The 114411-nt window shown below is 71.7% G+C and carries 94 protein-coding genes, 1 tRNA gene, 1 pseudogene and 1 riboswitch (2 of these 97 only partly in view); of the genes and pseudogenes, 43 read left to right on the top strand and 53 right to left on the bottom strand.

Annotated features, from left to right (window positions below):
• The 4 genes from RCO28_RS21615 to RCO28_RS21600 form a co-directional block, all read right to left on the bottom strand.
• Positions 1-223, bottom strand: partial view of a protease inhibitor I42 family protein gene (locus RCO28_RS21615; RefSeq protein ID WP_308942831.1) — the 5' portion only. 254 nt of this gene lie to the left of the window's left edge; the window shows 223 of its 477 coding nt (coding positions 1-223); it begins with the start codon at positions 221-223; its stop codon lies beyond the left edge, outside the window.
• A 105-nt stretch (positions 224-328) separates the two neighbouring features.
• Entirely contained in the window at positions 329-1078 is a 750-nt protein-coding gene (locus tag RCO28_RS21610; protein WP_308942830.1) for a succinate dehydrogenase/fumarate reductase iron-sulfur subunit, read from the bottom strand.
• On the bottom strand, positions 1078-3117 hold the full coding sequence (locus RCO28_RS21605) for a fumarate reductase/succinate dehydrogenase flavoprotein subunit (RefSeq protein ID WP_308942829.1): 2040 nt from the start codon (positions 3115-3117) through the stop codon (positions 1078-1080). The genes RCO28_RS21610 and RCO28_RS21605 overlap by 1 nt, the downstream gene beginning before the upstream one ends.
• Positions 3118-3822, bottom strand: a complete 705-nt coding sequence (locus tag RCO28_RS21600) for a succinate dehydrogenase (protein ID WP_308942828.1) — start codon at positions 3820-3822, stop codon at positions 3118-3120.
• A 96-nt stretch (positions 3823-3918) separates the two neighbouring features.
• Between RCO28_RS21600 and RCO28_RS21595 the strand changes: the two genes are divergently transcribed.
• Positions 3919-4806 carry a LysR substrate-binding domain-containing protein gene (locus RCO28_RS21595; protein ID WP_308942827.1) on the top strand — a complete coding sequence of 296 codons (888 nt, stop codon included), beginning with the start codon at positions 3919-3921 and terminating at the stop codon, positions 4804-4806.
• Between the two features lie 104 nt (positions 4807-4910).
• On the opposite strand, the gene RCO28_RS21590 is transcribed toward RCO28_RS21595, so the two are convergent.
• The 3 genes from RCO28_RS21590 to RCO28_RS21580 all read right to left on the bottom strand — a co-directional run bounded on the left by RCO28_RS21590 (position 4911) and on the right by RCO28_RS21580 (position 9049).
• A complete protein-coding gene (locus tag RCO28_RS21590) occupies positions 4911-7067 on the bottom strand; it encodes an EAL domain-containing protein (RefSeq protein WP_308942826.1) in 2157 nt (718 codons plus the stop codon).
• Positions 7064-7873 carry an SAM-dependent methyltransferase gene (locus RCO28_RS21585; protein WP_308942825.1) on the bottom strand — a complete coding sequence of 270 codons (810 nt, stop codon included), beginning with the start codon at positions 7871-7873 and terminating at the stop codon, positions 7064-7066. Before RCO28_RS21585 ends, RCO28_RS21590 begins: the two co-directional genes overlap by 4 nt.
• Before the next feature lie 219 nt (positions 7874-8092).
• Positions 8093-9049, bottom strand: coding sequence for an SCO0930 family lipoprotein (locus RCO28_RS21580; RefSeq protein WP_308942824.1), 957 nt, complete (start codon positions 9047-9049; stop codon positions 8093-8095).
• A 351-nt stretch (positions 9050-9400) separates the two neighbouring features.
• Between RCO28_RS21580 and RCO28_RS21575 the strand changes: the two genes are divergently transcribed.
• Together RCO28_RS21575 and RCO28_RS21570 are read left to right on the top strand one after the other, a co-directional pair.
• A complete protein-coding gene (locus tag RCO28_RS21575) occupies positions 9401-9634 on the top strand; it encodes a hypothetical protein (protein WP_308942823.1) in 234 nt (77 codons plus the stop codon).
• A gap of 170 nt (positions 9635-9804) precedes the next feature.
• Complete coding sequence (locus RCO28_RS21570) at positions 9805-10350, top strand: hypothetical protein (protein ID WP_308942822.1); 546 nt, start codon at positions 9805-9807, stop codon at positions 10348-10350.
• A 173-nt stretch (positions 10351-10523) separates the two neighbouring features.
• On the opposite strand, the gene RCO28_RS21565 is transcribed toward RCO28_RS21570, so the two are convergent.
• On the bottom strand, positions 10524-11027 hold the full coding sequence (locus RCO28_RS21565) for a hypothetical protein (RefSeq protein ID WP_308942821.1): 504 nt from the start codon (positions 11025-11027) through the stop codon (positions 10524-10526).
• A gap of 336 nt (positions 11028-11363) precedes the next feature.
• Here RCO28_RS21565 and RCO28_RS21560 point away from each other — a divergent pair, with 336 nt between their 5' ends.
• Complete coding sequence (locus tag RCO28_RS21560) at positions 11364-12026, top strand: class F sortase (protein ID WP_308942820.1); 663 nt, start codon at positions 11364-11366, stop codon at positions 12024-12026.
• A gap of 167 nt (positions 12027-12193) precedes the next feature.
• Here RCO28_RS21560 and RCO28_RS21555 read toward each other — a convergent pair whose 3' ends face one another.
• Complete coding sequence (locus RCO28_RS21555) at positions 12194-13039, bottom strand: polysaccharide deacetylase family protein (RefSeq protein ID WP_308942819.1); 846 nt, start codon at positions 13037-13039, stop codon at positions 12194-12196.
• A gap of 245 nt (positions 13040-13284) precedes the next feature.
• Between RCO28_RS21555 and RCO28_RS21550 the strand changes: the two genes are divergently transcribed.
• Positions 13285-13707: a PPOX class F420-dependent oxidoreductase gene (locus RCO28_RS21550; protein ID WP_308942818.1), complete on the top strand. Its 423-nt coding sequence runs from the start codon at positions 13285-13287 to the stop codon at positions 13705-13707.
• Positions 13708-13737: 30 nt separating this feature from the next.
• On the opposite strand, the gene lysX is transcribed toward RCO28_RS21550, so the two are convergent.
• Positions 13738-17070, bottom strand: a complete 3333-nt coding sequence (lysX, locus tag RCO28_RS21545; RefSeq protein ID WP_308942817.1) for a bifunctional lysylphosphatidylglycerol synthetase/lysine--tRNA ligase LysX — start codon at positions 17068-17070, stop codon at positions 13738-13740.
• Between lysX and RCO28_RS21540 the strand changes: the two genes are divergently transcribed.
• Both RCO28_RS21540 and RCO28_RS21535 read left to right on the top strand, forming a co-directional pair.
• Positions 17069-17614 carry a universal stress protein gene (locus tag RCO28_RS21540; protein ID WP_374991210.1) on the top strand — a complete coding sequence of 182 codons (546 nt, stop codon included), beginning with the start codon at positions 17069-17071 and terminating at the stop codon, positions 17612-17614. The two genes, lysX and RCO28_RS21540, sit on opposite strands and share 2 nt — an antisense overlap.
• Positions 17615-17715: 101 nt before the next feature.
• The gene (locus RCO28_RS21535) at positions 17716-19143 is read left to right on the top strand and encodes an amino acid permease (protein WP_308942815.1); all 1428 of its coding nucleotides are present in this window, start codon (positions 17716-17718) and stop codon (positions 19141-19143) included.
• A 45-nt stretch (positions 19144-19188) separates the two neighbouring features.
• Here the strand turns inward: RCO28_RS21535 and RCO28_RS21530 are convergent, their stop codons facing one another.
• Positions 19189-20367 carry a CapA family protein gene (locus RCO28_RS21530; RefSeq protein WP_308942814.1) on the bottom strand — a complete coding sequence of 393 codons (1179 nt, stop codon included), beginning with the start codon at positions 20365-20367 and terminating at the stop codon, positions 19189-19191.
• A gap of 575 nt (positions 20368-20942) precedes the next feature.
• Here RCO28_RS21530 and RCO28_RS21525 point away from each other — a divergent pair.
• A complete protein-coding gene (locus tag RCO28_RS21525) occupies positions 20943-21452 on the top strand; it encodes a hypothetical protein (protein WP_308942813.1) in 510 nt (169 codons plus the stop codon).
• 50 nt (positions 21453-21502) lie between these two features.
• Here RCO28_RS21525 and RCO28_RS21520 read toward each other — a convergent pair whose 3' ends face one another.
• From RCO28_RS21520 to RCO28_RS21510, 3 genes are all read right to left on the bottom strand, one after another.
• Positions 21503-22366 (bottom strand): DNA-formamidopyrimidine glycosylase family protein, encoded by an 864-nt coding sequence (locus RCO28_RS21520; protein ID WP_308942812.1) that lies wholly within the window; start codon positions 22364-22366, stop codon positions 21503-21505.
• A gap of 133 nt (positions 22367-22499) precedes the next feature.
• Complete coding sequence (locus RCO28_RS21515) at positions 22500-24548, bottom strand: SpoIIE family protein phosphatase (protein WP_308942811.1); 2049 nt, start codon at positions 24546-24548, stop codon at positions 22500-22502.
• 135 nt (positions 24549-24683) lie between these two features.
• A complete protein-coding gene (locus tag RCO28_RS21510; protein ID WP_308942810.1) occupies positions 24684-25763 on the bottom strand; it encodes a DUF6777 domain-containing protein in 1080 nt (359 codons plus the stop codon).
• 142 nt (positions 25764-25905) lie between these two features.
• Between RCO28_RS21510 and RCO28_RS21505 the strand changes: the two genes are divergently transcribed.
• Entirely contained in the window at positions 25906-27339 is a 1434-nt protein-coding gene (locus tag RCO28_RS21505) for a lipase maturation factor family protein (protein ID WP_308942809.1), read from the top strand.
• Here the strand turns inward: RCO28_RS21505 and RCO28_RS21500 are convergent.
• From RCO28_RS21500 to RCO28_RS21465, 8 genes are read right to left on the bottom strand one after another with little or no spacing between them, the layout of a single operon-like run.
• Positions 27327-28172 (bottom strand): amidohydrolase family protein, encoded by an 846-nt coding sequence (locus RCO28_RS21500; protein WP_308942808.1) that lies wholly within the window; start codon positions 28170-28172, stop codon positions 27327-27329. The genes RCO28_RS21505 and RCO28_RS21500 overlap by 13 nt on opposite strands.
• Entirely contained in the window at positions 28169-28483 is a 315-nt protein-coding gene (locus RCO28_RS21495; RefSeq protein ID WP_308942807.1) for an L-rhamnose mutarotase, read from the bottom strand. Before RCO28_RS21495 ends, RCO28_RS21500 begins: the two co-directional genes overlap by 4 nt.
• A complete protein-coding gene (locus tag RCO28_RS21490; RefSeq protein WP_308942806.1) occupies positions 28480-29448 on the bottom strand; it encodes an aldo/keto reductase in 969 nt (322 codons plus the stop codon). The genes RCO28_RS21495 and RCO28_RS21490 overlap by 4 nt, the downstream gene beginning before the upstream one ends.
• On the bottom strand, positions 29445-30209 hold the full coding sequence (locus tag RCO28_RS21485) for an SDR family oxidoreductase (protein ID WP_308942805.1): 765 nt from the start codon (positions 30207-30209) through the stop codon (positions 29445-29447). The genes RCO28_RS21490 and RCO28_RS21485 overlap by 4 nt, the downstream gene beginning before the upstream one ends.
• Positions 30206-31543 carry an enolase C-terminal domain-like protein gene (locus RCO28_RS21480; RefSeq protein WP_308942804.1) on the bottom strand — a complete coding sequence of 446 codons (1338 nt, stop codon included), beginning with the start codon at positions 31541-31543 and terminating at the stop codon, positions 30206-30208. Before RCO28_RS21480 ends, RCO28_RS21485 begins: the two co-directional genes overlap by 4 nt.
• Positions 31544-31570: 27 nt before the next feature.
• Positions 31571-32596, bottom strand: a complete 1026-nt coding sequence (locus RCO28_RS21475) for an ABC transporter permease (protein ID WP_374991214.1) — start codon at positions 32594-32596, stop codon at positions 31571-31573.
• On the bottom strand, positions 32580-34169 hold the full coding sequence (locus RCO28_RS21470) for a sugar ABC transporter ATP-binding protein (RefSeq protein WP_308942803.1): 1590 nt from the start codon (positions 34167-34169) through the stop codon (positions 32580-32582). The genes RCO28_RS21475 and RCO28_RS21470 overlap by 17 nt, the downstream gene beginning before the upstream one ends.
• Positions 34166-35209 carry a sugar ABC transporter substrate-binding protein gene (locus RCO28_RS21465; RefSeq protein WP_308942917.1) on the bottom strand — a complete coding sequence of 348 codons (1044 nt, stop codon included), beginning with the start codon at positions 35207-35209 and terminating at the stop codon, positions 34166-34168. Before RCO28_RS21465 ends, RCO28_RS21470 begins: the two co-directional genes overlap by 4 nt.
• A gap of 255 nt (positions 35210-35464) precedes the next feature.
• Here RCO28_RS21465 and RCO28_RS21460 point away from each other — a divergent pair, with 255 nt between their 5' ends.
• A complete protein-coding gene (locus RCO28_RS21460; protein WP_308942802.1) occupies positions 35465-36172 on the top strand; it encodes an FCD domain-containing protein in 708 nt (235 codons plus the stop codon).
• Between the two features lie 89 nt (positions 36173-36261).
• Positions 36262-37914, top strand: coding sequence for an amidohydrolase (locus RCO28_RS21455; RefSeq protein ID WP_308942801.1), 1653 nt, complete (start codon positions 36262-36264; stop codon positions 37912-37914).
• Positions 37915-37921: 7 nt separating this feature from the next.
• Here the strand turns inward: RCO28_RS21455 and RCO28_RS21450 are convergent, their stop codons facing one another.
• Positions 37922-39475, bottom strand: a complete 1554-nt coding sequence (locus RCO28_RS21450; RefSeq protein ID WP_308942800.1) for an alpha-L-fucosidase — start codon at positions 39473-39475, stop codon at positions 37922-37924.
• A gap of 332 nt (positions 39476-39807) precedes the next feature.
• On the opposite strand from RCO28_RS21450, the gene RCO28_RS21445 reads away from it, so the two are divergent.
• Entirely contained in the window at positions 39808-41151 is a 1344-nt protein-coding gene (locus RCO28_RS21445; RefSeq protein WP_308942799.1) for an amidase, read from the top strand.
• A 130-nt stretch (positions 41152-41281) separates the two neighbouring features.
• On the opposite strand, the gene RCO28_RS21440 is transcribed toward RCO28_RS21445, so the two are convergent.
• Positions 41282-41452, bottom strand: coding sequence for a hypothetical protein (locus RCO28_RS21440; protein WP_308942798.1), 171 nt, complete (start codon positions 41450-41452; stop codon positions 41282-41284).
• A gap of 337 nt (positions 41453-41789) precedes the next feature.
• Positions 41790-42992: a hypothetical protein gene (locus RCO28_RS21435; protein WP_308942797.1), complete on the bottom strand. Its 1203-nt coding sequence runs from the start codon at positions 42990-42992 to the stop codon at positions 41790-41792.
• Between the two features lie 583 nt (positions 42993-43575).
• On the opposite strand from RCO28_RS21435, the gene RCO28_RS21430 reads away from it, so the two are divergent.
• Positions 43576-44208, top strand: a complete 633-nt coding sequence (locus RCO28_RS21430; RefSeq protein ID WP_308942796.1) for a metal-dependent phosphohydrolase — start codon at positions 43576-43578, stop codon at positions 44206-44208.
• A 67-nt stretch (positions 44209-44275) separates the two neighbouring features.
• Here the strand turns inward: RCO28_RS21430 and RCO28_RS21425 are convergent, their stop codons facing one another.
• Both RCO28_RS21425 and RCO28_RS21420 read right to left on the bottom strand, forming a co-directional pair.
• Positions 44276-45760 carry an SDR family NAD(P)-dependent oxidoreductase gene (locus RCO28_RS21425; RefSeq protein WP_308942795.1) on the bottom strand — a complete coding sequence of 495 codons (1485 nt, stop codon included), beginning with the start codon at positions 45758-45760 and terminating at the stop codon, positions 44276-44278.
• A gap of 191 nt (positions 45761-45951) precedes the next feature.
• Positions 45952-47289, bottom strand: a complete 1338-nt coding sequence (locus RCO28_RS21420; RefSeq protein ID WP_308942794.1) for a wax ester/triacylglycerol synthase family O-acyltransferase — start codon at positions 47287-47289, stop codon at positions 45952-45954.
• Positions 47290-47630: 341 nt separating this feature from the next.
• On the opposite strand from RCO28_RS21420, the gene RCO28_RS21415 reads away from it, so the two are divergent.
• The 3 genes from RCO28_RS21415 to RCO28_RS21405 all read left to right on the top strand — a co-directional run bounded on the left by RCO28_RS21415 (position 47631) and on the right by RCO28_RS21405 (position 50511).
• Positions 47631-48455, top strand: a complete 825-nt coding sequence (locus tag RCO28_RS21415; protein WP_308942793.1) for a serine/threonine protein kinase — start codon at positions 47631-47633, stop codon at positions 48453-48455.
• A gap of 13 nt (positions 48456-48468) precedes the next feature.
• Positions 48469-50028 carry a serine/threonine-protein kinase gene (locus RCO28_RS21410; RefSeq protein WP_308942792.1) on the top strand — a complete coding sequence of 520 codons (1560 nt, stop codon included), beginning with the start codon at positions 48469-48471 and terminating at the stop codon, positions 50026-50028.
• A 144-nt stretch (positions 50029-50172) separates the two neighbouring features.
• A complete protein-coding gene (locus tag RCO28_RS21405; RefSeq protein WP_308942791.1) occupies positions 50173-50511 on the top strand; it encodes an SH3 domain-containing protein in 339 nt (112 codons plus the stop codon).
• Between the two features lie 78 nt (positions 50512-50589).
• On the opposite strand, the pseudogene RCO28_RS21400 reads toward RCO28_RS21405, so the two are convergent.
• Positions 50590-51009: pseudogene (locus RCO28_RS21400) on the bottom strand (glycoside hydrolase family 2); the annotation flags it as partial.
• 58 nt (positions 51010-51067) lie between these two features.
• Between RCO28_RS21400 and RCO28_RS21395 the strand changes: the two are divergent.
• Entirely contained in the window at positions 51068-52090 is a 1023-nt protein-coding gene (locus RCO28_RS21395) for an ABC transporter permease (RefSeq protein WP_308942790.1), read from the top strand.
• Between the two features lie 167 nt (positions 52091-52257).
• Here RCO28_RS21395 and RCO28_RS21390 read toward each other — a convergent pair whose 3' ends face one another.
• Entirely contained in the window at positions 52258-52953 is a 696-nt protein-coding gene (locus RCO28_RS21390; protein ID WP_308942789.1) for a (2Fe-2S)-binding protein, read from the bottom strand.
• 214 nt (positions 52954-53167) lie between these two features.
• On the opposite strand from RCO28_RS21390, the gene RCO28_RS21385 reads away from it, so the two are divergent.
• Positions 53168-54163 (top strand): DMT family transporter, encoded by a 996-nt coding sequence (locus tag RCO28_RS21385; protein WP_308942788.1) that lies wholly within the window; start codon positions 53168-53170, stop codon positions 54161-54163.
• A 39-nt stretch (positions 54164-54202) separates the two neighbouring features.
• Here RCO28_RS21385 and RCO28_RS21380 read toward each other — a convergent pair whose 3' ends face one another.
• The 7 genes from RCO28_RS21380 to RCO28_RS21350 all read right to left on the bottom strand — a co-directional run bounded on the left by RCO28_RS21380 (position 54203) and on the right by RCO28_RS21350 (position 61449).
• Positions 54203-55303 (bottom strand): peptidoglycan DD-metalloendopeptidase family protein, encoded by a 1101-nt coding sequence (locus tag RCO28_RS21380; protein ID WP_308942787.1) that lies wholly within the window; start codon positions 55301-55303, stop codon positions 54203-54205.
• 110 nt (positions 55304-55413) lie between these two features.
• On the bottom strand, positions 55414-56391 hold the full coding sequence (locus RCO28_RS21375) for an acetylxylan esterase (protein ID WP_308942786.1): 978 nt from the start codon (positions 56389-56391) through the stop codon (positions 55414-55416).
• 83 nt (positions 56392-56474) lie between these two features.
• The gene (locus tag RCO28_RS21370) at positions 56475-57323 is read right to left on the bottom strand and encodes an ABC transporter ATP-binding protein (protein WP_308942785.1); all 849 of its coding nucleotides are present in this window, start codon (positions 57321-57323) and stop codon (positions 56475-56477) included.
• A 62-nt stretch (positions 57324-57385) separates the two neighbouring features.
• Positions 57386-58381, bottom strand: a complete 996-nt coding sequence (locus RCO28_RS21365; RefSeq protein WP_308942916.1) for an iron chelate uptake ABC transporter family permease subunit — start codon at positions 58379-58381, stop codon at positions 57386-57388.
• A gap of 233 nt (positions 58382-58614) precedes the next feature.
• Positions 58615-59682: an ABC transporter substrate-binding protein gene (locus tag RCO28_RS21360; RefSeq protein WP_308942784.1), complete on the bottom strand. Its 1068-nt coding sequence runs from the start codon at positions 59680-59682 to the stop codon at positions 58615-58617.
• 58 nt (positions 59683-59740) lie between these two features.
• Positions 59741-59952, bottom strand: a riboswitch (cobalamin riboswitch).
• Positions 59953-60523: 571 nt separating this feature from the next.
• Positions 60524-60961: a nitroreductase family deazaflavin-dependent oxidoreductase gene (locus tag RCO28_RS21355; protein ID WP_308942783.1), complete on the bottom strand. Its 438-nt coding sequence runs from the start codon at positions 60959-60961 to the stop codon at positions 60524-60526.
• A 92-nt stretch (positions 60962-61053) separates the two neighbouring features.
• The gene (locus tag RCO28_RS21350) at positions 61054-61449 is read right to left on the bottom strand and encodes a GNAT family N-acetyltransferase (protein ID WP_308942782.1); all 396 of its coding nucleotides are present in this window, start codon (positions 61447-61449) and stop codon (positions 61054-61056) included.
• A gap of 74 nt (positions 61450-61523) precedes the next feature.
• Here RCO28_RS21350 and RCO28_RS21345 point away from each other — a divergent pair, with 74 nt between their 5' ends.
• Positions 61524-61865 carry a VOC family protein gene (locus RCO28_RS21345; RefSeq protein WP_308942781.1) on the top strand — a complete coding sequence of 114 codons (342 nt, stop codon included), beginning with the start codon at positions 61524-61526 and terminating at the stop codon, positions 61863-61865.
• A gap of 69 nt (positions 61866-61934) precedes the next feature.
• On the opposite strand, the gene RCO28_RS21340 is transcribed toward RCO28_RS21345, so the two are convergent.
• From RCO28_RS21340 to RCO28_RS21330, 3 genes are all read right to left on the bottom strand, one after another.
• Entirely contained in the window at positions 61935-63893 is a 1959-nt protein-coding gene (locus RCO28_RS21340) for an ABC transporter ATP-binding protein (RefSeq protein ID WP_308942915.1), read from the bottom strand.
• A gap of 131 nt (positions 63894-64024) precedes the next feature.
• A complete protein-coding gene (locus RCO28_RS21335; protein WP_308942780.1) occupies positions 64025-64573 on the bottom strand; it encodes a hypothetical protein in 549 nt (182 codons plus the stop codon).
• Between the two features lie 53 nt (positions 64574-64626).
• Positions 64627-65427 (bottom strand): sulfite exporter TauE/SafE family protein, encoded by an 801-nt coding sequence (locus tag RCO28_RS21330; protein WP_308942779.1) that lies wholly within the window; start codon positions 65425-65427, stop codon positions 64627-64629.
• A gap of 467 nt (positions 65428-65894) precedes the next feature.
• Here RCO28_RS21330 and RCO28_RS21325 point away from each other — a divergent pair, with 467 nt between their 5' ends.
• The 6 genes from RCO28_RS21325 (at position 65895) to RCO28_RS21300 (ending at position 73079) form a co-directional block, all read left to right on the top strand.
• Entirely contained in the window at positions 65895-66935 is a 1041-nt protein-coding gene (locus RCO28_RS21325; RefSeq protein WP_308942778.1) for an SPFH domain-containing protein, read from the top strand.
• Between the two features lie 14 nt (positions 66936-66949).
• Entirely contained in the window at positions 66950-68026 is a 1077-nt protein-coding gene (locus RCO28_RS21320; RefSeq protein WP_308942777.1) for a hypothetical protein, read from the top strand.
• A gap of 255 nt (positions 68027-68281) precedes the next feature.
• Positions 68282-70351, top strand: coding sequence for a phosphocholine-specific phospholipase C (locus RCO28_RS21315; RefSeq protein ID WP_308942776.1), 2070 nt, complete (start codon positions 68282-68284; stop codon positions 70349-70351).
• A gap of 278 nt (positions 70352-70629) precedes the next feature.
• Positions 70630-71721, top strand: coding sequence for a mechanosensitive ion channel family protein (locus tag RCO28_RS21310; RefSeq protein WP_308942775.1), 1092 nt, complete (start codon positions 70630-70632; stop codon positions 71719-71721).
• A 65-nt stretch (positions 71722-71786) separates the two neighbouring features.
• Entirely contained in the window at positions 71787-72353 is a 567-nt protein-coding gene (locus RCO28_RS21305; RefSeq protein ID WP_308942774.1) for a hypothetical protein, read from the top strand.
• Positions 72354-72437: 84 nt separating this feature from the next.
• Entirely contained in the window at positions 72438-73079 is a 642-nt protein-coding gene (locus RCO28_RS21300; protein WP_308942773.1) for a VanZ family protein, read from the top strand.
• 95 nt (positions 73080-73174) lie between these two features.
• Here RCO28_RS21300 and RCO28_RS21295 read toward each other — a convergent pair whose 3' ends face one another.
• Entirely contained in the window at positions 73175-74428 is a 1254-nt protein-coding gene (locus RCO28_RS21295) for an FAD-dependent oxidoreductase (RefSeq protein WP_308942772.1), read from the bottom strand.
• Positions 74429-74508: 80 nt separating this feature from the next.
• Entirely contained in the window at positions 74509-74829 is a 321-nt protein-coding gene (locus tag RCO28_RS21290) for a bifunctional 3-phenylpropionate/cinnamic acid dioxygenase ferredoxin subunit (protein ID WP_282536024.1), read from the bottom strand.
• A gap of 233 nt (positions 74830-75062) precedes the next feature.
• On the opposite strand from RCO28_RS21290, the gene RCO28_RS21285 reads away from it, so the two are divergent.
• The 7 genes from RCO28_RS21285 to RCO28_RS21255 all read left to right on the top strand — a co-directional run bounded on the left by RCO28_RS21285 (position 75063) and on the right by RCO28_RS21255 (position 85633).
• On the top strand, positions 75063-75857 hold the full coding sequence (locus RCO28_RS21285) for an IclR family transcriptional regulator (RefSeq protein WP_308942771.1): 795 nt from the start codon (positions 75063-75065) through the stop codon (positions 75855-75857).
• Positions 75858-76136: 279 nt separating this feature from the next.
• Complete coding sequence (locus tag RCO28_RS21280; protein WP_308942770.1) at positions 76137-77222, top strand: S-(hydroxymethyl)mycothiol dehydrogenase; 1086 nt, start codon at positions 76137-76139, stop codon at positions 77220-77222.
• Between the two features lie 85 nt (positions 77223-77307).
• Positions 77308-79782: an FAD-dependent oxidoreductase gene (locus RCO28_RS21275; protein WP_308942769.1), complete on the top strand. Its 2475-nt coding sequence runs from the start codon at positions 77308-77310 to the stop codon at positions 79780-79782.
• A gap of 31 nt (positions 79783-79813) precedes the next feature.
• Complete coding sequence (locus RCO28_RS21270) at positions 79814-80944, top strand: aromatic ring-hydroxylating dioxygenase subunit alpha (RefSeq protein WP_308942768.1); 1131 nt, start codon at positions 79814-79816, stop codon at positions 80942-80944.
• A complete protein-coding gene (locus tag RCO28_RS21265) occupies positions 80937-82403 on the top strand; it encodes an aldehyde dehydrogenase family protein (protein WP_308942767.1) in 1467 nt (488 codons plus the stop codon). Before RCO28_RS21270 ends, RCO28_RS21265 begins: the two co-directional genes overlap by 8 nt.
• Positions 82404-82505: 102 nt before the next feature.
• Positions 82506-84062 carry an amino acid permease gene (locus RCO28_RS21260; protein WP_308942766.1) on the top strand — a complete coding sequence of 519 codons (1557 nt, stop codon included), beginning with the start codon at positions 82506-82508 and terminating at the stop codon, positions 84060-84062.
• Complete coding sequence (locus RCO28_RS21255; protein WP_308942765.1) at positions 84059-85633, top strand: GMC family oxidoreductase N-terminal domain-containing protein; 1575 nt, start codon at positions 84059-84061, stop codon at positions 85631-85633. The genes RCO28_RS21260 and RCO28_RS21255 overlap by 4 nt, the downstream gene beginning before the upstream one ends.
• Before the next feature lie 131 nt (positions 85634-85764).
• On the opposite strand, the gene RCO28_RS21250 is transcribed toward RCO28_RS21255, so the two are convergent.
• Together RCO28_RS21250 and RCO28_RS21245 are read right to left on the bottom strand one after the other, a co-directional pair.
• Complete coding sequence (locus RCO28_RS21250) at positions 85765-86283, bottom strand: response regulator (protein WP_308942914.1); 519 nt, start codon at positions 86281-86283, stop codon at positions 85765-85767.
• A gap of 44 nt (positions 86284-86327) precedes the next feature.
• Complete coding sequence (locus RCO28_RS21245) at positions 86328-90491, bottom strand: HAMP domain-containing protein (RefSeq protein ID WP_308942913.1); 4164 nt, start codon at positions 90489-90491, stop codon at positions 86328-86330.
• A 269-nt stretch (positions 90492-90760) separates the two neighbouring features.
• On the opposite strand from RCO28_RS21245, the gene RCO28_RS21240 reads away from it, so the two are divergent.
• Positions 90761-92614: a SpoIIE family protein phosphatase gene (locus RCO28_RS21240; protein ID WP_308942764.1), complete on the top strand. Its 1854-nt coding sequence runs from the start codon at positions 90761-90763 to the stop codon at positions 92612-92614.
• Positions 92615-92623: 9 nt separating this feature from the next.
• Here RCO28_RS21240 and RCO28_RS21235 read toward each other — a convergent pair whose 3' ends face one another.
• The 6 genes from RCO28_RS21235 to benA all read right to left on the bottom strand — a co-directional run bounded on the left by RCO28_RS21235 (position 92624) and on the right by benA (position 100694).
• Positions 92624-95407, bottom strand: a complete 2784-nt coding sequence (locus tag RCO28_RS21235; RefSeq protein ID WP_308942763.1) for an AAA family ATPase — start codon at positions 95405-95407, stop codon at positions 92624-92626.
• On the bottom strand, positions 95391-96746 hold the full coding sequence (locus tag RCO28_RS21230; protein WP_308942762.1) for an MFS transporter: 1356 nt from the start codon (positions 96744-96746) through the stop codon (positions 95391-95393). The genes RCO28_RS21235 and RCO28_RS21230 overlap by 17 nt, the downstream gene beginning before the upstream one ends.
• Positions 96747-96883: 137 nt before the next feature.
• Positions 96884-97711, bottom strand: coding sequence for a 1,6-dihydroxycyclohexa-2,4-diene-1-carboxylate dehydrogenase (locus RCO28_RS21225; RefSeq protein ID WP_308942761.1), 828 nt, complete (start codon positions 97709-97711; stop codon positions 96884-96886).
• Positions 97708-98727: a benzoate 1,2-dioxygenase electron transfer component BenC gene (gene benC / locus RCO28_RS21220; RefSeq protein ID WP_308942760.1), complete on the bottom strand. Its 1020-nt coding sequence runs from the start codon at positions 98725-98727 to the stop codon at positions 97708-97710. The genes RCO28_RS21225 and benC overlap by 4 nt, the downstream gene beginning before the upstream one ends.
• 46 nt (positions 98728-98773) lie before the next feature.
• The gene (gene benB / locus RCO28_RS21215; RefSeq protein ID WP_308942759.1) at positions 98774-99286 is read right to left on the bottom strand and encodes a benzoate 1,2-dioxygenase small subunit; all 513 of its coding nucleotides are present in this window, start codon (positions 99284-99286) and stop codon (positions 98774-98776) included.
• Positions 99287-99329: 43 nt separating this feature from the next.
• The gene (gene benA, locus RCO28_RS21210; protein ID WP_308942758.1) at positions 99330-100694 is read right to left on the bottom strand and encodes a benzoate 1,2-dioxygenase large subunit; all 1365 of its coding nucleotides are present in this window, start codon (positions 100692-100694) and stop codon (positions 99330-99332) included.
• Positions 100695-100930: 236 nt separating this feature from the next.
• On the opposite strand from benA, the gene RCO28_RS21205 reads away from it, so the two are divergent.
• From RCO28_RS21205 to RCO28_RS21170, 8 genes are all read left to right on the top strand, one after another.
• Positions 100931-101863 (top strand): LysR substrate-binding domain-containing protein, encoded by a 933-nt coding sequence (locus tag RCO28_RS21205; protein WP_308942757.1) that lies wholly within the window; start codon positions 100931-100933, stop codon positions 101861-101863.
• Positions 101860-102963, top strand: a complete 1104-nt coding sequence (locus RCO28_RS21200; RefSeq protein WP_308942756.1) for an enolase C-terminal domain-like protein — start codon at positions 101860-101862, stop codon at positions 102961-102963. Before RCO28_RS21205 ends, RCO28_RS21200 begins: the two co-directional genes overlap by 4 nt.
• A gap of 62 nt (positions 102964-103025) precedes the next feature.
• Positions 103026-103889, top strand: coding sequence for a catechol 1,2-dioxygenase (catA, locus tag RCO28_RS21195; RefSeq protein WP_308942755.1), 864 nt, complete (start codon positions 103026-103028; stop codon positions 103887-103889).
• Between the two features lie 97 nt (positions 103890-103986).
• Positions 103987-104283, top strand: a complete 297-nt coding sequence (gene catC / locus RCO28_RS21190) for a muconolactone Delta-isomerase (RefSeq protein WP_308942754.1) — start codon at positions 103987-103989, stop codon at positions 104281-104283.
• A gap of 28 nt (positions 104284-104311) precedes the next feature.
• Positions 104312-105100: a CoA transferase subunit A gene (locus tag RCO28_RS21185; RefSeq protein ID WP_308942753.1), complete on the top strand. Its 789-nt coding sequence runs from the start codon at positions 104312-104314 to the stop codon at positions 105098-105100.
• Positions 105097-105741, top strand: coding sequence for a CoA transferase subunit B (locus RCO28_RS21180; RefSeq protein WP_308942752.1), 645 nt, complete (start codon positions 105097-105099; stop codon positions 105739-105741). The genes RCO28_RS21185 and RCO28_RS21180 overlap by 4 nt, the downstream gene beginning before the upstream one ends.
• A complete protein-coding gene (locus tag RCO28_RS21175; protein ID WP_308942751.1) occupies positions 105741-106952 on the top strand; it encodes a thiolase family protein in 1212 nt (403 codons plus the stop codon). Before RCO28_RS21180 ends, RCO28_RS21175 begins: the two co-directional genes overlap by 1 nt.
• Before the next feature lie 65 nt (positions 106953-107017).
• A complete protein-coding gene (locus RCO28_RS21170) occupies positions 107018-107836 on the top strand; it encodes an alpha/beta fold hydrolase (protein WP_308942750.1) in 819 nt (272 codons plus the stop codon).
• A 121-nt stretch (positions 107837-107957) separates the two neighbouring features.
• On the opposite strand, the gene RCO28_RS21165 is transcribed toward RCO28_RS21170, so the two are convergent.
• A tRNA-Pro gene (locus tag RCO28_RS21165) sits at positions 107958-108031 on the bottom strand.
• 94 nt (positions 108032-108125) lie between these two features.
• Between RCO28_RS21165 and RCO28_RS21160 the strand changes: the two genes are divergently transcribed.
• Both RCO28_RS21160 and RCO28_RS21155 read left to right on the top strand, forming a co-directional pair.
• Positions 108126-108641: a DUF309 domain-containing protein gene (locus RCO28_RS21160; RefSeq protein WP_308942749.1), complete on the top strand. Its 516-nt coding sequence runs from the start codon at positions 108126-108128 to the stop codon at positions 108639-108641.
• Positions 108642-108770: 129 nt separating this feature from the next.
• Complete coding sequence (locus RCO28_RS21155; RefSeq protein ID WP_308942748.1) at positions 108771-110846, top strand: MDR family MFS transporter; 2076 nt, start codon at positions 108771-108773, stop codon at positions 110844-110846.
• Between the two features lie 320 nt (positions 110847-111166).
• Here the strand turns inward: RCO28_RS21155 and RCO28_RS21150 are convergent, their stop codons facing one another.
• From RCO28_RS21150 to RCO28_RS21140, 3 genes are all read right to left on the bottom strand, one after another.
• Positions 111167-111814 carry a response regulator transcription factor gene (locus RCO28_RS21150; protein ID WP_308942747.1) on the bottom strand — a complete coding sequence of 216 codons (648 nt, stop codon included), beginning with the start codon at positions 111812-111814 and terminating at the stop codon, positions 111167-111169.
• Positions 111805-113589 carry a histidine kinase gene (locus RCO28_RS21145; RefSeq protein WP_308942746.1) on the bottom strand — a complete coding sequence of 595 codons (1785 nt, stop codon included), beginning with the start codon at positions 113587-113589 and terminating at the stop codon, positions 111805-111807. Before RCO28_RS21145 ends, RCO28_RS21150 begins: the two co-directional genes overlap by 10 nt.
• 277 nt (positions 113590-113866) lie before the next feature.
• Positions 113867-114411, bottom strand: the 3' portion of a protein-coding gene (locus RCO28_RS21140) for a VanW family protein (protein WP_308942745.1). The gene runs 1198 nt beyond the window's last position; only the last 545 of its 1743 coding nucleotides appear in the window; the start codon falls outside the window, past its right edge — the gene reads right to left on this strand; it ends in the stop codon at positions 113867-113869.

Raw genomic sequence — 114411 nt, 5'->3', positions numbered from 1 at the left:
CGACGTCACGGTCGGGCCGCGGACTGACCAGCGTCCAGCCCTGACCCATCGAGACCCCCGCCGGGAACTCCAGCTCGAACTCCTCCCCCGCGTCGACCTCGATGGACCGGTCGGTCGCCTCGTACGAAGCGGGTCCGAAGAGCCCGCAGCCAGTGAGGGCGAGCAGGGCCGGCACAAGGCCGAGAGGAGCGAGGCGCCGGCTCGCAGGGGGTGAGGCGATCATGGTCGGTGAAGTTAACAGAGAGCGATGACGGCCCCCAACTGCCGTCACCGCTCTCCTCGTTCACGGCACCTGCCGTGGCCGCTCAGCCGGGTGGGCGGTGGTGTCTCAGCCCCGCGAGACCTTTCGGTTGGCCCGCAGCCACTCCTTGTTCATCGCCGCGATCGACGGCAGCGGGATCCCCTTCGGGCACGCCGTGGCGCACTCGCCGGTGAGGGTGCAGCCGCCGAAGCCCTCCGCGTCCATCTGGCCGACCATGTCGAGCACGCGGGTCTCGCGCTCGGGGGCGCCCTGGGGAAGGACGTTCAGATGGTTCACCTTGGCCGAGGTGAACAGCATCGCCGAGCCGTTCGGGCAGGCCGCGACGCAGGCGCCGCAGCCGATGCACTCGGCGTGCTCGAAGGCGTAGTCGGCGTCCGGCTTCGGGACGGGGGTGGCGTGGGCCTCGGGGGCCGAGCCCGTCGGTGCCGAGACGTAGCCGCCCGCCTGGATGATGCGGTCGAAGGCGGCGCGGTCCACGACCAGGTCCTTGACGACCGGGAACGCGGAGGCGCGCCACGGCTCGATGTCGATCGTGTCGCCGTCCCGGAACGAGCGCATGTGAAGCTGGCAGGTGGTGGTGCGCTCGGGGCCATGGGCGTCGCCGTTGATCACCAACGAGCAGGCGCCGCAGATGCCTTCGCGGCAGTCGTGGTCGAAGGCGACCGGGTCCTCGCCCTTGAGGATCAATTCCTCGTTCAACGTGTCCAGCATCTCCAAGAAGGACATGTCGGACGAGATGCCATCGACCTCGTACGTGGACATGGCGCCGTCGGCGTCGGCATTGCGCTGCCGCCAGACGCGCAGGGTCAGCTTCATCAGGCGTAGCTCCGCTGTGTGGGGTGGACGTACTCGAAGACCAGGTCTTCCTTGTGGAGGGTCGGGGCCTCGCCCGTACCCGTGAACTCCCAGGCCGCCGCGTACGAGAACTCCTCGTCGCGCCGCTCGGCCTCGCCGTCGGGGGTCTGGGACTCCTCGCGGAAGTGGCCGCCGCAGGACTCGGCGCGGTGCAGGGCGTCGAGGCACATGAGCTCGGCGAGCTCCAGGTAGTCGACGATGCGGTTGGCCTTCTCCAGGGACTGGTTGAACTCCTCGCCGACCCCGGGGACCTTGATGCGGCGCCAGAACTCCTCGCGGATCTGCGGGATCCGGTCGAGGGCCTTGCGCAGGCCCTCCGCGGTGCGGGCCATGCCGCAGAACTCCCACATGACCTCGCCGAGTTCACGGTGGAAGGAGTCCGGGGTGCGGTCGCCGTCGACGGCCAGGAGGCGGGCGAGGCGGTCCTCGGTCTCGTCAAGGACCTCGCGTACGACGGGGTGTTGAGCGCTCACCTCGTCCCCGAGCGGGTTGCGCGCGAGGTAGTCGTTGATGGTGGAGGGGAGGACGAAGTAGCCGTCGGCCAGACCCTGCATCAACGCGCTGGCGCCCAGGCGGTTCGCGCCGTGGTCGGAGAAGTTGGCCTCGCCGACGGCGAAGAGGCCGGGGACGGTGGTCTGGAGGTCGTAGTCGACCCACAGGCCGCCCATCGTGTAGTGCACGGCGGGGTAGATCCGCATCGGGGTCGTGTACGGGTCCTCGTCGGTGATCCGTGCGTACATGTCGAAGAGGTTGCCGTACTTGGCCTCGACGGCCTTGCGGCCCATGCGCTGGATGGCGTCGGCGAAGTCCAGGTAGACGCCCTCCCGTCGCCCACCACCACCCTCAACCGAGGAGCCTTCGGCTCCGTCCCTCTTTCCTATGCCGGGGCCCACTCCCCTGCCCTCGTCGCAGACGTTCTTCGCGGCGCGGGAGGCGATGTCGCGGGGCACGAGGTTGCCGAAGGACGGGTAGATGCGTTCCAGGTAGTAGTCGCGCTCGTCCTCGGGGATCTTGTTCGGCGGCCGGTCGTCGCCCTTGGCCTTGGGTACCCAGATGCGGCCGTCGTTGCGCAGGGACTCCGACATCAGCGTCAGCTTCGACTGGTGGTCGCCGGTGCGCGGGATGCAGGTCGGGTGGATCTGCGTGAAGCAGGGGTTGGCGAAGTACGCGCCGCGCCGGTGCGCCCGCCAGACGGCTGTGGCGTTGGAGTTCATGGCGTTGGTGGAGAGGTAGAAGACGTTGCCGTAGCCGCCGCTCGCGAGCACCACCGCGTCGGCGAAGTACGTCTCGATCTTTCCGGTGATCAGGTCGCGGGCGACGATGCCGCGGGCCCGCCCGTCGACGACGATGACGTCCAGCATCTCGGTACGGGGATGCAGCTCGACATTCCCCGCGGCGATCTGCCGGGACAGCGCCTGGTACGCGCCGAGCAGCAGCTGCTGGCCGGTCTGTCCGCGGGCGTAGAAGGTCCGCGACACCTGTACGCCGCCGAAGGAGCGGGTGTCGAGCAGTCCGCCGTACTCGCGGGCGAACGGCACGCCCTGCGCGACGCACTGGTCGATGATCTCGACGGAGATCTGCGCGAGCCGGTGCACGTTGGACTCGCGGGCGCGGAAGTCGCCGCCCTTGACGGTGTCGTAGAACAGCCGGTGGACCGAGTCGCCGTCGTTGCGGTAGTTCTTCGCGGCGTTGATGCCGCCCTGCGCGGCGATCGAGTGGGCGCGGCGCGGGGAGTCCTGGTAGCAGAACTGGACGACGTGGTAGCCCTGTTCGGCGAGCGTCGCGCCCGCGGAGCCGCCCGCGAGGCCGGTGCCGACGACGATCACGGTGTGCTTGCGGCGGTTGGCGGGGTTGACCAGCTTGGCCTCGAAGCGGCGGGTGTCCCAGCGCTCCGCGATCGGCCCGGTGGGCGCCTTGGCGTCGGCGATCGGCTCGCCGGTGGCGTAGTCGGCGTAGGGGGCGTACGAGGGGTACGAGGGGCTGGAATCTGGGGTGCTCATTCAGCTCACCACTCCGGTCATGACGGCGACGGGTACGGAGACGAAGCCCACGGTCAGGAGCAGTGCGAGCCCGTTGGCGGCGGTCTTCAGGGCACGGTCCCGGGCGGCACTGCCGACGCCGAGGGTCTGGGCCGCGCTCCAGAAGCCGTGCCGGACGTGGAAGCCGAGGGCGACCATGGCGACGAGGTAGATGACGTTGCCGTACCAGGTGGAGAAGGTCGCGACGACGTTCTGGTAGGCCTCGCCGTGCACCGCGTGCTCGTTGACGGTGAGGGTGGTCAGGTCGAGCAGGTGCCAGACGATGAACAGGCCGAGGATGATGCCGCCCCAGCGCATCGTGCGCGTCGCGTAGCTCGCGCGCTTCCTCTTGTGCACGTACTTGGTCGGCCGCGCCTTGATGTCCCGACGGCTCAGCTGGTACGCGGAGACGGCGTGGGCCACGACGGCCAGGACGAGGACGATGCGGACCAGCCAGAGCGTCCACTCGTAGTGCATGAAGGGCTCGCCGACGGTGCGCAGCCAGTGCGCGTAGCCGTTGAACTCGTCGGTCCCGAAGAAGATCTTGAGGTTGCCCAGCATGTGGACGACCAGGTACAGGAGCATGACGAGGCCGCTCACGGCCATCACCGTCTTCTTGCCGACGGTCGAGTCCCAGAAGGTGGGTGTCTTCGACGGCCGTCGGTCCGTCCGCGTTGCCAGAGCCATGAGTCAAGACGCTAAGGGCCGAAGGTCCCAGAGGTCCAAGACATGGTCCCCCTCATTCTCATAGCCGATGCCTATCAACCGCGTACGCTGGGGGTTATGCAGTTGCAGCAGCTCCAATACTTCGTCGCGGTGGCCGAGACCCGGCACTTCACCCGGGCCGCCGAGCAGGTCCACGTGGCGCAGCCCTCGCTCTCCCAGCAGATCCGGGCCCTGGAACGGGAGTTGGGAGCGGAGCTGTTCAGCCGGGCGCGGGGCAACATCGCGCTGACGGACGCGGGCGAGACCCTCCTCCCCCTGGCCCGGCGGATCCTCGCCGACGCGGACACGGCCCGGCAGGAGGTGCAGGAGCTGGGCCGCCTGGAGCGCGGCCGGGTCCGGCTCGGCGCGACGCCCTCGCTCTGCACGGGCCTGCTCCCGGACGTGCTGCGCGAATTCCACGACCGCTATCCGGGCATCCGCCTGCTCATCGAGGAGGGCGGCTCCCACGATCTCGTACGCGAACTCGCCCGCGGCGCGCTCGATCTGGCCCTCGTGGTGCTGCCCCTGCCGTCCCCGTCGCCCGCCCTGACCACTCTGGAGCTGCTGCGCGAGGACCTGGTGGTGGTCTCCTCACCGGAGGCGCCCGCGCCGGGTACGCGGGGCCGTTCCGTGCGTGTCTCCGACCTGCAGCGCGAACGCCTCGTGATGTTCCGGCACGGCTACGACCTGCGGGAACTCACGGTCGCCGCGTGCCGTGCGGCGGGCTTCGAGCCGGACTTCGCGGTGGAGGGAGGCGAGATGGACGCGGTGCTCGGGTTCGTGCGGGCGGGGCTCGGGGTGGCGGTGGTCCCCCGCATGGTCGCCACGCGCGCGGGCCGGGGTCTACGGGTCACCCCGCTGACCCGCCCCGGCCTCCACAGGACGATCGCCCTGGCCCACCGCAGCGATGTGGCTCCACCTCGGGCGGCACGGGAGCTGCAGCGGATGCTGATGGAAGCCCCGTAAGGGGCGCGGGGAACTGCGCGAGCAACCACGACGCACCCGCAGCCGGCTGCGCGCCCCCAGCCGGAAGGCGAAGGGGAGGCAGGGGGCTGCGCCCCCTGGACCGATCAGCCCGTCGCGTCGACCAACGCCAGCGTATGCAGACGGTCCGGCGGCCCGGGACGCGCGTAGTACCACCCCTGAGCCGTATCGCACCCCAGCTCCCGCAACTGCTCCGCCTGCGCCCCCGTCTCCACCCCCTCCACCGTGACCGACAGGTCAAGACTGTGGGCGAGGGAGACGACCCCCTCGACGATCTTCAGGTCCACCGGGTCCACCGGATACCGCTGCATGCCCTGCGTGAACGACCGGTCCAGCTTCAGCACACTCACCGGCAGCCGCCGCAGATTCGCCAGGTTCGAGTAGCCCGTACCGAAGTCGTCGAGGGCGATGTCCACCCCCATCTCGGCCAGGCGCCGCAGCGGCTTCAGGAGATCGTCGTCGGCGCCGATCAGCGCGGATTCGGTGACCTCCAGGCAGAGCGCTCCCGGTTCGAGCCCGACCCGCTCCAGGATCTCGACCGTGTCGGCGACCAGGTGCGGGTGGTGCAGCTGCACCGGGGACAGGTTGACGTTGATCCGCAGCGGACCGGCGTCCGCGTGCCGCTGCTGCCATTCGCGGGCCTGGCGTACCGCCTCCTCCAGGACCCAGCGGCCGAGCGGCACGATCAGCCCGGTGTGCTCGGCGAGCGGGATGAACCGGTCCGGGCCGAGCACCCCGTGCTGCGGATGCGTCCAGCGCACCAGTGCCTCGGCCCCGCTCACCGACCCGTCCGCGAGGTGGACGAGCGGCTGGTACTCGATGAAGAACTCGCCCCGAGCCAGGGCCGCCGGGAGGGCGGTGGTGAGTCCGTGCCGGGTGATCGTACGGGCGTCGACCTCGGGGTCGGCGAGCTCGAAGCGGTTGCCGCCCGCGGACTTGGCCCGGTACATCGTGATGTCGGCGCTGCGCAGCACCTCGGCGGGGCTGCGCTCGCCCGCCGGGCCCTCGACGATGCCGATGGAGCCGCGCACGGTGATCTCGCGGCCCTCGATGCGGATCGGTATGGCCAGCATCGACAGGATGCGCCCGGCCAGTTCGTCCACCTCGCGCTCGGTGTCCGTGCCGGTGGTGAGCGCCACGAACTCGTCGCCGCCGAGCCGCGCCACCATCTCGCCGGGCGCGGTCGCGCAGGACTGCAGCCGGTCGGCGACCTCGACGAGCAGCCGGTCGCCGGCCGCGTGGCCGAGGCTGTCGTTGATGGCCTTGAAGCCGTCGAGGTCGAGGTAGCAGAGCCCGAAGCGCCTGCCGTCGCCCGCGGCGAGCGCCTTCTCCAGGCGTTCGAAGAACAGCGTGCGGTTGGGCAGCCCGGTGAGCGCGTCGTGCGTCGCCTCGTACCGGAGGCGCAGGTTGAGCAGGCGCCGCTCGGTGGTGTCCTCCATCAGCGCGAGCTGGTACTGCGGGCGGCCCTCGGCGTCGCGCAGCAGGGAGACGGTGAGGTTGGTCCACAGGACGGTGCCGTCGTGGCGGTAGTACGGCTTCTCGACCCGGTACTCCTCGCGCTCGCCGCGGACCAGCTCCTCGTAGAGCCGCCAGACCTGCGGGGCGTCGTCGGGGTGGGTCCAGTCGCTGATGTTGCGGCCCCGGATCTGCTGTCCGAAGCCGCCGCCGAACATCCGGGTGAGGGTGTCGTTGACCTGGAGGACGGTGCCGTCGAGGTCGGCGATGCCGATGCCGATCGCGGCGCCCTCGAACACGGCGCGGAAGCGGGCCTCGCTGGCGTGCAGGGCCTCGGCGACCGCGTGCCGGGCGTCGAGCGCGGCGCGCGAGATCGCCTCCTGCTCGGCGAGCGTGCGCTCCTTGAGGGCCTGCGCGAAGCCCGCGGCCACGGCGTGCTGCAGCCGCGAGCAGCGCGACCTGAGCTCGTCCTTGCTCCGTCGCTCGTCCTCCTGCCCGCAGTACAGGACGAGGTACGCGTCGACCACGTCGAGGGTGCGGCTGAGCGCCTCCGGGTCCGTGCAGTGCGTACCGACCAGGGCGGCGCCGACCGCCTGGCCCTCGGCCGCGTCGAAGACCCGCGCGGCGAGCGCGTCCCGCAACCGGCGGGCCAGCGGCACCAGTTGCTGCTCCAGCTCGGCCCGGCTGAGCGAGGTGGCCGTGACGGGGAAGACCGCACGGCTCCAGATCGTGGCGAACCGGCGCAGTCTTCCCTCGGGCCCGTCCGGCGCGGCGCTCTTCTCGGTCACGCGCTGCGCCCCACACCCGCGTACCCGGAGAACGTGAAGGGGTCCTCCTGCTCCGGGGGCGTCTCCGGCCGCCAGTGCGGCATCTGCACGAGCCCTGGCTCGACCATGTCGTACCCCTCGAAGAAGCGCGCGATCTCGTCGCGCGTGCGCATGACCAGCGGATTGCGGGTCTTCTCGTAGACACCGACGGTGCCGGCGGCCTCCTCGCGCCCGGGGACGCCGTCGTACGAGGCGTGCGTGAGGACGAGGAGGCTGCCGGGCGCGAGGGCGTCCCGCAGTTCGGCGACGGCGGCGTACGGGTCGTCGGTGTCCTCGACGAAGTGCAGGATCGCGACGAGGAGCAGCGCCACCGGCTGCTCCAGGTCCAACAGGCCCTTCACCTCGGGGCTGTTGAGGATCTCCTGCGGGTTGCGCAGGTCGGCCGCGAGGGCCGCCGCCCCTTCGTTGCCGTCGAGGACGACCCTGCTGTGTTCGACCGCGACCGGGTCGTGATCGACGTACACGACCTTTGCCCGGGGATTTGCCGCCTGCACCACTTCGTGGACATTTCCGAAGGTGGGAATGCCGGAGCCGATATCGAGGAACTGCGTGATTCCCGATTCGACCGCAAAGCGTACGGCTCGCCGCATAAAGGCCCGATTGGCCTGCATGATCTTGGGAAGTCCCGGCATGAACTCCATGGCCTTGCGGGCCGCTTCGCGGTCCACCTCGAAATTATGCGATCCGCCCAGGTAGAAGTCGTACATACGGGACACGCTGGGCTTCGAGATGTCGATGCCCGGCGGGGCCCAGGCGGGTCGATCCATCGTGTCTCCAAGGCGTAGGCGAGCCAGTGTTCGAGCCGAGGCTACTGATCGCTCGCCAACGGGTCGAGCAGAACCGGAAATTGCTCATCCGTTCTCGGTCACGACCCGCAAGGAGTGCATCTGCAGCTGCACGTGCACTTGGCCGATTGCAGATGCACACAACGCACACGACGAGGCCCCCGCTCCGTCGCACACGGAGCGGGGGCTGCGGTCTGACGGCTACTTCGGCGCCCCGACCAGCTTCCCCTCGGGCGAGACCGCGTACCAAGTGCCGCCCACGCCCTGGCCGTTGACGTCGCCCGGCTTCTTGTCACCGGAGAAGGTGTAGAGCGGCCAGCAGTCGATGGTCTGCTGCTTCTTCCCGTCGGGCCGGTCGAACACCGCGAACCCCTTCTTCAGGACACCCTTCGTGTCGTTCTTGTCCACGGGCTCCACGACGGGCCAGTTGTCCAGACAGGCGCCGGTGCAGGCGGACTTCATGGGCCAGGCGGAGTCCTTCTTGAAGCGGTAGACGGTCATGCCGCTCTTGTCGACGACGATCTCGCCGAGCTCAGGGTCCTCGCGGGTGGACATCCCGGGAAGGTCCGTCGCCTCCTCGCCGGCCTCGTCGGCGGAACCGCCCCCGGCACCCGCCGTCGCCTTCTTGCCGTCGGGCGCCGCCGCGTGCCAGGTGCCGCCGACTCCCTGCCCCTTGGCGTCGCCGGGCTTCTCGTCGGCGGCGTAGCGGTACATCGGCCAGCCGGCGACGGTCAGTTGCTCGGTGCCGTCCTCGCGGGCGACCGAGCCGATGAGGGCGGGGTCGACGCCGGGTGCGGCCTTGGCGCCGTCGGCGGCGACCACGGGCCAGGTCTCGGCGCACTCCCCCGCGCAACTGGACTTCGGCGGCTTCGCGGTGTCCTGGTCGAAGCGGTAGAGCGTGAACCCGGCGCTGTCGGTGAGGACATCGCCGAACTTCTTGCTCTTCCACACGGCGAGCTGCCCGGCCGCCTTGGCCTCCGTCCCGCCGCCGCCCGCCGCCGAGCCGTATCCGTCGCCGTAACTCCCGTTCGCCGGGGCCGCGTTGCCCACGGACTGCCCGTTCGAGTCCTCGCCGGACCGCTCCTGTCCGCACGCCGTCGTCAGCGTCAACAGGGCCGCGGCCGCCACCGCGATCGACGCGCTCCGCCAGGTGTTCATGCCGGTCAACTCCCGTACTCGTAGAGGCAGTTGCTACGCATGCGCCACATCGCACGCACCCCTGGATACGGAGCATCCCGCCGCCGGTACTCAACCGCCGCCAAGATTCTTTTCCGTACGGGCGGGGGCCGGGGTGTCCGTACGGGGAGGGGCCGGGGCTTCGGTACAGGGAAGGGCCGGGGTTTCCGTACGGGCGGGGGCCGGGGTGTCCGTACGGGGAGGGGCGCTGCTGCCCGCGACTGCCGTACGGACCGGGCCGGGGCGTCCGCGCGGGTGGAACACCACAGGACACCTCTCCCACCCGTACCGCTCCGAGCTGCGGCGGTCGCACCCCTGCCGCACTCTGAGGGCATGCCCTGGCAAGCACCGATCGTCGTGCATCCGTTCACCTCGGGGGACGGACGCCCGGTCAGCGTGCGCGGACGCCGGCTCGGGACCGCGCACAGCGACCGCGAGCTGCTCGAAATGCTGCGCGCGGCGGGACTTGACGAGGCGGACGCCGCGCTCGACGACCCGCATCTGGTGGAGTGGCGCGGCGCGCCCGCGCACGCGTGGCTGCCGCCGCACGCGGACCGCAGCGCCTGAGCCGAAACCTTCCGGGCCCACGTTCCCCCGTGTGGCCCACGTCCATGCCCCATTCGCCCGACACGGATCGCGACCACCGAAGGGCATACCTAGCGTTTCGGGCATCGAGGTGCATCACCGGTTGCAGCGGAACAGGTCCGCGCCGCTCCTCGGGGACCCTAAGGATTGCTATGCGCGCGATATCCCTCGCATCGGCGGCCGTCGTCACGGCGGGCGCCCTGGCCCTCACCACCCCGGCCGCCCATGCCACGGTCGCGGGGGACAACGACAACAACATCACGTCGTTCGGCTTCAGCGTGACGCCGTCGACGGTCGCCGCGGGAGGCCAGGTCCACTTGAAGGTGGACGGCTGCGACGCGACGGCGCACGCCACCTCCGGCGTCTTCGACAAGGTGAGGATCCCCCGGGGCCGGACGGCCACCGCCACCGTCGACTGGGACGCCAAGCCGGGCGCGATGTACACCGTCACCTTCGAGTGCAAGGGCGAGACGGGCACCACGGATCTGACCATCGCCACCGGCGGGGGCCAGCACACCGGCGGCCAGCACACGGGCGGACAGCAGCACAACGTCCACCGCGGCGTGCACGCCGGAATCGGCGGCGCCTTCGGCGACCTCGACTTCCACGACCTCGCCCTGGGCGCCGCCCTGATCACGGGCGCGCTCGGCTCCGCGTACTACTGGGCGAGGCGCCGCCCGGACGAGGACGGCGCCTGAGCGCGGGGCACGGACGCCGGGCCGCCGCCATGACCCCTCGACACTCGTACGGGACGCCTCAACTCCCGTTCACGGACAGTCAACTCCCTTACGCTGAACGGCACTTCGCCCCGGGATCCGCACCGGCCCCGGGACGAAGTGCCGCCGTGCGCGCCCGTGGGCGCGCGGATGGGTCAGGCGCGGCCGGTCCTGGTCTCGCCGCGGCGGCGCAGCCAGAACGCGCCGCCACCGATGAGCGCGGCACCCGCGAGGGAACCGCCGATGGCGACGTCGGTCGACGTGGCACCGGTGCTGGTGCTGCCGCCGAGACCGCCTCCGGCGCCGCCGTGGATCACGGTGAGGGCGCCCTCCCGGGTCACGCTGCCCGCGGCGCCGCAGGTGGCGGTGACGCTGTGCGAGCCGATGTGGGCGTTGCGCTTGATCCTCACGGTGGCGGTGGCCATGTTGCCGCCGCTCGGGCGCAGCCGGGTGTTCCGGAAGGCCGACGAAGAGACGTGGTTGTTGCTGCCCCTGGTGCACTCGTGGGCGTTGACCGTCACCGTGACGGTGCCGCCGCGGAAGGTGGTCGTCGGCGAGACGGTGATGGCGCTTGCGTCCCAGGCGCTCGCGGACGGTGCTGCGAGCCCGATGATGGCACCGGCGGCGGCCGTAACCGCCAGGGCACGAGAAGTACGCATGAGAACCTCCGCGGGAGAGCGCCCCGAGGAACCGTCCCCGGGCAGGATTGGCGAGATCGCCCTCCCAGACCGACCCTCAGGTGCCGTGCACCCGCCCGCATTTCGGGGCTGGTCCGTCCTGGTGAGGCGACACGCCGGGGCAAAGTCCCGCGGAGGCGAGTAAGGGCAGGTCACGGACCGTCAGAAATTGTCTGAGGCGGGAAACTCGGATGGCGCACGGACCGTTCGGCCGCCACCCGTTCGCCTCTTCGCTGTCGCCGCATTTCCGAACGGCCTTTAGCGTTCTGCCATGTGCAATGGACGCGGCAGGACCGTCGCGTTGAGAGGGGATAGAGAATGCCTTCGTCCCAGTCCGCCGCCGAGGAGGAGCCGCAGAAGAAGCGCGCCCCATGGGGAGTGATAGCGCTGGTTCTGCTCACCGGGCTCGCCTTGATAAGGAATGGTTCCGGCGAATTCACGGTGGGACCTCCGCAGCCCGCCTCCGCCGCGGCGACCGACAACCGCGTGCACGGCCAGACGCGCGCCGACGGCGCCGCGCCGCTGTCGTTCTCCCTCGCCGAGCGGGTCAGGATCCCGGCGATCCAGGTGGACGCCCCGATCATGACCGTGGGCCTGGACGCCCAGGGCTGGGTGGACGCGCCGCCTCCGCAGGACCCGAACCTGGCAGGCTGGTTCAACGGATCCGTCTCGCCGGGCGAGAAGGGCACGTCCGTGATCGTCGGCCATGTCGACAACAACGCGGGGCCCGCGATCTTCTACGGCCTCGGTTCGCTGACCAAGGGAAACCATGTCGAGATCACCCGCAAGGACGGCCGCACCGCCGTTTTCGAGGTGTACGGGATCGAGGTGTTCGACAAGGAGAACGTCCCGGGCACCAAGGTGTACGGCAACACCGGCGAGGCCGAACTGCGCGTCATCACCTGCGGCGGCGGATTCACGAAGGAGAACGGCTACGACGGAAATGTCGTGGCGTTCGCCCGGATGGTGAAGACGATCTGAGCGGGACAGACAGCACAGCAGGCAGACAACTGCCGGGCGGGCTCGAAGAATTGAGCCCGCCCGGCAGTTTTTTCTGCGTCCGATAGATCCCGCCGGTGGATTCCTTCGGCGGATTCCTTCGGTGGATTCCTTCGGTGGATCCTTTGGTCGATCCTTCGGCGGAATCCCTACATCAGGGCACGGCTCGGCACCCCGATCCGATATCCCTCGTCGAGCAGTTTCGGCAGATACGTCCGCAGGGCCTTCACGGTCTGGGAGCGATTGCCGCCCGCGTCGTGCGAGAGCACCACGACGCCGGGCCCCGCGCCTTTCAGGACGCGTCTGACGATGGTGCCGGTGCCCGGCTCCTGCCAGTCGAGGGTGTCGACCGTCCAGGCCAGGGGCTCCATGCCGAGTTCGGCGCCGATCTCGAACGCCGAGCGGTTCCACGCCCCGTACGGCGCGCGGAACCAGAGCGGCGGCCGACCCACGACGTCCAGGACGGCGCCGCTGGTGCGCTCGATCTCGTCGCGGATCCCGGGGCGCCGCATCAGGGTCAGCTGGGGGTGCGTGAAGGTGTGGTTGCCGATGGTGTGGCCCTCGTCGATCATCCGCCGCAGCAGGTCCGGGCTGGACTCGGCCATCTCGCCGCAGACGAAGAACATCGCGCGCACGTCGTGCTTGCGCAGAGTGGTCAGGATGTCCGGGGTGTAGCGGGGGTCGGGGCCGTCGTCGAAGGTGAGGACCATGCTCCGGTCACGGTCGGCCATCCGCAGAATAGGCTTGCTGCGTACGGGAGTTCGCGCCACGGCTGCCCGCTGCGGACCGTAGCCCGTCATGGGCTGCAGCCGGTACGCCGAAGGCTTCTGAGGGCGGGCCGCCTGGGCGCCCGCGGCGGGGCCCGGCGAGGTGGACGGGCGGGCGGTGGTGCCGGACCGTTCGGTGCCGGCACAGCCGGCGGTGGCCGCGAGGGCGAAGAGGGCGGCGCCGCGCAGGAGTACGCGGCGCCCCGGAAGCATTTCGTCCGTTTTCATGACTTATGCGTCGCACGCCCGTGCCTGGATGCCCTCCATCAACACGGCCCCCCGCCGGAAAGCACCTGATGGGACCGGCTCGGGGTGCGGGACGGGCCTTCTCGGGTTAGGGGATGGGGGTGGCGTACGGTCAATTCCGGCTTCCGTAGGAGTAGTTAGCGGCGGGCGCACCCCCGTTCACCGGCCCGTCGCCGCCTCCACGTACCGTGATCATCGCGCACGTCGGCACACGGAAGAGGAGAGCCATGACCCAGCTCACGCAGGACGTACGGGACCGGATCGCCGGGACCGGGATCTGGTTCGTGGCGTCCACCAATCCCGACGGATCGCCGCACGTGAGCCCGATGTGGGTGGACCTGGACGGTGACCACCTCTGGTTCAACACCTCGGTGGGGCGGGTCAAGGAGCGCAACCTCCGCAACGATCCGCGGATCTGCCTCTCCCACGCGGACACCGCCAACCCCTTCGACCGGGTGCAACTGCACGGCCGCGTCACCCGGTTCGTCGAGGGCGAGCAGGCCGAGCGGGACATGGACCGGCTCGCGCACAAGTACCTGGGCACGCCCTACGAGTGGCTGCTTCCCGAGGAGCGGCGCATCACCGTGGTCGTCGAGCTGGAGCGGGTCCGGCGGATCGTGGGCGTGGAACCCTTCGGCGCGCCCAAGTAGGCGCCCAAGTAGGCGCCCGGGCAGCCTCCTTCAGCGTCGCCGTACCAGCGGGAACGGCAGCGTCTTGCGGATCGTCAGGCCGGTGAGGAACATGACGAGACGGTCGACGCCGATACCGAGGCCGCCCGTCGGGGGCATCGCGTACTCCAGGGCGTCGAGGAAGTCCTCGTCCAGCTCCATCGCCTCCGGGTCGCCGCCCGCCGCGAGCAGGGACTGCGCGGTGAGGCGGCGGCGCTGTTCGACGGGGTCGGTCAACTCCGAGTAGGCGGTGCCCAGTTCGGTGCCGAACGCGACCAGGTCCCAGCGTTCCGCGAGGCGCGGGTCGGTGCGGTGCTGGCGGGTGAGCGGGGAGACGTCGGTGGGGAAGTCCTTGTAGAACGTGGGGAGTTGGGTGCGCTCCTCGACCAGGCGCTCGTACATCTCCAGGACCACGTCACCGCGTCCGTCCTCCGGGGTGTACGGGACGTCGGCGCGGTCGCAGAGCCGGTGCAGCCCGGGGAGTTCCGTGTCGGCGGTGACCTCTTCGCCGAGGGCCTCGGAGATCGCGCCGTAGACCGTCTTGACCGGCCACGGCCCGGAGATGTCGTGCTCGGCCAACGTGCCGTCGGCGTCCGGCTTGTGGGCCACCTCCCGGCCGAAGGCGGCGCGGGCGGCGCCCTGGATGAGCTCGCGGGTGAGGTCGAGCATCACGTCGTAGTCGGCGAACGCCTGGTAGGCCTCCAGCATCGTGAACTCGGGGTTGTGCTTGTAGCTGACGCCCTCGTTGCGGAAGGTGCGGCCCATCTCGAAGACCTTCTCCAGGCCGCCCACGCAGAGCCTTTTCAGATACAGCTCGGGCGCGATCCGCAGATACAGGTCGAGGTCGTAGGCGTTGATGTGGGTGGTGAACGGGCGGGCGTTGGCGCCGCCGTGGATCTGCTGCAGCATCGGCGTCTCGACCTCGAGGTAGCCGCGCTCCAACAGCCCCTGGCGCAGGGCCTGTACGGCGGTGGAGCGGTGCCGTACGACGTCGCGGGCGCCCGGGTTGGCGACCAGGTCGACGTACCTGCGGCGCACCTTCGCCTCCGGGTCGGCGAGGCCGCGGCGCTTGTCGGGCAGCGGGCGCAGGCACTTGCCGGTGAGCTGCCAGCCGGTGACGAAGACCGACAGCTCGCCCTTGTCGGAGGTGCCGATCTCGCCGGTGGCGGCGATGTGGTCGCCGATGTCGGTACGCGCGGTGAACTCCCCAAGCGCGATGGCGTGTTCGCGGGTGAACGCCAGTTGCAGATCGCCCGACCAGTCCCGCAGCACCGCGAAGGCGACGCCGCCGAGGTCGCGTACGAGCATGACCCGGCCCGCGACCGTGGCCTGCTCGCCGGTGCGGGTGCCCGGGGGAAGCGCGGGGTGGGCGGCGCGGATCTCGGCGAGGGTGTGACTGCGCGGCGCGATGCCGACGGGGTACGGGTCGATGCCGTCGTCCTGGAGGCCGCGCAGCTTGCGGTGACGGACCCGGACCTGCTCGGGCATGCCCTCCGTGGGGTCGGCGGTGCCCGACTCCTTTGCGTGCAGGCCGAGTTGGTCGATGGGCGGCAGGCCCTCGGTGGTGGACGGCTGCACAAGCGCCGCCGACCGGTGGCCCTTGCCCCACAGCTTGCGCATGCTCGGTACGGAGACGAAGCCCTCGGCGATGCCGGAGGCGAGCGAGATCCGGGCAAGGGAGCCGGCGTCGCCGTAGCAGATGAACCGCGGGTACCACTCGGGGTCGTACTTGGCGTTGGAGCGGTACAGGGCCTCCAGCTGCCACCACTTGGAGAAGAACAGCAGCAGCCGGCGCCAGAGCCGCAGCACAGGACCGGCGCCGATGCGGGCGCCCTCCTCGAAGACCGAGCGGAACACGGCGAAGTTCAGCGAGACCCGTCGTACGCCCAACTTGCCCACGGCGGCGCACAGTTCGGCCACAATGAACTCCATGACACCGTTGGGCGCTGTGCGGTCGCGGCGCATCAGGTCGAGCGAGATGCCGTCCCTGCCCCACGGGACGAAGGAGAGCAGGGCCAGCAGCCGGCCGTTCGCGTCGTTGCACTCGACGAGCAGGCAGTCGCCGTCCTGCGGGTCGCCGAGGCGGTCCAGGGCCATGGAGAAGCCGCGCTCGGTCTCCGTGTCGCGCCAGGCGTCGGCCTTGTCGATGACCTCCTCCATCTCCGTGTCGGAGAGGGTGGAGTGGCGGCGGACCCGGCAGGTCGCGCCGGTGCGCCTGACCCGGTTGACGGCCTGCCGGGTGACGCGCATGTCGCGGCCGTCGAGGTCGAACCTCGCCACGTGCAGGATCGCCTCGTCGCCGAGTTGCAGGGCGCCGAGCCCGTGCCGCGCGAACGCCTTGGCGCCCTCCTCGGAGCCGCCCATCACGGCCGGCGCCCACGCGTACCGGCGCGCGACGCCCAGCCACTGCTCGATGGCCTGGTCCCAGGCGCCGGCGTCCCCCACCGGGTCACCGCTGGCCAGGCAGACGCCGGCCTCGACGCGGTACGTGACGGCGGCCTTGCCGCTCGGCGCGAAGACGACGGCCTTGTCGCGCCGGGTCGCGAAGTAGCCCAGCGAGTCCTGCTCCCCGTAAGAGCCGAGCAGGGCGCGGATGCGGGGTTCCTCGTCGCCGTGCAGGGCCGCGTCCATGCGCTGCGAGCGAAACAGCACGTACACCGCGTAAAGCAGCGACAGTGCGCCGAACAGGCCGAGGAAGAAGTGCACGGGGCGCGGCGGAGTGCCGTCGAAGGTGCCGGGGGCGACGACGCCGCCGCAGACCCGGGTCACCGCCCACAGCAGCCGCTGCCCCTTCTCCAGGGTGCCGGGGACCAGCTCGACCAGACCCCAGCCGAGCAGGGACGAGAGCGCGAGGCCCACGACGAGCGCGCCGAGGGCCCGCGGGAGGGCGCCGCGCCGGGCGTCCGCGTAGAACTCCCGGTGGGCGAGGACGAGGAGGACGAGCGCGAGTCCGCAGACGATCGCCGAGGGCAGCGCGTCCGCGACGTCGCCGACGGCGATCTGCAGCCCGTCGAAGATGATCAGGATCGAGAGGTACGCGACCACGAGGCGCCATGCGAGGGTCTTGCGGGACGCGCAGGCCGCGGCGAGCAGGAACAGGAACACCGCGTAGGCGAGGTTGGCGCTGACCGGCACGGTCGCGAGGTCCAGGGCCCGGGACACGGGGCGGAGCAGCCGCCGCAGCGGGGCGATCACGGCGATCAGCACGCAGTACACGCCGAGCAGGGCGAAGAATGTCGCGAATCCGTCGGGCACCCGGCTCAGGAATCCCGTGCGGCGCGGGCCGGTCTCCCTGGCGGGTGCGTCGGCTATCGCGGGCCCGGGCTCCTGCGCGCTGGCACTCATGGCCCCGACTCTAGGAACGCGGCGGCCGGCCCGCCCGTCGAGCGGACCTCATAGGGTGCCGGGCGGCTCCGCAGCGGCGGCGGCTAGCCTCTTCAGCGTGACGGAGTTCGAGCGGGGCACGGACGGCCCCAAGGTGATCGTCGTCGGCGTCGACGGCTCGGAGTCGTCGCTGCGCGCGGCCGCGTACGCGGCGGGTCTCGCCCGGCGGCAGCGGGCGCTGCTCGCGATGGTCTACGTCCAGCCGGTGATGGTGGCGGGCGCCGCGCTCGGAGCGCCGGTCGCGGGCACGACCGACGAGGTCGCCGAGTCCCTGATCCAGGAGATCCGGGAGGCCGCCGAGCGGATGCGGCACATATACGACGTGCGCTGGGAGTTCCATACGTTCCGCGGCGACCCGTACAACGGCCTGGTAGAGGCGGCCGACGAGCTGACCGCCGACGCCGTCGTGGTCGGCGCGTCCGAGCAGGCCGGGCACCGCTTCGTCGGTTCGGTGGCGGTCCGGCTCGTGAAGGCGGGCCGCTGGCCCGTCACAGTGGTGCCGTGACTCCAACGCACCCCTGAGGCGTCCCCCGTCTTCCGTCATGCGCCCTTCTCGGCCATCATGATCGCCGTCACCCACTGGCCGTCCACGACGAGGTGAGGCTCATGGCCGGGCTACGAACGGGACAGGGCATTCTGCGCCGCAAGCCGATCGAGCAGATCGAGGAGGGCGCGCCGAGCGAACAGCTGACCAGGACGCTCGGCCTGTGGCAGCTCACCGCGATCGGCGTCGGCGGCATCATCGGCGCCGGCATCTTCAGCCTCGCCGGCGCCGTCGCCAACGGCACCGCGGGCCCCGCGGTCCTGGTGTCCTTCCTCATCGCGGGCATCGCGAGCGCCGCCGCGGCGTTCTCGTACGCCGAGTTCGCGGGCATGATCCCGAAGGCGGGCTCCGCCTATACGTACGGGTACGCGGTCCTCGGTGAGCTGGCCGGCTGGTTCATCGGCTGGGACCTGCTCCTGGAGTACACGGCGATCGTGGCGGTGGTCGCCATCGGCATCTCGGGCTACTTCGGCTTCCTCGTAGAGGCGTTGGGCGCCGAGCTGCCCGCGTGGATGATGGGCGCGCCGGGGACCGGCGACGGGCACAGGATCGACCTGTTCGCGGTGGTCCTCTGCCTGTTCATCGCCTATCTGCTGACCCTCGGCATCAAGAACGCGGCGCGCTTCGAGACCGTCGTCGTGATCCTGAAGGTGCTCGTGGTGCTCCTGGTGATCGGGGTGGGCTTCTTCCACATCGACACCGCCAACTACAACCCGTTCTTCCCGTACGGGATCGGCGGCGCGTTCACGGGTGCGGCGACGGTGTTCTTCGCGGTGTTCGGGTACGACGCGATGTCCACGGCGGCCGAGGAGTCCAAGGACTCGCAGCGCCACATGCCGAAGGCGATCGTGTACTCGCTCGCGATCTCGATGGTCCTGTACGTCCTGGCCTGCCTGGTCCTGACCGGCATGCAGAACTACAAGGAGGTCGACAAGGAGAGCGGATTCTCCACGGCCTTCGAGTCGGTGGGCCTCGGCGGGCTCGCGAACGTGATCGCGATCGGCGCGATCATCGGCATCCTCACCGTGATGTTCACGTTCATGCTGGGCGTCACGCGCGTGTGGTTCTCGATGAGCCGGGACGGGCTGCTGCCGCACTGGTTCGCCAAGACGCACCCGACGCGGCACGTGCCGACGCGGGTGACCTGGATCGTGGGTGTGCTTTCGGCGGCGATCGCCGGGTTCATGCCGATCGGTGAGGCGGCCGAACTCACCAATATCGGCATCCTGTTGGCGTTCGTGGTGGTGTGCGTCGCGGTGATCGTGCTGCGGTACCGGCAGCCGGACCTGCCGCGCTCCTTCAAGTGCCCCGGCATGCCGGTGGTGCCCGCGATCGGCGTGGTGTTCTCGCTCTGGCTGATCACGTTCCTGCAGTGGCAGACGTGGGCGCGGTTCGCCGTGTGGTTCGGTGTCGGCCTGATCGTGTACTTCGCGTACTCGTACCGGAAGTCGAACCTGGCGCGTGCGGATCAGCGGGTGGACGGGGGCTGAGCTTCCCCGGGGCCCGGGGGCCGGAGCCCCCAGGCCCCGTTGTCTCTACTTCGCCGCCGCAAGCCCCTGCTTGGCCGCGCCCTGGCTGAGCACCACCCGACGCACCCGGTCCCGCGTCTCCTCGTACGCGCCCCGCTGCGCCGCCTCGTCGAGATTAAGCGCCCGGCCCGCGTCCGGGTCGAAGAAGAACGGGACGAACTCGGCTCGGGTCACCTTCCAGCGGCCGCCGGGGCTCTTCGGCGGTGCGAAGGTGAAGCGGCCGATCGTGCTCTGGTTGCCGCGGTCGTCCTGGGCGCCGTCGTGGTTGATCATCTCGCCGGCGACCTGGTCGCCCATGCCGTACACCACCCAGGTCCCGTTGACTTTCTCGTACGCCTGCGGGACGTGCGCGTGGGTGCCGATGATCAGGTCGATGTCGGGGCGGCCCGCGGTCCGGGAGGCGGTCAACTCCTCGGCCAGGCGCAGCTGTTGGGCGTCCGGCTCGTTCTGCCACTCGGTGCCCCAGTGCGGGGAGAACACCACGACGTCGGCGCCGGCCTTGCGGGCCGCACGCGCCTCGGCGATCACCTTGTCCTTGTCGAGCATGTTCACGGCCCAGGGCCTGCCCTCGGGGAGCAGGTAGCCGTTGGTGCCGTAGGTGGCGGCGATGTGGGCGACCTTGGCGCCGCCCGCGCTCAGCATGGTCGTGGTCCGCGCCTCCTTCTCCGTACGCGCGGAACCCGCGTGCTTCACGCCCGCCTTGTCCAGGGCGCCGAGGGTGCGGTCGATGCCGTCGGCGCCGTCGTCGAGGGTGTGGTTGGAGGCCGTGGAGCAGCCGTCGTAGCCGGTGTCGGCCAGGGCGCGGGCGATCTGGGGCGGGGACTTGAAGGCGGGGTAGCCACTGTAGTCGCCGTCCGCGCCGTAGACGGTCTCCATGTGGCAGAGGGCCAGGTCGGCCTTGGAGATCACGGGTCCGGCGCCGGCGAGGATCTTGCGGAAGTCGTAGCCGTCGCCGTCCGCGTCGGCGGCGGCCTGCCGGATGATCGAGTCGTGCGGGAGTACGTCGCCGCTCGCGGCGAGCGTGAACGCACGGGGCTCCACGGCGCCGTTCGCGGAGGCTCCCGGCTTCGGGCTGCCCGGCCTCGGGGACGATCCCGCCTTCGGGGTGCCGGGGTCGGCGGGCGGGGTGTGCTGTTCGGTGGCGCAGGCCGTGGCTCCGAGGAGGAGGGCGGTGAGGGCGGCCACTCCGTGGCGGGCGCGCCGGGCGGGACGAGGGGGACGGGTGAGACGGGCGGGACGGGCAGGACGGGTGGGACGGGTGGGACGGGAGATCGGACGGGGCATCAGGTGGGCTCCGCGGTTCGGGGGCGTGGCCCTCCGAATCCACAGTCGTTACATATGACAAATCAAGCCGCAATACCGGCATACGCCCTGACGGGCCTCCAAGTCCCCTCACCTGCACGGCATCTGGCGCTGCGTCAGCGGTCTCCGGGACCTCGGCCGCCGCCGTCCACCCCGGCCCACCCGCCTGTCGTAGACGAAGCAGTCCGGGTGCGCCGCCGCCTCACGGGCCCGGTACCGTGTGGTGCCGTGCGCGGGGCCTTTCGTCGCGCACGGCAGCACGGCGACCACCGTGTGACACCACAGGGGGACCCACGACCAGCGGCGAAACCAGCGGCTGGGTCAAGGATCCGTAAAACACCTTGCTCGCCGCCCCGTTGAGTAATCGGCTGATCCCAGCCGTACCGCGATGCGAGGGCAGCGGCTCGCCCGCGCACGGCCCTTCAGGCACCGGAGGAGATCTGAGGAAGGCGATCAGGATGCCGCACAGAAGCACCAACGGCGCCGACGGGCGTGGCGAGTTGACCGTCCCGATGGCCTGGCTCTACGCCGAGTACATCGCCGACGAACTGCTGCGCACCGGCGACCTGATGCCGCCCACGTCCTTCGAGTACCGGGCGGGCCGGGACTCCCTCGCGCTGACGATCTTCCTCTCCGACGTGGAGCGCGAGCTGTCCGGTATCCGCGTCGTCTCCCAGCTGGAGACCTGGCTCTCGCTGACCGCGTACGACCGGGCCTGGGAGGAGTGGGTCGGCGACCGCATGGCCACCCTCGAGGCCGAGGCCCGCGAGTCCGGCGGCAGGGACGCCGACCTGGACCTGGCCCGTGCGGCCTGGCGCTGGCTGGAGGAGACGGAGCTGCTCGCCCCGGACCTGGACGCGGCGCTCCTGGAGGGCGACGGGCGGGACGAGGAGGACGGCCCGCAGGTGTGGACCCCGGCGTGGCAACTCGGCCTTCCCCTGGGGCACTTGGCGATCCATCTGTTCTGAGAGCCTGTACGGCCGCCCTGGCTGCGGCGTCAGCGGAAGGCCCCCGCCGGTCACTTCAGCAGGCGGGACATCCGTCGGTCCGCGAGCGGCTTGCCGCCCGTCTGGCAGGTCGGGCAGTACTGCAGGGACGAGTCGCTGAACGACACCTCGCGGATCGTGTCCCCGCACACCGGGCAGGGCTCACCCGTGCGGCCGTGCACACGAAGCGCGCTCTTCTTCTCGGCCTTCAGTCGTCCCGCCGCCACCCCGTGCGAGCGCTCCACGGCCTCGGTGAGGGTGGCGCGCAGCGCCTCGTAGAGCCCGGTGAGCTCCTCGTCGCCGAGGCTCCCGGCCGGTTTGTACGGGGACATCCGGGCGGCGTGCAGAATCTCGTCGCTGTACGCGTTGCCGATGCCGGCGATCAGGCTCTGGTCGCGCAACGCGCCCTTGATCCGGCGCCGTTCACCCGCGAGGAGCGCCGCGAGGGCCGCCTTGTCGAAGCCGGGGGCGAGCGGGTCGGGGCCGAGGCGGGCGACGCCGGGGACCTCCGCCGGGTCCGCGACCACGTACACCGCCAGGCGTTTCTGTGTGCCCGCCTCGGTGAGGTCGAAGCCGGAGCCGTCCTCCAGGGCGACGCGGAGCGCGAGCGGGCCCTTGCCCGGCCTCGGCGGGCCGTCGGGGAGGCGGTCCTTCCACTGCAGCCAGCCCGCGCGGGCGAGATGGGTCACCAGGTGCGGCCCGTCGGCGGTGGCGAGGTCGAGGAACTTGCCGTGCCGGGCGACGGCGGTGACCTGCTTGCCCTCCAGGGCGGTCAGCGGCGGGTCGTACGTCTTGAGGACGCTGATCGCGACGGGCAGGACGCGCACGATCACGCGACCCACGAGGTGCTCGTCGAGGAAGTCCCGCAGGGCCTCCACCTCGGGCAGTTCCGGCATGGTCCCTCACCTCCGCCACACGGTCGGGCCGGCGGCCTCTCGCGGAAGTGATGACACCCTGTGTCATCACTTTTTCGGGGCTCCCCCGAGACCCACCCGGAAGGTCTCGGGCCGCGCCGCCGGTCCCGCGCCGTCAGTCTCGCGCCGGGACGATGAATTCGCACCAGACGCACTTGCCTCTCCCCCGCGGCTCCACGCCCCACACGTCCGCGAGCCGGTCCACGAGCAGCAGTCCGCGCCCGGACACCCCGTCGTCCCCGGCCTCCCGGCGGTGCGGCAGGGCACTCGACGAGTCCTCGACCTCGACGCGCAGCCGCCGGTCCGCCCCGGAGAGCACCCGGAGCGTGACGACGGCGGCGCCGTCGGTGTGCATCAGGGCGTTGGTGATCATCTCGTCGGCGACCAGTTCGATCTCGTCGGCCCGCTCCCCCGCGCCCCACGCCCGGACCGCGGCGCGGATCATGTGGCGGGCGCCTACGAGGGCCTCCGGGTCGTTCGGGGCGACGTGCTCCTTGAGGCGGCCGCCGGAGCGGGGCGCCTCGCTGAGGCGGCGGCGGAGCAGCAGGAGCGCCACGTCGTCCGCGCCGTCCCGGTCCTCGACCGCCTCGCAGAGCCGGTCGGCCAGGTCGTCCAGGTCGAGCGGGCCCGCCCAGATCTGCCGGGTGAGGCGCTGCATGCCGTCGTCGAGGTCGGCGCCGGGCTCCTCCACCAGGCCGTCGGTGCACAGCAACAGCGTGTATCCGGGGTCGAGTTCGATGGTCGTGACCGGGTACTCGATCCGGCCGAACTCGGCGGACAGGCCGAGCGGAAGACCGCCCTCGACCGGTACGCGGAAGCAGGTCGCGTCGATGCGGCGGACCAGCGGGTCGATGTGCCCGGCCCGGACGAACTGCACGACGCCGGTGGTCAGGTCGACCTGCGCGTACAGGCAGGTGGCGAACCGGTCGGTGTCCAGCTCGTGCAGGAACACCGAGGCGCGGGCCATCACCGTGGACGGCGTGTGCCCTTCGGAGGCGTACGCGCGCAGCACGATCCGCAGCTGGCCCATGACGGACGCGGCATGGGTGTCGTGGCCCTGGACGTCGCCGATGACCGCGCCGATCAGCCCGCCGGGCAGCGGGATCAGGTCGTACCAGTCGCCGCCGATGTCCCGGCCGAGCTTCGCGGACCGGTAGCGCACCGCGATGTCGACGCCGGGCACGGCGGGGATGGAGCGGGGCAGCATCGCCTGCTGGAGGCCCTGGGCGAGGTCCTTGTCCTGCTCGTACAGCATCGCGCGGGCCAGGTTCTGGGCGATGCCGCTACCGAGGGCGACGAGCAGGTTGCGGTCCTCGGCGGTGAAGCCGATCTTGTCGCGGTAGAGCAGTCCGAGCGCGCCGATCGGGCGGGCCTGGGCGATCAGCGGCAGATAGACCGCCGACGTGACCTGCAGATGCGAGATGTGCGGCCACAGGATCGGATACCCGGCGGCGAAGTCCTCGCGGCTCTCGATGAAGAGCGGGGTGAGGGTGCGGACCACCTCGCTCATCGGGTACGGCTCGTCGATGCGGGTGTAGCGGGTGCCGGGCACGAACGCGCCCTGCTGGCCCTCCGCGACCAGGTGGATCCGGCCGCCCTCGACCAGGCCCATGACGAGGCTGGCGGCGCCCAGCTGTGCGAGGCCCTCGTTGTTCCCCAGCACCTCGATGACGTCGTCGACGGTACGGGCGTACGACAGGGCCGCCGTTGCGCCCTCGACCACACTGGTCAACCGTCGCGTCTCGGCGTCCCGCAGCATCCGCACCCGGGTGTCGCTGAGCTCCTGCGTGGCGTCCCGGACGACGCCGATGATGCGGCGCGGGCGGCCGGACTCGTCGCGGCGGATGTAGCCCTGGGTGTGGGTCCAGAGGATGGTGCCGTCGCGGCGGCGGATGCGGAAGTACGTGCCGTAGTTCTCGCTGCCGTTCTTCAGGGCCTGCGCGACGATCGCGTCGAGCCGCTGGCCCTCACCGGTCGGTACGCGACTCGCGAGGGCCTCGGGCCGGCCGTCGTACTCCTCGGGGAGGATGTCGAAGACCTCGAAGGCCGTCGCGTCCATGTGCATCAGGCCGGTGTCGAGGTCCCAGTCGAAGGTGCCGAGCTGGTTGAGGGCGAGGATCGGGTCGGGCCGTGCCGGCCAGTCCCCCGCGTCCTGATCGACCATGGGGTCACTTTGTCATCGTTTAGGGCTTTTTTCATCCCCTGCCCCAGTTCGCCGGAGGGGCTGAACTTTCAGCCCCTCCGGCGGTTGAGGAGGCCCGTCCGGCAGGACTTCGGGACGGGGCGGGCAGGGGAAAAGTCAGCCGTTGAACGTGCCGGGCTCCGCCGGCTGGTCCGGGACGACCTCCTCGGTGGCCCCGTCCGGCACCCCCTCGTCGGTCGGAACGTCCGTCGGTTCGTCGGTCAGCTCGTCCGTGGGGCCATCCGTCGGCCCGTCGGTCGGTTCGTCCGTAGGAGCATCCGTCGGCCCGTCCGTGGGGCCGTCCGTCGGCCCGTCGGTGGGCTCGTCCGTCTCCGTGTCCGTAGGGGTCGGACTCGGGGACGTCGGAGAGGGCGACGTCGGGGAGGGCGAGGTGGGCGACGGCGACGTGGGGTTCGGCTTGGGGCGCGGGACGACCTTGTCCTTGCCCTTGTGGCCGGTCGGCCGCTCGATCCAGGTGTTGTTGGTGATGTTGATGATCACGATGTTGGTGATCACGGTGGGCGCCGGGGTGACCACGACGACCTTGGACGGCTCGTAGCCGCTCCACTTCTCGCCCCGGTACGTGGGGTCGCCCTTCACCGCCGCGGGCGGCGAGAGCGGGTTGCCGCAGGAGCAACGCACCCGCGGCACGCCCCGGTTGTCGACGAGGACGGCCGTACCGGCCTGGAGCACCGACTGGCGCGCGTCGGCGCGGCCGTCGACGAAGCCGTGGTTGGTCACCCGGGTGTCGGCGCGCAGTTGGACCGCGGTCAGCCCGCGCAGGTAGCGCGGCACGTGGTCCGGGGCGACGCCGACGGTGTCCGCGAACGCCTGCTGCTTGCCGCGGTTCGCGCCGAGGAAGCGGATCTGCCCCTCGACGTCACAGCTGGCCTTGTCCCGCGTACCACCGTAGAGGCCGGGTGTGTCGCCGGAGATGACGCGGGCGCCCTGCTGCGATTCGGTGGGACCCGTTTCGACCGGTTCCGGCGTTTGGGTGACGGGCGGCGGGGTCTCGGTCGCCTCCGAGGTGGATTCGGTGAAGGGATCGGGGCCCGCCGAGGCCACGGGCTCGAGGAAGACCTCCTCCTCGGGCTGGGCCGCGGTCGGGGCCATCTGGTCGCTGCTGGAACAGCCTGCGACCAGGAGGGCCGCGGATATCGCGAAGGCCGTTGCATAGCGCCTGGTCGTTCGGAACACGCCAGTCACTCCCGCCTGTTTCAGGGCATTTCGTCCCTCATTGTCTGCGGGTGGCGGCGAGGCGCCGCAAGCCGAGTGGGCGCGCGGGACCGCGGGGACGGCACCGAGGCGGGGCGGCGGGCGGCGCGTCACAATGGGTGACGTGGAGTGGTTCACGGAACCCGGCTACTGGCTCGCCCGACTGGTCTTCCAGCGGGCTCTGGCCGCCCTGTATCTGGTGGCGTTCCTGACGGCGGCGCTGCAATTCCGGGCGCTGATCGGGGAGCGCGGGATGCTGCCGGTGCCGCGGTTCGTGGCGCGCGTACCGTGGCGGCGGGCGCCGAGCCTGTTCCAACTGCGGTATTCCGACCGGCTGTTCGCGGTGACGGCGTGGACCGGCGTGCTCTGGTCGGCGGCGCTGCTCGCTGGGGTCGACGGGCTCGTTCCGCTGTGGGCGGCGATGCTGCTGTGGCTGGTGCCGTGGGCGCTGTACCTGTCGATCGTGAACGTGGGGCAGACCTGGTACGGCTTCGGCTGGGAGTCGCTGCTCCTGGAGGTCGGCTTCCTGTCGGTGTTCCTCGGCAACGACGAGGTGGGCCCGCCGGTCCTGGTGCTCTTCCTGCTGCGCTGGGTGCTGTTCCGGGTGGAGTTCGGGGCCGGGCTCATCAAGATGCGCGGCGACCGCTGCTGGCGCGATCTGACCTGCCTCTACTACCACCACGAGACACAGCCGATGCCGGGACCGCTGAGCTGGTTCTTCCACCATCTGCCGCGCCCGCTGCACCGCGTGGAGGTAGCCGCCAACCACGTCACCCAACTCGTCGTCCCGTTCCTGCTGTTCACGCCGCAGCCGGTCGCTTCGTACGCGGCCGCGCTGATGGTCCTGACGCAGCTGTGGCTGATCCTCTCGGGCAACTTCTCCTGGCTGAACTGGATCACCGTGACGCTCGCGCTGTCCGCGATCGACTGGTCCCCGCTGTCCGGACCGCCGCCCGCGCTCCCTGAGACGCCTCTCTGGTACGCGGTCGTCGTCGCCGCCGTCACCTGCGGGGTCGCGGCGCTCAGCTACCACCCGGTGCGCAACCTGCTGTCCCGGCGGCAGATCATGAACACCTCCTTCGACCCGCTGCACCTGGTCAATACGTACGGCGCCTTCGGCAGCATCGGCCGGGTGCGCACCGAGGTGGTCGTCGAGGGCACGAACGCGCGGGTGCCGTCGGTGGACGGTTCGGCCTGGCGGGAGTACGGCTTCAGGGGCAAGCCGGGCGACGTGCGGCGGCTGCCGCGCCAGTTCGCCCCGTACCATCTGCGGCTCGACTGGCTGATGTGGTTCGCGGGGCTCTCCCCCGCCTACGCCCGCTCGTGGTTCGGCCCGTTCCTGGAGCGGCTGCTGACCAACGACCGGGACACGCTGCGGCTGCTGCGCCACAACCCGTTCCCGGACGAGCCCCCGACGTACGTCCGCGCCCGCCTCTACCGCTACCGCTACACCACTTGGCGCGAGCTGCGGGAGACCGGCGCGTGGTGGCACCGCACGTATGTGCGCGAGTTCTGGCCGCCGACCCGGCTCGACACGCCCGCGGATCACAGCCGGTAGACGCGCGCCGCGGTACCCGAGAACAGCCCGGCGCGGTCGGCGTCGGACAGGTCTGCCGTCAACTCCCGTGCGGTGTCGATGACTTGACCGTACGTCGCGGCCAGCGTGCAGACCGGCCAGTCCGAGCCGAACATGAGTCGGTCCGGGCCGAAGGCGTCGAGCGCGGTGTCGACGTACGGCCGCAGCGTGTCCGGGGTCCAGCCGGTCCAGTCGGCCTCGGTGACCAGGCCGGAGAGCTTCGCCACGGTGTGGGGCAGCGCGGCGAGCGCACGGAGGTGTGCGGCCCAGGATGTGCGCTCTCCGGATGCGATGCGGGGTTTGCCCAAGTGGTCGAGTACGAAGATGAGTTCGGGGTGTGCGGCGGCCGCGCGGGCGCAGGCGTCCAGCTGGTGCGGCAGGACCACGAGGTCGTACGCGAGGCCCGCGGCGGCCACGGCCGACAGGCCGCGGTGGACGTCGGGGCGCAGCAGCCAGTCCGGGTCGGGCTCGCCCTGCACCTGGTGGCGGATGCCCACGAGCCGTTCCCCGCCCGGCAGTCGACGCAGCCGGGCCAGCTCGTCGGCGATGTCGGGTGCGGTCAGATCGGTCCAGCCGACGACGCCCGCGACCTGTTCGGAGCGGGCGGCGAGCGCGAGCAGTTCCGGGGTCTCCTCGGGGACGGTGACGGTCTGCACGAGCACGGTCGCCGTGACACCGGCCGCGCGGGCCTCCGGAGCGAGGTCGTCGAGGCTGAAGTCCCTCCGTATGGGCGCGAGTTGGGGGCCGGTGATCCAGTCCTGGTCGCGGACGGAGAGGTCCCAGACGTGGTGGTGGGCGTCGATCACGTCGGTCATGGCAGGTTCCATACGGCGGGGAGGCCCGCGTCGGCCCCCTCGGCGGAGTAGTTGTGCGTGACGTCGAGGAGTTCGGCCATGCGGGCCTGCCAGGTGACGTTGACGGGGAGGTGTTCGAGCTCGGCGATCAGGCGGGCGTAGTCCTGGCAGTCGATGAGGTGGAAGAGGTCGGTGCCTGACCGCCAGATCGTCCACTCCTTCGCGCCCGCCGCACGGATCGCCCGGGTCAACTCGGCCGGGACCTCCCGGTGTGCGGCGTCGTACTCCTCGACGCGGTCGGCGCGGACCTTGGTGTGCAGGGCGACTCTCACGAGGTCTCTCCTGTCGGTACGGGCACGTCGGCCGGGAGCAGTCCCTCGGCGCGCGCCTCCTGCCAGTAGGCGTCCGGCACGCGCGTGCCCGCCTGGGCCACCGCGTCCCGGATCTCGCAGGGGGTGCGGGCCCCCACGAGGACGGTCGTCACGGCCGGGTGGGCGAGCGGGAACGCCAGGGCGGCGGCCCGCAGCGAGATCCCTTGCCGCCCGGCCAGCGCGCTCAACTTCCTGGCCCGGTCGAGGAGTTCACAGGGCGCCCGGGTGTAGTCGTACGTGGACTCGGGGCTCGGGTCGGCGAGCAGGCCCGAGTTGAAGACGCCGCCGATGACGACGGCCGTGCCGTGGTCGAGGGCGGCGGGCAGCAGATCGGCGCCGGCGCTCTGGTCGAGGAGGGTGTAGCGGCCCGCGCAGAGCACCTCGTCGACGTCCGTGTCCCGTACGAACCGGGTCAGCATCGCGGACTGGTTCATGCCCGCGCCGATCCGGGCCACCGTGCCTTCGGCGCGCAGCCGTTCGAGCGCCGGGTAGCCCTCGCGGAAGGCCTGCTCGGCGTGGTCGTCGGGGTCGTGGAGGTAGACGGTGTCGACGCGGTCGAGGCCGAGCCGGGCGAGGCTCTCCTCCAGGGAGCGGCGGACGCCGTCGGCGCTGAAGTCCCAGACGCGGCGGTGGGTGGCGGGCACGGCGAAGCCGTTCGCCAGGTCGTCGCCGGGGCGCGGGTCGGGTTCGAGGAGGCGGCCCGCCTTCGTGGACAGGGTGAGAGCGGACCGGGGCCGGTCGCTCAGGGCCGCGCCCAAGCGGCGTTCGGAGAGCCCGAGGCCGTAGTGGGGTGCCGTGTCGAAGGCGCGGATGCCGAGGTCCCAGGCAGCGTCCACGGTCGCCCGGGCCTGCGCATCCGTGACCGTACGGAACAGGTTGCCGAGGGCCGCGCCGCCCAGGGCCAGGGCCTGTCCTGGCGCGGTCACGCGTCGGCCTCGGGGCGCAGCCGCAGGCCCTGCATGCCGCCGTCCACCGCGAGGGCCGTACCGGTGGTGGCGCCCGCCGCGGAACTCGCCAAGTAGCAGATGGCGGTGGCGACTTCGGCGGCGGTGACCAGGCGGCCGGTGGGCTGGCGGGCCGCCAGGGCGGCGCGTTCGGCGGCCGGATCGGGCGCGGCGTCGAGGAGGCGGCCGACCCACGGGGTGTCCACGGTCCCGGGGTTGACGCAGTTGACGCGCACCCCTTCCCGTACGTGATCGGCGGCCATCGCGAGCGTCAGGGAGAGCACCGCGCCCTTGGACGCGCTGTAGAGGGCGCGCTGCGGCAGTCCGGCGGTGGCGGCGATGGAGCAGGTGTTGACGATCACGCCGCCCGTCGAGGCCCGCAGATACGGCAGGGCGGCGCGGCTGGTGCGGACGATGCCGAGGACGTTGACGTCGAGGACGCGCTGCCACTGGGCGTCGTCGTTGTCCTCGACGGTGCCCTGGGCGCCGATGCCCGCGTTGTTGACCAGGATGTCGAGGCCGCCCATCTCCTCGGCGGCGGCGGTCACGGCCGTACGGACGGACGCGTCGTCGGTGACGTCGGCGCGGCGGGCGTGCAGCGGGCCGGTGACGGTGGACGGGTCGAGGTCGAGGACGGTGACGCGGGCGCCGCGGGCGGCGAGGAGTTCGGCGGTGGCCCGGCCGATGCCGGAGGCGCCGCCGGTCACGAGGGCTGTGCGCCCGGCGAAGTCGGCGTAGGTCATGCGGCTGCTCCTTTCTCGTGCGGGTGGTGGGCCCAGTAACTGCCGTCCGGGTAGCGGTACTCGGCGATCGACTCGGGCCGGATGGCGGCCGAGAAGCCGGGTGCGGTGGGGGCCGTGTAGTGGCCGTCGCGGACGGCGACCGGGGCGAGGAAGTGTTCGTGGAGGTGGTCGACGTACTCGATGACGCGGTTCTCGGTGGTGCCGGTCAGCGCGACGTAGTCGAACATCGAGAGGTGCTGGACGAGTTCGCAGAGGCCGACGCCGCCCGCGTGCGGGCAGACCGGCACGTCGAAGTGGGCGGCGAGCAGCAGGATCGCCAGGTTCTCGTTGACGCCGCCGACACGCGCGGCGTCGATCTGCAGAACGTCGATCGCACCGGCCTGCAGAAGCTGCTTGAACACGATGCGGTTCTGGACGTGTTCACCGGTCGCGACGCGTACGGGCGCGACGCGCTCGCGGATCGCGGCGTGCCCGAGGACGTCGTCGGGGCTGGTGGGCTCCTCGATCCAGTACGGGTCGAAGGGCGCGAGGGCGCGGGTCCAGGTGACGGCCTCGTCGACGTTCCAGCGCTGGTTGGCGTCGACGGCGATCCGGATGCCGGGGCCGACGGCGGCACGGGCGGCGCGAAGGCGGCGCAGGTCGTCGTCGAGGTCGGCGCCGACCTTCAGCTTGATCTGGGTGAATCCGTCGGCGACGGCCTGCCGGGCGAGCCGGGTCAGCTTGTCGTCGTCGTAGCCGAGCCAGCCCGGTGAGGTGGTGTACGCGGGGTAGCCCCGGACCCGTAGCCGCGCGGCGCGTTGACCGGCGCCTTCGCGGCCTTTCCGGAGCAGGGCGAGGGCGCGTTCGGGGGTGAGGGCGTCGGCGATGTAGCGGAAGTCGACCTGGGAGACGAGCCACTGGGGGTCGGCCTCGGCAAGGAGCTGCCAGAGGGGTTTGCGGGCGCGTTTGGCGGCCAGGTCCCAGGCGGCGTTGACGACGGCGCCGATCGCCATGTGCATCACGCCCTTCTCGGGCCCGAGCCAGCGGAGCTGGCTGTCGCCGATCAGGTCGCGGTTGAGGGTGCCGGGGTCGGCGCAGAGCACGTCGACGGGCCGGCCGATCACATGGCCCCGCAGGGCGTCGATCGCGGCGACCTGGACGTCGTTGCCGCGGCCGATGGTGAACGTGAAGCCGTGCCCCTCGTGCCCGTCGTCGGCGTCGGTGCGCAGCACCACGTACGCGGCCGAGTAGTCCGGGTCGGGGTTCATGGCGTCAGAACCGTCGAGCTCGCGGGAGGTGGGGAAGCGGATGTCGTACGTGTCGACTGCCGTGATGCGCAGTGCAGTTGGGGCCACTGGGAGCCTCTCGGAGTGGCGCACAGGTCAGTCCTGTGCGCGGCCGGTGGTGACGCGGGCGATCATCAGGGCGACGAGGATGATGCCGCCGTAGATCGCCTGGATCCAGAAGGACGGCACCTGGGCCAGGGTGAGCAGGTTCTGTACGACGCCGAGCAGCAGCACGCCGGTGAGCGCGCCGAACATCGTGCCCCTGCCGCCGTCGAGGCTGATGCCGCCGATGACCGCCGCCGCGAACACCGTGAAGATCATGTTCTGGCCCTGGTTGGCGTTGATGGCGCCCACGTACCCGGTCTGCATCAGCCCGCCGAGCGCGGCAAGGACACCGGCCACGACGAACACGCCGAGCATGACGCGCTCGACGCGGATACCGGCCGCCCTGGCCGCCTCCGCGTTGCCGCCGATCGCGTACAGGGCGCGGCCCCAGCGGTGGTACTTCAGCAGCAGCCCGGCCGCCCCGAACGCCCCTGCGGCCACCCAGACCGACATCGGGATGCCGAGGAACGTGCTGGTGGCGAGCGTGTAAAAGGACTCCGGGAGGCCGAAGAGGGTCTTGCCCTCGGTGGCGCCGACGAGCAGTCCGCGCAGCACGATCAGCATGGCCAGGGTCACGATGAACGCGTTCAGCTTGAACTTCACGACGAGAACGCCGTTGAACGCGCCGAGCGCCGCGCCCGTCGCCAGGACGGCGAGCAGCGCGAGCGCGGCGGGCCACTCGGTGCCGAACCCGGCCTGTGCGACGGGCAGGACGAGCAGCGCGCCGACCGCGGGCGCGATCCCGACGACCGACTCCAGGGAGAGGTCGAACTTCCCGGTGATCAGGACGAGGGACTCGGCGAGGACCACCATGGCGAGTGCGGCGGACGCGCCGAGCACGGAGATCAGGTTGCGCTCGGTGAGGAACGAGTCGTTGACGAGCGCGCCGAGCAGCAGAAGCAGCAACAGGGCTGGTACGAGGGCGAGTTCACGGGCCCGCCGCCACAGCACACCGCGCGGCGAGCGGGCGTCGGGGGCGAGGGGTGGACCCTTGACGGTGTCAACGGTCTCGGTCAGGGGCGTGTCGGTCAGGGGCGTGTCGGTCACGGGCCACTCCTTCGATGGCGGCGATCAGCTCGTGGTCGTGCCAGCCCGCCGGATGCTCGGCGACGACCCGGCCGTGGAAGAGCACCAGGACGCGGTCGCAGCGCCGCAGGTCGTCCAGCTCGTCGGAGACCACGAGCACCGCGGTGCCGTCGGCGCGGGCGGTGTCGACCCGGGCGAGCAGGGACTCCTTGGACTTCACGTCGACGCCGGCGGTGGGGTTGACGAGGACGAGCAGCCGCGGGTCCGAGGCGAGCGCGCGGGCCATGACGACCTTCTGGGCGTTGCCGCCCGACAGGTCGGAGACCGGCTGGTGGGTGCCTTCGGCGTGGATGTCGAGCCGGTCCACCAGGTCGGCGGCCAGGGCGCGGCGGCGTTCGGTGGAGAGGAAGCCGAGGCGCCGCGCGAGGGGTGTGCCGGCCAGCCGGTCGAGGACGCTCAGCGTCGCGTTGTCCCCGATGGTCATCGCGGGCACGAACCCCTGGTCGTGCCGGTCGCGCGGCACCCAGCCGACCCCGGCCCGCAGGGTCGCGGTCACATCGCCGAACGGCAGTGCGGTGCCTGCGAGTTGAGCGGTTCCGGAGCGTGGCTGGTGCAGTCCGGCGAGGGTCTCGGCGAGCTGGATCTTGCCGCTGCCGCTGGATCCGGCGAGACCGACGACCTCGCCCTCGCGGACGCCGAGATCCACGTCCTCGTACGCCTCGCCGGTCAGGGCGCGTACGTCGAGCAGGACGGGGGCGTCGGCGGGCACGGGCGTACGCACGCTGTCCTCGCGATGGGCGGCCGCCTCGCCCGCCATGGCCTCGACGAGGGCTTCGCGCGGCAGGGCGGCGACCGGTGCGGTGGTGATCCAGCGGGCGTCGCGCAGTACGGTCACGGCCTGGCAGACCTCGTACACCTCCTGGAGGTGGTGCGAGATGAACAGGAAGGTGACGCCGGACTCCTGGAGCGCGCGCATGCGCGTGAAGAGGCGTTCGATCTCGCGGTTGTCGAGCTGCGCGGTGGGTTCGTCGAGGACGATGAAGCGCGTCCCGAAGCTCAACGCCCGTGCGATCTCCACCATTTGGCGGTCCTCGACCTTGAGCTCGGCCGTGCGGGCGTCCGGGTCGACGCGCACGTCCCAGGTGTCGAGCAGCGCGGCGGCCTCGCGGCGCAGCCGCCGCCAGTCGATGAGCCCGGCGCGGCCGGTGGGCTGACGGTTGACGAACAGGTTTTCGGCGACGGTGAGTTGAGGGACCACGGTCGGCTTCTGATACACGCAGGCGACCTTGGCGCGCCAGGCGTCCCGGTCGGTGAGCGCGGGCGCGGGCGCGCCGTCGAAGCGGACGGTGCCGGCGTCGGGGGCCTGCAGTCCGGTGAGGATCTGGACGAGGGTGGACTTGCCGGCGCCGTTGCGGCCGACGAGGGCGTGTGACTCGCCCTGGCGGACGGTGAGTTGACCGTTCTGCAGGGCGGTCGTGGGGCCGTAGCGCTTGGTGATGCCGACGGCCTCGACGAGCGGGGGCTCGGACTGACGTTCCGTCACGGGGGTTCCTGGGGTGCTCATCCGACCGTGTTGCCCCACAGCTCGGGGTCGTCCACGTTCTCCTTGGTGACCAGGGGTGCGGGGAGCTGGTCCTCCAGGTTGCCGCTGGGCAGCTTCACGATCGTCGAGCCGTGGTCGGTGGGGCCCGGCTCGAACGTCTTCCCGGCCATCGCGGCCTTGATGTAGTACATGCCGTACTTGGCGTAGGCGTCGGCAGGCTGCGAGACCGTGGCGTCGATGTGGCCCTTGCGGATCGCGTCGAACTCCTGCGGGATGCCGTCGTTGGACACGATCGAGATGTGGCCCTTCTCGCCCGTCTTCTTCAGCATCCCCTTGGATTTGAGGGTCTGCAGGGTCGGCGCGAGATAGACGCCGCCCGCCTGCAGATAGATGCCCTTCACATCGGGGTTGGCGCCCAGGAGCGTGTCCAGCTTCGAGGCCGCGGCATCCGACTCCCACTTCGCGGGGATCTCCAGGACCTTCAGCTTCGGGAACTTCTTCTTCACGCAGCTACGGAACGCCTCGGACCGCTCCCGCCCGTTCACCGACGCGAGATCGCCCATGATCTGCACGACCTTGCCGCGGTCGACCTGCTTCCCGAGGTACTCGCAGGCCTTCAGCCCGTACGCGACGTTGTTCGCGCGCACCACCATCGCGACCTTGCCGCTCGTAGGGGCCACGTCGACGGCGACGACGGGGACGCCCTTGCGTTCGGCCTGGTCGAGTCCCGCGGAGACGGCGGCGCTGTCGAGCGGTGCGACGACGAGACCGCCGACGCCCTGGTTGAGCTGGTTGTTGATGTCGGTGATCTGCTGCGCCGGGTCGCTGTTGGAGTTGACGGTCTTGAGGGCGTCCACCCCCTCGGCCTTCGCCATCTTCGGCACGTAGTCGTTGTACGACTGCCAGAACGGCGAGGTCAGCAGCGGCACGATCACGCCGACCCTGGCGTCATCGCCCCCGGCGGCGCCGCCCGCGGTGTCCTTCGTACTGCCGCAGGCCGCGAGCAGGAGCGCGGCGCAGCTCGCGGCGGCTGACGCGCGCCACCTCGCGCGTACGGCCATGACGGTCTTCGTGCGCTTCGTGCGATCGGTCCGAGGGCTCATCCGACGGCTCCTCAAGGGGGAAGCGTGCCTGCGAGGTTCTGCTGGGTCGGCGAATATTTATCAGACCACTTCCGCTCGTCGACACCCTTGTGCCGCAACTTTTCCGGGAATTGGGGGGATTGCTGGCTGTAGTGGTCGGACCACCTGGGTGATTAGACTGCGGCGCACCCGGCTCCGGCGAGGGGCTGGCGGGGCGAACGGAAGGGGTGGTCCGTGGAGCAGCAGGCGTCCGCGCAGAAGGGCACGGTGACGCAGCGCGCCATCGAGCAGATCAAGGCGATGATCGGCGAGGGGCTCCTGGAGCCGGGCCAACGGCTGCCCACGGAGCGCGATCTGGCCGCCCAGCTCGGCATCTCGCGCAGCTCCATGCGGGAAGCGATCCGCGCGCTGACGGTCCTCGGCGTCCTGGAGGCCCGGCACGGCTCCGGGATCTACGTGACGCAGCTGGAGGCGGGCGACCTCCTGGAGACCTTCGGGGTGGTCGCGGACCTCTCGCGCGGCCCGCGGCTCGTCGAACTCCTGGAAGTCCGGCGGGTGCTGGAGTCCACGGCCACGGCGCTGGCGGCGGCGCGCATCACGGATGACCAACTCACGGTGGTCGAGGGCCATTTGAAGGCGATGGAGGGGACGGACGACCCGGAGGAGATCCTCGCCCACGACCTGGCCTTCCACCGCGAGATCGCGGCGGCCGCGGGCAACGCGACGATGGCGGCGATCCTGGAGGGCCTGTCCTCGCGCACGTTCCGGGCGCGGGTCTGGCGCGGCTACGAACAGCAGGACGCGTTCGCCCGCACGCGCCGCGAGCATGCGCGCATCTACGGGGCACTGGCCTCCCGGGACCCGGAGGCTGCGCGGTCGGCTGCGGCGGGGCATGTGGGGGAGGTGGAGCAGTGGTTGCGGGGGCAGTTGGGGGAGGCTTGAGTCTTCCCCTCCCCGACCCCTCCCCGCCTCTTCCCCGACCCTTCCACGCTCGACGCTCGACGTTCCGACCGCAAGGAGACCCGAGAACCATGTCCGACACCACCCCCGCCGACCTCGTCCTGACCGGCGGCCCCGTGCACACCCTCTCCCCCGCCCGCGCCCGCGCCACCTCGCTCGCCGTGCGCGGGGAGCGCATCGTCGCCGTGGGCCACGACGAGGTGCGCGAGTTGATCGGGCCGCGCACCGAAGTCGTGGACCTGCGCGGCAAGTTGCTGATCCCGGGCTTCCAGGACGCGCACATCCACCCCGTCGGCGGCGGCACAGAGCTGGGCCAGTGCGATCTGAGCGGGGTGACCACGCTCGGCGAGTACCGGGAACGGATCGCCGCGTACGCCCACGCCCACCCGGACGTCGAGTGGATCACCGGGGGCGGCTGGGCGATGGAGGCGTTCCCGGGAGGTCTGCCCACGGCCGCCGAGCTGGACGCCCTCGTACCGGACCGGCCGGTGTATCTGGTCAACCGCGACCACCACGGCGCCTGGGTCAACTCCCGTGCCCTGGCACGCGCCGGCATCGACGCCCGCACCCCCGACCCGTCCGACGGGCGCATCGAGCGGTACGCGGACGGCAAGCCGACCGGCATGCTCCAGGAGGGCGCCGCCAACCTGATCGGCCGACTGCTCCCGCCGCTCACCCTGGACGAGAAGATCGCCGGGCTGCTCCGCGCCCAGGAGCTGCTGCACTCGCTCGGCGTCACGGCCTGGCAGGACGCGATCCTCGGCGCGCACGCCAACCTCACCGACCCCACGGACGCCTACCTCGCGACGGCCGAGGACGGCCGGCTCACGGCGCGCGTGGTGGGCGCGCTGTGGTGGGACCGGGCGCGCGGCACCGAGCAGATCGAGGAGCTGGTGGCGCGGCGCGAGGCGGGCACCCGTGGCCGGCTCCGCTGCTCGACCGTGAAGATCATGCAGGACGGCGTGGCGGAGAACGGCACGGCCGCCCTCCTCGGCCCGTACCTCGACGGCTGCGGCTGCACCTCGGACAACAGCGGCATCAGCTTCGTACCGCCGAAGGAACTCCGTTCGTACGTCACGGAGTTGGACGCCCGGGGCTTCCAGGTGCACTTCCACGCGCTCGGCGACCGTGCCGTGCGGGAGGCGCTCGACGCGGTCGAGGCGGCGCGGGCGGCCAACGGCTTCACGGACACCCGCCCGCACCTGGCGCATCTGCAGGTCGTGCACCCCGACGACATAGGACGGTTCCGTGAGCTCGGCGCGAGCGCCAACATGCAGGCGCTGTGGGCGGCGCACGAGCCGCAGATGGACGACCTGACGATCCCGTTCCTCGGGCCCGAGCGCAGCGGACAGCAGTACCCGTTCGGGGCGCTGCTGCGGTCCGGGGCGACCCTGGCGGCGGGCAGCGACTGGCCGGTGTCCAGCCCCGACCCGCTGCAGGCCCTGCACGTCGCCGTCAACCGCGTCCTGCCCGAAGCCCCGCCCGGCACCCCGGTGTTCCTGCCCGAGCAGCGCATCGACCTGGGCTCGGCGCTCGCCGCGTACACGGCGGGCAGCGCGTACGTGAACCATCTGGACGACGTGACCGGCACGCTCGCGCCCGGCTTCCTCGCGGACTTCGTGGTCCTCGACCAGGATCCGTTCGCGGGCCCGGCCGAGGAGATCGGCGCGACCCGCGTGGAGCAGACGTTCGTGGGCGGGCGACGGGTGTACGCGGCGGGCTGAGCCCTCCTCAGATGCGCGAGCGGTACAGCCGGAACGCGGCGATGCGGGCGCGGGCCCGGGACGCGGTGACCCGGACCCGCCACCGCCGGGCGGAAATCGGCGCGGGCAGCGGCAGGATGCGGCTCGCGCCCATCACCCCCTGCCCGGCGACGGCGGTCCAGTCGCCGTCGACCTCGGCCTCCACCACGTATGCCTCGATCTGCTGGCCGCGCCGGACGTCCTCGGCGAGCCGGATGCGGTTCACCTCGACGGGGCGGCCGAGGTCGAGGGTGCGCGTGCCGGGGCCGTCGGTGACGCGGGCGTCTTCGGCCAGGTCCTCGGGCAGCTCGGCCGCGATGCGCTCGCGGAACTCCCGCAGCCGCGCCACGTCCGCGTCGGGCAGCAGGCCCCGCTGGTCCGGCGGGACGTTCAGCAGGAGCACGGAGTTGCGGCCCACGGAGCGGAACCAGATGTCCGTCAACTGCGCGACGGACTTGGGCTGTTGGTCCTCGTGGTAGAACCAGCCGGGCCGGATCGACACGTCGCACTCGGCGGGCCACCACTGCAGATGCGTGGCGACCTCCCGGGCCTTCAGGAGGGCGTCGCGGCTGCCCTGGTCGGGGGCGTCGTAGGCGAGGGCGTAGTCGGTGCGGCCGTACTCCTTCTCCTTGACCGGTACGACGCTCCACTCGTCCTCGCGGGCCAGGCCGCCCTCGTTGCCGACCCAGCGCACATCGGGCCCGGACACGGCGATCGTGGCGTCCGGGGCGAGTGCGCGGATCAGCGCGTACCAGCTGTCCCAGTCGTATTTCTCCACCTTGTCCGGCGGGATGTGCCCTTGCGCGCCGTCGAACCACACCTCGTCGACGGGGCCGTACTCGGTGAGCACCTCGTACAGCTGGTTGAGCATGTGGGCGCCGTAGTCCGTCGCGGGCAGCGTGAACGTAGGCAGGTCCCGGCCGGTCCGGTCGTCGTCCTCGACGGGGGTGGGGACGGTGTGCTCGGCGCGCGGGCTGCCGTTGGCGTAGACGCCGTGCAGGAACTGGTTCTCGTCGGCGGGCGAGACGTACACGCCGACCTTGATGCCGTGCCGCCGCATCGAGTCGGCGAAGCTCCGCAGCACGTCGCCGCGCCCACCGGCCCAACTGCTCGACGCCACACTGTGGTTGGTGTAGCGCGTCGGGTAGAGCACGAAGCCGTCGTGGTGCTTGACGGTGAGGATGGCGAGCTTGAACCCGCCGTCGCGCAGCGCCCGCGCCCATTGGTCGGTGTCGAGCCCGACCGGCTGGAACAGCTCGGGGCCCTCCTCGCCCGACCCCCATTCGAGCCCGGTGAACGTGTTCACACCGAAGTGCAGGAACGCGGTCTTCTCCAGGGCCTGCCAGGCGAGTTGACGGTCCGTCGGGCGGACGAGCGAGGCCTTCCGGACGAGTTCCTCCGCGCTGTCGCCGGGGCCGATCGGGATGCGGTACGCGGGCTCTCCGGCGGCGGGGGCGGCGTGGGCCGGGGTGAGGGAGGTGCCGGACGCGGCGAGTGCGGTCGCCGTGGTCGCGGTGAGGAAGAGGCGTCGACTGACGGCCATGGGGGCGGACCTCCGGGGGTCGGGTGAGTTCTCCAGGCGGGGCCGGACGGTGCAACGATCCGCGATTCATCGGAGGTCTGATGATTGAGGCGGCGTGTCGCGGTGTCAATGGGCCGCGCAGAAGGGCGAGTTCAGGGAGTCATCGGATGTCATGGGTGCGCAGGGTGGGGAGTGCGACCGCCCCCTGTCCGCGCTCGGGCGGGCCCGCGTACCGTTCCCCTCCCCTAGGGCCTGTCTTCAACCTCCCGTCTGCCCCGCGACGCCATCCGGGCGACGACGGGAGATTGAAGACAGGCCCTAGAGCAACCGCACATCAGCCGTAGGGAGTCGCCGTGACCAGCTGGGCCGGCCGTACCGCCGCCGAGATCGCCGAAGCCGTACGCGAGGGGAAGGTGTCGCCGCGCGAGGTGGTGGCCGACCATCTCGCGCGGATCGACCTGGTGGACGCCCGCGTCGGCGCGTTCCGCACGGTGCGCCGGGCGGCCGCGCTCGACGAGGCGGACGCGGTGGGAGCCCGCGCGGATCTGGCCCGACTCCCCCTGGCGGGCGTGCCCGTGGCAGTCAAGGACAACCTGCCGGTACGGGGCGAGGCCTGCCGCAACGGCTCGGCGGCCACCTCGGCCGAGCCCGCCGCGCGCGACCATCCGACGGTGGCCCGGCTGCGGGCCGCGGGCGCGGTGGTGATCGGCCTGACGAACGTGCCCGAGCTGTGCGTCTTCGGCACGACGGACGGGGTGCACGGCACGGCCCGCAACCCGTGGGACCTGACGCGGAACGCGGGCGGTTCGTCCGGGGGCAGCGCGGCCGCGGTCGCGGCGGGCATGGCGCCGCTCGCCCTCGGCAACGACGGCATGGGCTCGATCCGCATCCCGGCCGCGCACTGCGGGGTCGTCGGCCTCAAGCCGGGCAGCGGCACGGTGCCGAGGGAGCTGGGCGGCGGCTGGTTCGGAATGTCCGAGAACGGCCCCCTCGCGACGACGGTCGAGGACGCCCGCCTGATGCTCGACGTCCTCGCCGACGAGCCCACGCCGCCCGCCACCCTGGACGCACCCCCGCGGATCGCGGTGTCCACGCGCAGCCCGCTGCTCGGAGCACCGGTCACCCACGCGTACGCGACGGCCGCCCGTGAGGCGGGCAAAGTTCTCGCGGGATTGGGCCATTCGGTGGACGCGGAGGACCCTCCGTACCCGCTGTGGCTGGGGACGACGGCGCTCGCGCACTGGTCGGCCGGTACGTACCTCGATGCGGAGGGCCTCGACCGGGACCGGCTCGCGCGGCGCACGCGCGTGCACGCGGCACTCGGGGCGCGCTGCGTGGCGGGGGTGGAGCGCGGGGGGCGCCGGGAGCAGCTGCGGGAGCGGTTCGGCCCGTTCTTCGGGCGGTACGACGTCCTGGTCACGCCCGCGCTCGCGCGCCGGGGGCCGCGCGCGGACGCCTGGCACAAGCGGGGCTGGCTGCACAACGTGCTGACGAACACGCGCTGCTCGCCACTGACGCCGACCTGGAATCTGACGGGATGGCCTGCGCTGACGCTGCCGTTCGGGTGCCTGTCGTCGGGGGTGCCGTGTGCGGTGCAGCTGGTCGGGGCGCCGGGCCGCGAGCGGCAACTGCTGCAGGTGGCGGCGGGATTGGAGGCGTCGCGGCCGTGGCAGCGGACGGCGGAGGTACGGCCGTAGGGCCATACGGGTGACGCGGGGGTCCCGGGCATGCGTCGGGCCCCGCGGACGGGGGTCCGCGGGGCCCGGTGCGATCGGGTCCGGCCCGGGAGGGCCTGTCGATGCCTGAGGGGCGGTCGGCGCCCTGAGGTCAGTCGATGCCCTGAAGGATGTGCGGCTCGGCGAGATCGTCCTCGTACCCCGCGAGCCTGATCGGCGCAGACCTGGCCCACACGTCGAGACTGCCCAGCTCATCGGGCCGGTTCTTGCGCTCGCTGCGTTCCTTCGGGCGTTGATCGCTCTTCGTCTTGTCTGGTGTCACCGCGCACTCCTTATGTGTCGGGTAACCCCCGGTGGCTCCGGCGCGTCCCGATTCCGGGCGCCGCTGACCGTAGGGCTCGATCTGGGCAGTTCGGACGCGGTGGCGCCGGTTCTCGTGCGAGGCTCGCCGGGTGACCGGCTTGCCCCAGGACGGGCCATGGGTGTTGGTGGGACCCCTTTTGGCTGTCCGTTCCGTACAGAGTAACCAAATGAGCGGGCCGCTGCTCGATGGGGCCAAAAGTCGTCCGCTTTATCACCATTCGTCGCATTGATTCGGCCACAATCCACCCCAGGAATCCAGGATTCCCCTGCCAGCAACCGCTGTTGCCGCCCTGCGTTCACACTGTCTTCAGCTTCTCGCCGACCTGGAGTTTCTGCAGTCGCGCGAGGACGGCGGGGTCCTGGACGTCCAGCCAGTCGACGAACTGCCGGAAGGACACCATGCGTACGTCCTTCTTGCCGGCGATCGTCCGGATCGCCTCCTCGACCGCGTCCATGTAGATGCCGCCGTTCCACTCCTCGAAGTGGTTCCCGATGAACAGGGGCGCCCGGTTGGTCTCGTAGGCGCGCTGGAACCCCGCGAGATACGACTCGGTGGCCTGCCGGCGCCAGGCCGGATAGTTGTACGAGGGAGCGCGGGTGGAGTTCTTCGACTGGTTGGCGAGGATGTTGTAGTCCATCGACAGAACCTCGAAGGTGTGGCCGGGGAACGGCATGGCCTGCAGCGGAAGGTCCCAGACGCGCTGCTTCTTCCGGGGCCAGCGCTGCACGCCGCCGGGCGAGGACGCGTCGTAGCGCCAGCCGAGTTCGCGGGCGACGGGCAGCAGGTTCTCCTGGCCGAGCAGGCAGGGGGTGCGGCCGCCGACGAGTTCCTGGTCGTAGTCGAAGGGCAGGGAGGGCAGCTGCGACCAGCCGGTGTGGCTGCGCCAGCGCTGCACGAACCCCTTGGCCTGCTCGATCTCCTCGCGCCAGTGCGCGCTGCTCCAGCGGGCGACGGAACCGCTGCCGCCGCAGAAGTGGCCGTTGAAGTGCGTGCCGATCTCGTGGCCGTCGAGCCAGGCCTGGCGGACGTGGGTCAGGGTCTCCTTGAGGTGCGGGTTGGTGAGGTAGCCGATGTCGGACGCGCCGGCGGGGTTGTTCGGCGGGAGGTAGACGCGCTTCTTCTCCTCCGGCAGCAGATAGAGGCCGGAGAGGAAGAAGGTCATGTGCGCGTCGTGCCCCTTCGCCAGTTCGAGGAAGCGCGGGAAGAGACCGTTGCCGACCTCGCCCGCACCGTCCCAGGAGAAGACGACGAACTGCGGCGGCGTCTCGCCCGGCTCCAGCGGCACCGGCTTTCCGGGCTGGTGGGGCTGACGGCCGGTGTACGCGGTGGAGCCGTCACCGATCAGCCGCGGGGCGCGCGGGGCGCCTTGAGCCGGTCCGCCCCCGTGCCGGGGCGCGGGCGGGTCATCGGTGCCGCAGCCCGCGAGCCCGACCCCCGCTGCGGCCGCGGCCGCGCCAACTCCCAGGCCAAGCAACTCTCTTCGGCCCACCGCACGCATGCCTCACTCCGTTCCCTTGGCTCACAGTCGCCCCATCTGTTGACCGAATAAAGATGTACTAATCAGGCAAAATGGGCTCTTTACCTGGTTCGGCCTAGGGCGCGGGGAGTGGAGGTGGACGCACGCGCGAGGGCCGGTGCCGCATCAGCAGTGCGGCACCGGCCCTCGCGCGTTCGTTTTCCGTCTTCAGCTCTCGTGGACGCCTCGGCGGCGTACCCGAGGAACCGTGGCAGTCACGGCTCCCGTCACCCGGGCGACCGGCATGAGCGCCGCCGCCGCACGCGCCGAGGCCCGTGCTATCGCTTGCATCAACAACTCCCCTTTTCCTCCGCACAGATGACCGTTTCTGACGTCCCACCAGAAACTGGTCCGACGCCGGGAAACGCTAGGCGCGGCCCGGGCGGGTCGCGCGGCGGGGAGGGCCAGAAGGGGTGCCGCACGGCGTGTCGCGTACCCCACATGGCTCAGCTGCGCTCGCCCGCGCGATCCGGGTCGGGTGTACGGGGTTAACGCCGCGTTGGTCGAACCGTCAGGCGGGCATGGTGTGCTGCAGCACCGGCACCGAGCCCGGAGGGAGCCGCGCATGGAGCCATGGAGGGCGCCGCAGAGAGCGCCGCGGACCGTCGACGAGCTGATGCAACTCCTGTACTCCGGCCGAGGCGTGTACGGCGCGCCCGACCGCTGCGACGCACCGGCCGACCTGCTAGACCACGCCCTGCGGACCGCGGCCCTGCTGCGCCGCTCCCGCCCCAGCGACAAGGAGTTGCAGGTCGCGGGCCTGCTCCAGGACATCGAGCTGTTGCTGCACCCCGGCGGCGCCGGCCACGCGGACTCCGTGGACGCCGCCGCCGACGCCATGCACAGCCTGCTCGGCGGCCGGGTCGCCCGTCTCGTACGCCTCCATGTGCACGCCGAGCGGTATCTCGCGGCGGTGGAGCCGGGCCGGGCGCTGCCCGCGTCGAGCGCGCGCCGGGTCGCCGAGCGGGGCGGGCCCATGTCGGCGCCGGAGGCGGACGCGTTCGTACGGGATCCGCTCGCCGAGGAGGCGGTGGCGCTGCGGCAGGCCGCGGAGGCGGCGCAGGTGGTGGAGCTCGACGCGGGGGTCCTGGAGGACTGGCGGCCCGTCCTCGAACTCCTGGCAGCGGGGCATGCGCTGCTGCCGCCGGGGGTGGGGGTGCGGTCTTCGTACCCGGTGCCGGGGGTTGTGCATCACTGAGGGGCCGAGCCCCAGGGAAGGGGAAGGGGCGGGGAGGGGAAGAGCCCCCTCAACCCGCCCCCCGCGCCTACCACTTGGAGATCGCGTAGTCCTTCAGGAACACCCCGTACAGGTCCTCGCCGTGCTCGCCGCGCACCACCGGATCGTAGACGCGGGCCGCGCCGTCGATCAGGTCGAGGGGGGCGTGGAAGCCCTCCTCGGCGAGGCGGAGCTTGTCGTAGTGCGGGCGCTCGTCGGTGATCCAGCCGGTGTCGACCGAGGTCATCAGGATCTGGTCGGCCTGGAACATCTCCTGGCCGCTGGTGCGCGTCACCATGTTCATCGCGGCCTTCGCGGCGTTGGTGTTGGGGTGCCCCGCGCCCTTGTAGCCGCGGCTGAAGACGCCCTCCATCGCGGATACGTTGACGACGTACGCGCGGCCGCTCTCCGCCTTCTTCGCAGCCTCGGCCATGGCCGGGCGCAGCTTGGAGATGAGGATGAACGGCGCGGTGTAGTTGCAGAGTTGGGTCTCCAGGAGCTCCACCGGGGAGATCTGCTCGATGGTCTGCACCCAGGTGTTGGTGTCGACGACGTCGGGGACGAGTCCGCCCGCGTCTATGGCGGTGCCTGCGACGTGCCGTTCCAGGCTCGCGTTGCCCGCGACCAGGGCGAGGTCGGCGACCTGCTGCGCGTCCATGCCGCTGATGCCGACGGGCAGCGCGGCCAGTCCGTCGACCGCGCCGGAGCCGAAGGCGCCGATGACGTGGTGGGCGGGCAGCTCACCGGCGGGCAGCGGCGCGCTCTCGCCGTCGACGAGGGCGGCGTACGCGGAGGGCAGGCGGCGTACGGTCTGCGTCGCGTTGTTGATCAGGATGTCGAGGGGGCCCTGCTCGGCGACCTGGTCGGCGAGGGCGACGGCCTGGGCGGGGTCGCGCAGGTCTATGCCGACGACCTCCAGGCGGTGCATCCAGTCCGCCGAGTCGTCCATGGCCTTGAAGCGGCGGATGGCGTCCTTGGGGAAGCGCGTGGTGATCGTGGTGTGCGCGCCGTCGCGGAGCAGGCGCAGCGCGATGTACATGCCGATCTTGGCGCGGCCGCCGGTGAGCAGGGCGCGCTTGCCGCTGAGGTCGGCGCGGGCGTCGCGCTTGGCGCGGTTCTCGGCGGCGCACTTCTGGCAGAGCTGGTGGTAGAACGCGTCGACCTCGACGTACCGCGTCTTGCACGTGTAGCAGGAGCGGGGGCGCTGGAGTATCCCGGCGATCTCGCCGGCCGTCGAGGAGGAGGGCAGTAGGCCCTGCGTCTCGTCGTCGATGCGCTCGGCGGAACCGGTGGCGGTGGCCTCGGTGACGGCCTTGTCGTGGGCGGTCTTGGCGGCCCGGCGTTCCTGGCGGCGGCGCTGCTTCACGGTGCGGTAGATGCCGGCGGTGGCGCGGCGCACGAGAATCGCGTCGGGGTGGTCGACCTCCAGCTTGTCGAGTTCGTCGAGCACGCTGAGGCAGACGGCCAGCCGCTCGGGGTCGATCCCCGGACCGTACGTCTGGCTCTCGTCCGCCGCCTCGGGGGCAACCGTCATGGCCGTTTCCTCGTGCTCGCTCAGGCCCCGCGCGCGGGGCGCGGCGGGGTCGCAGGAAGTTCCAAAGAGGAGACTTTACGTAGGTGCGGGACGGTTGGACAAACCTCACGACATGGCGCGGGTACGGGGATGAGCTCCCCGTACCCGCGCCGTTGCTGTGCGTGCCGATTTATCCCCGAGGCCGCCGTCCGCTACCGCGCCCCGTCCGCCGCCTCCCCCAGCTCCGCGATCTCCGCCCGCAGGGCTTCTGCCAGGTGGTCCAGGTCCGGGACTGCCTCCGCGTCGGCGATGAGGCCGTAGTGGACATTGCCGCGGTACGTGGAGACCGCGACCGCGAGGGACTGGCCCTGGGCGAGGGGGGCGAAGGGGTAGACGGCGGTCAGCGGGCAGCCGCCGAGGCGCAGGCCGATGCCGGGGAGCGGGACGCTCGTGACGAGGATGTCGAAGAGGAGGCGGGCGGCCTGGGCGACGACGGGGCCGCCGAGCCGGTGGCCGACGGGCGGCACGTGGTCGGCGAGCAGGGCGACGGCGCCCGCGCCGCGGTTCGGGCCCGCCTCCTTGTTGCGGTCCATGGCGGTACGGACCAGGCGCAGCCGCTCCAGCGGGTCGGGCTCGGCGACGGGGAGCCGGATCAGATAGCCGGAGAGGCGGTTGCCGCCGGGGTGGGCGTCGCGCGGGCGGCGGCGGGACACGGGGATCAGGGCGCGGGGGCGGACGCCGTCGCCGCTCTCGCCGCGCCCGGTCAGCCAGCGCCGCAGGGCGCCCGCGACCGCCGCGATCAGGACGTCGTTGACGGTGCCGCCGGTGCCCTTGCGGATGCGGTGGATGTCGTCGATGTCGACGACGACGCCGGCCGTGCGGCGCGTACCCGTGGCGTCGGCGGTGAGGGCCGGGGCCGTGTCGAGGAAGCCCAGGGTGGCGAGGGCGACGGACGCCCCGATGTCCAGGGCCTGGCCGACCTCGCCGACGCGGCGGCGGAGCAGGTCCAGGGTGCCCGCGAGGTCGGGGACGCGCGGGCCGGGGCCGGTGGCGGGCGCGGGGGCCGGCTTCGGCCGGCGGGGTGCCGCCTCCGGCAGCGGGTCCATGACGCCCGCGGCGAGCGTGAGCGCGCGCAGCCCGTCCGCGAGGGCGTGGTGGAACTTGAAGAGGACCGCGAAGGAGGTGCCGTCCTCGTCGGGCAGGACGTGCACCTCCCACGGCGGCCGTGCGCGGTTCAGGGGCCGTTCCATCAGCTCGCCCGCCGCCGCGTGGAAGTCCCGGGCCACGCAGGCGAGATGCACGTGCCGGGCGGGGTCGAAGTGGGCGTCCTCGGCGCGTACGGCGCCGCCGAACGGCGGCCACGCGTCGCGGATGCGCATCCGCAGGCCCGGTACGGCCACGGAACGGGTGGCGAGGAGTTCGGCCGCGTGCCGGGCGGCCCCAGGGGAGTCGGCGGCGAAGATGCCGAGCGCGCCGAGGTGCATGGGGTGGCGGTCGGACTCGATGTTCCAGAAGGCCAGGTCGAGGGGGGCGAGCAGGTCAGAGGTCATGGCTTGCTCTCGCGTCGGCAACGGGGAGCCCGAGTCAACCCCGGGCTGACGACTACGGTCAAGCACGTTCAGGACACGCAGCGTTACGAGCAGATTAAGCCTTGGCACGCCGGTCGGCACATGGCTCGACGGGGAGCCTGGTCAGCGGCCGGGGCTCGGCTCGCCGCGCGTCAACGCGGCGACCGCGTTCACCCCGGCACATGCAAGGCGGCTCGTCGGCCCTCTCGCACCTCGGCCGGATCCGCACCCTTGCAGGGCTTTCGCAACTGTTTGACATCTCTTGGGTCCTAGACTCGGGCGGTGCCTGAGCAGGGGGAGGAAAGGCCAGGGGGAGGAAAGGCATGGACACGGTCATCGTGCAGCTGCCCGAGGAGCCGTCGGCAGGACCCGGAAGCGGCCGGCCGGGCAGGCCCCGGCTGCTCCGTCTCGGCCCCGGCGACACCGCGGACTTCGGTCGCGGGGCCCCGGACGTACCGGTTCCGGTGGCTCTCGACGATCCGGCGGTGTCCCGCAGAGCGGGCCAGATCGTGGCGGCGGAGGACTACTGGCGGCTGTCCAACTTCAGCCGTACGTCGACGTATGTCGTGGAGAACCTGGAGGGCGCCGGCGAGCATGTGAAGGTCGCGCCCGGGCGGGTGGGCGCGCCGGTGCCGTTCGAGTTCTCGCGGGTGCTGCTGCCGGGCACGGACGGCGAGGCGGCGTTCAAGGTGTTCGCGCCGGAGCACGCGTACGTGGACGGCGCCGCGCCGGGGGAGGTGGCGTTTCCGCTGATAGGGGAGCCGACGACCAGCCCGTTCGCGCTCGATCCGACGTCGAAGTACTTCCTGGTGCTGCTCGCCCTGTGCGAGCCGCGGCTGCGGCAGCCGTCGAGCGCCGCGGTGCCGGGGGTGGGCGAGGTGGTGGAGAAGCTGCGCGGGGTGGACGGGTGTGCGGAGCTGACCCGTTCGGCGGTCAACTACCACATCGACTACCTGACTTCGGTCAAGCTGCGGCTCCGCGAGCAGCGCGAGGACGGTGCGGATGTGACCGGCGCGGGCGGTCAACTCGGCGGCAAGCGCGAAGAGTTGGTGGCGTTCGCGCTCCGCTTCGACCTGGTGCGCGAGGAGCATCTGCCGCTGCTGTCCCACCGCCCCCGCCCCGCGGTGCCCGCCCAGGGCCCGGCGTAAGGCCACGCGGCGCATGGGACTCGGCAGCACTCCCCCGATCGACGTTCCGGACGGGTACCGCGTGGGGCCCTGGCGCATCAACGGGCCGATCGGGTCGGGGAGTTGGGGCAGCGTGTACGCGGCCGAGCACGGTGCGGACGGTACGCGCGCGGCCGTGAAGTTCCTCCGGACCGACCTGCTGACGCCGGGTCAGCGCGGCGGCATGGAGGAGCTGGTCGCGCGCGAGGTGCGGTTCAGCCTGGAGGCGGACCATCCGAACCTGGTCCGCACGCACGCGGCGCACACCGTACGCGATCGGGACCGGCCCGAGCTCGACGGCCTGACGGCCCTGGTCATGGATCGCGCCGAGCACAATCTCCAGGAACTCCTCACCGCAGAGCCCGGCGGGCCGGGGCCGCTGCCGTCGGCGGAGCGGATCCTGGAGGGCGTGGCGGCGGGGCTTGCCCATCTGCACGGGCGCGGCTGGGTGCACGGCGACCTGAAACCGGCCAACGTGCTGCTCGCGTACGACGGTTCGGTGTGGCTTGCGGACTTCGGGCTGACCGCGGAGCTGGACGGCACGCACGCGTACGTACCGCCGCTCGGCACGCTCGATCACGTACCGCCCGAGTGGTGGTCGGAGCGGACGGGCGCGCAGGGCACGAAGGTGCGGCCCTCGGCGGACATCTGGGCGTTCGGAGTGGTGGCGCACCAGGTGCTGAGCGGTGGGCTGCACCCCTTCCCGGGCTCGACGGCCCGCGCCCGCGCGCTGGCCGCGCAGGCGTACGCGCGCGGCGGCGCCCCGCTCCGGCTCGACGAGTCGGTGCCGCAGGCCTGGCGGGAGCTGATCGCCGCGTGCCTGCGACCGGACCATGGCTCGCGGTCCCGGATGGACAGCGCGCAACTGGCTTCGCGTGTGCGGGAGTTGGCGGGGCCTGGGCGTCGTTCGGGGCGCCGCGTCCGAGGTCGGCGGGGTCGGCAGATGGCTGTGCTGCTCGCCGCGGCCGCGACGGTACTGGCGGCGGCCACGGGCTCCGGACTCCTCCCGCTGACCGAGCAAACCGACAACTCCGCTCCCACGGACGGGCGTTCGCGGCAGCCGCCGGTCTCCGCGCAGAGCCTCTCCGACCGCGCCGACGTGCCGCGCGCCCTGCGGCCCCACATCACGAACACGGCGATGCGCTGCGCCGACGAGGCGGTCACGCCCGCCCTGATCGCGGCGATCCTCAAGGCGGAGAGCGACTTCGACGTCGACGCGCACCGCGTACGGCGCGGCAAGGACGGTATCGAGGTGCCGGAGCACGGGGTGGCGATGTGGACGCCCGAGGTGTTCCGCGCCTGGGCGAAGGACGGCGACGGGGACGGCCGCACCGACTACATGAACCCGCCGGACGCGATCGCGACGTTGGGCTCGTACCTCTGCTACCTCGCCGGCACGTTCCGCGAGCACGGGATGACGGCGGACATCCAGTCCTTGATGGCAGCCGCGTACCGCACGAGCGGCAAGGTCGTCCGGGCGGAGGGCGGGGTGCCTGAGCGGACTCGGGGGCATGTCGGGCGGGTGAGGAAGTACCTGGCGGCGTACGCCGAGTGAGGCCCTGACATCCGTCAGGTACCCCTCCCCCGCCCCACCCCCCATCGTGGAACACGTAAGGACGACGGGCCCCGGCAGACCGCCGAGAGGCAGTACGGGGACTCGTCGTACGGGGACCATCCAGTACGGGGAAGGAACATCATCATGCGTATCAACGGGGTCAAGAAGGCTCTTGCCGGGTTTGCCGTCGCCGCCGCCACCGTCGGGGCCGTGGCCGCCACCACCGGGTCCGCGCAGGCGTCCGCTCCTGGGGCGAAGGCCGTGCCCGCGGCCGCGCAGGAGGCCCAGGCGCGCGTCTGCACCGTCAACGACAACGGCGTCAACTTCCGTGGCGGGCCCGGTCCTGAGTACCCGGTGCTCGGCCAGGTGAACCGGGGCCAGAAGATGGACGCGATCGGCGTCCAGGGCGTCTGGGTGCACGGCAACCTGCACGGCGGCCACACCGGTGTCTGGATCCACACCGCGTACCTCGACAACTGCTGAGGTCCGCAAGGAACTTCGGGCCCGCACCCCTGGGCGAGGGGGTGCGGGCCCGAACCATGTGCGGTTCCTTCCCAGGTGTCAGCAGCGCATCGACGCCGGGTCCGCCGCCTCCGCGATCAGCTTCTCGTGGGCCGCCTTGAGCGCCGCCACATCGGGTTTCATCACCTTCCTGTCGTAGGTGAGGAGTCCGTTCAACTCCCCTTCCACGTCCGTGATCTGCGTGTAGACCGCCCCGTTGCTGCCCTTGCAGGCGAGGTCGCGGACCTGGGAGAGGAGCTCCAGATATGCGTCGGTGTACTTGTCGCGTTCGACGCCCACATACGTGTGGCGTACGGGCCAGGCGTGGCCGGGGACCGCGAGGCCGAGGCCGCCGTACTCGCCGCTGACCAGGGCACGCTTCCCGTCGGGCTCGGGCAGTTGCGGGCTCGGGTAGCCGTGCGCGTCGGCGATGTCGCCGTTGCCGCCGTCGACGGCGCCGCAGCAGTTGAGTCCTTCTACGCGGCGCGGGAACGGGGGAAGCGATGAATCGCGTTGACTCGCTGGATCGGGGGAAGCGATGACCGCCACCCGTACGGAGGCCGCCGTGGCCGGGCCCCTGGCCTCCGACGAACCCCTGGGCGCGAGCCGCGGCGAACGGCTCACCGCCCTCGCCCAGCAACACGGCGCGCTCGTCGCCCTGTTGGTGCTCTCCGCGGTAGCGAGCGTCGGCTTCGACTCGTTCCTGACCGGCGACAACCTGGAGAACATGGCGGTGTCCTCGGCGTTCCTCGCCGTGGTCGCGCTCGGCATGACCTTCGTCATCGTCACCGGCGGCATCGACCTGTCGGTGGGCTCCCTGTTCGCGCTCGGCGGGGTGCTCGCGGCCTGGGGTTCGCAGTACGGCACGCTCGTCGCGCTCGCCCTGCCGCTCGCGGTGTGCGGGTTGATCGGCCTGGTCAACGGGCTGCTGATCGCGCGGACCCGGCTCGCCCCGTTCATCGTCACGCTCGCGGCGATGCTGCTCGCGCGCGGTGTCCTGCTCGCGGTCACCGACGAGGGCTCCACCACGTATCTCGTCGACGAGTCCGCGTTCTTCGCCCGCCTCGGCCAGGAGAAGCTGCTCGGTGTCGGCCTGCCGGTGTGGATCACGGCCCTGCTGTTCGTCGCGGGCGCCCTTGTGCTGCGCCGCACGCGCTTCGGGCAGTACGTGTACGCGGTGGGCGGCAACGAGGACGCGGCGGCGCTGATGGGGGCGCCCGTGGCCCGTACGAAGGTCGCCGTCTACACGCTGTCGGGGCTGTGCGCGGGCTTCGCCGGTGCGCTGAACGCGGCCTGGCTGGTGTCGGGCGTGACGATCCTCGGCAGCGGCATGGAGCTGGAGGCGATCGCGGCCGTGGTGATCGGCGGGACGCTGCTCTCGGGCGGCTTCGGCTTCATCAGCGGCTCGCTGGTCGGGGTGCTGCTTCTGAAGGTGATCCAGAACGTCATCAACCAGATCGGTTCGCTGGATTCTGCTTACCAGCAGGTGGTGAGTGGGGCGTTTCTGGCGGTTGTGGTGATCGCGCAGACGTGGTTGGGGCGGAGGCGGCGGATGGTGTAGGGGGCGCCGGGCTGATTTTTGCCCCGGAGGGGCGGGTCTTTTAAGGGGCGCGGGGAACTGCGCGACCAGCCACGACGGCGCCGCAGACGAACGACGAAGCCCGGGGTCCGGGGGCGGAGCCCCCGAAGCTGCTGCAAGCTTTCGGGAAGGGGCGGGGAGGGGAGAAATCAGCGCGGCGGGCGGTCGAAGCAGCAGTCGCCGCACAGGCCCCCGCCCGGGCAGCGGTAGTAGAGGCAGCAGCTGCGGCGCCGGAAGCGCGGGGGCACCGCGCCCACGTCGAGGGTGCCCGTGCCGGAGAGCTCCGGGCGGCGGAACAGAACCAGGCCCAAGTCGAGGGCGCGCCCAGCGACCTCGGGGCGGCCCTCACGCAGCGCCCACGTGTGCAGCTCGCGAACCGCCCCGGCCAGCGCGGAACCCGCATTGCCCCACAGCAGCGGCCCCGCGATCCGGTGCCGACGGCGCAGCGCCGCGCCCAGCGGGGCAAGGTGCCCGTCGACGACGCTCCCGGCGAGCGCGTCGAGCGGCAGCGTGCGCACCTCGTCCAGCCACAGGTCGTCCGGGCTCGTACCGTCCGGGTCCCAGCACAGCCGCGCCGGGTCGAGGTCCAGGGCCCGGCCGTACAGCGCGGCGGCCCCGAGGCTCACGGACCAGAGGCGCGCGGCGAGCCCCAACTGGGCCACGGACACGCCGATCCGCGCTTCCGGCGCCCCCAGCCGCGCGGTCACTTTGTCGACACGGAAGGCGAGAGAGTCCGGGGCGCCTGCCTCCTCCCCGTACACCCGGGCCAGCGGAACGGCAGCCTCCGGACGTCCCGTACGCAGGGCGAAGAAGCCGCCGACGGAGCTGAGCAGTCGAAGATCCACGGCCCCATGATGACGGGCCCCGGCAAGGGCACGGTCAGGGGTCTGGCCAAGGATCACCACCCCCGGTTGGACGCGGCGAGGGGTGTACTCCATCGGCAGTACGAGGGAATGCCTGCTCAGGGACGACGACGTAGCGGAATGCCCGCGTCATCGTGGACGTTATGGAAGGCGACCGTTCACCGCACGAGCCGCAGGATCTGGCAAGGAGGCGCCGATGAGCGCCCTCGCACTGGCAGTGCTGCTCTCGCTCGTCTCCGCCGTCGCCTATGCGGGCGGGGCGATCGTGCAGGAGCGCGTGGCGGTCACCGACACCCATACGTATGCCCCGGTGCGCCGGCCCGGCTGGTGGATCGCCGTCGGCCTGAACGGCCTGGGCGCCGCCCTGCACGTGGCGGCGCTCGCGTTCGGGCCGCTCAGCCTGGTGCAGCCGCTCGGCGCCCTGACCATCGTGTTCGCGCTGCCGATGGCGGCCCTGTTCGTCGGCCGCGGGGCCGGGCCGACGGCCTGGCGCGGTGCGGTCCTCGCCACCGTGGGCCTCGCCGGGCTCCTCTCGCTCGCCGGGAACGCCGGGTCGGACTCCCTGGCCGGGCCGGAGCGGCTGTCGCTCGCCCTGGTGACGTTCGCGTCGGTCGCGGCCCTGATGGCTGCGGCGCGGGCGGCGACGCGCATCCCGGTGCTGCGCAGCATCCTGCTCGCGACGGCCTCGGGCATCTCGTTCGGCATCGCCTCCGTGTTCACGAAGACGGTCGCCGTGGACCTGACCTCGGGCGCGGGCCTGACGGGCGCGTCGAGCCTGCTCGTGATCGCGGTCCTCGCGACCGGCGGACTGCTGCTCTCGCAGGCCGCGTACCGGGGCGCGGGCCTCGCGGTCCCGCTCGCGGTCGTCACGGTGGTGAACCCGGTGGTCGCCGCGACCGTCGGCCTGACCCTGTTCGGTGAGTCGTTCCGGTACGGCACGGCGGGGGCGGTCGGTGCGCTGCTCTTCGGTGCCGTGGCGGCGGGTGGGCTTGTCATGCTGACGACGGAGCGCATCCACCGTACGGGCACGGCGCACGCCCCCGCGCCGGGTATGCCCCTGGTGCCGGACGACCCGGCGGCCCTCGACGGTCTGGGCGACCTGGACCCGGCGGAGCTGCGGCGCCTCGAGGAGATCCCGGACCAGCCGCCCGGGGCGGGCGACCGGCACTTCTGGCACCGCGTGCGGTCGTGACCCCCGGAGGAGCGGGGTCTGGGGCGGAGCCCCAGTTCCTCAGATCCGCACCCCGCCCGCCCGCAGATACGCCAGCGGGTCCACGTCCGAGCCGTAGCCGGGGCCCGTGCGGATCTCGAAGTGGAGGTGGGGGCCCGTGGAGTTGCCGGTGGAGCCGGAGCGGGCGATGCGCTGGCCCGGGCCGACGTCCTGGCCGGTCCGTACGGTGAGGGCGGAGAGGTGGGCGTACTGGCTGTAGCGGCCGTCGGCGTGCCGGATCACCACCTCGTAGCCGTACGCACCGCCCCAGCCCGCCGAGACGACCCGGCCCCCGGCGACGGCCCGCACCGACGTGCCGGTCGGTACGGCGAAGTCGACGCCCGTGTGGTAGCCGCTGGCCCAGGAACCGCCGGAGGCGCGGTAGGGCGTGCTGGGACTCGCGGCGATCGGTGCGCTGAGGCCGCCGCCCTTCGGCGTGGACGCCGCCCGCTCGGCCTGCTTCTCGGGCTTCGGTTCCGGCTTCGGTTCCGGCTTCGGCTTCGGTTTCGGTTGTGGCTTGGGCTTGGGCTTGGGCTTCGGCTTGGGCTCCGCTCGGTCCGGCGTGCGCTCGACCGTCGTGCCGCCGCCGCGGAGCGCGAGCCGCTGGCCCGGCACGATCAGGTCCGGGTCCGCGCCGACGACCTTGCGGTTCGACGCGTACAGGCCCTTCCAGCCGCCCTCGACGTCCTCGGCGTCCGCGATCGTGGAGAGGCTGTCGCCGCGTACGACGGTGTAGAGATCGGCCTTGCCCGCGTTGGACTGCGGAGTGGTCTCCGGGCGTACGGTCGGACGGGCCGCGGCGCGGCCCTTGACCTGGCTCACCTGGGCGTCCTGAGCACTATGAACACCCTGAGCACCCTCTGCCAGGCCCGCTCGGGCCGAACAGTTCAGCCAGGCGCCCGACCCCTGCGCGTCGAGGACCTTCTCGGCGACCGCGATCTGCTGCTCACGGTTGCTGGAGGATTCGCAGGCGGCCACCTGGTCCCAGGTGTCCGCGTCGGCCGCGTGCGCGGTGCCGCCGACGAGCGGGAGCGCCATTCCGGCCCCGCCGGCCGTGACGGTGAGCGAGGCCCGGTTGATCCTGCTCGCCTTGTACCGGCGGTGCCGGCCGCGTAAGCCCATGAGAGTTCCCCTCAAGCCACGTTCTCGTAGCGGGACATGTCCGTGTTCCCCCGGAAGTGTCGAGCGCCGCCAACGTAGGTGCCGCCGACGGCGCCTGACAAGAGGTCGGCTCACGGAGCAGTCAAGTACCGCGGGAGCCAGCGCAGTTGGGCTGCCTGCTGGTAGGGTCCGCCGCCCTCGTGCTCGTTGAACTCGTACACCTCGATCGACTTGTCCTCGCCCGCGTACGCGTTGAACGCACCGAACACCGTCGACGGCGGGCAGGTCAGGTCACGCAGCGCGACCGAGAACAGCGCGGGGGCCTGCGCGCGGGCCGCGAAGTGCACGCCGTCGAAGTAGGACAGCGTGCGGAAGACCGTGTCCCCGCCGATCCTGCGGGACTTGAGGTAGAGGGCGATCTCGCTGTACGGCGCGTTGTCGGTGAGGGTCGCGGCGCGCGGGAAGTCGCAGAGGAACGGCACGTCCGGCAGGACCGCCGCGAGGTCGGGGACGAGTCCGCTCACCGCGATCGAGATGCCGCCGCCCTGACTGCCCCCGGCGACGGCGACGCGCGCGGCGTCCACCAGCGGGTGCGAGCGCGCGGCCTCGACGGCGCGCACGGCGTCGGTGAACACCCGCCGGTAGTAGTAGGCGTGCGGGTCCTCGACACCGCGCGTCATGAAGCCGGGGTACGCGGGTGAACTCCCCACCGGATCAGGGGTGTCGCCCTGCGCCCAGCCGCCGCTGCCCTGCCCGCGCGTGTCCATCACGAAGTGCGCGAACCCAGCGGTGGCCCACAGCAGATGCATGTGCGGCAGGCCGCGACCGCCCCCGTACCCGATGTACTCGACCACCGCGGGCAGCGGCCCCTCGGCGTCGGCGGGCAGGATCAGCCAGCCCTTCACGGGGTGGCCGCCGAAGCCCGCGTACGTCACGTCGAGGACCCGCACCCCGGCGAGCGGCACCTCGACCGGCTCGAACCGTGCCGCCAGGTCGTGCTCGCGCGCCTCGGCCAGCGTCTTCAGCCAGAACTCGTCGAAGTCGTCCGGCGCGGGGTGCTCCGGGCGGTACGTGCGCAGCTGGTCGAGCGGCAGATCGAACAACGCCATGAGCGGCAGTCTCCTCTGACTCGGCTTCTCTGACTCGGCTTCCTTGACTCGGCTTCGTCCCTGACGCGTCGCAGCATTTCCGATTACGGGACCAGTGGCCAGGGTGCGTGCGCGCCCGGCGGCCTTCGTACGAACCGGATCACCGGGTGTTCCGACGTCTGCGTGACCTCCGCGCGTACGCCGTAGACCTCGTCGATGAGGCTCGGCGTGAGCACCTCCGTCGGGGTGCCCTCGGCGACCGTGCGGCCCGCGCGCAGGACCAGGAGGCGGTCGCAGTACATGGCCGCGAGGTTGAGGTCGTGCAGGGCGACGACCGTGGTGACGGGGAGGCTCGCGACCAGGTCGAGGAGGTCCAGCTGGTGCTGGATGTCGAGGTGGTTGGTCGGTTCGTCGAGGAGGAGCTCGCGGGGTTCCTGGGCGAGGGCGCGGGCGATCTGGGCGCGCTGCCGTTCGCCGCCGGAGAGGGTGTGCCAGGACTGCGCGGCGCGGTCGGTGAGGCCGGTGCGCTCCAGGGCCGCCGTCACGGCCCGCGCGTCGGCGGCCGAGGGCGGTGTCCAGGCTCGGCGGTGCGGTACGCGGCCGAGGGCGACGACGTCTCGTACGGTCAACTCGGTCTGGGTGTCGGCATGTTGCTGCACGGTGGCGATGCGGAGCGCGGTGGCGCGGCGGCCGACGTCGGGCAGGGGGCGGCCGTCGAGGGTGACCACCCCGGCGGAGGTGGCGAGGACTCCGGAGAGCAGCCGTAGCAGCGTCGACTTGCCGGAGCCGTTGGGGCCGAGGAGGCCGACGGTCTCGCCGGGTTCGAGGCCGAGGGTGACGCCGTCGACGATGAGCCGGCCGTCGATCCGGCGGGCGACCCGATCGGCGCGCAGACCTGCGGGTGTCGCTGTGCCGGTCATGCCTTCGTCGGCTCGCGGTGCGGCGCGCTTCATGCCTTCCTCCGCTCGCGGTGCGGCGCGCTTCATGCCTTCCTCCGCTCGCGGTGCGGCGCGCTTCATGCCTTCCTCCGCTCGCGGTAGAGGACGGCCACGAAGGCCGGTACGCCGATGAGGGCCGTGACGACGCCCACCGGGACCTCCTGGGGGTCGACGACCGTACGGGCGAGGGTGTCCACCCAGACCAGGAACACGGCCCCGGCAAGCGCGGTGACCGGCAGCAGCCGGGCGTGCCCGGAGCCCGTCAGGGCACGGGTGGCGTGCGGCAGGACGAGGCCGACGAAGCCGATGGCGCCCGCACAGCTGACGAGGACCGCGGTGAGGAGTGCGGTCGCGCAGAGCAGGACGAGGCGGGCCCGGCCGACGTGCACGCCGAGCGCGGCGGCGGCCTCCTCGCCGAAGGCGAAGGCGTCGAGGGTGGTGGCGTGGCCGAGGCAGACCACGAGGACGGCCGCCAACACGGCCGCGCAGAGCAGGACTTGGTCCCAGTCGGCGCCGGAGAGGGAGCCGAGCAGCCAGAACAGGACGCCCTTGGTGGTCTCCGCGTCGGCCGAGGTCAGCACGGTGAACGACGTCAGCGCGGAGAACAGCTGCATCGCGGCGACCCCGGAGAGCACCACGCGGTCCGGGCTCCCGCCGAGTGTGTGGCTGAGCAGCAGCACCATCGCGAAGGAGAGCAGCGCGCCGATGAACGCGCCCGCCGACAGCGAGAGCGCCCCCGCACCGGCCCCGAGCACCACGACGGCGACGGCGCCCGTCGAGGCACCGGACGACACCCCGAGCACGAACGGGTCGGCCAGCGGGTTCCGCAGCAGCGACTGCATGACGGCCCCGCACAGCGCAAGCCCGGCGCCGCACACCGCGGCGAGCACGGTCCGGGGCATCCGCAGGTTCCACACGATGCCGTCCCGCAGCGGGGTGAGCGTGCTCTCGCCGCCGCCGAGGTGGGCGGCGACCGCGGCCCAGACGTCGCCGGTGGAGATCTCGGCGGGGCCGATGGTCACGGCGACGGCGATCGACAGGACGAGGGCGGCGAGCCCACCGCTGGTCAACAGGAGGAGCCGGGCGCGTACTTGACGCTTGGCGCGGCCTTCGAGCGCGACGGCGGCTTGGGCGCTCGGGACGTCCGGCTCGCTCGGGGCATCCGGCGCGCTCAAGGCGTCCGGCGCGCTCCGGTCATCGGGCTTGCTCAAGGCGTCCGGCTCGCTCGGGGCATCCGGCTCGCTCAAGGCGTCCGGCGCGCTCGGCACACGCGGCTCACTCAGGGCGTCCGGCCTGCTCGGGGCGCTCACTTCGCGAGCCCGAAGTCGCGCAGGCCCGCGGCGACCTGTTCGATCCCTTCGACGGTCCGGATGGAGGGGTTCATGGCCTGGCCGCTGAGCAGGATGTACCGCTTCTTCTTCACGGCGGTGAGGTTGCGCGTGGAGGGGTCGGACTCCAGGAACTCGATCTTCGCCTTGGCGCTCTCGGCCGTCTCCGAGCGGCGGGTGAGGTCGCCGATGACGATGACGTCGGGATCGCGGTCGGCGATGGTCTCCCAGTTGATCTGGGGCCACTCGTCCTTGGTGTCGTCGAAGGCGTTCTCCGCGCCGACCGCCCGGGTGATCGCGCCAGGTGCGCCGCAGCAGCCCGCGAGGTACGGGGACTGCTCGTTGGCGAACCAGTACATGAGCGAGGTGCCGGAGGCGTCGAGGCCGTCGGTGGCCCGGTCGACCCGCCCCTTCAGCTCGGCGATCAGCGTCTCGCCGCGCCGCTCCACTCCGAACGCGCGGGCCAGGTCGCGGATCTCGCCGTACACGGTGTCGAGGGTGAGGGGCTTGCTGCGGGAGCCGTCGCCGCCGCTGTCGTTGTTCTTGCCCGCGGCGCAGTCGGCCGGGGAGACGTACGTCGGTACGCCGAGTTCCTCGAACTGTTCGCGGGTGGCGACGCCGCCCTTGCCGAGGGTGGAGACGAACGAGGAGGTGACGAAGTCCGGTTCGGCGTCCAGGACCTTCTCGAAGGAGGGGTTGTTGTCGGCGAGGCGCGGCACGGACCCGTTGGCCTTCTCCAGGCCCTTCATCACCGGGTCGGTCCAGGTGGCGGTGCCGGCGAGGCGGTCCGCGAGGCCGAGGGAGAGCAGGATCTCGGTGGTGCCCTGGTTGAGGGAGACGGCGTGCCGGGGCGCGCTCTTCAGGGTCACCTGGTGGCCGCAGTTGTCGAGGGTGCGCGGGTATCCCTTGGCGGTCGCCTTCCCCGTGGGGGTTCCGTCACCGCCCGAGCCCGTGCAGGCGGTCAGCAGCACAGCGGGGGCGAGCAGCAGGGCCGCGCTCCGGCGGGCGCGCGAGGAAAGGAGTCGGGCGAGTCGGGTACGAAGCACGGGGTGCCCTCAACGTGTCGGGGCTCGAACGCGGAGCCTGGCCTACGGGGACCGGCCGCCGACGGCGGACGGTGCCAGCAGGTCTTCGGACTCGGGTTCGCCCGGACGGAGCGCCTTCCCGGGATGGTCCGTTCCGGTCGTACGACCGGCCCGTGCCGCCCAGTGGCGTCAAGTGCCCCGCCCGTCCCCCTCACCGCTGCGCGTCAGTTCCGGATTCGCACCGGATTCCCTGGCCTCGGATGTGGCTCGACTGGCCCGGGCACGCTACCAAGCGCGCCCGGCGGGCCCGTCGCTGGGGCTCCCACCGGGCGCGACTGCGCGAGGACCGGGGCCGGGGTCCGTCGTCCCGGATCATCCGCCACCGGATCGGTCCGTCGTTCCCCGTCCCCCGTCCCCCGTCCCGTCGTATCCGCTAGCGGATCGGCCCCGGCTGCGGTTCCGGTTCCGGGACCGGGTCGGGCCCCGGCGGCTTCGGGACCGGGGACGGCTGCGGCTCGGGCGGCCCCGGCTGGGGCTGGGGCTGCGGGTCCGGGACCGGGGACGGGAAGGGTTCGGGCCGGTCCGGGCCGGGTCCTGGGCCGGGCGTGGGACCGGGAGGTACGGGTCCTGGTGTCGGAGCGGGAGGTACGGGGTCGGGGTTGGGATGTGTCATGGGGAACTCCTCCTAGGCCACGCGTTCCCGCGTACGGCGGGTCCACGCCTGCGGATCCCCGGGTGCGGGCGGCGGGGCGGGCGGTGCGCGGGCGGCGGGCGTGGGGCGTGCGGGCTGCGCCACAAGCCACCCTGTGCGCCCGGCGCCCACCGCGCAACAGCAGCGGACGCGCCCCGAGGGAGCGGCCGGTCAGCCCGTCAGGCGCCGCAGCCGCAGCACCGGAATGTCCCGCGAGGTCTTCTCCTGGTACGTGGCGTACGGCGCGAACAGCTCGACCAGGCCCGGCCACACTTCGGCCTTCTCCTCGCGGGTCAGAGTCTCGGCGCGCGCCCGGAACCTGTCCGGGCCGACCTGCAGCTCCACCTCGGGCTCGTCGAGCAGGTTCAGGTACCACTTCGGGTGGTGCGCGGCGCCGCCGTTGGAGGCGACGATCAGGTGGTCGTCACCGTGCGTGCCGTAGATCAGCACGGTGCGCCGCCACTGGCCGGTGCGCCGCCCCCGGTAGTCGAGCAGCAGGCAGGGCACGCCCCGGATCGTGGCGCCCTTGGTGCCGCCGGACTCCGCGTAGAGCCTGGCCTGCTCGGCGACCCAGCCGGTGGGGCTGATCACGACGTCGTCCTGGGCCATACCGGTCACTCCTCGCGTCGGACGGGTGCGTGCGTCGCGTACGTCAACGCCGCTGCCCCGCCTGCCTGTTCCCGGGTCGGGCCGCCGCCTCGTCACCACAGGCCGGGGTCGGCTGCCAGGCGCTTCTTCGCCTCGGCGGTCAGGGCCTCGGGGGGCGCGGGCGCCTCGTCCGGGTGCCGCTCGGCCCAGCCGGCGACGTACGGACAGAGCGGCACGACGGCGGCGCCCTCGCGGGCCGCCAGCGCGTACAGCTCGCGGGCGAGCGCGCCCGCGATCCCCTGCCCCTCGTGGTCCGGCTCGACGACGGTGTGCACGGCGACGAGTGCGGGCACGGTGGGCGCTGCGGGTGTGGCGTCGAGGGTGAAGTAGTCAATGCGGCCGACGAGTTGGCCGTCCCGGCCGTCTGCCGTACGGGCTTCGAGGCGGCCGTGCGGGCGGTTGTCGCGGATGTCGGGGCGCGGTGCGTCACGCTGCGTGTCGTCACTCATGGGGCCAGTGTCGCCCGCACTCCGGTTTGGCGCTCAAGGGGACGGGACGGGGCGGGCTCCCTACGATTGGCGGCATGGAACTCGCCCTCTTCGCCGGAATCCCTGTGACCGACTACGCGGCGGCCCTCGCCTGGTACGAGCGGCTGTTCGGCGTTCCCGCGACGTTTTTCCCCAATGACGTCGAGGCCGTCTGGGAACTCGCGGAGAACCGCTCCGTCTACATCGAGCTGTTGCCGGAACGCGCAGGCAACGCCTTTCACACCCTGTTCGTCAGCGACTTCGACGAGCGCGTGGTGGCGATGGCCGAGCGCGGCCTCGAACCCGTACTGCGGGAGACGTACGAGAACGGGGTGCGCAAGGCCACGTACCGCGACCCGGACGGCAACGAGATCGGCTTCGGCGGCGGGCCGCTCTGACCGCCCGGCGGCCGCCGGGATCACCCGCCAGGCAGGCCGCCGGGACACCCACCAGGCAGGCTGCCGGACTCACCCGCCCGGCACGGTGGCGGGCTCGGCCTCGCCGGATGCCAACGAGCCCTTCTCGTACGGGAGTTGGACCGCCGGGATCGGCTCGCCCGAGCCGCCCGGGTCGGACTGGGTCGCGAACTGCGTCCGGTACAGCTCCGCGTACCGTCCGTCGGCCGCCAGCAGGTCCTCGTGGCGGCCGCGCTCCACGATGCGGCCGTCCTCGACGACGAGGATCAGGTCGGCGGCGCGGACCGTGGACAGGCGGTGCGCGATGACGACGGCCGTGCGGTCGGCGAGCGCCTCGGTGAGGGCCTGCTGGACGGCGGCCTCGGAGGTGTTGTCGAGGTGCGCGGTCGCCTCGTCGAGGATCACCACGCGCTGCCGGGCGAGCAGCAGCCGGGCGATGGTGAGGCGCTGACGCTCGCCGCCGGAGAGCCGGTAGCCGCGCTCGCCGACGACGGTGTCGAGGCCGTCCGGCAGGGACGCGATCAGCTCGTCGAGGCGGGCCCGGCGCAGCGCGTCCCAGAGCGCGTCCTCGTCGGCTCCCGGCCGGGCGAGCAGCAGGTTGGCGCGGACCGACTCATGGAAGAGGTGACCGTCCTGCGTGACCATGCCGAGGGTGGCCCGCACGGACACGGCGCTCAACTCCCTTACGTCCACGCCCCCGAGACGTACGACTCCGGAGTCGGTGTCGTAGAGCCGGGGCACGAGCTGGGCGATGGTGGACTTGCCGGCGCCGGACGAGCCGACGAGGGCCACGGTCTGGCCGGGCTCCGCGCGGAAGGAGACGCCGCGCAGGACTTCGGCGCCACCGCGGGTGTCGAGGGCCGCGACCTCTTCGAGGGAGGCGAGGGAGACCTTGTCGGCGGACGGGTAGCCGAAGCGGACGTCCTCGAACTCGACGGCGACCGGCCCTTCGGGCACGGCGCGGGCGTCGGGCTTCTCCTCGATCAGCGGCTTGAGGTCGAGCACCTCGAAGACCCGCTCGAAGCTGACGAGGGCGCTCATCACCTCGACGCGGGCCCCGGCGAGCGCGGTCAGCGGGGCGTAGAGCCGGGTCAGGAGCAGGGCGAGGGCGACGACCGCGCCGGGTTCGAGGGTGCCAGCGAGCGCGAACCAGCCGCCGAGTCCGTAGACCAGGGCGAGCGCGAGGGCGGAGACCAGGGTGAGGGCGGTGATGAACGCCGACTGCGCCATGGCGGTGCGCACGCCGATGTCGCGGACCCTGCGCGCGCGGGCGGCGAACTCGGCGGACTCGTCGTCGGGCCGCCCGAACAGCTTGACGAGGGTCGCGCCGGGCGCCGAGAACCGCTCCGTCATCCGGGTGCCCATGGCCGCGTTGTGGGCGGCGGCCTCGCGCTGGAGCCGGGCCATCCGGCTGCCCATGCGGCGGGCGGGCACGACGAAGACGGGCAGGAGCACCAGGGCGAGCAGGGTGATCTGCCAGGACAGGCTGAGCATCACGGCGAGGGTGAGCAGCAGCGTCGCGAAGTTGGACACCACTCCGGAGAGGGTGTTGGAGAAGGCCCGCTGCGCGCCGATGACGTCGTTGTTGAGGCGGCTGACGAGGGCACCGGTGCGGGTGCGGGTGAAGAACGCGACGGGCATGCGCTGTACGTGGTCGAAGACCGCGGTCCGCAGGTTGAGGATCAGGTCCTCACCGAGGCTCGCGGAGAGCCACCGGTTCAGGAGCCCGAAGCCGGCCTCGGCGAGCGCGATCACGGCGATGAGCAGCGCGAGACGCACGACGAGGCCGGGGTCCTTCCCGCCCACGATGGTGTCCACGACCGCTCCGGCGAGCATCGGCGTGGCCACGGCGAGCAGCGCGGTCACCACGCTGAGCAGCACGAACTGGATGATGCGGCGGCGGTGCGGGCGGGCGAAGGCGCCGATGCGGCGCAGCGTGGCCCGGGCGAAGGGTCGACGGTCCTGCTGCATCATCACGCTGTGCAGCTGGGTCCAGGCTGTGGTTTCCATGCTCATGCTCAGCACGGTAGAACCTCAAGCTTTGTTTAGGTCAAGGGGCGGCAACAGAGGCTGTCAGGTCGCGGCGGCAGTGGCGGTTCCGAGCCGCCGCAGCAGCAGTCCCGCCGGCGAGCGCTTCGGCCTCAGGGCAGCAGGCGCCAGTCCGCGAGGAGTGCGGCGATCAGGCCCGTGCCGAGCACCCAACTGCCCAGCCGGGTACGGCCGCGGCGGCTGAGCTCGATGACGATGCCGCAGAGGATGAGCAACAGGCCGTACACGCCGACGACCAGGACCGATGAGCGGCTCGCGAGACGTACGGCGAGGACGGCCGCGGCGGCGGCCATGAGGAGGGAGGCGGCGGCTATGCGCAGGCGGCGGGCCTGGCGCGGGGCGAGCCCGGACCGGGGCTCGGCGTCGTCGTCCGGCTCCTCGAACTCCGCGCCGTTTTCGTCCAGTTCCTCGGACTCCGCGCCGCCTTCGTCCGGTTCCTCGGACTCCGCGCCGTCGTCGACCGGCTCCCCCTCGTCGAGCGTGGGCGCGGCGGTCGCCTGCCGGGACTCGGGCGCGACATCCCCGCTCGCACCGCTCTCCCCGCCCTCCCCAGCCCCACCGCTCCCACCGCTCCCACCAGCGGGAACCTTCGTCTGCTCGGGCTCCCGCTGCTCGTCCCGCTCTTGATCAGATGCGCTCATGGCCTGGATCGTAGCGGCTGCTCCGCGAGCACCGACCCGCCCGCCCTGCCTGCTCAGCGCAGCAGCAACTGCAGCCCGCCCAGAATCGTCGCGCCGATCACCAGGCGTTCGAAGAGCCGCTGGTCGATACGGTCCACGCACCGCTTGCCGAGGTACGCGCCGGGCACGACGAAGAGCAGCATCGCGGCGTCGAGCAGCAGCGAGCGGGCGTCGATCAGGCCGAGGCCCACGCTGAAGGGGACCTTGAAGGTGTTGACGATGAGGAAGAACCAGGCCGATGTGCCCAGGAAGCCGAGCTTCCGGAAGCCCGCGGAGAGCAGGTAGAGGGACATCACGGGGCCGCCCGCGTTGGCGACCATCGTCGTGAAACCGCCGAGCACACCGTACGAGCGGGCCTTGATCCGCCCGGCCCGCGAGCCCGCCGAGGACGAGCCCACCGAGGACGCCCCCTCCGCGTCCTCGTCCCCCACTTCCTTGGCGGCCTTGGCCGTCCCGCGCCGCCGGGCCATCGTGACGCTCGCCATCAGCAGCAGGATCGCGCCGATCGACGTCCGTACGGCCGCGTCGTCCGCCCACATCATGAAGACCACGCCGACGAGCACGCCGAGCGCCACGGCCGGGAAGAGCCGCCACAGCGTGGGCCAGTGCGCGTGCCGTCGGTAGGTGAGCACGGCGAGCACATCGCCCGCGATGAGGATCGGCAGCAGCACGCCGGTCGACTCGCGTGCGGGCAGCACGGCCGCGAAGATCGCGAGGCTGACCGTATTGGCGCCGCTGACTGCGGTCTTGGAGAAGCCGACGAGGGCCGAGGCGAAGGCGAGAGCGGCCAGCTCCCACAGGGTGAGGGTGTCCATAGGGAGACCGATGCTATGCGCACCCATCTCGGCCGCCGCCGACTCCCCTCCCGCCTGCCGGGTGCGCACGTCCCGCCTGCCGGGTGCGCACGCGCTCGGTATACGGAGACCGCACGCCTCCGCCGGATTTTCGGTATACGGAGGACGGGGCCACGGGCGCCGGGAGCCGCACGGCGCGGGCAGGATGGGCGGGTACGGAACGTGCCGGTCGGCTGGCTTGTCGGTGAGCCAGCCGACCGACGCGTTTCCGGAGCGCGGCCCTCCTCGCTCCCCTCCACCTGCGAGGAGGGCCGACCGCGCCCGTCCGGCGGCGGCCTGCCGGACGGGCGCCCCCTTCCCCCCACCCCCTTTCGTCTCCTTGACGAAAACCGCCTCCTTCTTTATGGTCGTAGTGACCAATACAAATCTCACAGTGCCCCATACACGAAGGCGGCTGCAGAGCCTCGCCCAACCCCAGGGGGGACCCCATGGCCGACATCACCCGGCGTCTCGGCTGGCGCCACCTGCGCTCCGCGCCGACCGCCCACATCCGGCACCACCGGGGCGGCAAGCTCGTGCACGACGGGCCGGGGCTGAGCTTCTGGTACCGCTCACTGAGCGCAGCGCTCTCCGAAGTGCCCGTGAACGACCGGGAGTTGGAGATGGCGTTCCACGCCCGCACCTCCGACTTCCAGGACGTCACCGTGCAGGCCACTGTCACGTACCGGATCAGCGACCCCGCCGCGGCCGCCGGGCGGCTCGACTTCTCCGTGGACCCGGACACCGGGCAGTGGCGCGGCGCCCCGCTGGAGCAGTTGGCGACGCTGCTCACCGAGACCGCGCAGCAGCACGCCCTGGACGTGCTCGCCCGTACCGCCCTGTCGGCCGCGCTCGTCGACGGCGTCAACGCGGTACGGGAACGGATCACCACCGGACTCGGCCGGGAGCCGCGGCTGCCCGCGACCGGGATCGAGCTGGTCGCGGTGCGGGTCGTCGCGATCCGGCCGGAGGCCGACGTGGAGCGGGCGCTGCGCACCCCGGCGCGCGAGGAGATCCAGCAGGAGGCGGACCGGGCCACGTACGAGCGGCGGGCCGTGGCTGTGGAGCGGGAACGGGCCATCGCCGAGAACGAGTTGGCGAGCCGGATCGAACTCGCGCGCAGGGAGGAGCAGTTGGTGGAGCAGCGCGGCACCAACGCACGGCGCGAGGCCGAGGAGAACGCCTCCGCCGACGAGGTGCGGAGCACCGCCGAGGCCGCCCGGAAGGTACGGCTCGCCGAGGCGGAGGCGGCCGCCGCCCGTACCGTCGGCGAGGCCCGGGCGCACGCGCAGACCGCGTGGCTGCGGGCGCACGCCGAGGTGGACGCGGCCACGCTGACCGCCCTCAACGCGGGCCGGCTCGCCGAGAACCTGCCGCGCATCGACAGCCTGACGATCTCGCCGGACGTCCTGACGGGGTTCCTGGAGCGGCTCGGCACCACGCACCCGGCGCCCGGCACCGGTACCCCTGCCCGTTCGATGACACAGTGAGACATCAGAAAAAAATGAGCCTCGCACCCCGCGCCGTCCTGGTCCACCGCACCACCGAGTACGAGGAGTTGCTCGCCCGGCACGGCACGCACGGGCAGGCCGCGTACTTCCTCGGCTCGCGCGGCCGGGACATCGCCGAGGTCGCCGAGCGGCACCACCGGACCCTGCGGGCGCTCGCCGAGGTGGCCGCCGCCGTCCCGGCGAGCTGGCGGCAGGCGCGGGTCGAGCGGGCCGATCTGGACCGGTTCCTGTTCGGGCCCGAGGACGTCGTGGTGGTGGTCGGCCAGGACGGTCTGGTGGCCAACGCGGCGAAGTATCTCGACGGGCAGCCGGTCGTCGGCATCGACACCGACCCGGGCCGCAACCCGGGTGTGCTCGTACGCCATCGGGCCGCCGACGCGCGGAAGTTGCTGCCCGCCGCGGCCTCCGGGCGGTCCGCGCGGGAGGCGTTGACGATGGTCGCGGCCGTCGCCGACGACACCCAGCGGCTGCTCGCGCTCAACGAGATCTACCTGGGCCCGCCCGGCCACCAGACCGCCCGCTACCGCCTAGGCCGTGTCCGTAAAGTCCCGCCTGCCCCGCGACGCCTGGCACGCACTCTCGCCGCACCGGGCGAAGGCCCAAGTACATCCAGTACGAGGGCCTGCGCCCGGCACGCCGAGAGCACGCACCAGACGCCGCAGGGCCCGCCCTCCGGGCGGACGACGGGACTTTACGGACACGACCTAGCCCCCGATGCGGAGGGCGAGCCCGCGGAGCCGCAGGCCTCCTCCGGAGTGCTCGTCGGCACCGGCACCGGCGCCACCGGCTGGCTGCGTTCCCTGTGGCTGCAGCGCGGCGGCGGGCTCGCCCTGCCGACGCCCACGGAACGGCAGTTGGCGTGGTTCGTGCGCGAGGCCTGGCCGTCCCCGGCGACCGGGACGGCGCGGGTCGAGGGGCTGCTCGGGTCCGGTGAGGCGCTGCGGCTGACCGTGGAGTCGGAGCGGCTCGTGGCCTTCGGGGACGGCATGGAGGGCGACGCGCTCGACCTCACCTGGGGTCAGACGGTGCGGATCGGGGTCGCGGACACGGCGCTGCACCTGGCCGGTTGACACCGGCGCACCCCTGACGCGCACCCACCGCCACCCCAGCGCACCCGCACCGCCCCTCGCACAAGCACCGCCACCCGACTCGCACCGCCACACGCACACGCACACACCCGCACCCGCACCCGCACCCGCACGCAAGGACGCCAATCAACTGGTCACACAACCGCCATCCCCCAGCCTCTTGACCTGGACCCTCTTCTGCCACTCCACTTGACTTGTCCGAACAAGTTCCCGACCCCGGCAGAGGTCCCCCCACTCATGACCCCACCCAAGCCCGAACTCAACCGCCGCCGTTTCCTGCAGTTCGCGGGCGCCACCGCGGGCGCGGCCGCCCTGTCCGGCAGCATCGCGCGGGCCGCGGCCATCCCCGCCGCCCGCCGCACCGGAACCGTCGACGACGTCGAGCACATCGTGGTCCTGATGCAGGAGAACCGGTCCTTCGACCACTACTTCGGCGCGCTCAAGGGCGTCCGCGGCTTCGGCGACCCGCGCCCGGTGACGCTGCCGAGCGGCAAGTCCGTGTTCCACCAGCCGGACGGCGGCAAGGAGGTGCTCCCGTATCACCCGGACGCGGAGGACCTCGGCATGCAGTTCATCGCGGGCCTCGACCACGACTGGGCGGGCGGCCACAAGGCCTGGAACAACGGGCGGTACGACCAGTGGATCCCGGCCAAGTCGGCGGGCACGATGGCCCATCTGACGCGCCAGGACATCCCGTTCCACTACGCGCTCGCCGACGCGTTCACCGTCTGCGACGCATACCACTGCTCGTTCATCGGGGCCACCGACCCCAACCGCTACTACATGTTCTCGGGCCACACCGGCAACGACGGCCAGGGCGGCGGACCTGTGCTCGGCAACCAGGAGGCGGGGTACGACTGGACGACGTACCCGGAGCGTCTGGAAGCGGCCGGAGTCTCCTGGAAGGTGTACCAGGACATCGGCGACGGCCTGGACGCGGACGGCGGCTGGGGCTGGATCGACGACGCCTACCGGGGCAACTACGGCGACAACTCGCTGCTCTACTTCAACAAGTACCGCAACGCGGGGCCCGGCGACCCGCTCTACGACAAGGCCCGCACCGGCACGAACGTGAAGGCGGGCGACGGCCTCTTCGACCAGCTCAAGGCCGACGTGAAGGCCGGGCAGCTGCCGAAGATCTCCTGGATCGCCGCGCCCGAGGCGTTCACCGAGCACCCCAACTGGCCCGCTAACTACGGGGCTTGGTACATCTCGCAGGTCCTCGACGCGCTCACCTCCAACCCCGAGGTGTGGGCGAAGACGGCCCTGTTCATCACCTACGACGAGAACGACGGCTACTTCGACCACGTGGTGCCGCCGTACCCGCCGGCCGACGCCGATCAGGGCCTGTCGACGGTCGACACGAGCCTGGACTTCTTCAAGGGCGGCCTCGGCTACGGAGCCGGCCCCTACGGGCTCGGGCAGCGCGTGCCGATGCTGGTCGTCTCGCCGTGGTCGACGGGCGGCTACGTCTGCTCCGAGACCTTCGACCACACCTCGATCGTGCGGTTCATGGAGCGCCGCTTCGGCGTGGCCGAGCCGAATATCTCGCCCTGGCGCAAGGCCATCTGCGGCGACCTGACCTCGGCCTTCGACTTCGGCCTGAAGGACACGGACCCGGCCGAGCTGCCCGGCACGGACGGCTACCGCCCGCCGGACAACGAGCGCCACGACAGCTACGTACCGAAGCCCCCGGCCCAGCCGCAACTCCCGGTCCAGGAGGCCGGTTCGCGGCCCACGCGCCCGCTGCCGTACGCCCCGCACGTGGACGGCGCCGCCACCCCGGCCTCCGGGCGCTACACGCTGACGTTCAGCGCGGGCGCGAAGGCCGGCGGCACCTTCCACGTCCGCTCCGGCAACCGCACGGACGGCCCCTGGACGTACACCACCGAGGCGGGCAAGACGCTCTCGGACACCTGGAACTCGGAGCACTCCGACGACGCGCACGACCTGACGGTGCACGGCCCGAACGGCTTCCTGCGGGCGTTCAAGGGCCCCGGCAAGGCCGCTGGACCCGAGGTCACCGCCCGCCATGTCACCGCCGACGGCACCCTCGCCCTGACCCTCACCAACACGGGCACCGCCGAGGCCCGCCTGCGCCTGACCGACGCGTACGGCGGCCCCGGCGAGACCTTCACGGTGGCGGCGGGCAAGACGGTGAAGCACACCGTCGACCTCGCGGCGGGCAAGCGCTGGTACGACGTGTCCGTGACGTCCGAGACCGACGCGACGTTCCTGCGCCGCTTCGCCGGACACGTGGAAACGGGCAAGCCGGGCGTGAGCGACCCGGCGATCCGCACGGCCTGACCCTGCGGCTCCCCGGCCGGGGCCCGGCGACCCAGCCGGACCCCGGCCCCCGGCCCCCGGCCCCCGCGTCTCAACCCCCGTACGGATACGGCAGGATGACGCCTTGTCTCCCCGGCCCGTCCGTACGTCCGGCACCTGATGCACACGTTTCCGGCACATGCGTGCGACCCGGTCGTACGGGCCTGTCCGTACCGGAGACACGCAGGCGCAGCCGAGAGACGAGCAGGTGACCAGTTGAGCAAGCACGTGGGCCTCGTGACCGACCCGGGCGGTGCCCGATGAGCCGGGACCTCACCGCGCACGACGCGCTCCTCGCCGTCGTCGCGCTCGCCGCGGGCATCGCCGCCGGGCTGCTGCTGCGGCTCCTGCTGCGCTGGCTCGGCCGGCACGTGGTGCGCACCCGGTGGCGCGGGGACGACGTGCTGGTGGCCGCGCTGCGCACGCTCGCGCCGTGGGCGGCGGCGATAGCGGGGGCGGCCGCCGGTGCGGCGGCGCTGCCGCTGACAGCCTCAGTGCGGACGGTCGTGAACCGGTCGCTGAGCGCGCTGCTCATCCTGGTCGCCACGCTGATCGTGGCCCGGGTGATCACGGGCGCGGTGCAGTCGGTCACGCAGTCCCGTACGGGCGTCGCGGGTTCGGCCACGATCTTCGTGAACATCACGCGGGTCGTGGTCATCGCCATCGGCCTCCTGGTCGTCCTGGAGACCCTCGGCGTCTCCATCGCGCCGCTGATCACCGCGCTCGGCGTGGGGGGTCTGGCCGTCGCGCTCGCCCTCCAGGACACGCTCGCCAACCTGTTCGCGGGCGTGCACATCCTCGCGTCGAAGACCGTGCAGCCGGGCGACTACATCCGGCTGAGCAGCGGCGAGGAGGGCTATGTCGTCGACATCAACTGGCGCAACACCGTGGTGCGCAACCTCTCCAACAACCTCGTGATCATCCCCAACGCCCAGCTGTCCGGCACCAACATGACCAACTACACCCGGCCGGAACAGCAGCTGACGATCCTCGTCCAGGTCGGCGTCGGGTACGACAGCGACCTGGAGCACGTCGAGAAGGTCACGGTCGAGGTCGTGGCCGAGGTGATGGCCGGGGTCGAGGGCGCCGACCCGGCGCACGAACCGGCCGTCCGCTTCCACACGTTCGGCGACTCGCGGATCGGCTTCACGGTGATCCTGGGCGTCGGCGAGTTCAGCGACCAGTACAGAATCAAGCACGAGTTCATCAAGCGCCTGCACCAGCGCTACCGCGCCGAGGGCATCCGCGTCCCCGCCCCGACGCGCACCGTCGCACTCCAGCAGGAGGGCTCCGCGCCGCTCGACGCCGCCGCGATCCCCCTCCAGCGGGGGAACGGCGCGCCGGTTTCCTGACTCCGGTCGCACTGTGGCGGGTCCGGGTGGTCACGGGCACAGGTCCATCGGCCATACTGCGCACCGTGGAAAAGCGCATGGACGAGAACGCCGCTCCCCTGCACGTGCACGCCGCGTCGACGGACCCGGGCTTCATCCCCGGCATCACCCCGTCGAAGCCCGTGGTGACCGAGGACGCCGACGCCCCCGTCGAGCCCGCGTCCGCGACCGAGCCCGAGCAGGACGAGGAACAGGCCGCAGCGAACGAGACCGAAGCCGCCGACGCCACGGAGGCCGACGGGGCTGACGGGGCCGACGACGAGCCCGAGGCTCACGAGGAAGGGGAAGACGGCGACGGCGACGGGGGCAAGCCCGAAGGCCCCGCCTTCGAAGCCGCCGACCACCGCGGCTCCATCACCGTCGACGGCACCGGCCTCCGCTTCCGCCTCGACGACCAGGAGGCCGAGTTCGACTGGGACGAGATCGGCGCCGTGGAGCACTCCACGTCCCGCTTCGGCCGCCGCTTCACGGTCACCGCCCACACCCTCGCGCGCCGCGCCTACCCGGCCGAGGTCCAGGCCCCGGACAAGGCGACCCTGAAGCGCTGGGCCACGGATCTTGACGAGGTGCTCGACGCGCACTTCGAGGATTGAACACGCCCGCCCCTTGGAAGACGCACCCCTGGAAGACGGTCCTCCGTACGTGACCGAGGACTCCGGGCGTCGAAAGGGGTCACCATGGCACGAACACAGGCGGGCAACAGCACCACGGGCGCGGCCGGTTCACGCCGGTCGCGCCGGCGGCGGTCCTTCGCGGGCCCGCGCGCACAGCCGGACGAGAAGCCGGACAAGAAGCCGGACAAGAGCCCTCCCGGGCCGCAACTGCCGCTGCTCGCCCGGCTGCTGCTGATGGCCGTGGCCTTCGCGGCCATGGCCGCGTTCGCCGTGGTACTGGCGCGCCTGACCGTCAGCCCGCAGCCCGCCTCGGAGGCGCTGACGCACAGCAATCTGCACCCCGGATCGTCCATCCGGCAGTACCTGGCGCAGCCCGAAGTCCTCGACGCGGTCAAGCAGTTGGGCGGCAACGTGGCGCTCGGTGTGCCGTTCGGGGTGCTGCTGCCGCTGCTGTTCCCGCGTACCCGAGGCCGTCTGCGGGTGGCGCTCACCACCGCCGGGGTGATGCTCCTCGTCGAGCTGGTGCAGGGCGCACTCGTCACCGGGCGGGCCTTCGACATCGACGACGTCGTCCTGAACACCACCGGCGCCCTCCTCGGCTATCTCCTCCTCGGCCGACGCCTCGGCCGCGCCGTCCACCCACCGCGCCGCCCCTGGTGGCGCCGGTTCGGCCGCGGACGCACCGCTTCCGGTAGCCATACCTGACCGGCCCGGGGAAGCCGCCCTCCTGACGCTGCGCGCCGCGGGAGGGCCGCCCCGGATCCCCCCGGAGCGGCCCTCCTTCCACCACGAGCCTCGGCTCAGACCGCCACCGCGGCCGGTGCGGCGGACGCGGGTGCGGGGGCCGGGGCGGGCGTCGGCTCAGGCGTGGCAGCTGGGGCCGGGGCCGACGGCATCGTGGTCGACTGGGCGTCCGCGCGCGCCAGTTCGCGGCGGAGGCGGGTGAACGGGCGGGGGCGGTCGAGGGCGAGGACCGCGGTCGTACGGGCGTCTCGTTCGTAGACGGCGAGGAAGCCGCCCTCCTCCGTGGAGCCCTCGACGATCCGCGGCACGTCGCCCTGCTCGCGCCGCCCGGCGAACTGGAGCCGGGAGCCGTACTGGTCGGACCAGAAGTAGGGCAGCGGGCGGACGTGTTCGACGGTGTGGCCGGCGAGGAGGTTGCGGACGGCGACGCGTGGCTGGGCCGTGGCGCTGGTCCAGTGCTCGGCGCGGACGCCGCCGACGCGGGCCACGTCGCCGACCGCGACGACCTGGGGCAGGGACGTGACGCAGCCGTCGTCGGAGAGCACCCCGTCGTGGACGGCGAGCGTCGAACCGGCCAGCCACTCGGTGTTGGGGATCGCGCCGATGCCGACCACGACGACGTCGGCGGGGAACAGGCGGCCGTCGGCGAGGCGTACGCCGGTCACCCGGGTCCCGCCCTCGATCGCGGCGACGCCCGTACCCGTGACGAGCCGTACGCCACCGCGTTCGTGCAGCCGCGCGCAGACGGCGGCCAGCTCCGGGCCGAGCTGCCCGAGGAGCGGCAGGGGCGCGGCCTCGACGACGGTGACGTCGTGGCCCATCGCGGCGCAGGACGAGGCGGTCTCGGCGCCGATGAAGCCGCCGCCGATGACCACGACGCGCAGCGTGCCGCGGTGCAGGTCGGCGCGGAGCGCGCGGGCCTCGTCGAGAGTGCGCAGGGTGTGCACGCCGGGGAGTTGGGGTCCGGGCAGGCGGCGGGCGCGGGCTCCGGTGGCGATGACGAGGCCGTCGGTGGAGACGGTGCGGCCGTTGTCGAGGAGTACGGTGCGGCCGCGGGCGTCGAGGCCGCGGGCGCGCACGCCGAACATCCACTCGGCGCCGAGTTCGAGGGTCTCCTCGTCGTCGGAGAGGGCGAGGTCGCTCTCGGACGCCTTGCCGGAGAGGAAGTCCTTGGACAGCGGGGGGCGGTCGTAGGGGCGGTGCTGCTCCTCGCCGACGATGACGAGGCGGCCGTCGAAGCCCTGCGCCCGCAGTTCCCGGGCGGCGTACAGTCCGGCGAGCGAGGCGCCCACCACGGTCACGGTCCTCATGAGGCTGTGCCTTTCTCGTGGATCCGGTACGCGTGCGTGGCGTGACCGGAGCGGCTCCGGGGGGGGAGGAGGCGCGGCGGTCAGGCCGCGGCGTTCTCCTTCTCGCTGCGGTGGACGTGGATCATGCCGTCGTCGACCGTCACCCGGTGGGTACGGACCGGGCGGCGGGCCGGGAGGCAGGTGGGGACACCCGTACGCAGGTCGAACGACGCCTCGTGGAGCGGGCATTCGACCAGGCAGCCCTCCAGGAAGCCCTCGGAGAGCGAGGCGTCCTGGTGCGTGCAGGTGTCGTCGATGGCGTACAGCTCGCCGTCCGTGTGGAACACGGCGATGGGCGGCTCGACGTCTACGCGGACGGATTCGCCCTCAGGGAGCTCTTCGAGGCGGCAGACGGGAATCACAGGTACCCCTCTTGGTTCTGGACCGTTCGGTAACCTACTGTTTCGCATCACGCACCGTGGTGCGTCGTGCGCAACAGAATCCGGTCGAGAAGCCTCGTACGTCAAGGGGGTTCTCGCAGATGCGGTCCGAGAGGCGACCGCGAGGTGGTGGGAGTCGAACTATGCGCCGGAAACAAGTGCAGGTGAGAGCGGGTACGACGGTCCGGGCGACGACGGTCGGACCGCCTCGGGAAATGTCCGGATCGAAGCCCCCGGAGAAGCCGCCGAAGGGGCCGGCCGGTTCCGTGCAGTCCGTGGACCGCGCGATCAGCGCCATGGAGAGCCTCGCGCGGCACGGCGAGGCCGGGGTGTCGGAGATCGCCGAGGAGCTGGGGGTGCACAAGTCGACCGCGTTCCGGCTGCTCGGGGTCCTGGAGCAGCGCGGCCTGGTCAACCAGTCCGCGGACCGGGGCAAGTACTACCTCGGGGCCGGTGTGCTGCGCCTGGCGGGGGCGGCGGCAGCGCGGATGGACATCTCGCAGGAGGGCGCCCCGGTCTGCCGTGACCTCGCGGACGAGCTGGGCGAGACGGTCAACATCGCCATCCTCGACGACGACGCGGCGGTCAACATCATGCAGGCCCGCGGCTCGGCCTCCGTCACCGCGCAGAACTGGCTCGGCAGGCGCACACCCCTGCACGCCACCTCCAGCGGCAAGGTGCTCCTCGCCCATCTGCCGCCGACGCTGCGCGAGGGCCTGCTCGCCCGCAGCCTGCCGCGGTTCACCGCGCACACGGTGGTCAGCGCGGCAGCGCTGCGGGCCGAGCTGGCGGAGGTAGGCGGGCAGGACTTCGCCGCCGCCGTCGAGGAACTGGAGATCGGGCTCGCTTCGGTCGCGGCACCGGCCCGGTCGCACGACGGAAAGGTGCTCGGCGCGATCAGCGTCTCCGGTCCCGTGTACCGGCTGACCGAGGAGCGCATCCCGGAACTGGCCCGGCGCACGGTCGCGGCGGCGGCAGAACTGTCCCGGCGGATGGGTCACGGCCTGTGATCTGATCCGTACGCACCGCCGCGAGGCGCCTCGGAACATCCGGGAAGCCGCCCAAGAACGCCAGGTCAGAGCCCTTGGACCCGGCGTTCTTGGGCGGCTTTCGGCTGCCCCGGCCCGGCCGCCCGAGCGTGTCCGCGGGATGACCCAGGGTCAGCATCGTTTTGCCAATGCATTGATCCGTACCCCTTGACGGCGTCCTGACGGCGTTCCCAAGATGTGTTCAACGTCGCTTATCGCGCAACGCATCGCGCACAGCGCAACATCCAAGGGGAGTTGGTCGTGCCACACGAGGTCCGCGCCGTCGTCGCCCTCAAGAAGGGCGCACCCGTCGAGGTGCAGACGATCGTCGTTCCCGATCCCGGTCCGGGAGAGGCCCTGGTCAAGGTGCAGGCCTGCGGGGTCTGCCATACGGATCTGCACTACCGGGAAGGCGCGATCAACGACGACTTCCCGTTCCTGCTCGGCCACGAGGCGGCCGGGATCGTCGAGGCCGTCGGCGAGGGCGTCACCGACCTCTCCCCCGGCGACTACGTGGTGCTCGCCTGGCGCGCCCCCTGCGGAAGCTGCCGCTCCTGTCGCCGTGGCCGCCCCTGGTACTGCTTCGAATCCCGCAACGCCGCCCAGCCCATGACCCTCCTGGACGGCACGCCCCTCAGCCCCGCCCTCGGCATCGGCGCCTTCGCCGAGAAGACCCTGGTCGCGGCCGGGCAGGCCGTGAAGGTCGACCCGGCCGCCCGACCGGAGGCCGCGGGCCTGATCGGCTGCGGCGTGATGGCCGGGTACGGAGCGGCCGTCAACACCGGCAACGTCCAGCGCGGCGACACCGTGGCCGTCATCGGCTGCGGCGGTGTCGGCAACGCGGCCATCGCCGGGGCCTGCCTGGGCGGCGCCCGCAAGGTCATCGCCGTCGACATCGACGACAAGAAGCTCGACCGCGCCGAGAAGTTCGGCGCCACCCACACCATCAACTCCCGTGGCACGGACCCGATCGAGGCGGTCCGCGCGCTCACCGACGGCTTCGGCGTCGACATCGCCATCGACGCGGTGGGCCGCCCCGAGACGTACAAGCAGGCCTTCTACATGCGCGACCACGCGGGCGTCCTCGTCCAGGTCGGCGTGCCCGACCCGGACATGACCGTCGAGATCCCGCTGATCGACCTCTTCGGCCGCGGCGGCGCCCTCAAGTCGTCCTGGTACGGGGACTGCCTGCCCACCCGCGACTTCCCCGTACTGATCGACCAGCACCTCTACGGGCTGCTCGACCTGAACGGCTTCGTCACCGAGAAGATCGCCCTCGACCAGGTCGAGGAGGCCTTCGCCAAGATGCACCGGGGCGAGGTCCTTCGCTCGGTGGTCGTGCTCTGACCGTCACTCAAGAACGGTCCGAACAACTGCCCGCGCAGGGCAGTTCACCCCGTCCCCCTGCCGTCCCCGCCACCCAAGGAGGGGCATGTCCAGCACATCTCACCCCCGCCCGGCCCCCGCAGGCCCCCGCGTCGTCATCGTCGGCGCCGGAATCGTCGGCTGCTCGCTCGCCGACGAACTCACCGCCCGCGGCTGGACCGACGTCACCGTCCTCGAACAGGGCCCGCTGCCCGCACCCGGCGGCTCCACCTCGCACGCGCCGGGTCTGGTCTTCCGTACCGGCTCGTCGAAGACCCTCACGGCCTTCGCCCAGTACACCGTGGAGAAGTTCAACTCCCTCGAGGTGGACGGGCTCTCCTGCTTCAACCCGGTCGGCGGCCTCGAACTCGCCACCACCCCCGAGCGCTGGTCCGACCTGCACCGCAAGGCCGGCTGGGCCGCCGCCTGGGGCGTACGCGGGGAGCTGATCTCCGCCGAGCGCTGCAAGGAGCTGTGGCCGTTCATCGACGAGTCCAAGGTGCTCGGCGGCTTCCACACGCCCGAGGACGGACTCGCCCGCGCCCTGCTCGCCTCCCGCGCCCAGATGGAGCGCGCCCAGGAGCGCGGCGCCACGTTCCTCGACCGGCACACCGTGACCGGCATCGAGAAGGAGGACGGCCGCGTCACCGCCGTCGTCACCGACCGGGGCACCTTCCCGGCCGACCACGTGGTGTCCGCCGCCGGATTCTGGGGCCCGGCCATCGGCCGCATGGCCGGCGTCGACGTACCGCTGCTCCCGCTCGCCCACCAGTACGCGAAGACGAAGCCGCTGCCCGAGCTGGAAGGCGCCAACGACCCGCGTACGGAGGCGTCCCGGCCGATCCTGCGGTTCCAGGACCGCGACCTGTACTTCCGCGAGCACACCGACCGCATAGGCATCGGGTCGTACGCCCACAAGCCGCTCCCGGTCGACCCGTTCGCGCTCCTCGACTACGACACGGCACGCGCCCAGGACATGGACATGCCGTCCTCGTACCCGTTCACCGAGGAGGACTGGGCGCCGAGCTGGGAGGACTGCAAGTGGCTGCTGCCCTTCCTGCGTGACGCGGAGGTCGAGGAGGGCTTCAACGGCGTCTTCTCGTTCACGCCCGACGGCATGCCCGTGCTCGGCGAGGCCCGGCAGCTGCGCGGCTTCTGGCTCGCCGAGGCCGTGTGGGTCACGCACTCGGCGGGCGTCGCCAAGGCCGTCGCCGAGTGGATGGTCGACGGCAAGCCCTCGCTCGACGTGCACGAGTGCGACCTCACCCGCTTCGAGGACGCCCAGCGCTCCCCCGCGTACGTGCACGACCGCGGGGCGCAGCAGTTCGTCGAGGTGTACGACGTCCTCCACCCGCTGCAACCCGCCGACCAGCCGCGTCCGCTGCGGGTCAGCCCCTTCCACGCCCGGCAGCAGGAGCTGGGCGCGGTGTTCCTGGAGGGCGGCGGCTGGGAGCGCCCGCACTGGTACGAGGCCAACTCCGCGCTCGCCGAGGGGATTTCGGTCCCCGAACGGGACGAGTGGGCGGCCCGCTACTGGTCGCCGATCGCCGCGGCCGAGGCGAAGGCGACGCGCGAGAAGGTCGCGCTCTACGACATGACGCCGCTACGCCGCCTTGAGGTCACCGGTCCCGGCGCGCTCGCGTTCCTGCAGCGCATGACGTCCAACAACCTGGCGAAGAAGCCGGGCGCGGTCACGTACACGCTGCTCCTGAACGAGGACGGCGGGGTCCGCTCCGACCTGACCGTGGCCCGGCTCGCCCCCGACCACTTCCAGCTCGGCGCCAACTCCCCGGCCGACCTGGACTGGCTGCTGCGGCACGCGCCCGCCGACGTACACGTCCGCGACACCACGTCCGGCACCTGCTGCATCGGCGTGTGGGGCCCGCTCGCCCGCGATCTGGTCCAGCCCCTGACCGGGGACGACTTCTCGCACGAGGGCTTCGGCTACTTCCGCGCCAAGCAGACCTACCTCGGCCATGTCCCGGTGACCGCGATGCGTTTGTCGTACGTGGGTGAGCTGGGCTGGGAGCTGTACACCACCGCCGACCTGGGGCTGAGGCTCTGGGACACGCTGTGGGCGGCCGGGCAGGAGCACGGGGTGATCGCGGCCGGCCGGTCTGCGTTCAACAGCCTGCGCCTGGAGAAGGGCTACCGCTCCTGGGGCCACGACATGACCACCGAGCACAACCCGTACGAGGCGGGCGTGGGCTTCGCCGTCCGCATGGACCGCGGCGGTGACTTCGTGGGCCGGGACGCGCTGGCCCAACTCGGCGAGCCCGAGCGGAAGTTGACGGCCCTGCTGCTTGACGACCCGGCCGCCGTCGTCCTCGGCCACGAGCCGGTGCACGTCGACGGCGCCCCGGCCGGATACGTCACGAGCGCCTCGTACGGCTACACCCTGGGCCGCTGTGTCGCCTACGCCTGGCTGCCGCCGCTGCCCGCCGGGACCGGGGTGCACGTCGAGTACTTCGGCGAGAAGGTTCCGGCGACGGTGGCGGAGGAGCCTCTGTTCGACCCCGAGATGAGCCGGATCCGGCGCTGACTTCCCTCTTGATGTTGGTAGGAGTTCGAACGTGACGACAACCCCTGTCGCCCCCAGCCTCGTGGCCACGCTGCCCGGGCACTATTACACCGATCCCGAACTGTTCCGACTGGAGCAGGAGCGGGTCTTTGAATCCATGTGGTTCTGCGCCGTGCGCAGCGCCGACCTCGACAAGCCCGGGGCCTTCCGCACCGTTCAGGTCGGCCGGGAGAGCGTCCTGGTCACCCGGTCCCGCACCGGTGAGCTGCGGGCCTTCCTGAACGTGTGCCGGCACCGCGGCGCCCAGCTCTGCACCCAGGAGTCGGGCGAGGTGCGCCGCAACCTGCAGTGCCCGTACCACGCCTGGACGTACGACCTCGACGGCAAACTGGTCGCCGCGCCCAACCTGACGAAGATGCCGGACGTGGACCGCGCCGAGTACGGCCTGATCAAGGTCGCCCTGCGCGAGTGGCTCGGCTATGCCTGGGTGTGCCTGGCCGACGAGCCGCCGTCCTTCGAGGAGACCGTGATCGGCGCGGCCGTGGAGCGCCTCGGGAACACGGCCGCCATCGACCGCTACCGCACGGAGGGCCTCGCCCTCGGCAAGCGCATCACGTACGACGTGAAGTCCAACTGGAAACTGATCGTCGAGAACTTCATGGAGTGCTACCACTGCGCGACGATCCACCCCGAACTCACCGAAGTGCTCCCGGAGTTCGCGGACGGCTACGCGGCGCAGTACTACGTCGGTCACGGCGCCGAGTTCGGTGACGAGGTCAAGGGCTTCACGGTCGACGGCAGCGAGGGCTTCGGCAAGCTGCCCGCGGTCGCCGAGGACCAGGACCGGCGGTACTACGCGATGACGGTCAAGCCGACCGTGTTCGTGAACCTGGTGCCGGACCACGTGATCCTGCACCGGATGTTCCCGATGGCCGAGGACCGCACGATCGTCGAGTGCGACTGGCTGTACGCGCCGGAGGTGGTCGAGTCGGGCGCCGATCTGTCGAAGTCGGTGGAGCTGTTCCACCGGGTCAACGCCCAGGATTTTGAAGCGTGCGAGAGGACTCAGCCGGCCATGTCGTCGCGGGCCTACCGGGGCGGCGGCGTCCTCGTACCGACCGAGCACCACATCGGGATCTTCCACGAGTGGCTCCTCAAGCAGCTGGGGGCCGAAGGTGCCTGAGCTGTTCATCGACGGTACGTGGACGAGCCCGCGCGACGAGCGGACCCGGGAGATCCGCTGCCCGGCCGACGGTGCGCTCGTCGCGGTCGTCGACGAGGCGGGCGGCAAGGACACCCTGGAGGCGATCGCGGCCGCACGGCGGGCGTTCGACGAGGGGCCCTGGCCGCACACCACAGGCGCCGAGCGGGGCGATCTGCTCCTGCGGGTCGCGGATCTGCTCGCCCGCGACAAGGACGCCCTGGCCCGCGCCGAGTCCCTCGACACCGGCAAACGCCTGGTGGAGAGCGCGTACGACATCGCCGACATCGAGAACTGCTTCCGCTACTTCGGCCGGCTCGCCACGGCGGACGCGGGCCGGGTCGTCGAGACGGGCGTGGAGGACGCGGAGAGCAGGGTGGTGTATGAGCCGGTCGGCGTGTGCGCGCTGATCACGCCGTGGAACTACCCGCTGCTGCAGACCGCGTGGAAGGTGGCGCCCGCGCTCGCGGCGGGCAACACCTTCGTCCTGAAGCCCAGCGAACTGACCCCGCACACCGCGATCCACCTGGTCCGGCTGCTCGCGGAGGCGGGCCTGCCGGACGGGGTCGCCAACCTGGTCCTGGGCGCGGGCCCGGAGGTGGGCGGCCCGCTCGCCGAGCACCCGGACGTGGACCTCGTGTCGTTCACGGGCGGGCTCGGCACCGGCCGGCATCTGATGGCGGCCGCGGCGGGCACGGTCAAGAAGGTCGCGCTCGAACTGGGCGGCAAGAACCCCAACATCGTGTTCGCGGACGCCGACTTCGAGACGGCCGTCGACATGGCGCTCACCGCGGTGTTCCTGCACTCCGGCCAGGTCTGCTCGGCCGGGGCGCGCCTCCTCGTGGAGGACTCCCTGCACGAGAGGTTCGTGGACGAGGTGGTGCGCAGGGCCGGGGAGATCCGCCTCGGCGGCCCCTTCGACGAGCACGCCCAGACCGGCCCGCTGATCTCGGCGGCCCACCTCGCGAAGGTCGAGGCGTACGTCGAACGCGGCCTCCAGGAGGGCGCGGTGCTGCGCTGCGGCGGGTCCCGGCCCTCCGGCGCGGAGTACGGAAGCGGCTTCTACTATCTGCCGACGGTCCTCGACGACTGCTCGGCCGGTATGTCGGTGGTCCAGGACGAGTCGTTCGGCCCCGTCCTGACCGTGGAGCGGTTCACCGGCGAGGAGGAGGCCGTACGCCTCGCCAACTCCAGCATCTACGGGCTCGCGGGCGGCGTCTTCACGCAGGACGAGGCGAAGGCCCGCCGGGTCGCCTCCGGGCTGCGGATGGGCACGGTGTGGATCAACGACTTCCACCCGTACGTGCCGCAGGCCGAGTGGGGCGGCTACAAGCAGTCCGGCACCGGCCGTGAGCTGGGCCCGGCCGGGCTCGCCGAGTACCGCGAGACGAAGCACATCTGGCGCAACACGCGGCCCGTCCCCCAGGGCTGGTTCGCGTAATCCCGCGCAACTCCCGCTGTCCCATGGCCGGTTGAGCCTCTCGTGGAGCTTCTCCCCGCTCGGCCGGCCGTGGACGAACCTGACGTGACTCCCAGGAGACACATGCACCCGACCCCCAACGAGAGGGACGACGCCGAGCTCGAGGAGTTCGGCTACCGTCCCGAGCTCAAGCGCACCCTCGGCAACTTCCACACGTTCGCCGCAGGCATCAGCTACATCTCCATCCTCACCGGCACCTTCCAGCTCTTCTACTTCGGTTACGCGAACGGCGGCCCGGCCTACTGGTGGTCCTGGCCCATGGTGTTCGTCGGCCAGTTCATGGTGGCCCTCTGCTTCGCGGAGCTGGCCGCCCGCTACCCGGTCGCCGGCTCGGTCTACAACTGGGCGAAGAAGGTGGGCAATCCGCACGTCGGCTGGCTCGCGGGCTGGATGATGCTGCTCGCCTCGGTCGTGTCGATCGCGGCCGTCGCCCTCGCCTACCAGCTGACGCTGCCGCAGATCTCGTCGTTCTTCCAGTTCGTCGGCGACGGCACGGGCCGGTACGACGTGGCCACCAACGCGGTGATCCTGGCCGCCGTCCTGATCCTGTTCACCACGCTCGTCAACGCCTTCGGCGTGAAGCTGATGGCCAGGATCAACACGGCGGGCGTGTTCATCGAACTCGTCGCCACCGTCGTCCTGATCGTGCTGTTCGCGGTGCATGTCGTGCGTGGCCCGCAGGTGGTCACCGAGACGGCCCACACGGGGGACGGCCAGTCCTTCGGCTATCTCGGCGCCTTCCTCGTCGCCTCGCTCGCCTCCGCGTACGTGATGTACGGCTTCGACACCGCGGCCTCGCTCGGCGAGGAGTCCCTCGACCCGTCGCGGAACGCGCCGCGCGCCATCATCCGCTCGATCATCGCCTCGTTCGTCCTCGGCGGGCTGATCCTGATCCTCGCCCTGATGAGCGTCTCCTCGCTGCGCGGCGAGCAGCTCTCCTCGGACGGGCTGCAGTACGTGGTGCTCGACGTGCTCGGCCCGACGGCCGGCAAGGCCATGCTGTGGTGCGTCCTGATCGCGGTGACGGTGTGCGCGCTCGCCGTGCACACGGCGGCGATCCGGCTCGCGTTCGCGATGTCCCGCGACAACAACCTGCCCGCGGCGTCACTGCTCGCGAGGGTCAGCCCGCGCTTCCAGACCCCGGTGGCTCCCGCCGTCATCATCGGAGTCCTGTCGCTGGCGATCCTGGTCGTCAACATCCGCCAGCCGCAGATCTTCACCGTCGTCACCAGCATCGGCATCATCATGATCTACGCCGCGTATCTGCTGGTCACCGTCCCGATGCTGATCGCCCGACTGCGCGGTACGTGGAAGCCCGCCGAGGGCAAGTTCTCGCTCGGCCGCTGGGGTCTGCCCGTCAACATCCTTGCCGTGCTGTGGGGCGTGGGCATGACCGTCAACCTGCTCTGGCCGCGCGCGGCCGTCTACAACGCCGCCGCCCCGTACCACTGGTATCTGCGCTGGGGCGCCGTCCTGTTCGTCGGTCTGATCGCCGGCGGCGGCTTCGCCTACTACTGGTTCGTCCAGCGCCACCGCACCGGCGTACTCGCCGAGCACGCCGCCCAGTCCCCCGCACCGCCCGCCCCTGCCGCCGACCTGGAGGAGGTCACCACCTCATGAGTTCCGACGCCACCGCATCCGCCGAGGTCTTCGACTACGTAGTCGTCGGCGGCGGCACCGCAGGCAATGTCGTCGCGGCCCGCCTCACCGAGGACCCGGGCGTCACCGTGTGCGTCCTGGAGGCGGGACCGAGCGACGTGGGAGACGACAACGTCCTCCAACTCGACCGCTGGATGGACCTGCTGGAGTCCGGCTACGACTGGGACTACCCGGTCGAGCCGCAGTCGAGCGGCAACAGCTTCATGCGGCACGCCCGCGCCAAGGTGCTCGGCGGCTGCTCCTCGCACAACTCCTGCATCGCGTTCTGGGCCCCGGCCGAGGACCTCGACGACTGGGCGGCGGGCGGCTGTAAGGGCTGGAGCGCAAAGGAGTTGTTCCCCCTCTACCAGCGCCTGGAGAACAACGACGCCCCCGGCGACCACCACGGCCGCTCAGGCCCGGTGAAGCTGCGCACCCTCAAGGGCGCGGACGACCCCTGCGGCAACGCCCTCCTTGAGGCCTGCGCGCAGGCGGGCATCCCGACGACGCCGTTCAACACCGGAAGCACGGTCGTACGGGGTGCCAACTGGTTCCAGATCAACTCGGACGAGAACAACGTCCGCCAGTCCTCCTCGGTCGCGTACCTCCACCCGATCATGGGCAGGCGCCCCAACCTGTCCGTGCGTACGGGCGTGCACGCGAAGCGCCTGGTCTTCGAGGGGCGCCGCTGCGTCGGTACGGAGTACCTGGACCCGGACCAGATCCACACCCGCACGGTCCGGGCGCGCCGCGAGGTGATCGTCTCCTGCGGCTCGATCGACACCCCGAAACTCCTGATGCTCTCCGGTATCGGACCGGCAACTCATCTGCGCGACATGGGAGTTGACGTACTCGTCGACTCGGCGGGCGTCGGCGAGAACCTGCAGGACCACCCCGAGGGCGTGATCATGTGGGAGGCCAGGCAGCCGATGACCACCCGGTCCAGCCAGTGGTGGGAGGCGGGCATCTTCTACGACACCGAGCCCGGCCTCGACCGGCCCGACCTGATGTTCCACTACGGCTCCGTGCCCTTCGACATGAACACGGCCCGGCACGGCTACCCGACGACGGACAACGCGTTCTGCCTCACCCCGAACGTCACGCGCGCCCGCTCGAAGGGCACCGTCCGCCTGCGCACCCGCGACTTCCGGGACAAGCCGATGGTCGACCCGCGCTACTTCACGCACGAGCACGACGCCCGCGTAATGACGTACGGCCTGAAGCTGGCCCGGCGCATCGCCGCGCAGCCGGCGCTGAGCGGCTGGGCGGGCGCGGAGCTGGCCCCGGGCCCGGACGTCCGCACGGACGACGAGCTCCTGGACTACATCCACAAGACCCACAACACCGTCTACCACCCGGCGTGCACGGTGAAGATGGGCGCCGACGACGACGCCCTGGCCCCGCTCGACTCCCGCCTGCGCGTCAAGGGCGTCGAGGGCCTGCGGGTCGCCGACGGCTCGGTGATGCCGGATCTCGTCACCGTCAACCCGTGCATCACGACGATGATGATCGGCGAGAAGTGCGCGGACTTGCTGAGGCAGGACCAGGGCTAGTCCTACCCCGCTCCTCAATCGCCGGAGGGGCTCAATTTGAGCCCCTCCGGCGATTGAGGAGGCCTGTCCGGCAGGCCACGCGGCGTCAGCCGCATATCGACACAGCCGGGAAGGGGCGGGTAGGGGAAAGCTCACGCCTCTGGCCCCCGCAGGGAGCGGCTCACCTCCGCGACGCGGTCGGCGATCGCCCCCGCATCCGGCTCGGGGCTCCCCCGGAGCAGCCGCTCGATCCGCCCCAGCTCCGCCGCCGCCGCAGCGAGCCGCTCCCCGTTCTCCGACCCGGCGGCCGCCAACTCCCGCTTCTGCCGATGAAGTTCAAGAAACACATTCGCCTTGGTCCGCAGCACCCACGGGTCGATCGGCTTGGTCAGAAAGTCCGCCGCCCCCACCGCGTACCCCCGATACGTGTAGTCCGGCTCGGGGTTGACCCCCGTCACGAGGATGATCGGCACGTCCTTGGTCTGGTCGAGCCGCTTGATCGTGCCCGCGGTCTCGAAGCCGTCCATGCCGGGCATGACGACGTCGAGGAGGACGAGCGCGAACTCCTCGCGCAGCATGGCCTTGAGCGCCTCTTCCCCCGAGCTCGCGCGGACGATCCGCTGATGGAGTGGGCCGAGGACCGCCTCCAGGGCCAGCAGGTTCTCCTCCATGTCGTCGACGACGAGGATGCTGCACTGGTCGGACAGCGCGGCGTTCACGGCTCGTCCCCCGTCGGCTCGTCCCCCGTCTGCTCGTCTCCCGTCTGCTCGTCCCCCGTCTGCTCGGCCGCGCTGTGCGGGTCGAGCAGGCCCACGATCACCGAGAGCAGCCGGTCCACGTCCACGGGCTTGGGCACATAGTCGGAGGCGCCGCTCTCGATCGCCTTGTCGCGGTCGCCGGGCATGGCCTTGGCGGTGAGCGCGATGATCGGCAGATGCGCGAGCCGGGGTGTGCCGCGGATGGCGCGGATCGTCTCGTAGCCATCCATCTCGGGCATCATGATGTCCATCAGCACCACGGACACATCGGGGGTGCGCTGCAGCACCTCAAGGCCCTCGCGCCCGTTCTCCGCGTACTTCACGGAGATGCCGACGCGGCCGAGCACATGGGTCAGGGCGAACACATTGCGGATGTCGTCGTCGATGATGAGGATCCGCCGCCCGGCGAGGAGTTGTCCGGGGCGCCCGCTCAGCCACTCCTTGAGCCGGGTCGTCTGCGGCCAGGCGTCCTCGCGGGTGGTGCTGAGGGTGGCGCGCAGCCCCGGCGCCGCCGCCGGGTCGGTGCTCAGCTCCTCCTCCAGGGAGACCCCGATGTCCGGCCCCACGACCGCGGTCTCCGCGGCGCTCTCGCTCGGCCGCACGACGGAGGGGGCGGCGGTCGGCGCATAGGCCGCCGCTCCGTCGACTTCCCTCTCCTGTACGGGAGTTGGCGGCTCGGCGGCCGGTACGGCGGCTCCGGGGTGGCGGGCCGGGAAGTAGAAGGTGAACTGGGAGCCGACGCCCAGCTCGCTCTCGGCGACGATCCGGCCGCCGAGCATCCTGGCGATCTCCCGGCTGATGGAGAGCCCGAGGCCCGTACCGCCGTACTTGCGGTTGGTGGTGCCGTCGGCCTGCTTGAACGCCTCGAAGACCACCGGGAGTTTGTCGGGCGAGATGCCGATCCCGGTGTCCTTGACCCGGAACGCGACGACCGCCTCCGCGTTCCGCAGCGACTCGCCCTCGAACTGCTCCGACGGCACCCGCTCGACGCGCAGTTCCACGGAACCGGAGTGCGTGAACTTCACCGCGTTGGACAGCAGATTGCGCAGCACCTGCTGGAGCCGCTGCTCGTCGGAGTACAGCTCGCGCGGCACGTCGTCGTCCACGGTGATGCGGAAGCCCAGGCCGCGGTCCACGGTCAGCGGCCGGAAGGTGGCGTCCACGTACCGCAGCAGCTTGTCCAGGGACAGCTCCATCGGGTGGACGTCCATCCGGCCCGCCTCGATCTTCGACAGGTCGAGGATGTCGCTGATCAGCTGGAGCAGATCGGAGCCGGAGCGGTGGATCGTGGAGGCGAACTGCACGTCCTGCTCGGAGAGATGGCCGTCGGGGTTGTCGGCGAGCAGCCGGGCGAGGATGAGCAGCGAGTTGAGCGGGGTGCGCAGCTCGTGCGACATGTTCGCCAGGAACTCCGACTTGTACTGCGAGGCCGTCGCGAGCAGCGCCGCCTTCTCCTCCAGGGCGGCGTTGGAGCGCTGCAGTTCGTCGGAGCGCTCCCGCAGTTCGGCGGTGAGCCGCTGGGACTCCGAAAGCAGCGCTTCCGTACGGGAGTTGGCGATGATGGTGTTGAAGGAGACGCCGATGGTCCTGGCGAACTGGTCGATGAAGGCCAGGTGCACATCGCTGAACCTGCTGAGCGAGGCCAGTTCGATCACGCCGAGCAGTTTGCCCTCGAAGAGGATCGGCACGATGACGATATTGGCCGGCAGGGCCGAGCCGAGCCCGGAGCTTATGGTGATGTAGTCGTGCGGGGCGTCGAGGACGAGGATGCGCTGCTTCTGCTTGGCCGCCTGGGCGATCAGTCCGCGGCCCGGGGTGCCGGTGCCGGGCAGCAGGGTGCCGCCGCCGGCCTGGTCGGTTCCGTACCCGGCGATGAACTGCAGGTCCTCGCCGGGGCTCCTGCCGTCCGGGTCGAGCAGGTAGAACGCGCCGAACTGGGAGTTCACCAGCGGGGTCAGCTCGCCGAGGATCAGTCCGGCGACCTCCACCAGGTCGCGCTGGCCCTGCATGAGGGCGGCCATGCGGGTCAGGTTGGACTCCAGCCAGTCCTTGGCGCGGGTGGTCTCGCGGAGGTTGGCCACCATCAGGTTGATGTTGTCCTTGAGTTCGGCGACCTCGCCGCGTGCCTCGACCGCGATGGAGCGGGACATGTCGCCCTGGGTGACGGCGCCGGCCACCTCGGCGATGGCGCGTACCTGCGTGGTGAGGTTGGAGGCCAGTTCGTTGACGCCGGTGGTGAGGCGCTTCCACGTGCCGTAGACGCCCTCGACGCGGGCCTGGCCGCCCAACTGGCCCTCGCTGCCCACCTCGCGGGCGACTCGGGTGACCTCGGAGGAGAACGAGGAGAGCGTGTCGACCATCGTGTTGATGGTCGTCTTCAGCTCCAGGATCTCGCCGCGCGCGTCCACGTCGATCTTCTTCGACAGGTCGCCCTGGGCGACGGCGGTGGCGACCTGGGCGATGTTGCGCACCTGCGACGTCAGGTTGTCCGCCATGAAGTTGACGTTCTCGGTCAGGTCCTCCCACACCCCGGACACCCCGTGGACCTGGGCCCGGCCGCCGAGGTTGCCCTCCGTGCCGACCTCGCGGGCCACCCGCGTGACCTCGTCGGCGAAGGCGCGCAGCTGGTCGACCATGGTGTTCACGGTGTCCTTGAGCTGCTGGATCTCGCCGCGCGCGTCCACGGTGATCTTCTTGGAGAGGTCTCCGTCGGCGACGGCCGTGGTGACCTGGGCGATGTTGCGTACCTGTGAAGTCAGGTTCGACGCCATGAAGTTGACGTTGTCCGTCAGCTCTTTCCACACCCCCGACACCCCACGGACCTGCGCCTGGCCGCCGAGGTTGCCCTCCGTGCCGACCTCGCGGGCCACGCGCGTGACCTCGTCGGCGAAGGCCGAGAGCTGGTAGACCATGGTGTTGATCGTCGACTTCAGCTCCAGGATCTCGCCCTTCGCCTCGACCGTGATCGTCTTGCCGAGGTCGCCCTGGGCGACGGCGGTGGCCACCTGGGCGATGTTCCGCACCTGTGAAGTCAGGTTCGACGCCATGAAGTTGACGTTGTCCGTCAGCTCCTTCCACACCCCCGACACCCCGCGGACCTGGGCCCGGCCGCCGAGGTTGCCCTCCGTGCCGACCTCGCGGGCCACCCGCGTGACCTCGTCGGCGAACGCGGAGAGCTGGCCGACCATCGTGTTGATCGTCGACTTCAGCTCCAGGATCTCGCCCCGCGCGGCAACGGTGATCTTCTGGCTGAGATCGCCGTTGGCGACCGCCGTGGTGACCTGCGCGATGTTGCGTACCTGCGACGTCAGGTTCGACGCCATGAAGTTGACGTTGTCGGTCAGGTCCTTCCAGACGCCGGACACGCCCGGCACATGCGCCCGGCCGCCCAACTGCCCCTCGGTGCCGACCTCGCGGGCCACGCGCGTGACCTCGTCGGCGAAGGCGCGCAGCTGGTCGACCATCGTGTTCACGGTGAGCTTCAGCTCCAGGAGCTCACCGGTCGCCTCGACCGTGACGTGCTGGGTGAGATCGCCCTGCGCGACCGCCGTCGTGACCACCGCGATGTCGCGGACCTGGGCCGTGAGCCGGGAGGCCATGGCGTTCACGGCCTCGGTCACAAAGCGCCAGTCGCCCGAGAGTCCCTGCACCTTCGCCCGCTCGCCGAGGCGGCCCTCGGTGCCGACCTCGCGGGCGACCCGGGTCACCTCGCCGGTGAACAGCGAGAGCTCGTCCACCATGCGGTTCACGCCGCGCCCGAGCCGGGCCAGATCGCCGCGGAGCTGCCGCTTTCCGTCGTGCAGTTCGACCCGCTGGGTCAGATCGCCGTCCGCGACCGCGTCCAGGACGCGCGTGGCGTTCCCGACCGGTACGACCAGGGCTTCGAGCAGCGAGTTGGCCGCGTCCACGCCGGTGGCCCAGGCGCCGTGGCCGGGGCTCGCCGCGAGCCGCTCGTCCAGGCGGCCGCGCCGGATGACTTCCTGCCGTACGCGCTGCAGCTCCGCAGCCATGTGCGCGTTGCGCGTGACGATCTGGTTGAAGACCTCCGCCAGCTCGGCGGTCACGCCGCCCTCGGGGCTGTCCGCGCGTACGGAGAAGTCGCCGTCGCGGAAGGCGGTCATCGTCGCGAGCAGGGCGCGCAGCTCCGCGGCGCTCGGGCGGTCCGGCTCGGCTCTCGCGGCGCTCGGGCGGTCCGGCTCGGTTCCCGCGCCGCCCCGGCCGTCTCCGGAGGGCCCCCCGTGCCGTGCCGCGCGAGGAGTGTCGAGCCGATCCCGCTCACGTTTCATTCCGCAATGCCCCTGTTTGTGCGGTACGCCAGGATTAGTCCTTCTAGTGCGATTTAGACTACATTCATCGTGCTGAGCGCCGGAACCGAGCCAGGAGGCGGCCCGTGGGGACCTCCGCCGACCCGCGTGAATCCGTATCGCGCCTCCGCCTGCCCGCGGACGAGCTGGCGCCCTCCGCCGCCCGCCGGTTCCTCCGCATCACCCTCGGCGACCTGGCCGCCTCGCCCGCTCCCGGGGTACCGGCGGCCGTCAGCGAGCGGCTCGTCGACGACGCGGTCCTCCTGGTCAGCGAGCTGACCACGGCGGCCGTCGCGCGCGGCGGCTTCGAGGTCGACATCGGCTGCCGCCTTGAGACCGGGCTCGACGCGGGGCACGCCATCCCCGCCGCACCGCCCCCGGACGGCCCCCGGCACGTGGGCCTCGTCGTAGAAGTACTCGACCGCCATCTGACCGGCAGCGCCCCCGACGGCCCCGACCTGCGGAGCAGCCTGCGCGCCCACGGCCTGCAGCTCCTCGGCGCCCTCGCCGACTCCTGGGGCGTGACCTGCCGACAGGCCGAGGAGACCGTCTGGTTCCGCCTCGACACCCTCCTGGAGGCCCGGCCGGGCACGGACGAGTCCGGCCCCGCCCCCGCGACCGTCCACCACGCCCCGGCCCTCGACCTCATGCCCGGCCCACCCCCCGAGCGGCCCGAGCGGGCGGGCGCGACCTTCCTCGCCGAGGTCAGCGAGCTGCTCGCGGGACAGCTGGACGAGGACATGGTCACCGCGCTCACCGGCCAGCTGCTCGTGCCCAGGCTCGCCGACTGGTGCGCCGTCTGGCTGACCACCACCAACGGCCGGATGCGCCTCTCCCGGGTCTGGCACCGGGACGAGCAGCAGATCCGGTCCCTGCGCCGAGCCGTGGAACAGGAGCGCCCGCCGCCCTCCACGCTCAGCACCACCGCCCTGAGCTGGCCCTGGCCGGAGGGCGCGGACGCCGCCGAACCGGGCGGCTCCGCGCTGATGTTCCCGCTGGTCGCGAGCGGCCGCTGCCACGGCGCCCTGCTGATCGGCCGCGCGGGCCTGCCCCGGATGACCGACGCCGTCGTACGGATCACGCAGGACGTGGCACGCAGAGCCGCGCAGGCGGTGGTCACGGCCCGCCACTACACGCGGCAGGCGGACATCAGCCACTCGCTGCAACGCCGCCAGCTGCCCACCTCCCTCGCGGCGATCCCGGGCATCGACACGGCGATCGTGTACGAGCCCTCCGGCGAGGGGCAGACCGTCGGCGGCGACTTCTACGACCTGTTCCCGATGGGCGAGAGCCGCTGGTGCTTCCTGCTCGGCGACGTCTGCGGCCACGACCTGGAGGCCATGTCCGTCACCGGCCTGGCCCGCCATCTCGTACGGCTGCTCGCCCGCGAGGGGCACGGCGTCGAGGCCCTGCTCGACCGGCTGAACCTCGCGATGGCCGAGGAGGGCGCGGAGGCGGTGGCGGTCGGCGGCGAGCAGGCGGGCTCCCGCTTCCTGAGCCTGCTCTACGGCGAGCTGGAGCCGGACCCGGACGCGGGCGGCGCCCGCGTCACGGTGGCCAGTGCGGGGCACCCGCTCCCGCTGCTGCTCTCCGCGGACGGCACGGTGACGCCGGCCGCGGAACCGCAGATGCTGCTCGGCATCGACGAGCACGCCGAGTTCCGCGCCGGGTCCTTCCACCTCGCCCCGGGCGAGACCCTGCTCTGTGTGACCGACGGCGTGACCGAACGCCGCCGCGGCAACCGGCAGTTGGACGACGACGACGGCCTCGCCGAACTCCTCCGCGGCTGCGTGGGCCTGGGCGCCAAGGCGGTCGCGGAGCGCGTACGCCAGGCGGCCCACAACTTCAGCCCCGAACCCATCGACGACGACCTCGCGGTGCTCGTACTGGAGGCCCTTCCGCTCCTCGGTGTCCGGCCGTCACCCGGCGCTTCGCTGTGAAGCCGGCGGTCACCTGGGCTCTTCGGTCTCCGCGGCTTCCCGGAATCGTGCGGCCAGTTCACTGCGGGAGCGGATGCCGAGCTTCGCGTAGATGTGGGTGAGGTGGTACTGCACGGTCTTCGCCGCGATGAACAGCTCCAGGGCGGCCTGCTTGTTGCTCGCGCCGCCGGCGACGAGCCGGGCGACGGCCTGCTCCTGGGCGGTGAGGCGGGACAGACCGGCTTCGCCGCGGCTGGTCTTCAGCCCGCCCGCCTGGAGTTCACGCTCGCACCGCTCGACGTAGGTGAGGGCACCCAGGTTGACGTAGGTGTCCCGGGCGTTCCTCAGGACCGTGTCGGCTTCCCGGCGCTTCCCCGCGCGGCGCAGGGTCTGACCGTAGGCGTAGTTCACGCGGGCGCGGTCGTACGGAAGGGGAAGGCGTTCGACGTGGGCCAGGGCCTGCTCGAATTCCCGGCGGGCGCGGTCGATGTCCCCTCGTGCACCGGTCACCCGCCCGCGTACCAGGCCAAGCCGGGCCAGGGTGGAGCGGTGCCCCCGGAGGGCGGCGAGCTTCTCGTACGGGGTGAGGAAGCTGTCGGCCTCATCGACGCGGTTGGTCATCACCAGGGCGTTGGCGTAGACGTCCTGCCAGGGCCAGAACCCCGGCTCGTCGATGCTGCCGCGTGACGGCAACTGGACCACCGGAGCGAGCGCTTCGAGGACTCTTTCGTACTCCCCGCGTGCCTCGGCGACCTGGGCGCGGGCCAGGCACGCGGGCACCAGCATGACCTCGTAGTGGTGCATGCCGACGGCGGCCTGTCGGACATGTCGGTCCGCCGCTTCCCAGGCACCGCGCAGGGCGTGGATCTGGGCTCCCGTCCAGTGCACGAGGGGGCGGACCAGTTCGATCCGGACGTCGGCGAGGTGGGCCGCCGCGAGGTCCACGGTTTCTATGGCCTCCGGCCACGCACCCAGCGCGAACTGGGTGCGGGCCAGCCATCCTTGCGCCCACAGGGAGATCCGGGTGGAGCCCATCCGGAAGCCGGTCGGTACGGCGGCTTCGAGTTCGCGGCGGGCGGCCTCCGGGGCGTCCAGGGCCAGGTCCACCCAGCCTCGGCCGAGCTGGAACCGCTGGGACTGAGCGCCACCGGACAGTTTCGCGGCGGCGCCCTCGTACGCCGCCTGCGACTCGGCCACCCGTCCCATGGCAGCCAGGCCGAGCCCCAGGATCGCCTCGGACTCGATGGCCGAGGGATCGCTCGGGTCCGCCAGTTCCACGGCCCGCCGGGCCCAGGCGACCAGTTCGGGCGCGTCACAGCGTCCCAGAGCGTGCAGCACCTGCCGTTGGCAGATCTTGGCCATCAGGTCGGGCCGCTGCTCCGGGTCGCAGCGCTCCCACGCCTGCGTCAGGAACGTCTCGGCCTCCGCGGCGCGGCCGCGCATGATGGCCAGGTAGCCGAGGACCACGTCGCGCAGCGTGCCGACCGGGAAGCTCTCCAGCTCCGCGGCGAACTGCGCGGCCTGCGGGACGTCGCCGGCGCCGATCATGGCGTCGACGGCACGCAGCAACCGGTCCTGGCGCGTGCTGCGGGCCAGGCTCAGGCGGCTGGCCTTGACCAGGGTGTCGGCCACCGCCGCCCACTCACCCGCGGACGCGCGCTCGGCCGCGTACCGGTCGAGTTCGTCGGCCAGCTCCGCGTCCGCCGTGATGGTGGCGGCGACGCGGTGCGTGAGTCGCCGGCCGGTGTCCTCGGCGATCTCCGCCGCCCGGCGGTGCAGCGCGCTGCGCCTGGTCAGCCCGATGCCGGTGAGGACGGCGGCCCGGATCAGCGGGTGGGGGAAGGACAGCGCCGTGCGTCCGGTGTCCACGGCCGCCGCCAGGAGTCCCGCCGCACGCGCTTCGTCCGCCGCGGGGAGCGGGTCGTCGATCTGGGCCAGGCTCGCGGCCTTCGCCACAGGAGTGTCGTCGTCGAGGACGGAGCAGGCTTCCACCAGGGCCCGGGTGGCTTCGCCGCAACGCGTGAGCCGGTGCCTGACCGCCGCTGCGAAGCGGGAGGGGGCCGGCAGGGCCGGGTGCCACTCCTGCCATGTCTCGCGTGGCAGTTCGGACAGCAGGTCGGTGGCGTGGCGGGGATTGCCCTGGGTGTGCCGGCACAGATGCCTCGCCGCCGGAAGGGTCAGGGCAACGCCGCCGGCTTCCCACGCGAGTGCCCGGACGTCCTCCGGTCCGAGCGGGCCGAGACGCACGGTGTCCCGGCGGCAGCCGTCCAGGAACTCCAGCGTCCGGGGCGGCGTGCTCGCGCCGAGGCCGTGGGGATCGTCCCGGGCGATCAGCAGGGCGAGCACCCGCTCGGTCGACATCGTGCGCACCGCGGAGCGGATCGCGCGCAGGCTCTCCACATCCGCCCAGTGGGCGTCGTCGACGACCACGACGAGGGGCTCCCGCTGCTGCGCCTCGGCCCAGATCCGGTGCAGTCGCTGTGCGGCGTCCAGGACCGGCGCCGGCGTTTCGGCCTGCGCGGGCTCCGGAATGTCGAGATCCGCTCCGCCTGCCCGGGCCAGCTGCGCCGCGACGCCGAGTGCCACGCCCGCCTCCCAGGCCACGCCTTCACCGTGCAGTACGCGCAGCGGCTGTCGGCCCGAACAGGCTTGCAGGACGCGGTCCACGAGGGCTGTCTTGCCGATGCCCGTCGGCCCCTCCACGAGCGCCATCGAGGGGTGGCCCGCACCGGCGTCGCTGATCAGGCGGGTCAGCGCGGCGCTCTCGTCGGCCCGCCCGATCAAGCTCCGTCGCAGATCAGGACGCACGCTCATGTTCAAGGACGCTAGCACCGCGGTCCGTCCGCGTGCCGGGCGCTGCGGCTGCCGAAGCGGCGGCCCTGCGCGGGACGAATCCGGTCACGAGCAGTCCGGCGATGCCGACGCCGGCGAAGACGTAGAAGGTGTACGTCGGCGGCACGCCCGCCCCCACGAGGGCTCCGCCGACGACCGGGCCGACGATGCCGCCGAGCCTGCCGAACCCGGCGCACCAGGCGACGCCGGCGGCGCGGGACACGGTGTCGTAGTAGTGCGACACGAACCCGTAGATCAGCACCTGGGTGCCCAGCGTCCCCACCCCGGCGACGGCGACGAGAGCGAGGAGCACGGCGAGCGGCAGCTGGAAGGTCAGCAGGGCCAGGGACACGGCGGCGAGCCCGAAGGTGGCGGCGATCACGCGCTGCGCGCCGAGCCGGTCGGCACTCCGTGAGGCGAGGAGTCCGCCGACGATGGCGCCACCGTTGAGCGTCAGCAGGAAGCTGAGCGAGTACGACGGTCCGTAGCCGTTGCGGCCCATGATCTCCGGCAGCCAGGTGTTCAGGCCGTACGTGAGCAGCAGGCCGGAGAAGCTCATCAGGCCGAGGAGGAACGTGGCGAGCGCGTAGCGCCGGGTGGCGAGCGCGGCGAAGCCGACCTTCTCCTTCGCCTCATGAGGACGGGCAGGCTGGGCGGGAGCCGCGTCGGGCAGGGGGATGCCGGTGCGTTCGGAGACGCGGCGGGCCCGTTCCGCGTGTCCGCGGGCGAGCAGCCACGTGGGCGACTCCGGCAGCCGCAGCAGAGCGGCGGGCAGCAGGAGGACGATCGGCAGCGCACCGATGAGGAACAGTCCGCGCCAGCCGATGCTGTCGGAGGTGAGCAGCGCAAGCAGGGCCGCGAGCACACCACCGGCGGGGACACCGCTGTAGACGATCGCGTTGTAGAAATGGCGCCGGTCCGGCGGGGCGAACTCGGCGATCAGGGCGCCGGCGGTGGCCACCAGCGCGCCCACGCCGATGCCGGTGAGGAAGCGCAGGACACCGAACGTGGTGTAGCTGGTGGTCGTCGCGGTCAGTCCCATGCCGATGGAGAACCAGGCGATGTTGACCAGCATGATGCGGCGGCGGCCGACGCGGTCGCCGATGGCACCGGCGACCAGGGCGCCGACCAGGACGCCCATGAGGGCGTAGGAGCCGAGTGCTCCGGCCTGGCCGGGGGTGAGGGCACCGAGCTGGCCGGGGTCGCGGAGGAGGGTGGGCACGATCGTGCCGTAGACCACCAGGTCGTAGCCGTCGAAGACGAGGGCCACGGCGGCTATGCCGACGATCCAGCGCAAGCTGTTGCGATGGCGTGGGTCCACGTGTCTGTGCGCTTGAGCGTTCACTGCGGTACCTCGTGATCGTGAGCGGACCAGGGGGCGGTGAAGGTCCGTGAGCGGACCGTGGGGCGGTGAAGCGTCCGGCCGGGTGCGGCCGTGCAGAGCTGGGGACTGAGGGGTTACCCGAGGTCTCCGCCGGCGACGGGGAGCACGCTGCCGGTGATGTAGGACGCCTCGTCGGAGGCGAGGAACGCGATCGCCGCGGCTTGTTCGTCCAGGGAGCCGTACCGCTTCATCAGGGACGAGGCGACGGTCTGGTCGACGATCTGCCGGTACCAGGTCTCCTCCTGGCCGCCTTGGGCCGCGGGCCCCCGCGCGACGCGTCGTGCGGGAGCTTCGGTGCCGCCCGGGGCGGTCGCGACGACGCGGATGCCGTACGGTGCCGCCTCCAGGGCGAGGGAGGCGGTGATGGCGTTGACGCCGCCCTTGGCCGCCGCGTAGGGGACGCGGTTGACGCCGCGGGTGGCCACGGACGAGACGTTGACGATGGTGCCGGAGCGCTGCTCGATGAGGTACGGCAGGACGGCGCGGCACGTCCACAGCGTCGGGAACAGGGAGCGCTGGACCTCCGCCTGGATCTGGTCGGGCGTGTAGTGCTCGTAGGGCTTGGCCCAGATGGTGCCGCCCACGTTGTTGACCAGGCAGTCGATCCGGCCGTGCCGTTCCTGCGCCTCGGCGACCGCCTTCTCGGCTCCGTGGTACTGCTCCAGGTCGGCGACGATCGCGTGGGTGTCGCCGCCGCCCTGCTCGGCCAGTTCGGCCGCGACCTCCAGAACGAGTTCGGAGCGGTCGACCAGGACGACGTCGGCGGACTCCGCCACCAGGCGGCGGGCGACCGCGAGACCGATGCCCTGGGCCGCACCGGTGACCAGGGCCTTCTTCCCGGCGAAGCGGCCCACGTGTGCCGTCAGGGCCGTCGCGGCCGTCGCAGCCTTCGCGGCCGTCATCGGGCCGCTCCCGCCGCCACGGCGAACTTCTCGTAGTGGAAGCCCGCCGGGGTGATGCCGAGAGACGCGATGTGGCCGCGTACCGCCTCGACCATGGCGGGAGGGCCGCACAGATAGACGTCCGCGTCGCCGTCGTGCAGGGTCTTCTCGTCGATGAGGCCGGTGACGTAGCCCTTGTTCCGCGCCTGGCTGGACTCGTCGGCCACGCAGTGGTCGAAGGTGAACCCGGGGATGACCTCGGTGTAGTCCTCCAGGGTGTCCAGGTGGACGAGGTCCTGGTCGGTGGTCACGCCGTAGATCAGGTGGACCGGATGCGCGAGGGGTGTCTGGGCGAGCCGTTCCAGCATCGAAAGGAGCGGCGCCAGGCCGGTGCCGCCCGCGAGGAGCAGGGCGGGGCGGGCGAGTTCGCGAAGGTAGAAGGTGCCCATCGGGCCCGTGAACTCCACGAGGTCGCCGACCCGGGCGCGGTCCGCGAGGTAGCCCGACATCACACCGCCGTCGGTGATGCGGACCAGGAACGACGCCTGCTGCTGGTTCGGCCCCGAGCTGAAGGAGTACGAGCGGGCCTGGTCCGTGCCGGGCACGGTGACGTTGACGTACTGGCCGGGAAGGAAGTCCAGGGCCTCGCGGCGCTCCACGTCGAAGGTGAGGCCGACGGTGCTCGCCGAGTGCCGCTCGATCGCCGTGACGGTGGCGGTGAAGGTGCCCGCGGCGGTCTTGGCGGCGGCCGACGTCGAGGGGATGCTCAGCACGAGGTCGCTCTGCGGCGTCATCTGGCACGGCAGGCAGAGCCCGCGCGCCGCCTCGTCCTCGGTCAGCGCCTCGTCGATGTAGTCACCGCCGTCGTAACTCCCGGACTCGCAGACCGACTTGCAGGTGCCGCAGGCGCCGTCGCGGCAGTCGAGGGGGATGTTGATCCGGGCCTTGTACGAGGCGTCGGCGACGGTCTCGTCCGGTCCGCAGTCGATGAACCGGGTGATGCCGTCCTCGAAGCTCAGGGCGATCTGGAATGCCATGGTGCTGCTCATTTCGGGTACTCGGGTCTCGGAGGGGCGGCCTGGATCAGACGTGGTAGATGTCGACCACGTGATGGACGTAGTCGTTCTTCAGGACGACCTTCTTCGCGGTGATCAGCGGGCTCGGGCCACGGAAGTCGACGCGGTAGAAGGACGTACCGAAGTACGTGTCGACGCTCTGGTAGCGGTAGTAGAGCGTGAACCAGTTGAACCGCACGTCCACGGAGCCGCCGGACTCACCCGTGATCTCCACGTTGGTGATGTTGTGGCCGGTGCGCGGCTCGGGCAGGCTCGTGGCGCTGGAGCGGTCGGTGCGGATCCGGAAGACCCGGTCCTGCAGTCCGCCGCGGTTGGGGTAGTAGATCAGCGAGATCTCGCTCTGCGGGTCCCGGGTGAGTGCGTCGTCGTCGGCCCAGGCCGGCATCCAGAACTCGGCGTCCGGGTGGTAGCACTCCAGCCACTCCTCGAACTCGCGGTCGTCGAGAAGGCGTGCCTCCCGGTAGAGGAACCGGCGGACGGCCTCCAGCGTGACGGTGCTTGGCGCTGTCGCTGTCGTCATGTGCTGCTCCCTTTTGATGCGCGTCGTCTGATACGCGTCGTCGTCACGCGGACTGCCTGGTCCCGGCTTCCGCTGCCAGCGCGCGCCGCATGCTCTGCAGCCAGTAGGCGTGCTGGATGGGGAAGAGCCCCTCGTCCTCGGTGCGGATCCCGCTGGCGATCGGGTTGATGCCGACCTTTGCGGCGTCCTCGTCCGGCCCGTCGATCTGGTGCACGGCACCGCGGCTGAGGTCGTTCCACGGGGCCGCGTCGGCCAGGTACGTCTTCTGGCAGGAGCGGAACTCCTCCAGGTCGTCCGGGGTCGCCATGCCGGTGGCGTTGAAGAAGTCCTCGTACTGCCGGATGCGCGCGGCACGCGCCTCGGCCGACTCGCCCTTCGGCGCGATGCAGTAGATCGTCACCTCGGTCTTGTCGACGGAGATTGGCCGGAAGTGCCGGATCTGGGAGCTGAACTGGTCCATCAGGTAGACGTTCGGGTAGAGGCACAGATTGCGGGAGACGCCGATCATCCAGTCGGCCTTGTCCTCGCCGAACTCCGCCACCAGCTCGTCGCGCCGTTCGGCCAGCGGCCGGTTCGCGGGGTCGAGCCACTTCGTCCACAGCAGCAGGTGGCCGTGCTCGAAGGAGTAGAAGCCGCCCTGCTGCTTGGACCAGCCGCCGGCGTCCATCGTCCTGGTGTCGTTCGTGGACTCGCCCGCGGTGCGGCGCGCCTGGGTCGCCGCGTAGTTCCAGTGGGTGGCCGAGACGTGGTAGCCGTCGGCGCCGTTCTCGGTCTGCAGCTTCCAGTTGCCGTCGTAGCTGTACGTGGACGAGCCCCGCAGCACCTCCAGGCCCTCCGGGGACTGGTCGACGATCATGTCGATGACCTTGGCGGCTTCGCCCAGGTGCTCGTTCAGCGGCTTGACCTCGCTGTTGAGGCTGCCGAAGAGGAAGCCCCGGTAGTTCTCGAAGCGGGCGACCTTGGTCAGGTCGTGCGAGCCGTCGGTGTTGAACTGCTCGGGGTATCCGGCGCCGCGCGGGTCCTTGACCTTGAGCAGCTTGCCCGTGTTGTTGAAGGTCCAGCCGTGGAAGGGGCAGGTGAACGTGGTGCGGTTGTCGGTCTTGCGACGGCAGAGCATCGCACCGCGGTGGCTGCACGCGTTGATGAGGGCGTGCAACTCACCTTGTTTGTCACGGGAGATGACGATGGGCTGCCGCCCGATGTGCGTGGTGAAGTAGTCGCCGACGTTCGGGATCTGGCTCTCGTGGGCGAGGTAGACCCAATTGCCCTCGAAGATGTGCGTCATCTCCAGGTCGAAGAGTTCCTCATCGGTGAAGACGCTCCGCCGGACGCGGTACACGCCGTTCGAGGGGTCCTCCACCAGGGCGTTCTCCAGGGTGGTCCCCGCGCGACTGTGTGCTTGGGCCATGGTCCGTCCCTCCGCATCGTTCGAGCCGCCTGGCCGGCGCCCCATACGTTTCGATTGCTTTTCAGCACCATGACATCGCGATGAAAAGTCGGCCCCGGACATTTACCCAGGGTTGGCCCAGGGGGGTATTGATATCACCGCCGTCTCAATAGTCTGGCTTCTTGATATTTGTTGGTATGGGATCCGCTCCCTAGGCTGAGCGGTAATCGAGGGCCCTACAGAGAAAGGGCAGCCCGATGGAACTCAGGTATTTGAGGTATTTCGCCGCCGTCGCCGAAACCCGTCATTTCGGCAGGGCCGCGGAGCACTTGCACATGGCGCAGCCGCCGCTTTCCCAGGCGATTCGCCGCCTTGAGACGGAACTGGGGGTGGCGCTGTTCACCCGCACCACCCGGCAGGTCTCCCTGACCAGCGCCGGCGAGGTGTTCCGTACGGACGTGGAGCTCATCCTCAAGGCCGTCGAAGAGGCGGTGGCCCGGGTCGGGCGTCTCGCGTCAGGGGTGGAGGGAGTGCTCCGGGTCGGCCTCACGGGCTCCGCCTCGTACCGCCAACTGCCCGCACTGGCGCGGCTGGTGAAACGCGAACTGCCCGAAGTGATGCTGGAGGTGCACACCGAGATGCTGACGCCCGCACAGGAGCTGGGGCTGACCGAGCGGCGCCTCGACGTCGGAGTCCTGCGCCCGCCGATCCGCCGGGAAGGGCTCACCCACCGGGCCCTCGACGACGAGCCGCTGGTGCTCGCCCTCCCCGAGGAGCACTGGCTGAGCGAGGCGGACACCGTGCGCGTGGAACGGCTGCGGGACGAGAACTTCATCATGTACGCGGCCACGCTGAGCTCCGTCGTCAACGAAGCGGTCGTGCGCAGTTGCGTCGCCGCAGGCTTCCACCCGCGCTGCGCCTACGAGGTCACCGAGACCTCCGCGGCCCTCGCCCTGGTCGCCGCGGGACTCGGCATCGCCGTACTGCCGGACTCCATCCGCTCGGCACCCCGCGAGGGAGTGCTGTGCAAAACGCTGGAGGGTGCGTTTCCCGTCCGTCTGGCTCTCGCCTGGCGCGAGGACGACGAATCTCCGCTCCTGAAGAATCTGCTGGAAATCTTGGAAAGAAACGAAATGTTCGTCGCACCCGTGCCGCCTGACGGCCACGAAATTCCCGGGGAATACCCATGAATATCGCCAAGATCGAGGCCATCCCTTTTGCGATCCCGTACCGGAAGCCACTGAAGTTCGCCAGCGGCGAGGTGCACACCGCCGAGCATGTGCTCGTACGCGTGCACACCGACGACGGACTGACCGGCATGGCGGAGGCCCCGCCCCGGCCCTACACGTACGGCGAGACGCAGGAGTCGATCGTGGCGGTGATCGACAAGATCTTCGCGCCGCAGATTCTGGGCCTGTCGCCGCTGGAGCGGGAGGCCGTCCACGCGAGGCTCGACCGCACCGTCGGCAATCCCACCGCCAAGGCCGCCCTCGACATGGCGCTGTGGGACATCCTGGGCCAGGCGGCCGGCGTACCGGTCTCCGGTCTGCTCGGCGGATACACGGACCGGATGCGGGTGAGCCACATGGTGGGCTTCGCGCCCGCCGCACACATGGTCGCCGAAGCCGAGCGGATCCGGGACGTCTACGGCATCACCACGTTCAAGGTCAAGGTCGGCCGGCGGCCGTACACCGACGATGTCGATGCCTGCCGCGCGCTGCGCGAGGCCCTCGGCCCGGAGGTGGAGCTCTACATCGACGGCAACCGCGGCTGGACCGCGTCCGAGTCGGCGCGCGCCCTGCATGAGATGGCCGACCTCGGTCTGACGTTCGCGGAGGAGCTCTGCCCGGCCGACGACGTGCTGGGGCGGCGCTGGCTGGTCCGGCAGAGCCCCGTCCCCTTCATCGCCGACGAGAGCGCCACCGACGCCGCCGAGGTCACCCGCGAGCTCCTCGGCGGGTCCGCCACCGCCATCAGCATCAAGACCGCCCGGACCGGCTTCACCGCCTCCCAGCGCGTGCTGCACCAGTGCGAGGGACTGGGCGTCGAGATGGTGATGGGCAATCAGATCGACGGTCAGATCGGCACGTTGTGCACCGTCGCCTTCGGCGGGGCGCACCGGTCGACCGCGCGGCGGGCCGGTGAACTGTCGAACTTCCTCGACATGACCGACGACCTGCTCACCGAGCCGCTCTCCATCGAGGACGGCACCCTGCGCATCCGCGAAGGCGCGGGGCTCGGCTTCGCCATCGACCCCGACAAACTCGCCCGGTACCGCCAGGACGCCTGAGGCCCCGGGTGCCCACCACCCGACACACCCACTCCGCACCACACGAGGAACAGGAACAGGCCATGACCGACACCACCACCCAGCCCGCCGCACAGGCAACCGCGGCCGCGTCCGGCGCCGCCGCCACCGAGAAGTTCCGCACCCTGCGGCGCGCGGACACCGGCGCCGCCGACAGCAAGCGCGTCAACACCCTGGCCTCCGAAGTCCTCGCCGCCGTGCACGACGTCATCCGCCGCCACCAGGTCACGTACGCCGAGTACGAGGCGCTCAAGGCGTGGCTCATCCAGGTCGGCGCGGACGGCGAGTGGCCCCTCTTCCTCGACGTGTGGGTGGAGCACGTCGTCGAGGAGGTCGCCAACGAGGAGCGCCAGGGCAGCAAGGGCACGATCGAGGGCCCGTACTACGTCCCGGACTCGCCGGTCTTCCCGGTCGAGGCGACGTTGCCGATGCGCGAGGACGAGCCCGGTACGCCGCTGCTGTTCCAGGGTCGGGTGACGGGCGTGGACGGCACCCCGCTGGCCGACGCGAAGGTCGAGATGTGGCACGCCGACGCGGACGGCCTCTACTCGCAGTTCGCCCCCGGGCTGCCCCAGTGGAACCTGCGCGGCACCGTCGCCACCGACGGCCAGGGCGACTTCAGGATCCACACGAGGGAGCCTGCCCCGTACCAGATCCCGACCGACGGCTCGTGCGGCCGGCTGATCGCCGCGGCCGGCTGGCACGCCTGGCGGCCCGCCCACCTCCACCTGAAGGTCTCCGCTCCCGGCCACCAACTCGTCACCACCCAGCTGTACTTCCGGGGCGGCAGCCACGTCGAGGACGACATCGCCTCGGCCGTCAAGCCGGAGCTGGTCCTGAGCCCGGCCCCCGCGGCGAGCGGCGTCGGCAACGAGGTCACCTACGACTTCGTCCTCGACCAGGCGTGACGGTCCGCCTCCCGGGGCTGCCGGTGACGGCAGCCCCGGGGGACGGCCCCCGTGCCGGACGCACCGGACGACCACTCTCCAACCACAGGGAAGCACCATGCTGTTCGCAGTGAAGATGGACGTCGAGATCCCGCGGGACCTCGACGCCGCGGTCCGCGAGGACCTCCTCAGCCGTGAGAAGAACTACTGCCAGGATCTGCAGCGGGCAGGCCGGTGGGTGCACATCTGGCGCTGCGCAGGGCAGTACGCCAACCTCAGCGTCTTCGATGTCGCGGACAACGACGAACTGCACACCCTGCTGTGGAACTTGCCGCTCTTCCCCTACATGAAGGTCTCCGTCACTCCTCTGGCGACCCACCCGTCCGCACTCGACGCCGCTGCCGCGGCGTCCTGACCGGGCCGGACGAAAGGCAGGAACTCCGATGGGCAGCAAGGTGGTCGCTTCGGCCGCTCAGTCCGTGGCGGACATCCACGACGGCGCGACCCTCGCGGTCGGCGGATTCGGTCTGAGCGGGGTGCCGAACACCCTGATTCAGGCGGTGTACGACAGCGCGGTCGCCGACTTGGCCGTCGTCTCGAACAACTGCGGCGCGATGGACTCCGGACTCGCCGTCCTCCTCTCGGCCGGCCGCATCTCCCGGGTGACCGGCTCCTACATCGGCGCGAACAAGGAGTTCGCCCGCCAGTACCTCGCCGGTGAGCTGGAGGTCGAGCTGATCCCGCAGGGCACCCTGGCCGAGCGGCTGCGTGCGGGCGGCTGCGGCATCCCCGCCTTCTACACCCCGGCGGGGGTCGGCACCCAGGTCGCCGACGGCGGCCTGCCGTGGCGCTACGACGGCGACGGCTCGGTCTCCGTCGCGTCACCGCCCAAGGAGGTGCGGGAGTTCGACGGTGTCGACCACGTCCTGGAGCGCGGCATCACCACCGACTTCGCCCTCGTCCGCGCCGCCAAGGGCGACACCCACGGGAACCTGGTGTTCAACAAGTCCTCCAGGAACTTCAACCCGCTGGCGGCCATGGCAGGCCGGATCACCGTGGCCGAGGTCGAAGAGCTCGTCGAGCCGGGCGAGATCGACCCGGACCAGGTGCACCTGCCCGGGATCTTCGTCCAGCGCGTCGTCCCCCTCACCGCGGAGCAGGCCGCCGACAAGAAGATAGAGAAGCGAACGATTTCCGCGCCTTCGGCGCGAGGGACGGTGCAGCAGCCATGACCTGGACCCGCGATGAGATGGCCGCCCGTGCGGCGCAGGAGCTCGAGGACGGGCAGTACGTCAACCTCGGCATCGGCCTGCCGACCCTGATCCCCAACTTCCTCCCCGAGGGCGTCGAGGTCGTCCTGGAGTCGGAGAACGGTCTCCTCGGCGTCGGCCCGTACCCGACCGAGGACGCGGTGGACGCGGACCTGATCAACGCCGGCAAGGAGACCGTCACGGTCCTGCCCGGCGCGTCCTTCTTCGACTCGGCGCTGTCCTTCGGGATGATCCGCGGCGGTCACATCGACGCGGCCGTGCTGGGGGCCATGCAGGTCTCCGCCCGCGGTGACCTCGCCAACTGGGCCGTACCCGGCAAGATGATCACCGGTATCGGCGGTGCGATGGACCTCGTGCACGGCGCCCGCAAGGTGGTCGTCGTGATGACGCACACCGCCAAGGACGGCAGCCCCAAGGTCGTCGCGGAGTGCTCCCTGCCGCTCACCGGCAGGAGGTGCGTGAACCGGATCATCACCGACCTCGGCGTCCTCGACGTCACCGAGGACGGCCTGGTCCTGATCGAGACCGCGCCGGGTGTCGACGCCGAGGAGATCACCGGCAAGACCGCCGCGGACGTCCGTATCTCCGAGGGGGTCTCCTGATGTCCCGACCGCGTGACGTCTACGTCGTCGACGCCGTCCGCACACCGGTCGGCAAGTACTCCGGCGGGCTCGCCGGCGTGCGCTCGGACGACCTCGCCGCCCATGTCGTACGCGAACTCCTCGCGCGTACACCGCAGTTGGACCCGGCACGGATCGGTGACGTCTTCTTCGGCAACGCCAACGGCGCGGGCGAGGAGAACCGCGACGTGGCCCGTATGGCCGTGCTGCTTGCCGGCCTTCCGGTCACTGTTCCCGGCGTCACGGTCAACCGCCTCTGCGCGTCCGGCCTCGAGGCCGTGATCCAAGCCGCGCGGGCCATCGCACTCGGCGACGCCTCCATCGCCCTGGCCGGCGGCGTCGAGTCGATGTCCCGCGCACCCTGGGTGCTTCCCAAGCCCGAACGGGCCTTCCCCGCCGGGCACGCCGAGCTGTACTCCACCACCCTCGGCTGGCGCATGGTCAACCCGAAGCTGGAGCCGCGGTGGACGGTCCCGCTCGGCGAGAGCGCGGAGCTGATCGCCGAGAAGCACGGCATCACCCGCCGCCAGCAGGACGCCTACGCGCTCGCCAGCCACGAGAAGGCCGCAGCGGCGTGGAAGGACGGGCTGTTCGACGCGGAGGTCGTGCCCGTGCCGGTCCCCCAGCGCAAGGGCGACCCGGTCCTCTTCGACCGGGACGAGTGCGTCCGCGACAACGCGTCCCTGGAGGCGCTGGCCGGACTCCGGCCGTCCTTCCGCACGGAAGGGGGCTCGGTCACCGCGGGCAACGCCTCGCCGCTCAACGACGGCGCCGCCGCGCTCCTGCTCGTGGACGAGGAGGGGCTGAAGGCCACAGGCCGTGAGCCGCTGGCCCGGATCAGCGCCTCCGCCGCCACCGCCATCGAGCCGCACTACTTCGGTCTCGGCCCCGTGGAAGCGGTGAACCAGGCACTGGCGAAGGCCGGCCGCACCTTCGCGGACCTGTCGGTGCTGGAGCTGAACGAGGCTTTCGCCGCCCAGGTGTTGGGGTGTGTCGCCGAGTGGCCCGAGTTCGCCCCGTCGATCCTCAACCCTCGCGGCGGCGCCATCGCCATCGGCCACCCCCTCGGTGCCTCCGGCGCCCGTCTCGTCGGCGCCGTCGCCCACCAGCTCAAGGCCGGCGGCTCCGGCACCGGGGTCGCCACCCTCTGCATCGGCGTCGGCCAGGGCCTCGCCCTTGTCCTCGAACGCTGACCGGCCCTTCGCGTATGACCGAGGAGAGTTCATGACCCAGGAGAGCGTATGACCGAGGAGAGTTCATGACCGAAGACACCGCGGCAGCTCCGCAGCTGCTCCATCACCGCGTCGACGGCCCGGACTCCGCGCCCCCGCTCCTCCTGGGCCCCTCCCTGGGTACGTCGATGGCCGTCTGGAACTCGCAGGTGCCCGACCTCGCCCGGCACCACCGGGTCGTGCGCTGGGACCTGCCCGGCCACGGCGGCTCGCCCACCCGCCTGCTGCCGGACAGCTCGCCCGGCGCGAGCACGGTGGGCGACCTCGGCAAGCTGGTGCTCGACCTGGCCGACGCCCTCGGTATCGAGCGCTTCGCGTACGCGGGGATCTCTCTCGGCGGCGCCGTCGGCACCTGGCTCGCCGTCCATCACGCCGACCGGGTCGCGCGGCTCGCCCTGGTCTGCTCCTCCGCCCACTTCGGCTCGGCCGGCCCCTGGCGGGAGCGCGCGGAACTGGTCCGGCTCAAGGGAACGGAACCCTTGCTCACGACCAGCCCGAGCCGGTGGTTCGCCGACCCCCGCACCGCCGAAACCCCTCTCGGACGTGCTCTGCTGCGGAACCTCGCCGAGGCCGATCCCTCCGGTTACGCGGCCTGCTGCGACGCCCTCGCCGACTACGACCTGAGGCACGGGCTGGCCCGCATCACCGCACCCACCCTCGTCATCGGCGGCTGCCACGACGTGGCCACGCCCCTCGAACACGCGTCGGAACTCGCCGCCGGAATCCCGGAGGGCACCCTGACGACGGTCGCTACCGGGCACCTCGCCGTGGAGCAGCCCCGAGCCGTGACCAACGCGCTACTCGCCCACCTCCGTGCGAACGGCACCATGAGTGTGACGCGCTGAGGCGGGACCGGCTCTGCCGTTCCCCGACTGGTCCCGGCCGTAGGCGAGTTGCTCCCCAAAACGTTCGAGGGGCTGTTTCAGATTTCTCTGAAACAGCCCCTCGAACTGCGACTTCGAAAAGTCGGGACGACAGGATTTGAACCTGCGACCCCTTGACCCCCAGTCAAGTGCGCTACCAAGCTGCGCCACGTCCCGGTGCCCGCTCGCGGGTGTGGCCCGCGCCGTGCAGTAAGTACCTTACCTCACCCCGGACCTGCGCCGATCACCCCCGCCCCGCCACAATCGGAGGGTGAACAGCACCCCGAAGGGCACCCCTTCCCCAGACGCCCAGGGTCGCGACCGCGACGCCGAGGGCCGCGCCCGCAGCGCCCGCCCCCGCGACGGCCTCGGCCGCCCGCTGCCCTACGGAGCGGAGGGCGTCGACCGGCAGCCGGAAGGTGTCGTACGCACCCCGGACGAGACCCTCGCCGAGGCGCAGGCGCTGCTCGACCAGGGCCGGCCGTTCCACGCGCACGAAGTCTTCGAGGACGCCTGGAAGTCGGGTCCCGAGGAGGAGCGGGCGCTGTGGCGGGGGCTCGCGCAGTTGGCGGTGGGCCTCACGCACGCGGCGCGCGGCAACAGCACGGGCGGGGCGCGGCTGCTGCGCCGCGGCGCCGACGTGATCGCGGCCGAGCGGCCCGCGCCGTACGGGATCGACGCGCCCGGCCTGGGCGCCTGGGCCGAGGAGTTGGCGGCACGGGTGGAGCGGGGCGAGGGGACGGTGGACGCGGCGGAGTGTGCGCCGAGGTTGCTCGGGGCCGCGTAGGCGCAGGGTGAAGCCCGGTGGGATCGCGGGCAAGTTCTGCACGGCCGCCCGTGACGGACGGAGCCGAAGCTTCACCGGTCCGGACCTGCGCGGCGGGCGGCGGCAGATGCGGCGCACAAGAGTTGTCGTGTGACCACCAGTGCCGAGGCCGCCGCGCCCGCTCCCGCGCCTGCTCCCGCGCCGCCCGTCCTTGACACCCGTACCCGCAAGGTCGTGTTCGTGACGATCATGCTGGGCGTGCTGCTCGCCGCGCTCGACCAGACCATCGTCGGCACCGCGCTGCCCACGATCGTCGCGGACCTGGGCGGCGGGGCCCATATGTCGTGGGTCGTCACGGCCTATCTGCTCGCCGAGACCGTGGCGACGGTACTGGTCGGCAAGTTCGGCGATCTCTTCGGCCGCAAGGTGATCTTCCAGATCTCGGCGGTCGTCTTCATCACCGGCTCGTTCCTGTGCGGGCTCGCCACCAATATGACGCTGCTCATCGTCTGGCGCGGCTTGCAGGGCATCGGCGCGGGCGGCCTGATGGTGACGGCGATGGCGTTGATCGCGGACGTGATCCCGCTGCGGGAGCGCGGCAAGTACCAGGGTGCGATCGGTGCGGTCTTCGGCGTCTCGACGGTGGTCGGGCCGCTGCTCGGCGGCCTGTTCACGGACCACCTCTCCTGGCGCTGGGCGTTCTACGTCAACGTCCCGATCGCGATCCTCGTGGTGATCGCGGCGGCCCGGACCATCCCCAGCGTGAAGTCCGTGGTCCGCCCGGTGATCGACTACCTGGGCATCGCGCTGGTCGCCGCGGGGGCGAGTGCCCTGATTCTGGCGACGAGTTGGGGCGGCAACGAGTACGCCTGGGGCTCGGGCGTCATCATCGGGCTCTTCGCCGGTGGTGCGGTCGCGCTCGCGCTGTTCTGCGTGGTGGAGCGGCGGGCGGCCGAGCCGATGCTGCCGATGCGACTGTTCGCCAACCCGGTGTTCACGGTCTGCTCGATCCTCAGCTTCGTCGTGGGCTTCGCGATGCTCGGCGCGATGACGTTCCTGCCGACGTATCTGCAGTACGTGGACGGGGACTCGGCGACGGTCTCCGGGGTGCGGACGCTGCCGATGGTGGCCGGACTCCTGATCGCGTCGATCTTCAGCGGCAACGTGGTCAGCAAGACCGGTGCGTACCGGATCTTCCCCATCGTCGGCTCGCTCGTGATGGCCCTCGGGCTGTATCTGCTCTCGCTGATGGGTGACGGTACGGGCGCGTGGCTGGAGTCGCTGTACATGTTCGTGCTCGGCGTCGGTATCGGCCTGTGCATGCAGGTCCTGACGATCGCCGTGCAGAACACCGTCGAGTACGCGGACCTGGGCACCGCCACGTCCGGGGTCACGTTCTTCCGTACGCTCGGCAGCGCCTTCGGCACCGCGGTGTTCGGCACCATCTACGCCAACACCCTGGAGCCCAACCTGCGGGAGGGCGTGGGCGCGGCGGCGCAGGCGGGCGGCGATCCGGCGGCGCTCGCGCGGGCGGCGCAGAGTCCGCAGGGGCTGCACGCGCTGCCCGGCGATCAGGCGGCGCCGCTGGTGGCGGCGTATGCGGACGCCCTGCAGACGGTGTTCCTGCTCACCGTGCCGGTGGCGGTGCTCGGGTTCGTCTTCGCGCTGTTCCTGAAGCAGGTCGAGCTGCGGGACTCCGCGCGGATGACCTCGTCCGACATGGGTGAGGGGTTCTCCTCGCCGGCCGCGACCGGGGATTCGGCCAACCTGCTCGAACTCGCCGTCGCCAAGATCGTCCGCGCCGCCGGTCCGGCCGAGGCGCGCGGGGTGCTCGCCGCGTCCCAGTCCCGGCTCGATGTGGCGGGGGCGTGGGCGGTGATGCAGGTCGAGCTGCTCACGCGGCTGGTCGGGCATGCCAGCCTCGGGCTTATCGCCGCGCGCCGCGAGGTGCCGCCGGAGGTACTCGTGCCGGTCTTCGACCGGATGGTCGACGAGGGGTATCTGAGCCGCGAGGGCGCGTTCTTCGCGCACACCAGGGCGGGCGCGCGCGAAGCCGACGTGATCAGCCGGGCGTGGAGCGAGTGGCTCGGCGACCGCCTGGAGGAGGACCGCGGCCGCCCGGCCGGGCCCGATCTGCGGGCCGCCACGGACGCGATCGCCAAGCGTCTGCTCGCCGAGGACCTCGCCACGGGCATGCCGGGCGCCCGGCAACGCGTCTCGACCTGACCCGCCGCACGGCAGCGCGTCAAGGCCCGATCCGCCGCACGGCAACGCGTCTCGGCCTGGTCCGCTGCCTCGGCCCCGCCCGCATACGTACGTACCCACATACCTACGTACCTGGTCAGCGGCCCCGCATACCCATGGGTATTCAGGGTTTGCCCTGATGTTCCGTCCGGCCGGGCCGCCTAGTTTTGGTCATCCGGCACCGCTCCGCACCGGACATTCGGGGTACGGGGAAACGGGGGCATGGTCACGAGTCACGGGGGCTCGGGGCCTGCCGTCCGGTCGCGGGGCGGCAGCCGGGTGGAGGCGTGCGGCGTGCGGCGTCAGGCCTCACGGAGGTACGTGAGGACGGCCAGGACGCGTCGGTTGTCCTGCGCGTCGGCGTCGATGCCCAGCTTCGTGAAGATGCTGCGTACGTGCGACTCCACCGTCTTCGCTCCGATGACCAGTGCCTGGGCGATGGCGTGATTGGAGCGGCCCTGCGCCATCAGCGCGAGGACGTCCCGCTCGCGGGCGGTGAGTTCGGCCAGGGCACTCGCGCCGCGCGCCCCGCCCATGAGGTGTGCGACGACGTCGGGGTCGACGACGGTCTCGCCGGCCGCCACCTGCTTCAGGGAGCGGGCCAGCTCGTCGGCGTCGGCGACGCGCTCCTTGAGGAGATAGCCGAAACCCCTCCCGTCATCGGCCAGCGCGCGCACCGTCGCGGTGGTCTCCACGTACTGCGAGAGCAGCAGGATGCCGGTGTGCGGGTGCCGGGCGCGGATCGCGGTGGCGGCGCGCAGGCCCTCGTCGGTGTGGGTGGGCGGCATCCGGATGTCGACGAGGACGGCGTCGGGCCGGTACCGGTCGACCAGTCCGAGGAGCGGCCCGGGCTCGCCGCAGTGCGCGGGCACCTCGAAGCCCTCGTCGGTCAGGAGGCGTACGAGCCCCTGCCGCAGGATCGCCGAGTCCTCGGCAACGATCACACGCATGGAAGCTCCACTCGTACGCGGGTGCCGCCGCCCGCGGGGCTGTGCACCCGCAGCACCCCGTCGACGGCCGCTATCCGGTCGGCGAGACCGGCGAGGCCCGAGCCGCGGGCGGTGTCGGCGCCGCCGATGCCGTCGTCGACGGTCTCCACGACGAGGGTCGTGCCCTGGCGCCGGGCGGAGACGCTGACGGCGCGTGCCCGGGCGTGCTTGGCGGCGTTGGCGAGGGTCTCGCAGACGGTGAAGTACGCGGTGGTCTCCACGACCGGGTCGTAGCGGCCCGGTTCGGCGGCGACCACGACGGGGAGTTCCGCCTGCCGCGCGAGTTCGGCGAGCGCCGGGGCGAGGCCTTCGCGGGTCAGTACGGCGGGGTGGATGCCGTGGGCGAGTCCGCGCAGCTCCTCCAGGGCGAGGCGCAGGCTCCGCTCGACCTCGGCGACGGAGCCGCGCACCTTCGCGTCGGGGTGGTCGGCGACGCCCTTGCTGACCCGGCGCAGCGCCATCAGGGCGAAGACGATGCGGGCCTGCGCGCCGTCGTGCAGGTCGCGTTCGAGGCGGCGGCGCTCGTCGTCGGCGGCGCGCACCATGCGCGTACCGGCCTCTCTGGCCTCGGTGCGCAGCCAGGCGTTCTCCAGGGCGAGGCGGAGCGCGGCGCCGACGGCGGCGAGCAGTTCGGGGTCCTCGGCGAGCGCCGGGTCGTGGTCGAGTACGGCGAGCGGGGTGCCGCGCGCGGAGTCGACGCGCGTTGCGCGGGGTCCGTCGGCGCGTACGGGCGTGCCGTCCTGGTCGGCGTAGCCGCCGCGGATGCCCTGGCCCTGCTGCCACAGGCCGAGCCGCAGCGAGCTGTCGTCGAGGACGCGGGCGAGGACCTCGCGCATCCGGGCCGGGGTGGGGTCGGCGCCGACCTCGATGACGAGTCCGCCGACCTCGGCCTGCTTCAGGCGCATCCGCAGCAGCCCGGCGAGGAACGCGATCGGCACGGCGCACTGCGCGAAGTCCGACAGGAGCAGCACGAGGTCCTCGCCGAGCCCGTCGAGTCCGGGGACCGTGAGCAGCACGATGTCCCACAGGATGAAGACCATCGCGGCGCCGATGGCGACCCAGGCGGGCAGCAGGGCGCGCCGGCGGGCGTGCGAGGCGCGCCGCCAGCGGTGCACCACGGCCGTGGCGGTGAGCACGGAGATCAGCACGGCGAGCCCGCGGAAGACCAGGTCGATCGGCTCGAACAGGCCGGTGGCGCCGTCGACGAGCAGCGCGTTGGGCCCGCAGCCACTGCAGTCCAGATAGGTGGCGGCGTGGTGGGCGCGGGCCGGATCGTAGGTGAGCGCGCGCAGGAGGCCGCCGACGGCGACGATCGCGTACGTGGCGAGGATCAGACGGCGGGTGCGGGCGCCGGTGATCCGGCCGTCGGGGAAGGTCAGGACGAGGTGGACGAGGATGGCCAGGTTCAGCCCCTCCCACCAGGCGCCCAGGGCGAACAGGGCCGGTACGGAGGTGCCTTGGAGGTTGCCGATGAACCAGGTGATGCCCTCGGCGAGCATCAGCAGGCCGGTGCGGTTGGCGGGCCTGCGCCACCAGGCGACGAGCCCGGCGCCCGCGTACGCCCAGCCGACCGCGAGGTCCCGGACGATGTCGGCGCCGTCGGCCCCGGTGCGTGCGTACGACCAGGCACCGGCCGCGCCCGCGCCGGCGGCGGTGGCGGCGCCCAGGGCAAGGCGAAGGGCGGGGGAGACGCCCCCTCGGGCCCGTCGCGGCCCCGTTCCGGTTCCTTGTGCCACCCTCGTCCCCGCCCTTGTCACGGCCCACACGCTAAGGCATCCCCGGGGTGCAGGTCACCGCCCTGCGGGCTCGTCCTCACACGCCGGACCGGCTGGATTTCCTCCCCTCCCCGCCCCTTCCCGAAAGACTGCCGTCGGCTGCGGGGGCTCCGCCCCCGGACCCCCTCCCCCATCTCAAATGCCGGAGGGGCTGGTTTTTAGGGGCGCGGGGAACTGCGCGAGCAGCCACGACGGCGCAGCAGCCGAAAGGCGAGCGGGGCCGGGGGCCGTCCGGGCCTCACTCGTCGGCGGGGCTGGAGGATTCCTTCGGCTCACAGGTCACCTCGTCGCGGGGCGTGTAGTGGGTGCGGAACGGCTCGCGCCGGACTTCCTCGCCGTCGTTCTTGAGGATCCGCTCCACGGTGATGTCGAAGCCTTCGAGCGGGGTCTGCGGCTGGCACTGCTCGGAGGTGCTGGTGCGCTCCTCCGGCTGCTTGATGTTCTCGCGCGGGCCCTTGGTGGCGAGGACCTCGTCGTACTTCTTCGTGCCGAGGAACGTGATGGTCACGGAGGTGTCGGTGGACTCGGCCTTGATGTAGATCGCGTTGCCGGAGTCGTTGAGGAAGCGCAGGTCGAGGCTGCCCCAGGCGACGGTGGCCTCGCGGCCCTCGGGGTAGCGCTCGATGTAGAAGGAGTGCGCGCCGTGTTCGACGGGCTTCACGCCGGCGAAGAACAGGGCGTTGTACATCGTGGTGGCCACGGCGGAGACGCCGCCGCCCGCGGCCTTCGCGTACCGGTCGTTCAGGATGATCGTGCCGTCGACGAAGCCGTTGGCCTTGGTGC

It is taken from the genome of Streptomyces sp. LHD-70 (assembly GCF_031157275.1).
GTDB lineage: Bacteria > Actinomycetota > Actinomycetes > Streptomycetales > Streptomycetaceae > Streptomyces.
This window is presented reverse-complemented; position numbering and strand designations above follow the sequence as displayed.

Bases quoted from the DNA above. Each gene is read 5' to 3' on its own strand.
- RCO28_RS21610 (WP_308942830.1), bottom strand. From the start codon at position 1,078: ATGAAGCTGACCCTGCGCGTCTGGCGGCAGCGCAATGCCGACGCCGAC.
- RCO28_RS21605 (WP_308942829.1), bottom strand. From the start codon at position 3,117: ATGAGCACCCCAGATTCCAGCCCCTCGTACCCCTCGTACGCCCCCTAC.
- RCO28_RS21600 (WP_308942828.1), bottom strand. From the start codon at position 3,822: ATGGCTCTGGCAACGCGGACGGACCGACGGCCGTCGAAGACACCCACC.
- RCO28_RS21595 (WP_308942827.1), top strand. From the start codon at position 3,919: ATGCAGTTGCAGCAGCTCCAATACTTCGTCGCGGTGGCCGAGACCCGG.
- RCO28_RS21585 (WP_308942825.1), bottom strand. From the start codon at position 7,873: ATGGATCGACCCGCCTGGGCCCCGCCGGGCATCGACATCTCGAAGCCC.
- RCO28_RS21580 (WP_308942824.1), bottom strand. From the start codon at position 9,049: ATGAACACCTGGCGGAGCGCGTCGATCGCGGTGGCGGCCGCGGCCCTG.
- RCO28_RS21575 (WP_308942823.1), top strand. From the start codon at position 9,401: ATGCCCTGGCAAGCACCGATCGTCGTGCATCCGTTCACCTCGGGGGAC.
- RCO28_RS21570 (WP_308942822.1), top strand. From the start codon at position 9,805: ATGCGCGCGATATCCCTCGCATCGGCGGCCGTCGTCACGGCGGGCGCC.
- RCO28_RS21565 (WP_308942821.1), bottom strand. From the start codon at position 11,027: ATGCGTACTTCTCGTGCCCTGGCGGTTACGGCCGCCGCCGGTGCCATC.
- RCO28_RS21560 (WP_308942820.1), top strand. From the start codon at position 11,364: ATGCCTTCGTCCCAGTCCGCCGCCGAGGAGGAGCCGCAGAAGAAGCGC.
- RCO28_RS21555 (WP_308942819.1), bottom strand. From the start codon at position 13,039: ATGAAAACGGACGAAATGCTTCCGGGGCGCCGCGTACTCCTGCGCGGC.
- RCO28_RS21550 (WP_308942818.1), top strand. From the start codon at position 13,285: ATGACCCAGCTCACGCAGGACGTACGGGACCGGATCGCCGGGACCGGG.
- RCO28_RS21540 (WP_374991210.1), top strand. From the start codon at position 17,069: ATGGCCCCGACTCTAGGAACGCGGCGGCCGGCCCGCCCGTCGAGCGGA.
- lysX (WP_308942817.1), bottom strand. From the start codon at position 17,070: ATGAGTGCCAGCGCGCAGGAGCCCGGGCCCGCGATAGCCGACGCACCC.
- RCO28_RS21535 (WP_308942815.1), top strand. From the start codon at position 17,716: ATGGCCGGGCTACGAACGGGACAGGGCATTCTGCGCCGCAAGCCGATC.
- RCO28_RS21525 (WP_308942813.1), top strand. From the start codon at position 20,943: ATGCCGCACAGAAGCACCAACGGCGCCGACGGGCGTGGCGAGTTGACC.
- RCO28_RS21520 (WP_308942812.1), bottom strand. From the start codon at position 22,366: ATGCCGGAACTGCCCGAGGTGGAGGCCCTGCGGGACTTCCTCGACGAG.
- RCO28_RS21515 (WP_308942811.1), bottom strand. From the start codon at position 24,548: ATGGTCGATCAGGACGCGGGGGACTGGCCGGCACGGCCCGACCCGATC.
- RCO28_RS21500 (WP_308942808.1), bottom strand. From the start codon at position 28,172: ATGACCGACGTGATCGACGCCCACCACCACGTCTGGGACCTCTCCGTC.
- RCO28_RS21485 (WP_308942805.1), bottom strand. From the start codon at position 30,209: ATGACCTACGCCGACTTCGCCGGGCGCACAGCCCTCGTGACCGGCGGC.
- RCO28_RS21470 (WP_308942803.1), bottom strand. From the start codon at position 34,169: ATGAGCACCCCAGGAACCCCCGTGACGGAACGTCAGTCCGAGCCCCCG.
- RCO28_RS21465 (WP_308942917.1), bottom strand. From the start codon at position 35,209: ATGGCCGTACGCGCGAGGTGGCGCGCGTCAGCCGCCGCGAGCTGCGCC.
- RCO28_RS21455 (WP_308942801.1), top strand. From the start codon at position 36,262: ATGTCCGACACCACCCCCGCCGACCTCGTCCTGACCGGCGGCCCCGTG.
- RCO28_RS21450 (WP_308942800.1), bottom strand. From the start codon at position 39,475: ATGGCCGTCAGTCGACGCCTCTTCCTCACCGCGACCACGGCGACCGCA.
- RCO28_RS21435 (WP_308942797.1), bottom strand. From the start codon at position 42,992: ATGCGTGCGGTGGGCCGAAGAGAGTTGCTTGGCCTGGGAGTTGGCGCG.
- RCO28_RS21430 (WP_308942796.1), top strand. From the start codon at position 43,576: ATGGAGCCATGGAGGGCGCCGCAGAGAGCGCCGCGGACCGTCGACGAG.
- RCO28_RS21425 (WP_308942795.1), bottom strand. From the start codon at position 45,760: ATGACGGTTGCCCCCGAGGCGGCGGACGAGAGCCAGACGTACGGTCCG.
- RCO28_RS21420 (WP_308942794.1), bottom strand. From the start codon at position 47,289: ATGACCTCTGACCTGCTCGCCCCCCTCGACCTGGCCTTCTGGAACATC.
- RCO28_RS21415 (WP_308942793.1), top strand. From the start codon at position 47,631: ATGGACACGGTCATCGTGCAGCTGCCCGAGGAGCCGTCGGCAGGACCC.
- RCO28_RS21410 (WP_308942792.1), top strand. From the start codon at position 48,469: ATGGGACTCGGCAGCACTCCCCCGATCGACGTTCCGGACGGGTACCGC.
- RCO28_RS21405 (WP_308942791.1), top strand. From the start codon at position 50,173: ATGCGTATCAACGGGGTCAAGAAGGCTCTTGCCGGGTTTGCCGTCGCC.
- RCO28_RS21395 (WP_308942790.1), top strand. From the start codon at position 51,068: ATGACCGCCACCCGTACGGAGGCCGCCGTGGCCGGGCCCCTGGCCTCC.
- RCO28_RS21385 (WP_308942788.1), top strand. From the start codon at position 53,168: ATGAGCGCCCTCGCACTGGCAGTGCTGCTCTCGCTCGTCTCCGCCGTC.
- RCO28_RS21380 (WP_308942787.1), bottom strand. From the start codon at position 55,303: ATGGGCTTACGCGGCCGGCACCGCCGGTACAAGGCGAGCAGGATCAAC.
- RCO28_RS21375 (WP_308942786.1), bottom strand. From the start codon at position 56,391: ATGGCGTTGTTCGATCTGCCGCTCGACCAGCTGCGCACGTACCGCCCG.
- RCO28_RS21370 (WP_308942785.1), bottom strand. From the start codon at position 57,323: ATGAAGCGCGCCGCACCGCGAGCCGACGAAGGCATGACCGGCACAGCG.
- RCO28_RS21355 (WP_308942783.1), bottom strand. From the start codon at position 60,961: ATGGCCCAGGACGACGTCGTGATCAGCCCCACCGGCTGGGTCGCCGAG.
- RCO28_RS21350 (WP_308942782.1), bottom strand. From the start codon at position 61,449: ATGAGTGACGACACGCAGCGTGACGCACCGCGCCCCGACATCCGCGAC.
- RCO28_RS21345 (WP_308942781.1), top strand. From the start codon at position 61,524: ATGGAACTCGCCCTCTTCGCCGGAATCCCTGTGACCGACTACGCGGCG.
- RCO28_RS21340 (WP_308942915.1), bottom strand. From the start codon at position 63,893: ATGGAAACCACAGCCTGGACCCAGCTGCACAGCGTGATGATGCAGCAG.
- RCO28_RS21335 (WP_308942780.1), bottom strand. From the start codon at position 64,573: ATGAGCGCATCTGATCAAGAGCGGGACGAGCAGCGGGAGCCCGAGCAG.
- RCO28_RS21330 (WP_308942779.1), bottom strand. From the start codon at position 65,427: ATGGACACCCTCACCCTGTGGGAGCTGGCCGCTCTCGCCTTCGCCTCG.
- RCO28_RS21325 (WP_308942778.1), top strand. From the start codon at position 65,895: ATGGCCGACATCACCCGGCGTCTCGGCTGGCGCCACCTGCGCTCCGCG.
- RCO28_RS21320 (WP_308942777.1), top strand. From the start codon at position 66,950: ATGAGCCTCGCACCCCGCGCCGTCCTGGTCCACCGCACCACCGAGTAC.
- RCO28_RS21315 (WP_308942776.1), top strand. From the start codon at position 68,282: ATGACCCCACCCAAGCCCGAACTCAACCGCCGCCGTTTCCTGCAGTTC.
- RCO28_RS21310 (WP_308942775.1), top strand. From the start codon at position 70,630: ATGAGCCGGGACCTCACCGCGCACGACGCGCTCCTCGCCGTCGTCGCG.
- RCO28_RS21300 (WP_308942773.1), top strand. From the start codon at position 72,438: ATGGCACGAACACAGGCGGGCAACAGCACCACGGGCGCGGCCGGTTCA.
- RCO28_RS21295 (WP_308942772.1), bottom strand. From the start codon at position 74,428: ATGAGGACCGTGACCGTGGTGGGCGCCTCGCTCGCCGGACTGTACGCC.
- RCO28_RS21285 (WP_308942771.1), top strand. From the start codon at position 75,063: ATGTCCGGATCGAAGCCCCCGGAGAAGCCGCCGAAGGGGCCGGCCGGT.
- RCO28_RS21275 (WP_308942769.1), top strand. From the start codon at position 77,308: ATGTCCAGCACATCTCACCCCCGCCCGGCCCCCGCAGGCCCCCGCGTC.
- RCO28_RS21260 (WP_308942766.1), top strand. From the start codon at position 82,506: ATGCACCCGACCCCCAACGAGAGGGACGACGCCGAGCTCGAGGAGTTC.
- RCO28_RS21255 (WP_308942765.1), top strand. From the start codon at position 84,059: ATGAGTTCCGACGCCACCGCATCCGCCGAGGTCTTCGACTACGTAGTC.
- RCO28_RS21250 (WP_308942914.1), bottom strand. From the start codon at position 86,283: ATGGAGGAGAACCTGCTGGCCCTGGAGGCGGTCCTCGGCCCACTCCAT.
- RCO28_RS21245 (WP_308942913.1), bottom strand. From the start codon at position 90,491: ATGACCGCCTTCCGCGACGGCGACTTCTCCGTACGCGCGGACAGCCCC.
- RCO28_RS21235 (WP_308942763.1), bottom strand. From the start codon at position 95,407: ATGAGCGTGCGTCCTGATCTGCGACGGAGCTTGATCGGGCGGGCCGAC.
- RCO28_RS21225 (WP_308942761.1), bottom strand. From the start codon at position 97,711: ATGACGGCCGCGAAGGCTGCGACGGCCGCGACGGCCCTGACGGCACAC.
- benC (WP_308942760.1), bottom strand. From the start codon at position 98,727: ATGGCATTCCAGATCGCCCTGAGCTTCGAGGACGGCATCACCCGGTTC.
- benB (WP_308942759.1), bottom strand. From the start codon at position 99,286: ATGACGACAGCGACAGCGCCAAGCACCGTCACGCTGGAGGCCGTCCGC.
- benA (WP_308942758.1), bottom strand. From the start codon at position 100,694: ATGGCCCAAGCACACAGTCGCGCGGGGACCACCCTGGAGAACGCCCTG.
- RCO28_RS21205 (WP_308942757.1), top strand. From the start codon at position 100,931: ATGGAACTCAGGTATTTGAGGTATTTCGCCGCCGTCGCCGAAACCCGT.
- RCO28_RS21200 (WP_308942756.1), top strand. From the start codon at position 101,860: ATGAATATCGCCAAGATCGAGGCCATCCCTTTTGCGATCCCGTACCGG.
- catA (WP_308942755.1), top strand. From the start codon at position 103,026: ATGACCGACACCACCACCCAGCCCGCCGCACAGGCAACCGCGGCCGCG.
- catC (WP_308942754.1), top strand. From the start codon at position 103,987: ATGCTGTTCGCAGTGAAGATGGACGTCGAGATCCCGCGGGACCTCGAC.
- RCO28_RS21185 (WP_308942753.1), top strand. From the start codon at position 104,312: ATGGGCAGCAAGGTGGTCGCTTCGGCCGCTCAGTCCGTGGCGGACATC.
- RCO28_RS21180 (WP_308942752.1), top strand. From the start codon at position 105,097: ATGACCTGGACCCGCGATGAGATGGCCGCCCGTGCGGCGCAGGAGCTC.
- RCO28_RS21175 (WP_308942751.1), top strand. From the start codon at position 105,741: ATGTCCCGACCGCGTGACGTCTACGTCGTCGACGCCGTCCGCACACCG.
- RCO28_RS21170 (WP_308942750.1), top strand. From the start codon at position 107,018: ATGACCGAAGACACCGCGGCAGCTCCGCAGCTGCTCCATCACCGCGTC.
- RCO28_RS21150 (WP_308942747.1), bottom strand. From the start codon at position 111,814: ATGCGTGTGATCGTTGCCGAGGACTCGGCGATCCTGCGGCAGGGGCTC.